This is a genomic window from Paenibacillus sp. 1_12, from assembly GCF_900114475.1.
Lineage (GTDB): Bacteria > Bacillota > Bacilli > Paenibacillales > NBRC-103111 > Paenibacillus_S.
Window position 1 is genome coordinate 313,306 of record NZ_FOTE01000001.1, and the last position, 115,343, is coordinate 428,648.

Sequence of the window (115,343 nt, forward strand, 5' to 3'; positions counted from 1 at the left end):
CTTCCCACCGCTTTGGCACTCAAATGATCAGCTTTCACTGTACCTGGCGCCAGCTTGGTTCCTGTCACTGCCCGATCCTGAATTTGTGCTGTGCCAATAGCTTTTTCCGCAACGTGTTCGTTCAGCACCGATTCCAACGCCAAATGTCGGCTCGTCACCGCACAATCAGCCAACTGCTCGCTTCCCACCGCTTCGGTACTCAGGTGTTCAGCTTCCACTGTTCCTGGCGCCAGCTTGGTTCCCGTCACTGCCTGATCCTGCAATTGCGCAGAGCCGATCGCTTGCAGAGCTACATGCTCGCCGCTAATGGACCTAAGCGCTAGCTCGCGTCCGCCAACTGTACCTTCAACCAGGTGGCGACTGGCTACAGCGCTGTCCGCCAAACGTTCACCGTTCACCGCCCCAGCTGCCAAATGCACCGACTCCACTGAACCCGACGCCAGCTTGGTCCCCGTTACCGCTCGATCCTGCAGCTGTACCGTACCTACTGCTTCCTCGGCAAGATGCATACTGCCAATGATACCGGTTGCCAGTTCCCGACTGCTCACTGCTCCAGCAGCCAGTTGCACACTCGATACAGCGCCATCAGCCAGCTGTTCCCTGCCAACTGCCCCAGCTGCCAAATGCACCGCCTCTACAGCATCTCGAGCCAGCTTAGCTCCTGTCACCGATTCACTTTGCAGTTGGGTTGTGCCAATAGCATTCTCAGCTACATGAACCCCAGTTACTGCACCCCATGACAGCTCACGTCCGCTAACCGCGCCAGCTCCCAGGTGACGACTCACGACCACGCCTTCGGCAAGCTGATCGCTTTTCACCGCACCTGCACTCAAGTGCGCTGTGTGCACAATACCATCAGCAAGCTGCGCTGCCTTGACCGACGCCACACCCAAATGTGCAGTAGTCACGGCACCGTCCGCCAACTTTTCCGAGGTCACACTCTTGTCAGACAGCTTCTCCCGAGTAATGGCTTCTGTTGCCAAATGGACTGCTTTTACTGAAGCCTTTGATAGATGGGAGGACTGAATGGCTCCAGCAGAAATATGCTCGCCCAATACCGAATCTCGACCAAGTTTATCCGACGTCACACTCGATTGCGCTAGCTTAGCCGTCGTAACCGATAAGTTAGTCAGCTTATCCGTCGATACGGATTCACTCGATAGCTTTGAGGTCGTGATGCTATGATTAGCCAGCTGTCCGGATAATACGGCTCCCTCTTGAATATGCTGATGCTGAATCGATCCTGCTGCCATCTTTTCCGAGGTAATGGATCTATCCTGCAGCTTCGCAGTAACAACCGACTGATCCTGTAGATGGTCTTTACTTATGGCAAGCTGCCCGATATGGAGAGACTGAATCGCTTTCTCAGCGATGTGCCCACTGCTTACAGCATTAGCGGACAGGTGCTCGCCCGTTACGGCTTTCTTTGCCAGTTTAGTCGAGGTGACAGCTTGCTCCATCAGCTTTTCTGAACTTACGGATACCGGACCCAAATGCTCTGTACCTACGCTTTGTGGAGCAAGCTTGCCTGCAGTAATCGCACCATCCGTCAAATGCTGGGCTTCCACGCTCTTAGGCTGAAAATGTCTTTTTTCTATCGCCAAATCCGTTAAATGGATACCGCTCACCGATTGCTTCGCGAGCTTCTCGGAGGTTACTGAGCTATCGCTCAAGTGCTCACTCATCACAGCACCGCCAAGGATATGCATTGATGTCACCTGCTTGGCACCAATAGAATCGCTATGCACGACACCGTTTGCCAAATGCTCATGCAATACCGATTTTGACTGTAAATGATCAGAATTAATACTCCAAGCGGCCAGCTTATCCTCGGTCACGGATTGCTTTCCCAGCTTCACTGCCGTAACTTCGCCATCTGCGATTTTACCTGCCGTTATCGAATGGTCACGCAGTTTCTCTGTTGTAACTGACAAATCTGCCAGCTTCGCAGTATTTACGATATAATTAGCTAGGTTTGTTGCTTGAATCGTACCGCTTTTGATTTTCTCTGAAGTGATCGACTGGTTTTGAATGAGCTCACCGGTAATTGCTTCATCAGCCAAATGTTTGGTATGAATCGAATATTCGGCAATTTTCATCGCATCAATCGTTTTGTCCGCCAGCTTCTCTGACGTTATGCTGTTATCCTGCAGCTTTTCGCCGCTAATAGCTCTTTCCTGTATCTTGTCACCCGAGATCGCAAAAGACGCAATATGCTCCTCTGTCACCGATCGAATTGCCAGCTTCTGCTGTGTCACGCTGCGATCCCCAAGCTTAGCCGCCGTCACGGCATAGTCAGCCAGTTGATCGTTTCCAATAGCTCCGCGCTTGACCTTACTGCCCTCAATCGCATTCCGCGCAATTTTCTCAGCGGTTACTGCTTCGTCAGCCAAATCGTCCGTGTAAATGACTGCCCCATTAATTCCCCCTTCAACGGCCTTACGAGCAAGAAGCAAAGGCTGTACATGGTCCATCCGCGATTTCTCCGCTTTTAAAGGAGGTTCCTCGACGGCTAGTTTAACAGGCTGGACAAGTGGAGTACGACTGATCGTAATATCTACATTTTCTGGTTTGCGAAGCTTTTTAAGTCGTTCTGAATCTTGAATATCGTCCAACCATTTCAATTCATTAATATAAGCTCCATTCTGCTTTTTCTGCAGCGGTCTGCTCTTACTCGAACCACGGCTAGTTACCTTCTTCATCTTGCACTTCCTCCCGAGTTGGTAATGCTTCCTGTTGGGCACCGCAAATAGTAGTCATTTGTAACATATGCATTCACCCAGAAGGAAGTCATTCAACACGAAAAAAATAGGCGCACCTTTGAGACTTCTGCTGCTCGATTATGTAATGGGTTGTTTAAAGAGAAAGAAGCTTCTCAAAAAAAGCTTTCTCAATAAGAAAAACGCCTTGCGGCGTCCTTGGTGTACAAATTACTATTGTGCGCGAAGAGTCCATCGACTGTGTGTCTCCGACCGTAGTTGATTTACATAAAAAAAGCAATTCCCATCAACGCCGAAACCGACAATACAACAAGCGGGTGCAGGTGATACTTCATCGTTCCAATCATCGCAAAAATAAAAATCAGCACTACAGCCAGCGTATGTCCATTGATCCCAAGCAGCGGCTGCCCATTCACACCTACACGATAAGCTGCATATACGATCAGTGCGGCTACCATCGGCTTCAACCCATAAAAAATCATTTGCAGTAAGCGCTCGCGGCCAACCTTAAAAAAGAACACAGCCAAAGCGATAATAATAATAAATGAAGGTAAAATCATCCCGATTGTAGCCGCTCCCGCACCTGGAATCCCGGCAACCTTGTACCCAATCAGAACAGCACTGTTCGTTGCAATCGGACCCGGCGCCATTCCGGCCAGTGTAACAGCTTGGGCAAAATCTACGGAGGTCATCCACTGCTGAGATAACGCCTCGCGTTCAATCACACTCAATATGGCATAGCCGCCGCCAAATGAGACAAGCCCTATTTTGAAAAAAGTAACTAATAATGTCCACAGCATGAATGCCGCCCCCTTCCCTCTGACATCCGACTAAATACCGTCGCCCCAAATATATTGGCCAGCTTGGATGGGACCGGGTACAGGAGCAGTTCTTGCGCTTATCTTCGTTTCTTTCGGCACTTCAATAAGCTTTTCCTTCATTTTAAATATCCAGATACCTGCAATCGTTCCGATTAGCAGCAGCAAAGCGGGATGGATAGAGGTGAACAGCAGCCCGGCCACAGCACCAGCTACGATAATCAATGTCGATTTGTCATGGACCGCGGACTTCAGCATTCGCCAGCCGGCCACAGCAATAAATGCAACAACCGCTGAATGAATACCTTCAAATGCAGCTGAAGCCTTCACTGAGTCCTCCACGGAAGTATAACCAATTGCCAGCGCCATCATGATGACAAAGGTCGGTAGTCCGATCCCTATAATAGCAGCAATGGCACCCCACAGCCCAGCAACCCGATAGCCGATAATCGTAGCCGCATTAACGCCAATCCCTCCTGGAGCCGATCCGGCAATCGACAAGGCACCACTTATTTCATCCTCGTCCATCCACTTGCGTTGTTCAACAACTTCTTTCTCAATAGCCGGAATCATCGCATAGCCGCCGCCGAAAGAGATTGGACTGATTTTGCAAAAGGACCAAAAAATTTGCCCTAATACAGTTGTCTTATTCTGCTCATTGTTTGTCATGTCGCAGCATCCCCTGTCTTAAGCTTCTATATTCATTATACAACACTTAATTTCTTTTTGGAATAAACTCATCTATAAAAGTTTCTTCCGCATTTAAAAGGTTCGGTTATATAGCGAATATACGTCTTTGAAGAGGGGAATACTCAGAATTGAACAGGGACTTTATTTCATTTCACATTTAATTGCTCTCTATAAAAATTCAGCCATCTCGCTGCCGTTCGTTCCCATGTGAATTGCTGCTGCACCTTGAGCACACTGGCCTCGCCCAAAGCTTGACTCCACTCCGGGTTCGTCAATAGTCTAATAATCGAAGGAGCCAGCTCCTTTTTCAATTGTGCAGGATTAATACTTAATCCGGTTCGTTCATGCTCAATGATTTCCTTCATTCCTCCTACATGAGTTGCCACTACTGGAACACCTGAGGCCATAGCCTCAACGTTCACCAATCCAAAGGCTTCATTTTTGCCGGAGGGAACCACAAGCACGTCGGCCAGTCGATACCAATCGACAATACTTGTGTGCGGCACGTAGGGGATGAATCGGATGGGCGCCTTCAGTCTGGTTGCTATACGCTTTAGCCCTCTGACATAGTGGGTTGTCCTTGGAGAACTATAAAAAGCACTGCCGACTACAAACACAACTGCATTGGGCACTCGTTTCACAACCTCCGGCATAGCTTCCAGCAGATGATGAACCCCCTTCATGCGGAGTAAACGTCCGACATACAAAATGATCTTTTTACCGCCTAAGCCAAGCTGCTCCAATGCTTCCAGCCTTCGCTCCGCTCCTTCTGCAGTCCAGCGGGAAATAAATTGTTCAGTGTCTACACCCAAATAATTTACTTTTATTTTCCTGCGGATATCGGGCGCTCTTCGTAAAAGCTGTTCCTTCATAAAATAGCTATTGACCACAATACAATCCGCTGCTCTCAGGCAGCTTTGCAGCTCCGTACGGCTAATATGAGGAGTCGAAATGTAAGTAATAGAGTGCAAAACAAGACAAATGATCGCCCGCGGATACCGCTTACGTAAATAACGGACAAACCGGGGGCGGTTCTCCACCTGCAGCAAGGCCGGACGCAGCGCCTTGAGCCTTTGGCTAACCTGCGATATATAGCCTCTCGGAGAACGGGCTGGCACCCTAATATATTGAACTCCATCCAGTACCTCTGAGCTTGGCATATTCGGACTTTGTTTGCCAAAAATGATGGGACACACCTCGGTTGTCATACGACGGGCTACCTGCTCGACCACAAGCTCGACCGAGCTGCTCGTCGCACAAGGCACTACGAATGACCCGGGTGTAATGATCGCAACGACAGGTACCTTCATGGGAAACCTCCTGTTTAAGATTTTGCCTAAGGCAAAATCAGCTTTCACAGCATTTTGCCACTATCCACAACACCAGTGTATTCATCGCCATAAATGTCGGGCACGGCAGCGCCGTTATCACGTATAACTGATCATTCACATGCAGAAATAATGTATAATAACACTTTCGTTTTTCAACATCCTTGTATAATTACTCTTATTATCAATAATTACTGTTGTATATTTATTCATTTTTATTTATAATAATTCATTATTGAAAAGGAGTGATTGGGATGGATATTCAAACAGAATTAGAAACTGCACATTTACTGGCAGCAGCAGACACATCGATTTTAACAACCGCTGTAAGGCCAGAACTTGTGATGGAACGCGGAGAAGGCATGTACTTATGGGATACAGATGGCAAGCAGTATCTAGATTTTGTCGGAGGATGGGCGGTAACGTGCTTAGGCCATTCCCCCACCGTCATCCAGGAAGCTCTTGCGAAGCAATCCGCTGCACTGGTTCATTCAAGCCCCTCCTTCTATAACAAACCGATGATCCAGTTTGCCAAGCTTTTAACCGATGTATCCGGCTATGACAGAGCCTTCTTTACAAGCAGCGGCGCAGAGGCCAATGAAGGTGCTATCAAGCTTGCCAGAAAACATGGATCCATTCATCGTGGCGGCGCATTTGAAATCATTACGACCGTTAACGGTTTTCATGGACGAACGCTGGCTACAATGTCAGCAACCGGCAAAAAGCTGTGGGAGCCGCTGTTCGCACCCAAAATACCAGGCTTCAAGCATGTCCCCTTGAATGATCTCGATGCTTGTCTAGCTGCAATCAATCCCTATACATGCGCTATTATGCTGGAGCTTGTTCAAGGAGAAGGCGGCGTTCATGCGGCAGATGTTGAATATGTGCGTGAGCTTCGTAAAATCTGTGACGACTCTGGCATCATGCTGATCTTTGACGAAATCCAAACCGGATTTGGTCGAACCGGCAAGCTGTTTGCTTATGAGCACTATGGGGTTCAAGCGGATGTGATGACACTGGGTAAAGGCATTGGGGGCGGATTTCCACTTTCAGCTATGCTGACCAAAGAAGCCTTTAATATTTTTGATGTCGGAGACCAAGGTGGAACTTACACGGGACAGCCACTGGCTATGGCGGTGGGGCAGGCCGTCGTCCAAGAGCTGATTCGCTTGGAGCTTCCTCTTAACGCAGAACAGCAGGGCTGTTACATCCTGGAACGATTACATCAAATCGCGGATCAATACAACCTGCAGCACATCCGTGGCAAGGGACTTTTGTTAGCCTTCGATCTTCCCGAAGCAGTCGGTCCGGAATTGGTTGCTGCATGCTTGCAGGTAGGCCTGCTGATTAACGCTCCCAATCCGCTTACAATCCGTCTAATGCCACCTTTAATCGTGTCCAAAACAGATATCGACTCTATGTTTGATCTGCTTTGTTGTGCTATGGATAGCATTTTTTAGCTCCTGGTCACAATTAAAGAGGAGCTCGTTAAATTCCACTTTATTCCTACAGCACCTGTCTATTACGGGTCTGTCCGCGTTCACATACACTAAGGGGGAATTCAAAACAACGGAGGGAGTGATACCATGCCCAATCCCTGTGTGGGCATTCTCGTCAATGATAAGATGTATCGCAGCATCCCCTTAGGCAAAACCAAGTATGAAGCCGTACACTTATATGTGAAGGCAGGCGTAAAGTATGGATTTACCCCCTGCTTTTTCCGGATAGACGATATGGAGCCTGGTGCAGCAACCGTTAGCGCTTATGTAATGGACAACGGACAATTTGTTCGCAAGAGTGTACCTGTCCCAGAGGTTATTCACAATCGTGCCATTTATAAGGGGCGTAAGCAATTTAAACAGATTACCTCATGGATCAAGGAAGGTAAACTGCTGTTTAATCAATGGAACCGTTACGGAAAGCTGTATATTCAAAATGTATTAATGAAAGAGCCAAGTCTGCGTCCGCACATCCCGAGCACTTATGAAGCAACCTTGAGTCATATCTCCATGATGATGAAGCTGTATCCTACTTTGATTATTAAACCGAACAAAAGCAGTGTGGGGCGTGGAGTCATGAAGCTGGAAAAAACGGATCGAGGCTGGAAGCTCACCTATCCGGCAACCGTAAGTATTCACAATAAAGCCTGGCGCACGTTGACATTTCAAGGTAATCGGCTCCCACTCCTGCTCCGAAACAGACTGCAGCGAGTCCGCTATATCGTACAGCAGCGCTTACCGCTTGCTACATTCGAGGGTCAACCCTTTGATCTGCGTGTTTCCGTGCAGCGTGGAGCTGAGGGACAATGGCAGGTTGCGGGAATTGTGGCCAAAGTCGCATCCAAACGCTGCTTTCTCACCAATGTCGCGCAAGGTGGGTCTGTTTACAGGCTGGAGCCCATTCTTATCGCAGAGTATCCACACCTGCGGCCGAAGGATGTAATCAAGGACATTCAGCAGTTTGCGCTGCAGATAGCTGAGCATTTAGGCAGTCATCTGCCTCATATGGCCGATCTCGGACTTGATGTCGGCATTACGGTTGAAGGTTTTCCGATGCTAATCGAATGCAATGGCAAGGATCAACGGTACAGCTTTCGTGAAGCAGGCATGCTGCAGGAATGGAAAGCAACCTACGAAAATCCTATGGCGTATGCACGATATTTACTCGATTGTCGCACAGCTGAAGCCAAGGCAGAGCTGCAGAGGGCAGGTCAACCAGCAGGTTGTATGGATGCGTTCGATGCCCTCGTAGTAGGCGGGAAATTAGCTACTAGCAAATTTCTCCCTTAATGGACATAAAGACACGGAAATCGGTTTTTAGAATGCATCGACTGATTTCCGTGTCTTTCCAAACTGATTATTATTGCCTTTTCTGTGCAGTCATTTAGAGCTAGAGGATCGGGCAGGATAATTGAACGATTATACAGAATTTATAGGGAGGCAGCAGATTATCGATTTTAGAGAACTACAGGTGAACGATAACTTATGGTTTGAATGATATGAACATACTTGAGGTGATAAGGTGAAATCCATACCAAACGTTCCTTATATTGCTCAGTTAGTTGGAACCCGAGACTTATGGGAGCCTCTCTGGGGATTAAAAACGAGGTTAACGCAAGCTGAATCCTGTCTCCTTCATTCATCGGCACTCCGTAGACTTCAATTTATACATCACAGTGGATGCAGCTACATCAATACGCAGCACAATTCAAGCCGTCTTCAACATACGCTAGGTGTTTTTTCATTGTTAGCCTACATATGTCCAGATTGGTTTGAATTGAGGGCTGCCGCCTTGTTACATGATATTGGCCACAGTCCTTTTAGCCACACTCTCGAACAGCTAACAGGTTTCGACCATCATAAACAAACGGAAAGTTTAATTTGTGCTCCCGAAGTAAGTGAAATTTTGTCGCGATATGGTTTACGTTCAACAGAAATATTAGACATTATTAATGGGCGTATACCGAGCCCTTTGAATAATCATGCTAATATAGTCCAACTGGATCACTTGGATAGCTGGGTTAGAAGCGGCCAAGTAACGGGTGTTCTTAGCGTATCCACACAATCGCTGTTATCCTCACTAGCTCTCCAAGAAGGCTTCATAGCCACAGACCCCCAAACGGCAGAGCTGCTTTTGCAGCTCATTATTTCTGAGGCGCATTTCCATTGTTCATCGGTTAATATTGGCCCCAATACGATGTTAAAATCTTTAGTCGCCAAGCTTATTGATCATCAAGTTGTTACCCCTGAGACGATCTGCCTGCAGACCGATGCTTGGCTGGAATCTGTGCTCATGAATTGTGAATTAACTTCAAAAGACACGAAACGTTTATTTTATAGACCTCATGAGATTATGGTAACAAGGGATCCTGAGGCTGCTCCCAGCAACGCTTTTATTGCAGAGCTCAAAAAACTTTATTTATCCCTGCCTATGATTAAAGGAAGCATGGCAACCCCTAGCTCTTTACCCTCATTTCATATAATCGAAAAAATGACTGCTTTGCTGGGTACTTATTATGTTTACTGGGACCTTGGAGATGAAAAATCAACAAAATGACAATCTAGAACTTTTCTTTCAGTTCCGGACTGTCATTTTGTTGGCACCATATGGGTCTGCTGTGCTTTTTATGCTTTTATTGAATAACCAGACCTAATGCAGCTGCTCTTCGCAGCATATCCTCGGTAAACTTGTTCTTTTTATATTTCTTCTCGAGCTCTTCCTTGGTCAGCGGTATCCATCTGAAATCTTTGTTTATATAAATCATCACTTTGTGTCCCCAATCAACATGAATCGTGCGGTTGGTTACCTTCTTAATAACGCCAATTTTGGAAACCGCGAAACCAATCGTATCGATACAATATTTATCCAGTAAGCTGTTGTTCATCTATGTCTCCCCTTCATGTTAAAACCTCGGAAAATATCCAACAGTATTCTATTCGATATTTCCTTTCTAAATCCTGCTGTTACTCTAGATCCTTAAGCCCCTCACCTATTATTCATACCCATTTCATTCTTAAAAAATGACGGGTAAACCTACATGCAAGCAATAAGCCTATCCATCTGAAACTCCCCCATACTACATAGTCGGTTTTTTCCACCTATTCTGATTTATTGTCCACTGACAGCGAGCCTCCCCATTGGTATTCTAATGATATTACTGCTGTTCTTTATTTATAAATCCATTCATTTAACCAAGGAGTGATATCCAATTGTCAAAAACCAATGAAATTATTAACATTCGTAAAATTACACCTGTTCCATTAAAGCGGGTTTGTATTGATGGAGGCTTCTGGCTGCAGCGACAGGAAACAAACCGCAAGATCACCTTACCCATTCAATATGAACAATGCCTAGTAACGGGCAGATTGGACGCCTGGAAGCTGGACTGGAAGCCAGGTGACGTTAACCAGCCTCATCGTTTCTGGGACTCGGATATCGCCAAATGGATTGAGGCTGCTGCCTATAGTCTGACCACCCACCCCGATGCCGAATTGGAACGTCAGGTAGATGACGCTATCGATTTGATCGCTTCTGCGCAGCAGAAGGACGGCTATTTAAATATTTTTTATACAATCGTCGAGCCTCACAATCGTTGGAAGGATTTAAAGGACGGGCATGAGCTATATTGCGCAGGACATTTGATCGAGGCGGCGGTTGCTTATTTCGAAGCTACAGGCAAGCGGCTGCTGCTTAATGTCATGTGCCGATATGTTGACTATATTGATACGGTATTTGGTCCTGAGGTAGGTCAGATCCGCGGTTATGACGGTCATCCTGAAATCGAGCTTGCTCTGATTAAGTTGTACCGGACAACCGGGGAGCAGCGTTATTTAAAGCTGTGTCAATTTTTCGTTGAGGAACGCGGTCAGCAGCCACATTTCTTTGATCAGGAAGCCGTAAACAAAGGCAAGCAGCCTACCCGAAACGGTTATGTTCCCTACGATTATTACCAGGCTCATCTTCCTATCAGGGAACAGCATACTATCGAAGGCCACTCTGTTCGAGCGGTTTATTTATACAGTGGTGTAGCAGATCTGGCTGCCGAAATGAAGGATGCTTCGTTACGTGATGCTTGTGAGCAGCTGTGGGATCATATGGTTGAAAAGCGGATGTACATCACCGGAGGAATAGGCTCGATTGATCATCATGAACGGTTTACTTATGATTATGACCTGCCTAATGATACGGCCTATGCCGAAACCTGCGCTTCAATCGGGCTCATATTTTGGGCACATCGGATGGCATTACAGAGTGGAGACAGCCACTATATGGATGAGTTGGAGCGCGCCTTATACAACGGTACAATTAGCGGGGTATCACAGGACGGAAGCCGCTTCTTTTACGCCAACCATCTGGAAGTGCTGCCTGCCGCCCATCAATTCAATACATTGAAATTCAACAAAACCGCAGTTGCCGAGCAGCGTCAGGAATGGTTCGGTTGTGCCTGCTGCCCGCCTAATATCGCACGGTTGATCGCTTCGCTTGGGCAGTATATGTACGCTGAAGGTAACGACGAAGCTGTCGTTCACTTATACGGTGAAAGCCACGCCAGCTTGAATATCGGAAGCCAGCATGTTGAGCTTCGGCAACAAACCAACTATCCATGGGATGGAACGGTATCCATTCAAGTCACTCCCGAGCAAGAGGCCGTGTTTTCCATCAGCCTGCGTCTGCCTGGTTGGTGCCGCGAAGCGCAAGTAATGGTTAATGGCCAATCCATAGACTATGCCCCCCTAATGAATAAAGGATACATACAGCTCACCCGAACCTGGTCGCCCGATGACCTGATTGAGCTAGCCCTGCAGATGCCCGTCGAAGCTGTAGAAGCTCATCCCGAGGTCCGTGCCAATGCCGGCCGTATTGCTCTGCAGCGTGGCCCCATTATTTATTGCCTGGAGGAAACCGATAACAGCACCAATTTGCGCGATTTAGCTTTGTCTCTTAATGAATTGCCGCAAGCCTGCTATGAGGCTTCCTTACTCAGCGGCATTACCGTACTCGAAGGCACAGCAAGCCGCTCCTCGCTTCAGCATTGGGAGGGTCGATTGTACAGACGTACCGAAGTGAAACCAAGTGATGAAGCCAAAGAGCTTGTTGCATTCCGCGCTGTTCCCTACTATGCATGGGGCAACCGTACGCCTGGGGAAATGCTGGTGTGGATCGGGAAGAAATAACTGAAACCGCCAATAAAGAACTCGTAGTGCATATTTGATTTACATCCAAACAAACGTCGATAGCTGTCACTTACAGCAATCGACATTTGTTTTTTTGAGTTTAATCAATGGCTAAATGCCCTTGAATATTCGGGAGCATCCTTAAATTTTTGCACTGGCTGCTTGAGCAGATAACGTTTGGGCATAGGCCTTTTCCCTGCATCAACAAGTAAATAGGAATAAACTGTACTTCCACATACTTTTCAGAAAAGGCGTTCTGCTGTAACATGAGAATACATTCCTTAAGTAAAATGTGGTGTGCCCCTACCTATTTCATAATCAGTAAGGAGAAACATGATGATATGGCTAAAAAGAAGTTTATTTGCGAAACTATTGGTAGGCATGCTGGTCTCAGCTATTATCCCCTATTCTTTATCCAACATTATTTCATATAATACGACATCAAACTCAATGGCACTTCAAGTCATCGAGCTGAACCAAAATTTAATGACCATCAATATGGAAAACGTCAAGCGTTATTTCCACGATTTGAATCGAGTTTCCGTTTCCTTCTACCAGGACCAGACACTCATCCATTATTTGAGATCTACAGAAGCTCTGCCCGTTCAAATATTATATATAAACAATCAAGTAGATAACCTGTACAGAAACCGACCTGAATTTCGCGCTATACGCTACATAAGCGGCATTAATGAACATAGATATACGAGTTCCGACGTTGGAGTGACTGTCCAAAACTCTACGATTTTAATTCCAAAAAGCGAGGAAGAATATTGGGACAATGACCGCAAATATGAAGTAAACATTCTGGGAAAAGAAAAGGTTCTGATTTTGCACAAGCTGCTCGTCGATTATCCGAACCCGAAGGTATTGGGATTACTGTCTATTCATGTAGGCTTGGATGAGATTGGAAGGCTAATCCGATCCCATTCCAAACCTTCAACAGGGGATAGAGTTTTTTTGTATATTCACCAAGATTTAAATCTATTATATGCCTCTGGAGAAGGAGATAAACTTAAGAAGGGTGACCGTATCCCGGAATCCAAGCTGCCGGGCAATCAAGGATCTTATAAAGGAGAGCTGGATGGCCGGGAAGGGGTTTTTATTTATGTTAAAGATCAATTTATGGATTTACCACTTACCATGGTCAAATTTGTGCCTGTCGCAGACATTAATGAATCGGCCAATCGTACACTTAACCAATCCCTTTTCATTCAATTCATTGCAATCGCTTTTGTTATCATTCTAGCTTCCGTTCTATCATATGTGACCATCTCGCCGGTCAAACGGCTGCTTCGTAGTATTGTCCGAGTGGAAAGCGGTAATTTTGATATTCAATTAACGACAGGTCGCAAGGATGAGCTCGGCGTGTTAGAAATTCGTTTTCAAAACATGATTCGAAATTTAGATGATCTGATGAACCGGGAGTATCGAAATCGTCTGGAATTAACCACCGCTCAATTAAAAATGCTGCAAGCACAGATTAATCCGCATTTCCTATACAACACGCTGCAGTCCATTGGAACACTGGCACTTCGTCATGGTTCCGAGGAAATCAACGATAAGATTGCTGAATTGGGCGCGATACTTAGATACTCTATGGATCTGAAGACGGAAACGGTAACCTTACAAATGGAAATCAAGCATATTGAACACTACATGTCTTTACAGACAGGACGTTTTAAAAATAGACTATCCTATACATTATCTTGTCCAAACGAAGCGTTCCAGGTGCGTGTCCCCAAAATGATCTTACAGCCTTTAATTGAAAACAGCATTGTTCACGGAATTGAAAAAGGCCGTGGTTCCGGTACATTACACATCAGTATTGAGCTGGATCAAGTATTTTGCATTCGCATCATCGATAATGGAAAAGGAATGGACCCTGACACTATTAAACGAATCTATCGGGAATACTCCGATTTTCAACTGCCATCCGGACAGGAAGGCGGGATTGGTCTAATCAATGTACTGCAAAGGCTGCGTCTATATTATGGTCAACATTTTGATTGGGAAATTCAAAGTACACCCTATGAAGTGACCGTTATTTCGCTGCGAATTTCGACTGATTGCCTTACTAGGGAGGGAATAGAAATTGAAGATATTGATAGCTGACGATGAAGAACATGTACGGGAAGGTATTGAATTAGCCATTGACTGGGCGAAGTTTGGGGTTACTGAGCGGCTTATGGCGGAGGACGGCATGCAGGCAATGGAAATGATTCGTCTATATAACCCCGCTGTTTTGTTTTGTGATATGAGTATGCCTGGAATGGATGGAATGAAGCTGCTGAGCTTGATTCGCGAAGAAGGCTCAGACATTCAGATCATCGTTGTAAGTGGATATGATGATTTTCAATACGCACGGGCAGCCATACGAGCGAATGGCGTGGATTATCTGTTAAAACCATTCCGAAAAAACGATTTGGAGCAAGCACTTGAACGAGCGATAACTGCTTGTAAGCAGCGGGAAAACACATTGCGGGACGAACGCGAAACTGAACATCGCATACGCCGGGCAGATGCCCTACTGGATGAGCAGAAATTAGCGTCGTTTTTTAAGGGTGAAGCCGCATTTCACGAAGGAATGCGAAGTGTGTTTTATAAAATAGGGATCTCCATGAACAATATCAGGGTCGCCTTGGTACTGCCAAAAAACAAAACCGAATTGGTGGATCGACGTTTTTTTGGTGATGGTGAACTGTTTTTATTTGCAGTCAACAACATCACCCATGAAATTTTAAAAAATTACGGATCTCATTATTTATGTCGATTAGATGATTATCAGTGGCTCCTGCTAACGACTACCGAGGGCAGTATTGGGGAATACGATGAGCATCGGCGCCATATGGAAAAGATCACAAAAGCGTGGAAGTCTACATTGGGCTTGGATGCACTCATTGGTTTATGCGAAACCGCAACGAATGTGGAAACATTGAACGCTTCGATCGGGGCCGCAAGGGCAGCGCTGCTGAAATACGATCTTCTGCTCCCTGCTTCCTCAAAAAGCCAAACCAAGGAACAGCTTCGATTTACAGATCAAAAAATGCTGCTTCAAACAGCCCTGGAAAATGAAGACAAGGTCTATGCTGCTGAAATCATACGCTCCTTTACGCAAATGCTGCGCAAACGCGGAAGTCTCAGATTAAAAGAACTGCAGGTTCACACCATTGAAGCCAATTTGCTATTGGAGCAAGCTAGCCGGCTGCGACTCTCTGACAGGGAATCGACCGCTACGTTCATACCGCTGTGGATTAGCGATTTGGACGAATGGGAAAAAGTGCTGATCCAACAATGGTGGGGGCTTATTGAAGAAGCTGGAGCCGACGGATTCAGTAATCCCAGGGTTCAAGCCATCCACGATTATATTCATCGGCATTTTCAAGACAATCTTTCTTTATCAACGCTTTCCGAGCAATTCCATTTCAGTCCGCAATATATTGCCAAAAAATTCAAAGAGCTTTACAACACCACCGTAATGACTTACTTAATTGAACTGCGGATGGAGAAAGCCAAATCCCTTCTTATCCATACCGAGATGCCTGTGTCCGAAATGGCGAATTCACTGGGATATACTGACGAAAATTACTTTGGTAAGGTATTTAAAAAACAAAACGGAATGTCCCCCCTGCAGTTTCGTAAACAGCAGCGAGATTCATAGATTCCTCTTTTGGGCGAAGATATTCTCTATTTTTTTATCTGGCCTACCAGTAGAATTAGTTCAAATCACAAATATTCTATTTAGGGGGAACAGAGATTTATGAAAAAATCGCTTTCTATGTTAACCGTTGGTGCACTGCTCCTAACTTCGCTTGTAGGCTGTGCTGGTGGAAATGAACCACAAGCCGCAGACACTAACAAGTCAACAAGCGGGAATACGAACAGCACAACCAAAGACAAAGAAAAAGTGAAACTCAGTTTAATCCAATTTAAAGTTGAAATCACAGATAAAGTTAAGGCGATGGCTGCCGACTACATGGCGCAAAACCCGAACGTAGTTATCGAAGCAGAAGTATCCAAAGAATCCGCTACACTACTAAAGACCCGTTTTGCTTCTGGAGAAGAGCCTGATTTATTCATGGTCAAAGCATTCACAGATATTGAAGATTGGTCTGACAGACTTGCTGACCTATCGAACGAGCCTTGGATGTCTAAAGTGACTCCTTCTGCTTTTGAGGGAATGACAGTAAAGGGCAAGAAGCTTGGTTTCCCCGTAGCGATAGAAGGATACGGATTTATTTATAACAAAGACTTGTTTGCCAAAGCGGGCATCGATAAAGTACCAACTACACTTACTGAACTGAAGCAGGTCAATGAAAAGCTGAAGGCGGCAAATATTTCCTCCTACTCTGAAGCGTACAAAGAATGGTGGCCTCTTGGCCAGCACTTGTTCAACCTCCCGTTCGCTTATGAGAAAGAACCCGTGGCAACCATTAATAAAATCAATAAAGGTGAAGCTAAAGTTAACGACATTGTCAACATGAACGGTTTCTTTGATGTATTGGATATGACCGTGAAATACGGCAAAGGCGAGCAATCAGTAGGGATAAGCTACGATAATGAAGTTGCCGACTTCTCTTCAGGCAAAACAGCGATGATGCAGCAAGGAGTTTGGGTTATCGATTCCATTGTGAAAATCAATCCAAATCTAAATATGGGAATGTTTGCTATTCCGCTGAATGATAATGCGTCAGAAACCAAAATGCCAGTAGGTGTTCCTGGCTATTATGTTGTCAACAAAAACTCTAAAAACGTCGAAGAAAGCAAAAAGTTTCTGAATTGGCTGCATCAGAACGGTCAAAAGTATTTGGTTGATTCCTTTAAGCTGATCCCGGCCTTCACTGATTTGAAAACAACGCCGGATCTTGGTCCGTTGGCTGCAGAACTTACTTCTTATGCAGCAAAAAACCAAACCATTCCTTGGGCACATACGCTATGGCCGTCCGGTTCGAACCAAGAGTTCGCGAAGCCGCTTCAAGCCTATGTAGGTGGTCAAATGAAGAAAGAAGCAGCACTAGCTGAAGTACAAAATATTTGGAATGCAAGAGTGAAAAAATAGTGAACCGCTAGGAAGACGGTGCGTACCCTCCTAATCGAGCTATGCACCGTTTTTATCCTTTACATCATGATAGGAAGGAAGAAGGACTTGACGAAAATAAAAACTCGACAGCTGTTAACTTATACGGCTTTTGTAGCACCTGCCGTTATCATTTTCACGTTGATCATATTGATTCCCTTTTTGAGGGCGATCCTGTATTCCTTTCAAGACTGGAATGGAATAAGCAGCGACATTCGATGGGCTGGTTGGGCCAATTATCAAAAGATTTTTAGCGATACCGGTTTTATGAAGTCGTTAATCTTCACGAGTAAGTATGTTATCGTCACGACCATCTTGCTCAACCTGTTTGGATTGGCATTGGCACTTGTGTTAAACCTTGCGTTGAAAACTAAAAATCTGCTTCGTACCGCTTTTTTCTTACCTTATGTCATTGGTTCGGTCATTATCGGATTCATCTGGCAGTTTATAATTACCCAATGGTTTCCAGAGGTTGGAGCCGCAACGGGATGGGCCTTATTTCAGAAAAATTGGCTCAGCCTTCCCGATTTTGCCTTTTGGGCGCTTGTATTGGTAACGGTATGGCATTCTGTGGGGTACTTCATGATTATATATTTAGCAGCGCTCCAAGGGGTGCCTAAAGATATTCTGGAAGCAGCAGATATCGATGGAGCAGGACGCCTAAAGCAGCTTTGGTTTGTTGTTCTCCCATTAATCCGCCCGGCTATGACCATCAACCTGTTCTTGGCGATTTCGAATGGATTTAAAGGCTTTGATCTGAACTTTGCTCTTACCAGAGGGGGCCCGTTTGGGACTACAGAATCGTTAGCGCTGCATATTTATTTGGATGCCTTCACAAAAAATCTGTTTACGTATGCGTCAGCTAAATCCGTCTTATTCTTTCTTGTACTCGCTATTATCACAATCATCCAGGTGGCTGCAATGAAACGCAGGGAGGTCGAAGCATGAGCAACGGCCGATACGGTACAGGGAAATTAGTGCTCGAGCTGTCATTGATCTTACTAGCTATAGCCTTCTTCTTTCCCTTATATTTGACTTTTATTAACGGGTTTAAAACATATAATGAGGTCGTAACCTCCACCGTGGCGCTTCCTCACATATTTCAGTTTAAAAATTTCGCGGTAGTATGGAAACAAATCAACTTTCTTGGGGTATTCATGAATTCCCTAATAATCACAGTAGCATCCGTCTTAGGGATTTTACTGATCAGTTCTGCCGCCGCCTACCAGTTGGTTCGACGCCCTGGCAGAGTCAGCCAAATTATTTTCCTTACCATTCTGTCCTCATTAATTATTCCATTTCAATCCATGATGATTCCGCTGGTAAAAGTTGCGAAGGACCTGCACTTGATTAATTCGCTTCATGGAATCATCATCATGTATTGGGGCTTCGGGATCCCATTGGCACTATTTCTATATCACGGTTTTATTAAGTCCATTCCTAGAGAGTTGGAGGAAGCGGCTTTGATCGACGGCAGTGGGCCCGCAGGCGTATTCTTTCGAATCCTGATGCCGCTCTTAAAGCCAATTACTACTACAATTGCTATATTGCATTCCCTATGGATATGGAACGACTTTCTGCTGCCTCTTATCACGCTCAGCTCCAAACAAAATCGAACCATTCCCTTAGCCTCTTCCGTCTATTTCGGGGAGTACACCAACGAATGGCACTTGGCTCTGGCAGCATTGACGATGGCGATAATACCGATCATCATATTCTTCCTGTTTATGCAGCGGTATATTATAGCAGGCATTACAGCAGGTTCTGTAAAAGGATAGTGAACGAAATTTCGGGTATGGAAATAACATATATTGCTCTCAAATCAAATAAGTCCTGAACTTCTTGGGGCTTATTTGATGTTCATTATATTTGTATGTTTCGAAGCCATATAGTTGGTACTGTGATATTTTAATGAACAGGAATATCCCTGTCTTTCATATATTGCGCAGGTGATTTGCCAGTTTCCCTTTTGAACACCCGATGAAAATAGGACGGATCACAATAGCCCAAATAATCGGAGATGTCACCCACGGTTCTTTGGGAATGACTCAACAAATAGACGGCTGTTTTGACGCGCATCGCATGCACATAGCTTCCTATGGTTTGGCCGGTAACTTCACTGAACACCGATGCGGCATAATTCGGGCTTTTCCCTATGACTTCCCCCAATTCCTCCTTTGTCACCTTCTCACGGTAATGATTCTGGATATAGCCTTTCATCAGACTGGTGTGCTTCTCCTTCAATGCTGAAGGACGCCCCTCCTCGACTTCCCTGTTCAGGTGGGTCAAAATTTCCTGAGTTAATGCTCCGCACATGGATTCACAGAAAGCCAGTCTTTCACTCCACTCCTCCTGAAGCACCCGAAACCGCTGCAGCAGCAGCTCATATTTACCTGTTTTCCATTTGCAGTAATAGGGGTTATTCACTAGAGGCAGCAGCAAAGCTGCAGAGCTTTGAAAGCATACGACATATTTCTCATGCGTAACCGTAGGAATACACTTGCCATAGTACGCTTTATGGTGAGGAATGAAGAGCAAATCCCCTTTTTCGAGCAGTACCTTCTCTCCCTCGATCCAATACACACATTTGCCATAACTGACCAGAACCAAAGTGTGATGAAGAGCCCCTTGCTCATACTCCTCAAACCAGCTCGTCCCTGCGTCCAGCCGAACCGTCTTGATGTCCATCATCACTGTACCTCCCTACTGAAAAGTTTGATGAATAGGTCTCACAGCACTCAGACCACAACTAATTAAAGTACTATTATTCAAATACCATACTATTATTCATAGTCTTATTCAATAATATTGCCTACAATAAGTCCATTCAAGGTTATATAGATATAGAGGAGTGCTGACAATGACAAATCGCAAAACGAAAATCATGTGTACCATGGGACCTGCCTGTGATTCCGTTGACATGCTGAAGAAGCTGATTCAAGCCGGTATGAGCGCAGCCCGCATGAATATGGCTCACGGAGATCTGGACGAGCATAAGGGAAGAATCGATAGAGTTAGACAAGCTGCCAAGGAGCTCGGCGCAACCGTAGCGATTTTAATGGATATCAAAGGCCCGGAAATTCGCACAGGACTGCTTCAGGAATCCTCATATGAGCTGAAGACAGACGCCAGCCTCACTTTAACGACTGAACAAATTAAAGGAGATTCCAGCCGTATCTCTGTTTCCTACCAGGACCTTACTCAAGACGTTAAACCAGGCTCTCGTATTCTAATTGATGACGGACTGATTGAGCTGCAAGTCGAAACGATTGAAGGCACGGAGATCCACTGCCGCATTCTGAACGGCGGCATGATCAAGTCGCGCAAAGGTGTGAACTTGCCAGGTATCCATACCTCGCTGCCAGGCGTTACCGAGCGCGATGTCATGCATATTGAATTTGGAATCGAGCAGGATATCGACATTATCGCTGCTTCCTTCGTACGTAAAGCAAGCGATATTTTGGAAATTCGAGAGCTGTTGGAAAAGCGCGGAGCCTCGCATATTCAAATTATTTCCAAGATTGAAAATCAGGAAGGCGTCGATAATCTGGATGCGATTCTGGAAGTATCAGATGGCTTAATGGTAGCCCGTGGCGACCTTGGGGTCGAGATTCCAGTCGAGGATGTCCCTATTATCCAAAAACAGATGATCCAAAAAGGCAATGCGGTAGGCAAACCGATCATTACGGCTACCCACATGCTGGATTCCATGCAATACAATCCGCGTCCGACAAGAGCGGAAGCCAGTGACGTAGCTAATGCCGTTTATGACGGTACCGATGTTCTGATGCTGTCAGGGGAAACTGCTGCCGGCAAATATCCGCTTGAATCTGTACGCATGATGGCCTCCATTGCAGCCAATATCGAAGAGGTGCTGCCATACAAGGATATGCTTCGGATCAAAGCCGCTCAACAGAAAGCCACGATCACCGAAGTGATCAGCCAGTCTGCCGTTAGCTCCTCGCTTGATCTTGAAGCGAAAGCTATTCTGGTTTCCACCAGCACCGGATTCAGCGCTCGCATGGTAGCCAAATACCGTCCGAAGGCGCCTATTATTGCCGTCACTGCAAGCGAACGTGTGCAGCGCCGCCTGAGCCTATGCTGGGGAGTCATTCCCGTATCAGGCAATCAAGTAGCCTCTACAGACGAAATGTTCCAGTCCACTATCCACAGCGCCTTGCAAAGCGGCAACGTTGTATCGGGCGATCTGGTTGTCATGTCTGCCGGTGTCCCTGTTGGCGAAGCAGGTTCGACCAATTTGATTAAAATTCAGCATATTTAGTAGCACGGTGAATACGTCCCGCTGCGCGGCCAAATATCCTTCCGATCGCTGTTGAAATCGTGAAATTCGATGAGGTTAAGAGGTGTATTCACGATTTCAAAGGCGAACGCTGACGCTTCTCCAGGATTATTTGGCCGCTCCACTCTTTATTCACCGGACTTTTTTAGATCACGGTTGCGATCACTGCACCTGAACGTAACTTCTATTCATATAAAAATTAACGCCCTTCACCTACACTTTGTAGAATAAAGGGCGTTATTTCTTTTTTTATTTAACTCCATTACCAGCACTGACAATGCTCTCAATCAGCTGCTTTTCATTCGGATCTATCGCTATGAGCTTGTCATACAAAGGCTGATCCTGCATATTTTGTTTCTGTAGAGCTGCAAGGTACCAACGCGCTATCATTCTTAGCGGCACATCACTTGCTTGGTTCTGATTATTGAATTGATCGCTAACATAAGGCTTAAGCCAATTTGCAGCGCCAGCAAAATCACCTTTAAAATATTGAATCTGGCTGAGACTGACTGCAATGTTACCGGTCATACCAAAAGGATTTCCTTGATTCTGTTCTTTAGGCAGACTCTTCAAAACTTCTGCTTTGGTTACCACGGATTGATAGATGGCCAACGCACTATTCCAATTCGATTCTGCACTCTGTGAATTGTTCGTAAGCTTAGCCGAATTACCCATCTGTACTTTAAGATCAATCGCATTTTCATATATCGAAATATCCCACGGATAATTCAAAATTTCAGCTGCTGCCAAATCAGCCGCCTGCTGGACCTGGCCCTTCATTTGATACATGTAGATTTGCTGGGCAACTAATCCGCGATTGTGCGGCTCTTTCAGCTTTAATTCATTCAGAAGTCGCTGAGCTTCCTCAAAAAGCTTCTCGTCCTTATTCTGATTGTACACTTGCAGTAGAATGCCTATTTTCCCTGGAAAATACTGAGTTGGCAGCACATACTCGGGATGATTCGGATGCAATCGAATGGCTTCATTCAAAGGTTGTATAATGTCATTATAATTATTGCTTTGTGTAGATACTTCAATTGCTTTAAAAAAAGCCGTATTAGCGCTGAGCAGTCTCATGGACATGACAAGCACTACGATTGAAACCACCAACAGCAAAGCTGGAAATCCCTTGTGTATCACAGGCTTGTCCAGATTCCATTTCCACTTGATCGAAGCTCCTCCTGAAAACGAAGCCATCGCACCCAGACACATAAACAAGACAATGCCGCAGTAAACATAACTAAGATCAAAATCGATAAGACTATGAACCAGTAAAGAAAGCGCGATAATCAAAAACACAAAATGCGAGTCTCTAGATTCCATACTGCTTCTGGCATAGCTGCGGATATACATAAAGAAAATACTACCCATAAACAATAAAGCAACTAGTATGCCTACCAGCCCTGTCTCAACCAGATACTGCAGGAAAAAGTTATGTGCTTGTCGACTTACATAAGGATTGTTTTGATACTTTTCGTATAAGGCCGCCCAAGCTCCCCCGCCCGCTCCGAATATTGGGTAATCCTTAAACAGCTTGATAGAATCACTATAAAAGGTCCCTCTCTCCAGAACACTATGCTGAGCAAAATTAATATTTTCAAGACGATTTTTTACACTGTCGGGTAGAAATCTGGAAGCACCTGTATCTTGGAAAATAAGCAAGGCCCCCAAAACACCAATTACAATCGCAGTGACCGGAACGATGATATTGATATATTTTCGATTGCCCAAACGCTGTACAGCAGCTTCCAGGATGGGCGCTACGTATTTGTGCAAAATAATGATGATAAGGGTGACAACAAGCGATACTCCCAGTAGCAGCAGCCAGGAGCTGGTTGATAAAGCCGCGTCGTATTGGTTGTTCAGCTTACTGCCTGCATCTGTTATCTTTTGCAGAATGATCAAGGATGCGGCAAAGGCAATACCCATGTAGATTAGGTACATGATTTGGCGCTGCAATTGGAAAAAGAATAAGATGATAAGCAATAGGATTGGAATGATAACGATAGCGCCGCGTGAAAGTGTTAAGAAAAACGAAATCATGATCGGAACAAGCATGAATGCATGAAAAGCTACGATCGGGAGCTTCTTTGTGCTCGACACGAGGTACAGCGCAGCAAACAGCAAAGCCATCAGGAATGCCGCGTACGTATTGGCATACTGGAATACAGATGTAAGTCGAAATCCGTTAGAATCATTCATGACGGCGTGCAGATAAATTCCATTTGGAAAAGAGCCTGCCCAGAAGATGAGTTTCAGAGCAAGCTTGCCATTTCCGAATAAGTTGAAAAGACCAAAAAATGTGATTAAATAACCGGAGCCAAGCAAATTATAGGTCAATATAGAAATGGCTCGTTGGTTTCTTAGGAGGTAAGCCCCCGCGATAAAAAATGCAGCATACATGATTTCTATCAAAACCATGCTGGACGCATAATAATTAGAGGCTGCAGAAAACGACGAAATCAGATAGGTGACCGGCAATAAACATACGGCTACACTTAGTGCATCCTTATACGTTTTCCATTTCCAGTTAAAGAAAAAGTAGATAGAAATGAGGAATAAAGCAATAGAGCACCAGATGAGGGCAGAGTAAATAGAACGTTCAAAATCAACAACGTTACCATTAAACAAAGCTCTTTGAAAAGGGGACCATAAGAGAAATAAGACGACTAAGACCATCAAGCAGCAATAAATTAATGAATTTTTATCATTCGACAATGAGCTTTCTTTGTTCTTTTTACCGTATACGTGAGGCTTTCTATCGTTGAACATAACGTACTCCTTCACTTTGGAAAAATGGGTAAATTTGATAAATACTTGTAAAGTATATCAATTTCTCCTCCGTTATGCCACATAACCTAAAGTTCTCGATGGAATTCATACTATCTTCACATTCACCTGATGCATGGAGCCTAATATCTACTAAAATGAAGTTGTATACTTACACACTCCCCATTATTTAGAAAGTAGGCGTTATTATTGTCCAAGCTCTCACTCTCCTTGTTGAAGATTATCGGTTATGCAGAAGGTATATCCTTCCTCGTGATCCTCTTCATCGCTATGCCTATCAAATACTTTACTGATCTCTACAATCCCGTTCCCATTGTCGGTATGCTGCATGGCGTTTTATTCGTTATTTTTTGTGTGGCGATTGTTTTTGCGGCCATTATGAACCGCTGGTCCATTCTGCGAGTGCTCGGAGCCTTTTTATCGGCGTTCATCCCTTTCGGTCCTTTTATATTAGAATCCCGTTTGCGTAAGGATACTCGTGTATAGTCCAGCCAAATTTATCACAATTGAGCATTCACAGTTTTGTGTACTAACTGATGACCAACACAAAAAATAAGCATAAGCCCCTTGATGGGACCTATGCTTATTAACCTTTTAACTAATTCCTTTGGCTGCGAGCCGCTGGCTGATTCTCTGCAGCTTTACATGGTATTGCAGTAAATCCTGCTTGGCACTCTCCGCATCAGCCCTGCTTGGCTGTAGCTTTGCAATCGCCCAGAATTGGATCAAATAATCAAATACCTGATTAAAATAGGATACCGGGCCATAATTGGCATCCTTCGCAATGACGTCCATCCGTTCCTTGAATGATGGCATCGCAGTGCCTGGCATGGCAAAGCTCGTCATCGCTTTATGAATGTAATAGACAAAATTATGATCAACCCCCAGGTACCCCTTCACGGCATCCCGATAAAAAGCAAAATGCAGCGTTTCATCCTTGGCAATCCTTCTCAGCAGCTTAGCCAAATACGGATCATGAGGACCCGCAGCCTTCGCTACATTGTTGTAGAAAACCATCGTCGCCAGCTCCTGAATAGCCGTATACACCATCGTTTCCATAGCCGTATCAAAATCAGGAACAAATCCGCCCTCCACCACCGTTTTGCGCAGCTTGTGCAGCTCGTGTGGGTCCGCATTCCGAGTAATGATCAAGTAGGTTTCAAGCAAGTTGGAATGCTGGTCCTCTTCTGATACCCAGGTATGAACAAAATCCTGCAGCACCTTGAGAGAGCCCTTAAAGGTCGTAGCCAAATGATGATAGAAAAATGGCAAGTTAACTTCGGTCAGCAGTGAGGTCTCAACAGCAAGATAGATTGGCAGCGGCAGCTTTCTTTGCTCGATTGACCATGGCTCTGTGATGAAGGAACGCCCCAATTCCCAAGGTATGAATTCGTGATAGCTCCAATCTATTTCAGAGGCACGTTTACGGTGCAATGCATATAGCTCGGTTAAATATGGCTCTAGCTTGGGACTAAAAACATCAAGCTTATAGTTTTCTAATGGCATTTGGGTGTGTTCCTCAATTCTTATAAACGTTATGTCTCAAGTAAGGATACCATACATTGCTCTTAATAAATAATTATTTCATATTTTCATAGACTTTATTCCTAAATAAGAGTATTATAAACTATTTATTTGAAAATTTTCACTCTACCACGTAACCATTCCCTTAGCTCCTACACCCGGATTATTCAAAAGCTCCATTACGGGAACCGTATAAGCAACCAAAATCAACACGACTAATATGACCACCCAAATGCTCCATTTTTCAAAAATAGCAGGTGTCGGTTCCGCAGTTTCTGCAACCTCGCCAATCGGATATTCCGTGTAGCCCTTAGGCGCTCTCAACAGCAGAATAACGTTCATGATGATCATCAGCACACCAATGAACAAGATCGTGCCGCCGATCGCCATCACCACATGATAAGGCATCCAGAGGATTGCATCAGGATGATCCTGGTACGTTGTAAACGCAGTACGTCGAGGTGATCCCAACAAACCTACCGTATGCATGGAGCTCGACATAAAGAACATACCGATGAGCCAGGTGATCGTTTGGGCAATCCCCAGCTTATGCAAGAGCGGTGTCAGCACCCGTCCTGTCAATGACGGAATTAACCAATAAGTCATTCCGAAGAACGTCAGGGCCACACTGGTTGCAACTGTCAAATGAAAATGTCCAGTTACCCATAACGTATTATGAACAACCGCATTCATCTGGTCACTTGCATTAATAATGCCGCCTGCACCCGCAGGAATGAAGATCAGCATACCCATGAACGGTGCAAAAAAACGCACATCCTTCCACGGCAGCTTTTTCAACCAGCCGAACAGCCCCTTGGCACCAAGAGAACGACCATGCAGCTCAAAGGTAGCGAACAGCGAAAATGCCGTCATTAAAGATGGAATGACAACCATAAAAGTCAAGATGACCTGAACATACTTCCATACAGGTGAAATCCCCGGCTCCATCAATTGATGGTGAAGTCCTACCGGAATGGAGAACAACAAGAGCATAATGAACGACAGCCTGGCCAAAGCATCACTGAATATTTTGCCGCCAATAATTTTGGGAATGATCACATACCAGCAAATATAAGCAGGCAGCAACCAGAAATAGACCAAAGGATGCCCGAAATACCAAAACAATGTCCGACTCAGCGTCACATTCACCGTTTCGACCCAACCGAACGACAGTGGAATCAACTGAAACAGCACTTCAACAGCCACTCCCAGAGTAGCAATCAACCACATCAGCATCGTAACGACCGCCATAAAAGAGAAAAGCGGCGACAGCTTCGCTTTATGCGTTTTTTTCCAATACCGATATTGAATAAAAATCCCGAAGCCGCTCATCCAGCTCCCCACGACAATCAGCACCAGCGCTACATAAAACCACGGGGATGCCATCATCGGCGCATAAAAGGTGTACAGTACGGTTGCCTTGTTAAGCAAGATCAGAATCGTTGCGATCACTGTACCCGCCGTCATCATGAAATAGCCAACCCAGCCCAATGACCTGGCAATCGGCAGCAGCTGACCGCCCAATGTTCTTGCCACACCTGAATAAAGGAATCCAATGATAAAATAGGTCGTAAATACAATCGCCATCAAAATGCCATGTGCCGTCAGCAGCTGGTAATAGCCAATTTCATAGGGAAGTGTTATGCTCCCGCTACGCACCAAGCCTTGGAGTAAGCCTGCCACGCCTCCCAACAGCAGTGCGATAAAGGCAAACAAAATATGAGCCAGCACCAGTCTTGAATCGCGGCGGTCAAAAGCTTGTTCTTGGGTTATCATCTTACTCAACTCTCCTTCATGTATTCTAGCCTCTATGCGATTGGATCACTTCACAATAATCCGTGTCTGCATCATTTCGTGAGCGACGCCGCAGTATTCGTTACACAGCACCAGCAGCTCACCCGCCTTGGTGAACTTGTACGTCATTTGGGTAATTTCGCCGGGCACCACCATCATGTTCACGTTCGTTCCCGGAATTTCGAAGCCATGAACAACGTCCTTGCTCGTAATGTGAAAATGCACAGTAGCCCCCAGCGGAATTTCCATTTTCTCAGGACCATATCCAAAAGCGAAAGCAAGCATGTAGGCATCATATTCGTTCTCGCCAATCTTTTTCAGCCCTAACTGATTGAACGGCGCCGTAGATTCCACCGTTTCCGGATTCACAGTCTCACGCTGTGCAGTATGTCCGGCATGCTGCTGGCCTGGTGGCTGAGCGCCTTGTGCGAAAGCACCCACACCCAGCACGATTAAAAACACGACGAGCATGGACACCCCGAATATTAACCAAATCTTTTCATATCGATGTAAATGCATGCTTCCCCATCTCCTTTTGATCTATCGTAGTGATTATCCGCGGGCAATAAAGAGTACATAAACCCCAATCCAGCTTACCGCGATAAAAGCTCCGAGAAGCAGGACCGACACGAAGGTCCCTTTCAATGATTCATCACTGTGCTTGTGATTCTTATTCATACGGCTTTCATCCTTTCGATTGTGCTTGTTGTGCTTATTGTAAAAGGTTCCAGTCAGTGTCACCTATGATTTGGATCACATTTGGAGGACCGTAAAGGTGAACGTTGTATGACGGGGGCTGGAGTCAGGTGAATAAGTGTCGCTGCGCGATGAAGTGTTCTTACGATCGCTGTTGTTAACAGATATCATGGATTCTATAACCGCTTCTCCAGAACACTACGACCGCTTCGCTTAGTATTCACCTGACTCCTCTGAAAAGAGAAGAGAGCATAGCAAAACAAGCTAAGCCTGGGGCGGTGCCCTTTGACTTAGCTTGTTTTAGATGCACTAAATAACCGTTTATTTCCAAGAGCTGACGGAAACATGAATAACGTATTCAATGGTTATGCGACGAACAGGCTCCGACCTGACTATCCCTGCTTCACACGAGAAGAACGGATCCGATCCACCAATAAATACACAATTGGAATCAATTCAGTAACTAAGAGAAAAGTGAATTCTCCGTGTCTATACAAGGCGTCAAATTCTGGTTTCGACTTGACCATGTATAAAGATACGCCCACCATCATAACCGTCATGGATAATGAGAAAGGCTTGTGGTCCTTTAACGAGAAGGTATGCGTTAAGCAGAGCACAGCTAAATATAAAAACAAGCTAATTTTGATAAACAAGCTTGATAACCAGATCGCAATAAGCACAGGATCCAAATTTTCAAGTGAGGCCCCAGCCCGGATATAACGTATCAGTTCGAGTTGTGGGTACTGCAGATTAGCTGTTAGGTCAGGGCCAAAAACCAAAATCATTGAAATCAGGTTGGTTAGTACAATAATAACCGACGTAACCACCGCCCAAGTTATCGATCTCATTGTCTTGTTTTTATTTGTAAAATACGGAAACAGGAACGGAATAAACGCCATTTCTGCATAAAGTGCTGCCATCATAAAGGCACCATTCCAAATACCTTTCATATCAAAATGATTGATCATCGCTATAACCATACGATAATTGATTTCCTTGTGTACAAAAAAAGGAACAATCAGAACACCAGCTACGCTCAAGACAAAGATCCCCTGTGAACTGCGAAAAATCGTTTCGATACCGGAACGAACAGCATAAGCAACGCATAATCCGAACATTGCAGAAACAGCCCATCCCGGAGTGGCGGGCAAATAAACTTCAACCATAAAATCCTGCAATTGCCGCATAACAGTTGCTGCCGCAAACAAGAAAGAGCCAATCAATAAGAGGATCAGTGGGTAGTGCAGCCATTTCCCCAAAATATCCTTTCCGTAATTTCCGAGAAATTGAGTTGGCCTTTTGATTGCCAGCCTATAAGCGAAATAAGTAATCACAATTCCTACGGTGGCGCCTATAAGTAAGGAAACCCAGGCCGAATAACGAGCATTTTTCACAAGGGTATTCGAGAAGAAACCAAGTGTCGTTGTAAACAAAAAATGGGAGAACAGCATGTAAATCTGTGCCTGGGATACTCGTTCCAATTATGATCCTCCCTTTCATTCCTGCATTCGAATGATTTTTTCTAAGGGTGCAAATACCGTTTGGATGGTGTCCCCGATCGTCCACTGATCCCTGAAAATAAATATGGTTTCTAAGGCGAGAAATAACAAAGCCGCGGTGCCAAGTACATATCCAATCGTGCGTTGTTTGCGTTTTTTTGTAACCATATAGCGCCACTCGAAGCCAATAATAGTGCCAAACAAGATGCCGATGATAATCAATGTTCTACCTCCGAATTTGAGCCCGATGACTCCATTATAGAATGCTGGAATGTACCCAGACGCAATATCTTAACATCCGTTTGTACGTCTAATTTCATTTGGCTGCTATAAATATCACGCCATTGAGGCTTAATGCTTTTCCACTTCACCGGATAATGCCAATCCAAATAATTTCCAAATTGAAAAGCATCTGAGCCTACTGCTCTTGACTTGTCAACCGCACTTGTAATTCGCTTTTTGACTGTTTTATTAAGGCTTTGTTCGAGTTTATCTAATTGTTTTAAGTCCTGTAAGTTAATATTCGAGTTCGATGACAGCACTTCAGCCTCGGCATTACTTTGGATTTGTATTTCGACTTGATCCTCTTTGATTCGCGGTTTTATTCGGGTATCTGCCCTTTGGACCATAAAGCTTACCGGTTTGCCATCGGTCGGAGAAGGGACCGAAATCTCCGCATTATTCAGTTTTCCAAGGATCCAGAGTCCCCCCCGCATTTCACTTGTATTTAATGTACTTACCATTTTCCCCTGCTTAAAAATAGCCGCCCCACTGGTTCCCATCCATTGTTGTTCTTTTTCCTTTTCGCTTGGAATACTTTTCGTTCCAAATCTGAGCATAGGCACAACCATATCTCCCCCGCTATAATTCGCCGCAAGAAAATCTTTGACAGTGGTATCTATGATCACGTGTTTTTCGCCATATGCAGCTAAGATGTCAGAAGGGAATCTTTCGAATAAGGCCGCGATAGCTTCGATTTCCCTTGCTTTTCCGGGTGTTACAAACAAATAGGCGTTAATATGCATCGCGGGTTCACGAGCAAGAAAATCCAGAGTAGGCTCAATTCCCTGTTCCGCCAATTGTCTGCCAATCACAATCACACGTGTTTGCCCGAAGCTGATTTTGCGTGACAAATCGGATTGAATTTTTCGATAAGCTTCACTGATATCAATTCCTGTTTCCGTAATGTATGTGTACGGTTTACCGGTTTGCTCTCCTGATCCTCCTGCTGACCCTGGAATTAAACGGTTCGGCAATGAAAAGTCGAGCGATAGCTCGATGCCCGATTTGGCTTTATCCAGAATCATCATTCTCACAAAAGCGCGATCATTTAACTCCACGGATGACCAACAGCCTGTAAGTAAAAGCAGGGACAGTACAACAAATATCGTTTTCAATCCCCATTCTCCTCCTGTACTTGTGCCCATTTACGAGAATCGGCTTGCTGTCTTTTACGGTTGGCTCCCGATAAGGTTGGGCGTTTATTCATTAACCACCAAGGCACTCTTAAGAAGGTGTCCTTAAGATCACTGATCACCAAAGGCGCAAAGGGGGACAAATAAGGTGTTCCAAACGAGCGTAAATTGATGAGATGAAGGTAGATAAGAATCATCCCGCAGGTAATTCCGAATAAACCGAAAATCCCCGCTAAAATCATGATTGGAAAACGCAGCAGCCGAAAGGCCAAACCCAGATCAAAGTGAGGACTAATAAAGGAGGCAATGCCTGTTAAGGAAACAATAATAACCATCGCTGCCGACACAATCCCTGCTTGAACAGCAGCAGTTCCAATAATGAGAGCTCCGATAACAGATACAGCCTGACCGATCGCTTTAGGGATTCTCACTGCTGCTTCCCGCAAGGCTTCGAAAGAAATCTCCATCATAAAGGCCTCTATGAGAGCCGGAAAGGGTACAACTTCTCTGGATGAGGTTACCGTGATCAGCAGCCTGGCCGGGATCATTTCCGGATGGAACGTGGTTACTGCGATATAAATGGAGGGTAATAATAGAGAAACCATGAGAAAGATATAACGAATCCAGCGAATCCATGTCGCTGCAATATACCTCTGATAATAGTCCTCAGCTGACTGTATCAGCATGAACAATGTGGTCGGTGCAAGTAAAATGATTGGCGAGCCATCCACCATAATTGCCACACGTCCCTCTAATAGGGAAGCTGTAACTGTATCCGGACGCTCGGAATACTGTAATTGCGGGAAAGGCGAGAATGGCGTATCCTCTATAAAATCCTCCAAATAGCTATCTGCTAAAACACCGTCGATTTCAATTTCCGATAGTCGTTTATTTACTTCATCTATTAGCTCTTGCTTGCAAATTCCGTGAACATAAGCGATTACGACCTTGGTTTGTGTCCTGGTTCCGATCACCATCATTTCCGTTTTGAAATCTGGTGTTTTCAGCCTTCTTCGGATCAGGGTCAGATTCACTTCCAAGTCTTCGATAAAAGCTTCTCGCGGTCCCCGTAGAACAGCTTCATTAGGAGCTTCTACAATCGATCTTGTCTGGTAAGAAGTGAAGGGGAATTCGATCATTCTCTGTTCACTCTCAACAAGCAGCAGGGCATGTCCTTTGAGAACAGCCGTTATTCCCTCCTGCAAGGTTGATAGCTCTGTAAGATCGGTAACAGACAGCTGCTTTAGATTGAAGATTTGATTGCGGAATTGGTTCGCGTCTTGAGCTTGAAGGGATAAGATACGAGCCAGAACTTCTTCTTGAATCGTTTTCTGGTCAATCATGCCTCTCAAATAGATCAAAGCACATGCTTGGTCGGGGCCCGCTACAAAGGTGTGATAAACCACATCGGAACAGTTGGTTAACTGCTGACGAATCCAGTTCAGCCGATTCTTCAGCTGTCCCGCGTTTATTATGGCAATGTCGGAGTCGGTCGTTCCTTGTTTCTTGGGTATGGCCTCATGGTTCTGTTGCTTTAAACCCTTTCTAATTTGCTTTTTCATAAGCCAGTGAAATAACGACATGATGTGTATATCCTCTCGTCATAGCTGTAATTGCGATATATTTGCGTATGTGATCTTAATCTCCAAAGCTGGCTTCAATTTAAAATAAATGAGTAGAGCGGCCACAATAACACTTTCCAATCTTGTAAAAATAAAACAGCTCACATATTATTAAGTATCTCCACGAAGTGACCTGCTTAGTACAAGAATGACAGGTATAGTAATAGTCAACAAAAAAGCTGTGAACGACGCAGGATTACCCGCTTCATTCACAGCTTGTTATAAAGTTTATCGATAATAGCCAATTTTGCTTCATAGATTTTAGTTTTTAAGCGCCATAAGTAGGCCATACTTCTTGCGTGTAAGCCATCTCCCAGAACTTATATTCATAATGGCTGCTAATGACAAAATGCTGCTTCATTCGCTCACGGTCTGCATCTGTGACCTGCACAGCAATTTTGTCCAATCGGTCAATTTGCTCTTGTACCAGTTCACCGAAGGCCTCACCTCCGTAGGTGCTGATCCACTGACTGTAGATCGGCTCTTCGGGCCTGTATGCCTGCAGACGCTCGCCAATTTCATGATATAACCAATAGCATGGCAGTATCGCCGCTATAATATCGCCTAAATGTCCGGAATAAGCGGCACGCAGCATATGTGATGTATAGGCATAAGCCGTTGGTGATGGCTCGAAGGCTGCTCTTTCCTCATAGGAAATACCTAACTGTTTGGCAAAGTCCTCATGCAGTGACAATTCCGCATTATACGTACTCTGCACATGCGCAGCCATTCGATTGGAGTCATACAAATCGTCGGCCTTGGCCGCTCCAAGCGCCTGAACCCGAGCGAATTGAGATAAATAATAAGCATCGTTCAATAAGTAATGACGAAAGCAGGACAATGGCAGTGTACCCTTGGCGATTCCTTGTACAAAAGGATGCTCAAAGCTGGCCTGCCAGCTTACATCAACAGCTTGACGCAATTGATCACTGAACTTCATGGTTGGTACCTCCCTATGTTGTTTCTTCTCATCCACCAAAATATAAGTCATCCGTTCACTTGATATCTAACATCACCAATCTGAAAATAAGGCGCATGCTGTCCGGCATACAAAGCAGCGCCCAGCATCACAGCCAAATACAGGATCAAGCCTAAATCCGCAACGGAAAAGCCGATACGATAATAATAAGTACGCTGACGTCCAGTCGAGAAACGCTTCGCTTCCATAGCTACAGCAATCCGCTGTGCGCGGCGAATGCTCTGTGCCAGCAGTGGGATGGCATACACCTTCAGCGTATCGTATACACCGCGAAAGCCGATACGCCGCTTTACGCCGCGAACCTTCATCGCCATCTGCAGAGTTTGAAACTCGCCAATCATCATAGGCAGGAGCCGCAGTGCTGCCATAAAGCTATAAGCATATTTGGCCGGCAGCCTGCCCTGCTGCATTAATGAATAAAATAAAGCAACCGGGCGGGTCGTCAGCGCAAACAATAAGCCACTCAACGCCATGTTGACGGTTTTCAAACCAATATGCGCACCACGAAAAAAGCTTTCCTCAGTCACACGTGCAAGTCCCCATTGCAGCCAAACCGCGTCTCCTTTACCGAACATCATCATCGACATCGATGAGGAGACAAATAACAGACCAAATGGCACTAATAACAGCAAAAGCCTGCGCAGCGGGTGACCTGAGCAGCAGAGCAGCAATAATAGCTGAGCCGCTGTAACATTAACCAGTACATTAATATTGTCGGTAAGCAGCACGACAAAAAACATGACGATCGACAACAGCAGCTTCAAGCCGGGATTGACACGGTGCAGCCAGGTCTCCTTGAAATCCAACGTATGATGCACAATATTCCACTTCCTTATCAGCCTTCACTTGGACGCAGCTATCGTTGTGAGCATTTGCGTATTATTGTTGATATAGTCTGCAGGGCTAAGATCAGCTGTAAGCTTCCCATGCTCCACGACCCACACCCGGGTCGCAAAATAACGGACAATATCCAAATCGTGTGTGACCATAACAATCGTCGTTCCCTTTTGCCGCCATGCCTCCAGCATTTCCAATATGGCGAAGGTATTGGCAGCATCCTGCCCGAAAGTTGGCTCATCCAACAGCAGCAGCTTCTGATCCTTGACCATTGCAGTGGCAACACTTAGCCGACGTTTTTGTCCAAGCGAAAGCTGGTACGGATGTAGATCCCTCTGACTAAATAGATCGAACTCAGCTAGCAATGCCTCCGCTCTGCGAGTATAGTCAGACTTCCCATCAAGCTTAAAGCCAAATGCCGCCTCATCGAGTACCGAGTTGGTCACAAATTGCATTTCAGGATTTTGGAATACATAAGCTGCTGTCTCTGCCACATCTTTAAAGCCTCGTACCTGCTGTCCTTGCAGCCTGTAGCTGCCGCTAGTCGGGATTAACTGCATCATAGCCTGCAGCAGCGTGCTTTTACCGGCGCCATTATGACCGACAACGGCAACCCATTCCTGAGTTGTCAGGCTTAGGTCAGCGACTGTGATCTTGGTTTCCCGACGTCCTTGATATCCACTGAAGCTATGCAGCATTACCGACTCTGCATCAACCATCGAAGCCGATGTATTCTTGCTGTGTTGTTCATGGCCCCGTCTTCTTCCTGCTATCTCCATATAGGCAGGGTCTGCCGTGTAATGCTGCCATACTCCTGGATACCATATGCCATACTCCTGAAGCTCTGCACTATAATCGGCAAAAACCCGTTTTGGAGCTCCATCCGCCAATATCTCGCCATACTTATTAAACAAGACGACACGATCAACAAAATCGATAATCTCATCAATTTTATGCTCGACAATAATGATCGTCTTGTCCTGCCCGACTGCTTTGATCGTATCCCATACTTCTCGGGTTCCTTCCGGATCGAGCAGTGAGGTCGGCTCATCCAGGAACAGCACCTCCGGCTTTAAAGCGAGCACAGAAGCAATGGCCAGCCGCTGCTTCATTCCTTGCGACATGGAGCCAATCGCTACATGATTTTCATCAAAATTCAGTCCGACCTCCCGGAGTCCACTCTGGATAAGCTGCGGCATTTCTGCTCGCGGAACCCCCAGATTCTCCAGTACAAAAGCCATCTCTTCATCCACAAATGGCATACAAAACTGCGTATCCGGATCTTGGAACACGTAACCCCAGGAGGGTGGAATCTGTATAGCATCACATTTCATCGGAATCTCAATCGCCTGCGGAATTAACCCTGTGAGTACCTGCAGCAGAGTAGACTTCCCACAGCCGCTTGGTCCCAGCAGCAGCACCTTCTGCCCTTTAACCATTTCAATAAATAAATCCTCGAACTGCAGGGTAGGGCTTCCTGCGAACTTCAAACGCAGGCCATGGACCGAGGCACATACGTCCATCATGGCTTACGTTCCAATGCATCGAAGTCAGCCCGACTTGCAGGACGGACTAATTGAGTAACGCCCGTTGCCTCCAGCGCTTTAACAAGACCATACGAGCACAGTCCTGTAAAGAAGATCGACCCGATAATTCGGAAACCAAAATACAAGATCAAATTCCAGGACTCAAGATCAAGCAGATACCCTTTGAAGGCATCAAACACAAGTGATGCAACGGCCGAAGCCACACCAGCCAAGCAAGCGGCCATGATTGTGAAACGGCGATAACCCAACAACAGAAATATTAATTCAGCTCCGAGTCCTTGGGCGATCCCATAGGTTAACGCTTCAACCCCGTACTGGGAGCCTGCGATCAGCTCGCCGGAAGCTGCAGCAATTTCAGCAAGCAGCGCTACGCCTGGCTTACGAATGATCAGAAAAGCTACAACAGCCGCCATAAACCATACTCCGTACATCAACTGATCCAGCTGCAAGCCTGCCAGTTTCACCACATTGGAGACATCCCCCCACAGGCGATAAATAATTGCAAAAACAACAGAGATAACGACTGTGACCAAAATATCGGTCAGTTTTAAACCTTTGGACATATAAAACCCACTCCTTCGATTACGGGGGCTGTTTGAACCGATAAGTGAGTGCCAAAAAGACCACTCCCTTATCGGAAGTGGTCTGCATGTATGAATCCGTTACACGCTTCGAGTGCTCTCCACTTCCCTACGCTGGTTTCACCCAGATCAGGTTCAGAGGGTTTAGAATCTATCGATTCAGTCTCAGCCCAAATGGCTCCCCTAGTGACAACATTCATATTATCAGGTTTGTTCAAAATGTCAACGATCAAATAAGAAAAGCTCCCGATCGAACCCCCTTCGAAAAAGAAGCATCCGTGTCTAAGCAGCAGCTTTTCTTGCGAGATCAGATTATCTATACAAAAAAAACAAGCCCAGAATCAGGCTTGTCCGTAATTTCGTTAAATTGAAAATAATTTACAATCATGGCTCTTATCGCTTATTCGAAGAATGTGAATTCCCATTCGCCTTCTTCAGCAGTCCATGAAGTTGCATCTGTGTATTCAGGCACACCGTTGAAAATCAAAGTGTACTCTTTGGATTCAGTTGGTTTCAAATGCAAAGGTAGATCCGTGAAATATTGATTAGCTACTTCTTTGGAATCACCAGCATCATTATGAAGAATAATTTTTACACTTACCTTTTGAACTTCATCGATGTTTTTACCGCCTGTGTTGCTGAAATTACCAACAGCAGTCAGATTGCCATCTTCGTAAGAAACGGATGTGATGCTGAAATCAAGCGCTGCTGGAGCAGCTTCCTCAGCTGGTGCAGGAGCTGGTTCTTCAGCGGCAGGTGCATCTTCAATGTATGTAAATTCCCAATCGCCTTCTTCAGCAGTCCATGAAGTTGCATCCGTGTACTCTGGTACATCAGAGAAAGTCAAGGTGTAATCAACTGCTTCACCTGGTTTGACATTCAGCTTCAAGTCTGTGAAGTAATGATTGGCTACTTCCTTGGAATCACCAGCATCGTTATGAAGGATAATTTTAACATCTACTTTCGTTACATCGGCAATGCTTTTGTCCCCTGTGTTCTGGAACTTACCAACCGCGGTCAATACCCCATTCTCATAAGCCACTGATGTGATTTCAAAATCCATCGCTGCATCAGCAAATGCCATTGAAGACAGACCCAACAAGCAAGCCCAAAGCATAATAGAAACTGTTAAAAATTTTAGTGCTTTTTTCATCATTTTTCACTCCTATTTATATGTATTCCTATCATTATAAACTTTTTGTAATATTATAGAGTAATATAAAGAATATTTTAGAAATATTTTGTCTAATGATGTTGAAAATAGTCTAAACCGATACATAAAGCCGCTCACCCCCTACTTGGAAGTGAACGGCCCCTATACTTTCTATATAAGCAGCGAATATTCACGATGCCTGTTAGTTTTTCAAACTCCTCTTATAAATAAGCTTCCACAAAACGCATCATCGCTTCTTCATGGAAAGGCAGTCCCTCATGTCCATAATCATGGTACAAGCGAACTTCCTTTTCCCCTGCCAGATGGTTGTAGGCTGCGAAGCAGCTAGAAGGCGGGCAAACGATATCCTGCAGAGTAATCGCCATCAAGGTTCTAGCCTTGATTCGGGATGCCATGTTCATACCATCGAAATAGCTGAGCGTTTTGTATACCTGTTCTTCGTGCAGATGCTCGGGGTCAAAACGACGGAACCAGTTTTTGATTTCTACATAAGGTCCGGAAGCATGCATCTCTACGGAACGGCGGAAGTGGCATAGGTATGGAAAGACAGGTAAAGCTAGCTTCGGTCGAGAATCCAGCCCTGCTGCGGCCAGTGCCAACCCACCGCCTTGACTGCCTCCATATACCGCAATCCGATTGGCATCCACCTCTTCACGCGAGCATACGAAATCAATAGCCCGAATACAATCCAGATACACTTGCTTATAATAGTAAGCAGTTGGGTCCAATATGCCCAATGTCATCCAACCGGCAATACCTCCCTGCGGATATTCGGCTTTATCCGGCGTTGATCCACCCTGTCCTCTCACATCAATTGCCAATGCTGCTATTCCCATCGAAGCCCATTGCAGCAGCTCATTCGGATATCCCCGATTTCCCGAATATCCATGATATTTCACTAGAACAGGCAGGGTTCCTTTAGGATGGTCTCCCTTGGGTGTCACGTACCAGCCATGAATCGGGGTGCCGTCAGCCCCATCAAAAACTACATCATAGATGGATATCGATTTTAATGGATGATCTTGTACCAGACTCACTTGTGCGTTTAATGGTTTCTGATTTGAAAGCGCTTTGGCTTTATCCCAAAACAAGTCAAAATCAGCCTCGATCGTAAGCTCAGGCTTATAATCGCGAAGTTGGGTTAAGGGCATATCTACATTAGGCAAATGGAACAGCTCCTCATGAATATAATTGAATAAAATGAATCTCTTGCTTATTGTACCAACTATTTCTAAGCACGCAATCTATTTTTATCCATGACCATGCCTCCAGCAGCCTACATAAAAAGGTTCTTTTTCCTTGCGTTGCAGCAGGTTATGTGTCAAGATATTCGTTAGTATCCAATCGACAAGAAATAGGTGAAATGCATTCATGATGAAATCTTTTTTTCGCTTACTGACAGAGCTTTATTCACGTAAAGCGATATCCCGGGTTACAGGAGCATTTGCTCAATCCAAAGTAAGCCGCAAGCTTATTCCTCGCTTTGCCGGTGTTTATGGTATCCGGCTGGAAGATGCGGAGAAACCATGGAACGAATATACGTCTTTAAATGACTTTTTCACACGCAGATTAAAAAATGGCCTTCGTCCCATCGACACGGCTCCACATATCGTAGTAAGCCCTGTTGATGCTGCTATTACCGGCATGGGGCCGATCAGCGAGGGCTTAATTCTTAATGTCAAGGGACAGGACTACACGATTGATGAAATGCTGAATTTCTCACCGCGGGCTGTCAGCTACAAGAATGGTTTTTACTTCGTGCTTTATCTCAGCCCAACCGATTATCACCGGATTCATACTCCTATTGAGGGCGATATTATTGAAAAAGAACACATCCCGGGCAAGGTATATCCGGTCAATGAGTTCGGTCTCCGCCAAATGCGCAGAGTATTAAGCCGGAATGAAAGGCTGATTACTTATATGCAGCATGAGGACGGAGAAATCGCAGTTGTCAAAGTAGGAGCGATGAATGTCAGCAGTATTCAATACGTCTCTCCCTTGCCGCAGCGTCCAGGACGCGGGGATGAGCTTGCTTATTTTCAATTCGGTTCCACAGTCGTTCTTCTGATGGAGACCGATACATTCGAAAGTCGCACTGATCTGCAGGTAGGCAGTAAAGTCAAAATGGGACAAATCCTCGGTTTCGTTAAACGTAAATCATAAACCTTGAAGCTATCTAGCCTGGAGTATTCGGCATTGCCTATACTCTAGGCTATTTATTTATCCTGCTATCGCTGTATCGACTTCCATACCTCCTCCATCCTCTTGATTGCATACTCGATATCCTCTTCTGACAAATGGGGGAAGTTAAAATATGCTCCATACTTGACTCTATCTGCCCCTGCCGATGCTTCTGCCAACGATATAGGCAACGCAACTTCTGACCAACGTATTCCTGCAAAAGCGCATTGATCACGAAACTCGATATAGGCAATTTCAGTACCTAACCACCATCCAAAGATGTGCAGTCCTGCATCCCCCTCAACCCAGGCAAATAGTTTGGACAGCAGCATATTCAGCCACTTTTGCAGGCATTCGAACTTTCGACTGTAAGTACGCTTCATTCTGCGCAAATGACGTTCATAGCTGCCGCTCCCCATAAACGCTGCAAGCGTTCGCTGCTCCAGCAGTCCGGTTGTCTGCGGTTCAAATAAAGCCTTCGCTTTACGTATGGGTTCTACCAATGAAGCAGGAAGAACAGCATAACCAATCCGAACGCCGGTCAGCAGCGTTTTGCTAAAACTGCCTATAAAGATAACCCGATCTTCCCGATCCAGAACCTTTAAGGGCTCCAATGATTTGCCTCGATGACGGAATTCGCTGTCATAATCGTCCTCGATAATAATGGCATCCTGCTCATAGGCCCATTTTAAAAGCTGCTGCCTCCGTTCCATGCTTAAGACAACGCCTGTAGGAAACTGGCGGCTTGGTGTAACAAACAACAGCTTCGCATTCCAATCACCCGGAATGATCCCTTGCCCATCGATAGGAACCGGCTTGATCAACCCTCCAGCCGTATGCACGGCTCGTCGAATTCCCATGTAGCCCGGATTTTCTATAATGACCGAATCTCCCGGGTTTACCAATAGCTGAACCGTCAGAGCAATAGCCTGCATGGAACCGTTGAATAGTACAATTTGGGAAGGATGACCTTCGATTCCACGGGCTCTACGTACATATTGAGCAATGTTGTTCCGTAATTCGTAATCCCCCTGTACATCAGCACGTGGTAGGATACCTTGTCCGGTTAATTCCTTGGCTGTAGCATGTAGATAACGGTTCCATTCTTCTTGAGGAAATAATCCGATATCCGGTGCGAACCGATGAAAATCAACTTGCTTGACCGCCGCTGCTGGTAATAAATACGAGACATCTCCTGTTGTCTGCTCCATAAGCCGCTTTCCCCATGCTGACAGCACATAAACTTTACTTGGCCGATCTGGAGCAGATCGTTGTTCATAGTGGATAGATACGAAGGTCCCACGCCCGATTTCACTTCGCAGGTAACCTTCCGAATTCAGCATATCGTAAACCACGTTGACCGTTCCTCTGGACAATCCGTATATAGCTGCCAGCTCCCTGCTCGAAGGAAGCCGTGTCTCGAAAGAAAGCACCCCATCTAGGATTGAATCTCTTAAGGAATGATACAAAGCCAACAGCTTCGTAGGATACTTGGAGCGATATAGATGATACGGAATTTGAAAATGCATACCGAGGACTCCTCTTAATTGGAATAAAGAAACGGTATCGCTAAATTTCTAATGGATAATGATATTGGTACAATCATTTCACTCTAAATTGGAGCTTAATATTTGTCAATAAGTGCGTTAAGCTCATGATCAAACAGATTCAAGGAGGTCGTACCCATGAGAAGGAAAGAATTTGAAGTGATGGATCAAGAGGAAACGCTGAACTTTATGCATGAGGTTAGCTTTGGGGTGTTAGGTTCGATTGGCGAAGATGGCTGGCCGCAGCTGACTCCTTTAAACTTCGTTTATTACGAAGGTTGTCTTTATTTCCATGGCAGCCATGCCGGACAAAAAATGAAAAATCTAAAATCAGATAACCGAGTCACCTTCTCTGTTGCCAAAGAGTATGCGATTATTCCTTCCTACTGGTCAGATCCCAAGCTCGCTTGTCCGGCTACTGCATTTTTTAAATCTGTGCTCATCAAGGGACATGCCGAGCTCGTTGTAGACCTGAAGCAAAAAGCTGCGGCGCTTGGCGCTTTTATGCAGAAGCTGCAAAGCGAAGGGGGCTATAAGCAGATTGATCCACTGGATGTGGATTACATTCCTCAACTTAAAGCGACTTCCGTTGTACGGATCGATATTTCCGAGATGTCTGCCAAGTATAAATTCGGTCAAAATATGCAGGAAGACCGTATGGAACGTATTACCGAAGGACTCGTAGAAAGAAACCTAGAGCTGGATGCAGAAACTGCAGCGCTTATGAAAGCTTATTGTCCACATCATCGGCAGCAGCCTTAGACGAAACCATATAGGATATCAGTCATTCCTCGAATCGAACCTCGCTTATTGTTTCCTTCATAATACGCCAAAAAGTCCGCAGAGCATGCAGCCTGCAGACTTTTGATTTTACATGATTCTGAAGCACTGGCTTTATCGGTGAGAGAAATTATCTCAAATCCTGGGGAGCTACCATATCCATATCGGTAAACTCTTGGTTTTCGCCAGCCATTGCCCAAATAAATGTGTAGTTATTTGTGCCCACTCCGGAATGGATCGACCAGCTTGGGGAAATAACTGACTGCTCATTGCGAACAACAAGATGACGAGTTTCGGTAGGCTCACCCATCATATGGAATACAAGACCGTCTTCTGGCATATCAAAATAGAAATATACCTCAGAGCGGCGGTTATGCGTGTGACAAGGCATTGTATTCCACATATTGCCCGGCTTCAACAACGTCATACCCATTACCAATTGACAGCTTTGCACACCATTCAAATGAATGTACTTGTAAATCGTACGCTCATTGGAGGAAGTGATGGAACCCAGATGAGCAGGCTCAGCTTTGCTGATTTCGATTTTCTCGGTCGGGTAATTTTTATGAGCAGGTGTGGAGTTAAAGTAGAAGCGTGCCGGATTCGCGGAATCAGCGCTTTTAAAAATAACTTCTTTGTTGCCCAGACCTATGTAAAGTCCGTCCTTGCTATCCAATTCATACTCCGTACCATCAACAATTACCGAGCCTTTAGGACCCACATTAATGATACCGATTTCACGGCGCTCTAGAAAATACTCGGCTCCCATATCGTGCTTGTCCGCTTCAAGTTTAATGGACTCGGATACCGGAACAGCTCCACCCGTAATAAAACGATCCACATGGCTGTATACCATATTCAGCTTGCCGGGAGCAAATAGCTCCTCGATCAAAAACTCACTTCTCAGTCTTGCCGTATCATACGTTTTTGTTTCCGTTGGATTCGTTGCGTAGCGAATTTCCATTGTAACAATTGCCTCCTCAAAAATAAGTACTGGATTAAGGTCATTCATCGATACTTTCAATATTAAAACGTTTCATTTTGCTACACGGCAGTGAGCCGCACACCTGTCTATGGTATCATAAATTACTTAGTCTCGCCACAGCATTGAATAAAACCGCTTCCCCATTAGAGGGCGAGCTGTTTTTGCTTTGTGTGAACCTTACCATTCCCTTCACATTATTTTGCCAAGCTGCCAGCTGATTGTTGTTCTTTCCACATCATTGTAATGACAAGACCAATAAACAAAATGACAGCAGCAAAGAGATACGGATAGTTAATGTTTACATCAAAAAATATACCGCCTAACGCGGGCCCGACGATATTGCCTAAGCTTGTATATGTTGAGTTCATTCCAGCAATAAATCCTTGTTCTTTTTCGGCAGTTTTTGATAAATAGGTCGTTAATGCTGGTCGTAGCAAGTCAAATGCGAGAAAGATGAAGCAAGTGATTAACAAAATAGCTAAATAGCTAGAGATCATGGTGGATGCTACCGCTAATACTACGCCAGCAATTAAGCATATCTGAATGAGTTTCTTTTCACCGAGTTTATCTACCATGCTACCAAACATAAAGACCTGAACTACAACTCCGAAGATTGAACTTATTGTAATAATGGTAGCAATATCTCGTGGAGTAAAACCAAATTTATGATCAGAATACAAACTAAATACAGTTTCATATGCTGATAAACCAAAGGCCAGTACAAACACAATAATAAAGGCAATAATGTATAATGGATGAAATGATCGTTTGAGATCACTTACAAAGTTGGTATCTTTTTTAAGCTGAATGGTTTCCAAAAGCTGCTGTTTGGTTAGTGGCTCTTTTAAAATAAATAGGGATGAAATACAGGTTATCAATGCAAAGCCAGCAGCAAAGTAGAATGGGGCACGCACACCCAGCTCAGCAATAAAACCTCCGATACCTGGGCCAATTATAAAACCGATACTAATAGCGGCAGAAATATAGCCCATCGCTTTGGGCCTTTCCTCTATTGAGGTAATATCTGCAACAAAGGCAGTAACGGCTGGCATAATAAATGCACTACTAATGCCTCCTAGAACTCTGGATAAATAAAGAACGGATACATGTGTACCTATACCAAAGATCAACTCGGATACGCTGAAGATGAATAAGCCGATTATGATCATCTTTTTCCTGCCATAAGTGTCAATCCATCGTCCTGCCAGGGGAGACATGAGTAATTGTGCAAACGCAAAGGCCGCTACAAGATAACCCATCGTTTGGCCTGATAAATGCATAATATTCATAAAGGATGGCATAACAGGGACGATAAGTCCGACGCCTAGAAAAACAATGAATATATTACTCAATAGAATGAGTAACACTGTTTTTTGTTCTTTCAATGGTTTCTTCATGAAGCAATACCTCTCTCTGTAAAATCATAGCTGTGAAATCCCTCTCCAAAATACGGTCCATGAGGCATGATATTTATCGTTTAAACGTTTTTCATTATTCCCATATGCAAGCTCTAACATGATTGAATCAACTACACCTAAGAAGGCAAGAGTAGGGATGAAGGCTGCATCTGCCATGATGACTTTGGCATCGATCCAATCTTGAAATTTGCTTTCTAGTACGGTTTGAATCTTTTTTTCCGTATCAATTACTTCCTCATTAATTGCTGTTGCCAGATGGAGAGGTGGAAAAAAAGACATACGGAGCCAAAACTTTAACTGCTCGCTCTGTTGAAATAAATCAATTACCAATTGCAGATAACCAAATAAATCTGCTTTGGGATTTTGGGTATCCACTCTACTCAAATATTTTAACTTCGATGAGATTTCTGTCTCTTTGGCATCTTGTAAAACTTGTAGAAATAGATCATCTTTCCCTTTGAAATGAGCATAAAGAGACTGTTTTCTCATACCAACATTCTCGGCAATTTGAGACAGAGATGCTCCCTCATACCCATGAATGGTGAATAATTTTAAAGCGATGTCTTTAATTTCTTTACTTTTCATTAAAATCACCTCGATACTAACGAACGTTCGTCAGTTATATTATCAAATTTAATTTTTTAATGCAATGTCAGTCGTTTCGTCTCATTTTTGCTCAAAGACACTTTGTGGATGAAATTTCCACAACCGGATTGAAAGGTTAGCGGTTAAGGCTTAACATATATAGTATTCATGCAGCATACATCACGAGCATCTTACATTATTTATCCATATAACTCGATTAAGGAGTGACGATTCTTTCATGAACTCTTCCGCCAAGCTTCAACGCAAGCAGCCCAATGTCATCGTGTTTTTTACCGATCAACAGCGCTGGGATACGACTGGTGTCCATGGAAATCCGCTTGGGCTAACACCGAATTTCGATCAAATGGCACGCCAGGGAACCCATCTGGAGCATGCTTTCACTTGCCAGCCAGTCTGTGGACCGGCGCGGTCCTGCCTCCAAACCGGATTGTATGCCACCTCGACAGGCTGCTACAGGAATGGCATTCCGCTTCCTCAAGAGCTGCCCACGTTGGCGGGGTATTTTAACGATGCCGGTTATGACACCGGCTATATCGGCAAATGGCATCTAGCCGTAACCCGCGATCAGCCGGTACCCGAGCATTTACGCGGAGGCTACAAGTATTGGCTTGCTGCTGATGCATTGGAGCATACGTCCGATGCTTATGAAACGCTGCTATACGACAATAACAACCAGCCGGTCAAGCTCCCAGGTTACCGCGTCGATGCGCTGACTGATGCGGCCGTCCGCTTTATCGACGACCGCAAGGACAAGCCGTTTTTTCTGTTTCTGTCCTACCTGGAGCCGCATCATCAGAACCATCGTGATGATTATCCCGCACCCGATGTGTACAGGGATATGTATACATCACGGTGGGTCCCGCCCGATCTGGCCGCTCTTGGAGGAACTGCCCATCAGCACCTGGGCGGCTATTACGGAATGGTCAAACGGCTCGATGAAGGGCTTGGAAGAATCAGAGATGCACTGCGCAGTCTGCACTTGACTGAGGATACCATTATTTTGTTTACGTCCGACCACGGTTCGCATTTCAAGACACGTAATTCCGAGTACAAACGCTCCTGCCATGAAAGCTCAATCCGTGTGCCGAGCGCCTTATACGGGTCACAATTTACAGGTGGCGGCAGCGTAAGAGAGCTGGTCAGCCTCGTTGATTTCGTGCCTACCCTGCTCGATGCAGCTGGGATTGAGGTTCCCGACCATATGCAGGGTAGATCCGTCGTCCCTTTACTGTATAATAGCCGAGACAACCGCCCGGAATGGCCCGCAGAAGTATTTGTGCAAATCAGCGAGTCACAAACAGGACGGGCTATCCGTACGCAACGCTGGAAATACAGCGTCACTTCCCTAATAAAAGGTGATCCCGTTCAAACTGCATCCTCTGAGCGATATATCGAGGAATTTCTGTATGACCTCTACGCGGACCCTTACGAACTCTCCAATTTGGTCGGAATGGACTCCCATCGCAAAGTTGCGGATCAGCTGCGCGAAACGCTAATTCGCCGTATGGTCGAAGCTGGAGAAGCCGCACCGATCATTGACGCAGCTCCTGCTGCCGCGTATGGTCAAAGAAAAGTACGTGAGTATGAAATATTCGAGTAAAAGTGTATTCAAATCAAACCGTGACTCATCGTTCTTAAAATGGTATAATATTGCCGAACTATTTAGGTAATCCCATATGGAAGACGGAAGGATGAAACTTCAATGAACCCTCTTGCTCAACAGCTCAACAATACGATTGCGAATGAAAATACGCATGTGTATGAAATGCTTTCCAATCTGGGAAAAGAAATATATTTTCCAAAGGTGGGCATTTTGAGCCAATCAGCTGAAGCCAAGGTAAAAGCAACAACCTTTAATGCCACAATCGGTACCGCACTCGAAAACGGAAAGCCGATGCATCTCAAGGTTATTCAGGATACATTATCCGCATATAATCCAAAGGATCTTTATGAGTATGCTCCACCTGCCGGTAAGCCAGAGCTTCGTACCGCATGGCGCAAAAAAATGCTTGAAGAGAATCCTTCCTTAACCGATAAAGGTCTGGGCAATCCGGTCGTCACGAATGCGCTAACCCATGGCTTAAGCATCGTAGCTGATCTGTTTACCGAGGCTGGCGATACCGTCATTATTCCCGATAAAAATTGGGAAAACTACGAGCTAACCTTCGGGATTCGCCGAGGAGCCGATATTTTGAATTATCCGCTGTATAATAGTGAACGCCGCTTTAACGCTGAAGGTTTGCGTGAAGCTTTACTCGCTCAGAAGGATAAAGGCAAAGCAGTCGTGCTCTTGAATTTCCCGAATAACCCAACAGGTTATACGCCTGGTGCTGAGGAAGGCAAACAAATCGTTGCTGTCATCAAAGAAGCGGCAGAAGCTGGAATTAATGTCGTTGCTGTCACCGATGACGCTTACTTCGGCCTATTCTTTGAAGATTCCATGCAGGAATCGTTGGCAGGTCAGCTTGCAGGTCTGCATCCTCGTGTATTATCCATCAAGATTGATGGAGCGACCAAGGAAGAATTCGTGTGGGGCTTCCGTGTAGGCTTCATCACCTATGCCGGACTCAGCGACTCTATGCTGGCTGCGTTGGAGCAAAAAACACTCGGTATCATCCGTGCTACCATTTCCAGCGGTCCTCATCCATCGCAAACGTTCGTGCTGCATGCTTTGAACGCTCCTGAATTCAAAGAGCAAAAGCAGGAAAAAGCAGCCATCATGAAAGGCCGCGCCAACAAGGTCAAAAGTATTCTCGATACAGGCAAATATACAGCAAGCTGGGACTATTACCCGTTCAACTCAGGTTACTTTATGTGCCTTAAGCTGAAAACTGTTGATGCCGAAACCCTTCGCGTTCACCTGCTGAATGAATACGGGATCGGAACGATTGCTTTGGGCGAAACGGATCTGCGTGTTGCCTTCTCGTGCATCGAAGAAGTTAATCTGGAAGAGCTGTTTGATTCCATTTTCCGCGGAGTTCAGGATTTGGAAAAGGCATCAGCCAAGTAAACGTATATCCACAAGCTGAATAACTAATGCAAAGTGACTATTTGTTCAACAACTAGATGAGCAGCGTAAAGTGTAATCCACTCTTTGCGATGCTCATTTTCTTTGTATACACAGGCTTGTTCGATTTTCTAATATGCAGTAATTATGGAAGTGAGGAGGTCTAGAGCATAATGGTATCATTGCAGCCTATAAAAAGAAGCCCGCTCAGGATATATCTGGGTAAAAAATATTACCGCTGCAAGCGCTATTTGGAATGGTATTTGGGTAAAACCAAATATGCTGCGACTAAAGATAAGACACTGCTGCCCTATACCATTTTCCAACATAAGACCCCCTTGCTCCGTGAATTAAAAAACGTAGATATGTGGCTGCAGCATAATAAAGTAAAGAACCTTAGAATTGCTTCGAATACACTAAATCGTCTCGTTATAAAACCGGGAGAGACCTTTTCTTATTGGCGATTAATTGGCAATACCTCTAGAAGAAAAGGTTATGTGGATGGCATGATATTGTTCTATGGAAAGGTTACAACGGGAATCGGCGGAGGTTTATGCCAATTATCCAATTTGATATACTGGATGACTTTACATTCCCCTTTAACCGTTACGGAAAGGTATCGTCACAGCTACGATGTATTTCCTGATTCCCAAAGAAGCCAACCTTTTGGAAGTGGAGCCACATGTGCCTATAACTACCTTGATTTGCAAATCAAGAATGAGACGAATCAGCATTATCAATTGGTTATTGATTTAACGGATACTCATTTGGTCGGAGAATGGAAAGCCGAGCTTCCACCAACCCAATCATACGAAGTTTATGAGAAAGAACATTGGATAACCCGTGAGTTTTGGGGTGGTTATGTCAGACATAACCATATATACAGGAAAGTGTACAATATCGAAAATGAACTCATAGATGATGAAATGATTACAGAAAATCATGCTATTATGATGTACGAACCTATGCTGCAGGCAGGAAATTGATTCGTACTTTCACTTCTTACTGGAGATTCAGACATATAAAGAGCCATATATACAAAATTTTGATTTGTAACCGATATATCATTGAGGTGGAATTGTAACGTCCATCATTTACCTATATTTAGGAGAAAGGAGTGAGTTACGTGCAAGTTTCTTTTTCATCACGAGCTATAACCCAGAGCTCTCACGCTGGGATAAAAGTATTTGACAACAGTAAATTGTCCATTAAGAAAGCTGACAAAGATGACTCCGTGTCTATTAGTGAAGGGGCACGCAACATGTTTGCAAAAAACGATACTTTCAAAAAAAATGCGATGATTGAAGCCTTAATCAAACAAAAGGAAAACCTGCTGGAGAACAAAAATAAATTAGTGGAAAAAACTTTGAAAGATGGCGGTCAATTAGATACGATCAAGGACCAGATTAAGGAAATTGATCAGCAGCTCCGTTCCTTGGATCAACAAATTAGTCAACAACAAATAGACGATCAGCAAAAAGCATTAGGGCTCGATGAAGAAAGCAAGAAACATGCAAAGGCAGTAGCTGCTGAAACGAAAACGGATACTGAAGAACAGGCTGATCAACTGCATAACATTGCGAGCCTGGCCGGAAATCTGGATCAAATTCAAAAACTGTCTGCCCAGAAAAACTATATGCAAAGCGAAACACGGATTTTGAAAAATGAAATTAAAGCGGATGAGGCTCGATCTTTATCTAACCTTCCAGCAACAGGAAAACGCGAGAAGGTATCGAATTTGAACAAAGGAATCGCTGATATTGAAAAACGAATCAGTGAAATGACACAGTCAACGACAGAGAAGCTCAAAGAAGTGAGCAAACCTTCAGACGACAACACAGCAAAAGAAGCCGCTGCTAACGATCTCCCCACCTGAAATTGGAAACGATAAACAAAATGGATAGAGAATCAGGATCTCCTGAATACTCTATCCATTTTTCTTGCCTTATACCCTGTGCAGCATCATATTTGATCCTTGCACATATTCCTCAAGATGACCAATAAGCAACATCAGGATTCAGAACTGCGCCCACTTCGCCTTCCCTTACCAAGTCATAATCAAGATAACCTTCGTCATCCAAATAGTACACGTTTTGCTCATAAAATGCACAAAGGGTTTCCATAAACTTTTCAGGTGAAGCGTGAAGAACTTCCAGATCACCGTGATCGGCTAACAACAAATCACATATTTGTTCTACGCCCTCTTTCGATCTATGGTAGCAAATATAATCACTTGCATAGTTTGTTAACAAAGGCAGCACAAGCTCGCCGTTCTCCTGCTTCCTGTCGATCAATAATTCAGATAACTGCTGCATCTCTTGCCGGTATTCATCAAGATGAATGAGCCGATAGCCCGGTATAAAGTCCATCAGTGTTTGATCCTCTGCATCTCTCCGGGTTCCGGCTATCCCATCATATAATGCCTTTAACAATGGAGGCACCTCCGGTAGGATCTCATTGATACTGCTAGCCACTTCCTTATTGCTTCCCAGGCTTGGGATATATGCAGGACGCAGTTGGGATGATAAATTCAAATATTGTTTGACCTGCTCTGATAACAATTTAACTCGACCTCCTTAAAAAAAGCCACCCAGTTGACTCGAACCTGGATGGCTCTTGTAAAAATACATGTTTAATTTACAGTTGATTTCCTTATTTATCTTCGGAAGATGCTGCATTTAAGTCCAAATTGATTAGTTTGCTTGGATCGATCTTGCTGTGTGCAGGCTGCACTTCTTTAGGACTCGCAGGTGCTAACCGATTGGTCAGCCCTTTGACAAGCTCCTCCAGATCAATACCTGACACGCTTTTCAGCATGTCCGGAGCCGTAGCCATCAATTCAGTTACATATTTACTGACCTTTGTTGCACCACCGCCATTACCACCGGCATCAACAATAGTCAGCTTATCGATATGCGACATTGGCTCAGCGATTTTGGCCGCCAGCTCAGGCAGCATCTTGACGATGATATCCAAGACAGCTGCTTCACCGAATTTCGCATACGCTTCGGCAAGCTTTTCCTTAGCCTCCGCTTCTGCAAACCCTTGAAGACGGATAACCTCCGCGTGTGCGATACCTTTGGCACGTTCAACGTTAGCTTCGGAATTACCCTTAGCCAAGCCAGCTTCTGCAATAGCGATCCCTGAAATACGTACCTGCTCAGCGTTGGCCTTAGCTTCAGCCTCGATCTGGTACTGTCTAGCATCCGCTTCACGCATCCGCCGGGATTTATCGGCTTCTGCCGCCTGTTCAATCGCATAACGGTCTGCATCCGCTTTTTTCTTGACCTCGGAATCGTATTGTTTTTCACGCCGCAATATTTCTTTGGTTTCCAGATCGATTTCCCGCTCTTTACGAACAAGCTCTACCTTCATCTGCTCTTCTACAATAATTTGCTTCGACTTTGCTTCTTGTATACCATAAGCCTGATCGGCCTCCGCCTTAGCTACGTCTTGCTCCTTCTTAAATGAAGCAATCTTCAGCTGCTTATCCTTTTCCGACTCAGCAATATTCGTGTCACGGGCAAGCTCAGCCTTCTGGCTTTGCTCCTCGGCATTGGCCTTTTGGATCCGTGCATCACGCGAAGCTTGGGCTTGGGCAATATCCGCGTCACGCTTAACTGCAGCAATCCGCGGTTTACCCAATGCATCGAGATATCCGTTATTGTCACGCAAATCCTTGATGGTAAAGGAAACGATTTGCAATCCCATTTTACGTAGATCGATTGCCGAAACCTCTTGAACCTTTTGAGCAAAAATATCCCGGTTTTTATAAATATCCTCAACCGTCATGCTGCCGAGAATCGCCCGAAGATGCCCTTCCAGTACCTCTTGCGCTTCGCCTCGAAGCTCCTCATCACTTTTGCCGAGAAATTGCTCTGTAGCAGTCGCAACGTCCTCGATAGATCCGCCAACCTTGATGATGGCGACACCGTTAGCAAGTACCGGTACACCCTGCTCTGTATACACCTCAGGCGTCGCGATATCCAGTTTGTGTGACAAAAGTGAAATAAACTGTGCCTGCTGGAATACGGGCAGGATGAAGGCACCGCCACCACGAATGATTTTTAATTTACGGTCAGTTTCGTCATTCATTACATTTTTGGAGCCTAAAAAGGAGCCTGTGATGATCATTGCTTTATCTGGGCTGACAGTTTTATACCGCGACCAAAATGCCAATCCAAGAATAACAAGAACAGCAATCAATAATACAGGAATTGTTAAGTATTCATAGTTAGCCATAGACGACAATAAAATCCCACCTTTTCCATTTAATAATGATTTAAATATTAAGCTCGGTTACCGCAAAATCTCGGCCTCTTAACTCAACGATTACTACCTTTTGACCCTGCTTAATTTGCAAGCCTTCGAAGCTAACTGCCGGATAGTTGGATGTGCCAGAGTTCGTATGAATAATGATTTCTCCATAGCCAAGCGTCGGGATCGTAACCGAAACCTCAGCTGCCCTGCCAACCAAATCACCGACCGAATGTCCGATGGAATGCTCGGCCTTACTCATATTTCGCACAAAGAAAATGTAAATTAAAGCCGACAGTACAATTGCGATAAGTACCGCTAAAACAGCTATCAGCGTGACATCAAGCAGTGTATATTTGTGAAAAATGACACCTGCCGCGCCAAATGTGGTGATGCCCCCGACAATCACAATCGGTTGCAAAAAGTCAAAATGATCAAGATGCAATGCAGCCGCAGCACTATCCAGCCAGTGGCCAATCACTTCGCCGATCACAAGCGTTATCACGGCAAAAGCGATTCCAAATATTAAACAATTCCAATACACAATTAACATGGCGACATCCTCTCCTATCGGTATTAGCTCCAGTTGTTAAATTAATTAAGGGCAAATAGTCAAGTATGATTCTGTGCTTATCATATATTATACACGAAACCACCCCCCCATGTCAGGTTTAGACAACATAAAGAAAAGCCTTCCAGGGTCTTAGTCCGGGAAGGCTTGTAGATTTATATTCATTTGAACATCAAATTAGCAAATTAAACAAGGTAGGATTTTTATTAATCTCCACATATTTAATCCCTCTGCTCTCCATACGATCGATGAGGGGCTCATAGTCCTCTTTATTTTTCAACTCTATGCCGACCAGCGCCGGACCATTTTCTTTACTTGTTTTCTTCGTATATTCAAAGCGTGTAATATCATCGTTGGGTCCTAGCACCTCATCAAGAAACTCCCTAAGGGCTCCTGCCCGCTGTGGAAACTGAACGGTAAAATAATGCTTCAGCCCCTCATAAATCAGCGATCTTTCCTTAATCTCCTGCATCCTGTCGATATCATTATTGCCGCCACTGATAATACAAACGACATTTTTCCCGGCAATCTGTTCTCGATAAAATTCCAGCGCCGTAATCGTCAAAGCACCTGCCGGCTCGGCGACAATCGCATTTTCATTATACAGTTCCAGAATCGTCGTACACACCTTGCCTTCGGGTACGACCAGAATATCGTCCACTACCCTTTGGCAAACCTCGTAGGTTAACTCCCCTACTCGCTTGACCGCCGTCCCATCAACGAACTTGTCAATCTCCGTTAATGTAACAATTTGGCCCTCATCGATAGATTGCCGCATAGAGGGTGCACCTGTAGCTTCAACACCGATTACCTGAGTAGATGGACTAATAGCCTTAATGTAGGTACCCACGCCTGCAACCAAGCCGCCGCCGCCAACACCTGCAAATACATAGTCCACTGGATCCTTCATGTCGTTCATCAGCTCGAGGCCTACGGTTCCTTGACCCGCCATCACCTTAAGATGATCAAACGGATGGACAAACTGCATCCCCTCCCGCTCACTGTACAGCAGCGCTTCCCTTAAAGAATCATCGAAGGTGTCTCCGATCAGGATCACTTCCACGTAGGAAGCTCCGAACAGCTTGACCTGGGATATTTTTTGCCGTGGCGTCGTTGTTGGCATGAAGATTTTGCCTTGCACCTCAAGCGCCTTGCAGGAATAAGCCAAGCCTTGCGCATGATTACCGGCACTGGCACAAACTACGCCCATGCGCAGCTTTTCTTCGGGCAGACTGCGCATCAGATTATACGCACCGCGAATTTTGAAGGAACGAACGACTTGCAAATCCTCACGCTTGAGGAACACGTTACAGTTATATTTGTCAGATAAAATGGAGTTTCTTTGTAGCGGTGTATGAACCACCACATCCTTTAACAAATGGCTTGCCAAGATGATGTCTTCCAGCTTGATTGTCTGATTGTCCATATTACCCTCCACCGAATACATTTTTCTAATTATACACCCCGAGGACGGGTTGTCCATAGTTTTCTTTTTGCAAATAGCAGCTTTACACGCAAAAAAACCGCTGCTATAAAAGCTTTCATAGCAGCGATTCCGTATGCAAGCATGTCTTTCAGGTTATCTGTAGAGGTGCGTATCCATCATCTGACCCGTATGAAAAAGTTCAATCTACTGTATTTTTCTAGCTTCCACAAGGCTGTAATCCGGGTAATCAAGCATTGCCTTATGCTGCGCATGATTCACATCAAATGCTTTTACCATAGCCATAAAACCTTTACCTGATGCGTCCTGAAGGCTGAGCTCATAGGAATCCAGCATTTTATGAGCATAGTTGAGATCAAACACATCCATATTAAAAAAGAGTTTGCTGTTCTCGATAATCCGATTGAGCTCGGTAAGTTGACCTTTATAAAAGCTGACTTCGTGCGTATCCTCGTGCTGGGATTTGAGTAATTCAACTGCGTCCACACGATCACGAATGTCCATTAAAAATTCAACTACCTTCTCCTCCGACAAAGCAGTCGTTGGTCTTTCTTCAGGCCGTGTAGCCATATGGATCCCCTCCGTGTATACGTTATTTGATTATGTGTTTTTACCCGTTTCAGCGTTCTATGAACCTAGCCCCATCCAAAAATAGAATAACCCTCTCATCCGGCACTAATGCCTGAACGAAAGGGCTATTCCTGGGTAAACCAACCTTTTTCATCTCTTTTGTGTTACTCTCTATTGGATCTCCAAGGATCCTTTTATCGAATTACGATCGTATGAACGACCTGGTTTTTGCCTCTGAGTTCAATTGCACGATTAGCAGTCAATAAGGAAATATCACCCTGAATTGACAGGTTGCTTGCTGCGTTGTAGACGGCTGTTTGCACCGATCCACTGCTCAAGGTCTGATTGATTGCAATCGTCGCAATTTGTCCGCTGGCATTCAGCGTGTAAGAGTTCAATGTGCCTACCACTGTAAAGTCTGTTTGTTGATCTTGAGTGGCATTCAATACCTCGATGAAGATCGCTTTGCCGCCATAGGTTCTTACCAGCACCGAATCACCTACTCTTAGCTCGGATGCAGCAACTCTTGTTCCGTTACGGAATATATAAGCGGTTGCATCCAGCTCAACGCTGTACGATTGACCATCTGTAGTGAGTGTCAGGACATTATTAGTTACTGCTGCATTCACAGTACCGCGTACCGAGGTGTTATCCGGCAATTGACTGCCAGTACGGTCCAGCAGCGCTGCCAATTCAGCACGTGTCACCGGATTGTTTGGACGGAACGTATTATCCTCATAGCCATCAACCAGCTTTTTCTCAATAGCCAAGGCTACATAACCGACAGAACCTGCTGGGATTTTATTCGCATCCTTGAAGGTAAGCTTCGTGTTCATTTTAGCTTTAGCTTCGTTTTGCAGCTTCAATGCTTTAATCAATAAAGTAGTAGCCCAAAGACGATCAGCTTCCTTCTCAGGCTGTACAGCATTTTCTGATTCTTCGAACAAATCGTTTTGCAGAGCTACGGATACATAACCAGTTGCCCATGCATATTTGGATTTAATTTTATCTGCATCGCTGAAATTCAGGTTAGCCTGCATCGCCTCTGCCGATTCTGCTTGATCTCTTAGTCCCATCAACCGAACCGCAGCTGTGATCGCTTCAATACGGGTAATTGTTTTACGAGGCTGGAAGGTACCGTCCTCATACCCTTCAAACACACGCTTGGATGCAAGACTTGCGATATAACGCATAGCCCACTCAACATCAGAGCCTTTAACATCATCAAAGGTCAGCTTGATTTCTATTTTATTATTCTTACTGTTGTAATTCGTTTTTATCGGTTGAACGGCTTGAACCTTATCCCGCCCTTTATCACGGTCGTTGTCTTTATCGTTGCCCTTACCCTTGCTATTATCGGCAAATGCTGCAGTAGAACCGCCTACTACCATTGCCAGCGTCAGACCTGTCACTAATACCTTCTTAAATAAATGATTCATCATCATTCTCCTCATCCTCTTAACAATAATTTAGTTGTTATTGGTTATTTAAAATGAATCCGAACCTTCGCGAAGAGTTCTTTGGAATTACTAAAAGTTTCGCCGCTGCTTAAACGTTTATGGGGGTCATTTTGATCAAACGGGATATAAATGGTAAACTTAGGACGACATGCCTTCAGGGCGATTATTAGGATTGTAATGATTTGATCATGAAGAGGTATGATTTGGGGGAGGATTTATAAGCATGAAATGGAATGCAAAAAAGCTGTCTGTCGCATTGGCCTTATTTGCACTGGTCGCCGTAGGTGTCTTTTACTCATGGATGTCCTTTGCCAAGGAAGGCAATAATCGCACAGAGTCGGCTGCTGACATCAGCAAAACACCACAGGCTGTCAAGCCTCAACCTACAGCACCGGCACCACCGCCAGAACCGCCCATCCCAACAGAGCAGGTCGATATAGCGATATTCGGTAGTGAGCTGGAGGGCCTCTATCTGGCACGGGCTGCAGCCGATGAAGGTCTTAAAGTAAAAGTGCTTGATCCGAGAGAAGCATTTGGCGGACAAGTGCTGCAAGGTGAAATGCTGTTTCTTGACGAGACCCGAGATGAAAAGTACAACTTGATGGTGCAAGGTCGCGCTAAAGAGCTGTTCGATGGCTTCCGTAATGGCAAAATCCGCAAGCTGTCAGAGTTCACGCAATACTTTGACAAGCTCAGTAATGACATACCAGTAGAATCAGGCATCAAAATCTTAGATATTAAACAAACTGCCGGACAATTCGGACCGAATGCCGTTGAGTCGGTAACGTATGCAGGCAAAGACGGAGTCAAGAAGAACATCAAGGCTGCCTATTGGGTTGATAACAGTGACTTCGCCGCACTGCTAAGCCAGTTGAAGGTAAACCGCATGCCGGGCTTGGAGCAATTTTATGGAGAAACCAAGATCGAATATATGAGTTCCGGATTTATGCTTAAATTCAAAAATGTCGATTGGGCCAAATTCAGCTCCAGCTTTAACAAAATGACAGCTGAGGAGCGCAAAACCAAATATGGTGGCGGTTCGGTAAATGAAAGCTATGCCATCGGTCTTAGCGGAATGACGAGCGCTTATAAGCCGAGCAATGAGAGGGTCTTTTTACGAGGACTGAATGCCGTGAATCAGCGGGATGGGGAAGTGTTAATCAATGCCTTTCTGATCTATACAGTTGATCCTTCCGATGACAAATCGGTAGCCGAAGCGATGGAGCTTGGGAAAAAGGAACTCCCACTCATTCTGAATCATTTCCGTAAAAGCATGATTGGCTGGGAGAAGGCCGAGCTGAACGGATTCCCCAACTACTTGTATATCCGCGAGTACAATCATTATGAAACGGATTATGTACTGAAACCATCCGATATGCTTGGCGCGAATATGTTCTGGGATAATGTCAGTATCGCCGGCTATCCGCTTGATCTTCAAGGCATCAGCACCAGCAAATGGGGCATTGAGATGGGAAGACCGGACAAATATGGAATGCCCCTGCGCAGCTTCTTGCTGAAGGATTATGATAATGTGCTTGTGGCTGGCAAAAATGTTGGCTCATCCGCCATTGCATATGGCAGTGCACGCATCCAGCCGAATACGGGTCTGGCCGCTGAAACCATCGGTATTCTGCTCGGACAAATACAAGGTAAGAAAAAGCTGCGGGAGCTGAAGGAAGCCGATATGCCCGCGCTTCACAGCTACCTCGAAACCAAATACAAAATCAAACTGACAGGCGTTGTAGGCAATAACAAAATCAAAGGCTGGACGCCTGACGAAATCGCCAAGCTGGACACTGGTAAAATCGTATATCCATCTTACGTAAATACACGAAAAAAATAAGCACCTATCTTATACAAACAAGTCCCCAAGATGACTCGCAGCCGAGCATTTTGGGGACTGCTTTTTTATTATAATCATTTTCACCCTACTGAAAGCTCTCGCTAATGTCTATACTGAACGTATATCTATAATAGGAGTGATGAAGCATATGGAGAGAATTGTAGCTCATAACGATATGATGACCGGAAAGCAGGCAAACAGAAAAAGATATAACAGGGAACGGACCCGTTAAAGGATTAGATGAGCTGTACCGGATGATCCTCCCTGCATAATTGAAGCGATAAGGGAGCAAAGCATATTTATGCAAACATCATTAGAAACTTACGGCTTTCAGCCGTTTTTTGCAGAACAAGCTATACAGCACTCCGACTATGAGGTTGGACGTGTCGCGTTGGAGCATAAGCATTTGTACCGAATTTATGGCCTGAACGGAGATTGGTTAGGTGAACTTTCGGGCAAAAGCCGTTATGAGGCCATTCGGCGAGAGGATTATCCAGCAGTTGGCGATTGGGTCTGGATAACCCCAATGCCTGGTGAGCAGCGGGTGATCATTCATGAAATTATGAAACGAAAAAGCAAATTTTCGCGCAGGGCTGCCGGTTCCACCGTTGAGGAGCAAATCGTAGCAACCAATATCGATCGCGTATTTCTCGTTATGGCATTAAACCTCGATTTTAATGTAAGACGGCTAGAGCGATACCTGCTACTAGCCTATGAGAGTGGAGCCGCGCCAGAGATCGTATTGACCAAAAAGGATTTGTGCGACGATGTGGAAACCAGATGCCTTGAGGTGGAAGCTATTGCTCCGGGCGTGCCGATCTATACAGTCAACAGCCTTGAGGATGATGGCATCAAATCCATTCTCGACACATTGAAGCCCGGAGAAACGATCGCACTGCTCGGCTCCTCCGGAGCTGGTAAATCAACGCTGCTGAACAGTCTATACGGTGAACAGAAGCAAAAAACAGGTGCTGCTCGTGATGGTGATGATCGAGGTAAGCACACGACCACACATCGTGAGCTGATCGTGCTTCCTTGTGGCGCTCTCATGATCGATACGCCAGGTATGCGTGAGCTTCAGCTGTGGGATAGCAGCGAATCGATGCACACCGCCTTTCAGGATATTGATGAATTAACGGCAAGCTGCCGCTTCAGTGATTGCAGACATCACGAAGAGCCTGGCTGTGCGATTCAGCTGGCTCTCGAAGCTGGAACGCTCGATGAGGATCGTTGGAAGAGCTTTTTGAAGCTGCAAAAAGAGCTGGCCTACACAGAACGTAAAGCTAATGCAGGTGCCGCACGCGCGGAAAAAGAACGCTGGAAAAAGATTCATAAGCAACTGCGCAGCAGCGGCAACCACTAAATTCGCAAACAAACAGCCTCCAAAATACCTTATGACAGGGCATTTTGGAGGCTGTTTAGGTATGACATCGGCAAAAGCCGCTATTAGGCAAACTTTCCTGATGATATCCTATACTATTCAATCTTCAGTTTTACTGGAAAATTTCTTGTAATTTTGAACAAAACGATTGGAGAGCTCCAATGCGGCTGCATCATATGCCTCTTTATCCTGCCATGTATTTCGCGGCTGCAGCACTTCACCCGGTACTCCCTCAATAAAGTCGGGGCAATGAAGCCCAAATACCGGATCGACTGTGAAATTGGCGTGTTCAATGGATCCATCTAATGCTGCGGAAACCATAGCGCGGGTATGTAATAAGTTTATCCGCTTACCAACTCCATACGGACCACCGGTCCAACCGGTATTGACCAAATATACTCTGACTTGATGCTCGTCGATTTTTTGCCCAAGCATTTTGGCGTAGACAGTCGGATGTAAGGGTAGAAATGGGGCGCCAAAGCACGCGGAAAAAGTCGCTTCTGGTTCCGTAACTCCTCTTTCGGTGCCTGCCAGCTTGGACGTATATCCTGACAAGAAATGATACATCGCTTGGTCCTTGCTTAGTCTGGAAATCGGTGGCAGCACGCCGAAAGCATCTGCCGTTAAGAAAATAATGACCCTTGGATGCCCCGCCTTTCCCGGAATCAACGCATTCGGTATCATATCGATTGGATAAGCCGCCCGTGTATTTTCAGTAATACTGATATTATCATAATCGGCTGCACCCGTCTCCGAGTCCAAGATAATATTTTCCAAAACCGAACCGAAACGAATGGCGTTCCAAATTTGCGGCTCTTTTTCCTTGGAAAGATTAACGCATTTAGCGTAGCAGCCGCCTTCAAAGTTAAATACGCCTTCGTCCGACCAGCCATGCTCATCGTCGCCAATTAACCGACGGCTCGGATCGGCGGAAAGCGTCGTTTTTCCCGTACCGGATAGTCCGAAAAACAATGCTACGTCATCCATGTCGCCTACATTCGCTGAGCAATGCATAGGAAATACTCCCTCAAACGGCAGCAAATAGTTCAATACACTGAAAATCGACTTCTTCATCTCACCCGCATACTCCGTACCTCCGATTAATATCAGCCTCTTTTCAAAGGATAAGCAGATGAATGTTTCGGAACGGGTACCGTCAACAGCCGGGTCCGCCTTGAGTCCTGGAAGTACGAATACCGTAAACTCGGCCTTATGTGTCAGCAACTGCTCCCTCATAGGACGGATAAAAAGCTGATGCACAAACAAATTATGCCATGCGTATTCATTCACAATGCGGATCGGCAGCTGATGTTTATCATCTGCTCCGGCATATCCATCAAAAATGAACAGTTCTTTTTGCGTCATGTATTCCATCGCTTTTTTGTATAATTGATCGAACTGAGATTCAGTGATAGGCTGATTGACAGGTCCCCAATCGATTTGAGATCTCACGGATGGTTCATTGACAATAAATTTATCTTTAGGGGAACGGCCGGTATATTTCCCTGTGAGCACCTGCAGCGCGTCAGAGGAAGCCAGTTTCCCTTCGTTTCGTTCCAAGGCGATTTTGATTAGTTCTGTTACAGACAAATTATAATGTGTAGTTAATACCTTCAACTGCTCCAACTTAACATTCATCTTCTCTTCATCCCTTCTTCTCCATCATGAGCTGAATTTCCGGTTAAAACCCTATTCTCTTGGCATTCCTGATCCTGACAGTCCGAGTAATAAGTTGTCACCTTTTCCGCATCGAATGTTGCTATCTCATTCTGACAGTACTTGCAGAAGATAATACCCATATCTAAGCCAACTGAGGTTTTATCCATTTATAATCCACCCTTTCAGACATCAGATTTACCAGCTCTACGACACGGCTCGCATAAGCCCATTCGTTGTCATACCAAGCTAACACTTTAATCTGATCATTCATGATCATAACGGATGATCCATCGATGACCGCTGATTTGGTACAGCCAATGTAATCTGCGGATACCAAAGGCTCCTCTGTATAGCCCAAGTAAGGTGATAAATTTTGCTCGGACGCCGCTTTCAAAAGCTTTTTGACTTGCTCTAAGCTGCAGGTGCTGGCAACCTTCACCGTCAAATCAATAAGAGACACATCCTGTGTCGGGACACGAAGGGAGATCCCCTGAATCCGCGAGGCTAAATGGGGGAGCACATCTTTGAGCGCCTTGCCTACACCTGTTGTTGTAGGAACAATAGATGCTGTGCAAGCCCGTGCTCTACGCAAATCCTTATGAGGATTATCGAGATGATTTTGATCGGATGTATAGGAATGGATAGTTGTCATCCAACCCGCTTGAATCTTGTATGCCTGATCCAAAATATACAATACAGGAGAAAGGCAATTGGTTGTGCAAGATGCTGCCGAGACCAGCCGATGTTTTGACGGATCGTACAGGTGATCGTTAACACCCATGATAACTGTTAGGTCCATTTGCTTGCCCGGTGCGGTGATCAGGACACGTGATGCTCCAGCGGCAATATGCTTTCCTGCTCCTTCCCGATCGTTAAACTTACCAGTGGCATCAACGACCAGGCTTACTCCAAGATGATCCCACGCTATGTTTGTCGGATTCCTTTCGGATACAAGTTGTATGATATTTCCGTTTATAATCAACTTGCCTTCGCTGACGGAAATATTGGCGTCCCATCTTCGGTGAACGGTATCATATTTCAAAAGGTGAGCAATCGTTTCAACCGGATAACTGCAATTAATCGCTTTTAACTGATACGCATGCTGTTGCTCCGAGAATATTTTTCTGACCAATAACCTCCCGATGCGCCCCATTCCACTGATCCCTACGCCAACACCCAATCTAGACCACTCCTTCACGCGGTTAATAGTGTGTATTATTTAATGATTAATATACACCATTAAAGAGTGAATGCACATAATAAAATATCAATTGGGTATATAATAAAATTTTATCGGATTTACCACGGATATATGACGTTATATTCATAAACATATCCATTCTCAAATCATCTCAATTGTGTCTGTTACTTAGAAACACCTGTCTACCTTTGTTTTCTCAGCCTGTTAACCCTAACGTATCCGCATTATCACCCTCACGGAACTATTAACGCATACAATTTATTATAAATTAATCCATTGATTATGAAATATTTTACCAATATTATGAATATTCACGGTAATTTTTATTATAGCGATATTATGAACGGGCATAGAAGGAATGAAGTCTTTCTATAATACGTCAAAGAGGATGCCCTCACGGACATCCCTTATTGGCGGCGTATTAACGTATTATAGTTTATTAGTAAACGTTTTGGCTGCTTTATTCCAAGTCACATTTGCGCCAAGCGTTTCACTTACGTACCTAAACGGAACCATCGCGATCGAGTATATTCCCCTAAGTTTATAGTTTGCTTTTCTTACGAAACCATCTTTGTGGACGGCCGACAGTTCCATATTGCTGATGTTCCTCGACCGAACCTTCTTCAACCAAAAAAGTAAGATACGTTCTCACTGTCGACCGGCTGACCCCTGCCAATTGTGCAATTTGCTCCGATGTCCGGAATTCCGTTTGCTCCGTTATACATTGAACAACACGGTCTAATGTTCGTTGGTCGATCCCTTTTTGTAAAGCAATGGAGGCTGCATGAATAGAAGGCGCACGCAGCTTGCGCAGATGATCCACGGTTTGCTGATCGACTTCTTTGGAGGCGGTTAGCTGATGTTTAAATTGGTAGTATTTATCCAAAGACTCTTTAAGGTGCGCCAAATCGAATGGTTTAATTAAGTAATCGTATACACCTAATCGAAACCCCTCTTCTACGATTTCCAATTCTTTAGCCGCAGTAATGAGAATGACATCGCATCGTTGTCCCGATGAACGAAGCATCCGTAATAAATCGATTCCTGACCGATCAGGCATATAGACGTCCAGGATAAGCAGATCAGGATGGTTTTCCTCAACAAGTTTAACGGCTTGCGCATAATTATGAGCTGTTCCCACCCATTGAAATCCCGCATGCTGATTAATAAATTTTCCGTGCATGTTGGCAATCATGAAATCGTCGTCCACCACTACAACATCAATGACTTTATTGGTGTTCAAAAATTGTCACCTCCTCAATGGGTAAAAGCGCCTCCACAATAGTTCCTTCTTCGGTCGACTTAATTGTCATGGTGCCTTGTACATTAGAAACTAGCCGCGAGACGATAGTCAACCCTATACCTCGGCCCTCTCCCTTCGAACTTACTCCATCGTGCAGCACTCTCAGACCCAGTGCTGGATCAATTCCAGGACCGTTATCTTTCACCCGCATGATAAGCCGCTGTCCTTCAATTCCCAAATATGACGTAATTTCGGGCGCTTCGCCGATTTTCTTGAACGAAGAAGAAATAGCCTCAAATGCATTTTCAATCGTATTGCCCAAAAAAGTGACCACAATGTCACGATGCGGACAAGGTGAAGGAATCGAGGAACCCGGATCAATATGCAATCGTATATTTAACTCCTTTGCTTTGCTGAATTTACCAAGCAACAGCCCCACAACAGCGGGATCCTTGATATGTGCCAGAAAAAAGTCCAACGTAGATTGATACTCATGATTGACTTCTTCAATTGCATTTTTAGCAAGATCATATTCCTTCATGGTAATAAGCCCTGACAGCAAATGGAGCTTATTCATAAACTCATGCCTTTGGCTGCGCAGCGTATCCACATATTGTCCGATATCCGATATCCGATGGTCAATTTGATCCAATTGTTGTTTATCACGAAAACTGGAAACAGCTCCTATGACTTGACCGTTAGCCATCACTGGCAAACGGTTAGCCACAACCAAAGTATTTCCGATAATCATAGGTTGATCCAGCTGGGGCCCACCCTTTTGCAGTACTTCGCTTAGCCGCGAGTTTGGCAATATGGAACGAATCGGTTCGCCTTTTACTTCCCGTGCGTCCTTGCCCAATATTTTTGAAGCTTCCTGATTGCATGTAGTTATGATTCCCTTACTGTTGACCGCAATTATCCCTTCTCGGATCGATTCAAGAATGGCTGCCTGCTCCTGAGTTAAATAAGCGATTTCTGAAGGTTCCATCTGAAAGATTTGTTTTTTTATAGAGCCGGATAGCAAATGTGCCCCAAATAATCCGATCAACAGGGCAATCAAACCTGTAATTCCGACTCCAATTAAATTGATCCAAATTTCTTCCCACACTTTTTCCATAAGAAAGCCAACGGAAACTATCCCGATTTGTTCGCCTTGTGCATTACGAATCGGGCTTTTGCCACGAATAGAAGGACCCAATGTTCCTGTTGCGTTGGTAATACTGTCATTCCCGAACAATACGGCATCATTATCCTCCCCGACCATATGCTTGCCAATTTCTTTGGAGTTAGGATGGGTTAATCGTATTTGTCCCATATTGGCGATCACGATAAACTGGGCTCCGGTTTTCTTTCTCAGTTCTTCAATAAAGGGTTGCAGATTCGGATCCTGCGTTTCCATTTCCAGGGCACGAATCGTTTCAGGCAAGAAAGCTACCGTTCTCGACAGCATTAAAGCCCTTTCACCGGCTTCTTGAAAACGACTCTCAATAGTAGAGTATTCGATGGAGGAAACAACCAATAGCAGGACAACTCCGATGATCAGAAAAACGAGCAGATTGATCTTTGCGCGAAGTTTTAACCGATTGATCCAAGTCACGTTATTGTCCTCCCATCTTTATTGCTTTTATAGCATTATATTATCTGTTAATACTATAAAAAGAAATCGTTTTCACAGATGCTTCTCATTGTTTTTATCGTCAAAATCAGATTTATTGACAAATATCCCTTATACCGTCAAAAATCACGAAAGAGATCAATTATAGTATAGCCAGCTTAAAAATACGAATATCATATCATTTGATCTCACTTACGACAGAAGCACCGGCAAGAGAAGCCAGAATGCCTTTTTACCGATGCTTTGTATTAAGATTCCTTCATGTAATCTATAGTAATAGCAGCTTCAATCTTATTTCCCAGTACCCCGTACTATATAACAAACATATCTACAAATTGATGGACAGGCATTGTTTCCAGCCCATGCTGGTTTAAGCACAACTCCATTATGGCTTGAGATTGCTTTCGTGGAAAACGTGTAGCCAGATTAGCAGCATACTTCTGTTCCAGCAGCGGAATCCCCTCGTCGCGTCTTCTCCGATGTCCAATTGGAAACTCTGATTCTGCCTTTTCCGTATGTGTACCATCTTTAAAGAAAATCTGCACGGCGTTCGCAATCTTGCGTTGGTCTGGTTCATGATACTCCCGTGTATAGCGCGGATTTTCCTTCGTATTCATCTTATCGCGAAGTGCATCGATTCGTGGATCGCCCGCTATCGTGTCTTCATAATGATCCGCAGTTAATTCACCATAAATCAGAGCGACAGCAACCATATATTGTAGACAGTGATCACGGTCTGCCGGATTGTTCAGCGGCCCTTTTTTATCGATAATGCGAATGGCCGATTCGTGTGTTGTTAATTCAATATAGTCGATCTCATCCCATCTGCCTTCTACCTGAGGACAAAGTCGTATCGCACATTCCACTGCGGTTTGCGCATGAAATTCTGCTGGATAGGAGATCTTGAACAACACATTTTCCATTACATATGAGCCGTAAGGGCGTTGAAATTTGAATTCCTTTCCTTTGAATAATACATCATAAAAACCCCATGTTTTAGCAGTCAGCGCAGACGGATATCCCATCTCGCCCTTTAACGCCATAAGGGAAAGCCGCACAGCCCGACTGGTAGCATCCCCCGCAGCCCAGGATTTGCGTGAACCTGTGTTTGGCGCATGACGGTATGTACGCAGCGCTTGCCCATCCAACCATGCGTTGGATACCGCATTGATCATCTCCTCTTTCGATCCGCCCAGCAGTTTCGTAACGACTGCTGTAGAAGCCACCTTTACAAGCAGGACATGATCCAGCCCTACGCGATTAAAGCTATTTTCAAGCGCAAGCACACCTTGAATTTCATGGGCTTTGATCATCGAGGTCAGTACATCCTTCATCTTGAGCGGCGCTAAACCTTCGGCAATTCTGCTTCTGCTGATATAGTCGGCAGCAGCCAGAATTCCTCCAAGGTTATCGGAAGGATGCCCCCATTCGGCGGCAAGCCATGTATCATTATAGTCCAACCACCGGATCATACAGCCGATATTAAATGCTGCGGTTACAGGATCTAATTGATACTGAGTTCCCGGTACTTTTGCTCCGTGAGGAACTATGGTACCGGGAATAATAGGTCCCAGATGTTTGGTGCACTCCGGATATCTTAGTGCCAGGAGCCCGCAGCCGAGCGTGTCCATCAAACATAGACGGGCCGTTTGATAGGCCTCCGCACTATTCACTTCATAGTCATAAACATAATCAGCTAATTCCAGCAAAACCTGATCGGGTTCCGGTCTCATATTGCTTATAGGGGTTGACATGGATATTCCTCCGTATTGTCTTGATAAATTAAGGTTTTATTTTTATTTTGGAAGCTACTCAAGTTCTGGCTTAAATAATCGGTCCAAGTTTCTTTCATATTCATGGTAATTAAGAAAATCATAGAGCTCCATTCGTGTTTGCATAAGTTCCACAACATTTTTTTGCGTTCCTTCATTACGAAGCTCTTGGTATACTTTCAGGGCAGCAGCATTCATGGCGCGAAAGGCAGATAACGGGTACAAAGCTAAACTTACACCTGCACGCTCCAGTTCATCGACAGTAAAAAGTGGGGTTTGTCCGAATTCCGTAATATTAGCTAACACCGGCACTCCGACTGCATTCACGAACATATCGTATTGCTCAAGGGTAAGCACGGCTTCAGGAAATATCATATCGGCACCGGCTTTCACGCAGGCACAAGACCGTTCAATGGCTGCATCCAGCCCTTCGACCGCAAGCGCATCCGTACGTGCCATAATAATAAAATCTGAATTCGTTTTAGCATCCACGGCCGCTTTAATACGGTCTACCATCTCGGAAAGGCTAACTATCGCCTTGTTTGGACGATGTCCGCAGCGTTTAGCCGATACCTGGTCTTCGATGTGAATACCAGCCGCGCCGGCCTGACTCATCATTCGTACTGTTCGTCCAATATTATGAGCACCACCGAAGCCAGTATCGGCATCTACCAGCAGCGGTAATGAGGTCGCGTTCGTAATTCTTCGAACATCCTCGAGGACATCATTTAAAGTAGTCATGCCAAGATCCGGCAGCCCGAATGAGGCATTGGCCACTCCGCCTCCGGATAAATATATTGCGCGATAGCCAACACGCTCAGCCATCATGGCCGTGTATGCATTAATGGTTCCAACTACCTGCAGCGGTTTTTCAGTTTTTAAGGCTTCCCATAATAATGAACCCGGCGATCTCACATTGCTCATAATGGCACTCCCTTTATTTTTTTGTATGATGGATAAGCTGAAAGAGGCGTCTACAACGCCTCTTTCAGCTTATCCATGGAGCTTAAGGTAACCTGTGTTTATATCCTTATTATTTTTTCACTTTATCCACAAACTCGTTGGTAAATGTTTTGCTGAGGTCGATTTTGGCATCTTTAAGCTGCGGGGTAAACACCGTTAGGATTTCCAATACCTTCTCTGGACCGCCAACAGGCATTTTTCCATCAGATGTGAACATGGAAAGGCTGGATTGCAGCGATTTTATATACAAATCTTTATCGCCTGCATAATATTCCTTTGGCACTTTTTCAGCGATTTCTTCCGCTTTATGCGTATTCATGTATCTCAACGTTTTGACAAAGGCATTGGCTAATCGCTGAACCACTTCTGGGTTTTTCTTCACATAATCTTCACTCATATATAGGCTCGGTGCAGGGTAGGTACCACCAAGAGCTTGTTTGGCTCCATCCTGACTCTCCAGATCGACAAATACAGAAGCTATGCCTCTTTGCTCAAGCAATGCCGTGGTAGGTTGTGTCGCCCATGCGACATCTACCTTCCCTTGCTCCATGGCAGCAACCAATGTTGCACCAGCACCAACAGCCAATGGGGCATAATCTTTTGTTGAGTTACCGCCTTTAGTCACTAAATAGTTGACTAGAAAGTGCGATGATGCCCCTGAGCTGGTAATACCGATATTTCTGCCTTTCAAGTCTGCTATGCCTTTGATCTGATCTTTCACTTTGTTCGCAACCATCAATTTGGCTCCGGGGTTCGTAGCCAGCTGTACGACTTCTTGCAAATATTTGCCCTTAGCCTGAATATCAATCGTATGATCGTAAAAACCAACTACACCCTGAACTTCACCAGCAATGAGCGCCTGCTCAGCATTGACACCGGAAGCCTGGCTTGTAAGCTCCACTTCAAGTCCTTCTTCTTTGAAATACCCCAGGTTTTCCGTCAATTTAGCCGGAAGGTAGATGATTTTTTCTAAACCACCAACCATAATATTGACCTTAGGAAGCTTCGCCGGCGCCGGAGCGGATGCCTGCTGTTCATTACCTTTTGGAGCCGTTGGCTGAGCGGTCGGTTTATCGGCTGTACCACAGCCCGCCAAAAGCAAACCAAACGAGATGAGAACAGATGCGCCAACATTTGTGTTTTTACCAATTTTCATTGTCATTACCCCTTATATGAGAAAATAAATTCGTATAGCTTTCATTATTGACGAACGTGCCTCCAAGCTATAAAACGCCGCTCCAATTTGGTAACTGCCCAATTAGCAGCCAAGGCCGTAATCGATAGAAGAACCATCCCAGCAAATACCCCGGTAGTGTTGAAAGCACCTTGGGCTTGGGCAATCAGAAAACCAAGACCTTTTGTAGAGCCGATAAATTCCCCGACGACAGCGCCAACCAATGCAAAGCCAAAGCTAGAATGTAAACTCGATAAAATCCATGTTAGTGCTGAAGGCAGGATCACATGCTGGGCGAGCTGCCTCTTGCCTGCTCCGAGCAAACGGGCATTGTTTAGCAAATTTTTGTCGACTTCACGTACACCCTGGAAAGCGTTGAAAAAAACGATGAAAAAGGTAAGCGTAACGCCAAGTGCAATCTTCGATGGCATGCCAAGTCCGAACCAGATGATGAATAGTGGTGCCAGCACAACCCTTGGAAGCGCATTCAACATTTGGATGTAAGGTCCGAAAATGACCGAGAGAATATCGTTTCTGCCTAATGCATACCCGGCGATTACACCCAAAGTGACACCGATAATAAATGCAATGACTGTTTCCTCAAAAGTAACCACAAAATGTATATACAGTGGACCTTGGCTCGTACCGTCTATAATCCAGTCCACAATTTGTTTAAAGATCGCAAACGGACTGGAGAAAAAGAACGGATCAATGATTTTCTGATCCGAGAAAAATTGCCAGGATCCAAATACCGCAATGAACACAAGAGTTTGAAGTGTCAGATTGCGTATTTTTATTTTTGCGGCTCTTGCTCTCATTTCCTTTTTCCGAATCACAATCTCTTCTTGCGAATTAAGCGTTGTTTGCATTTGCATAGCTAACCATCACCTCATCCCTTAAATCATTCCAAATTTGCTCATGCAGCTCAGCGAACTGCCGGTCAAAACGTATTTCCGCTACATTCCTCGGTCTTTCCAGATTAATTTGATAATCGCCCTTGATGGTAGCAGCCGGACCTGCGGTTAGAACAATTACGCGGTCGCTCAGAGCAATCGCCTCTTCTAGATCGTGCGTGATAAAAAAGACAGAAGCAGAAGTTTCCTCCCAAATTTTCAGAAGCTCGTTTTCCATTAAATGCCGCGTGTGAACATCAAGCGCAGAAAACGATTCGTCCATAAGTAAGATTTCCGGTTGGGTGATCAAACATTGCGCCAAGGCAACACGTTTTCTCATACCGCCGGAGAGCTGGTGAGGGTAATGCCCCTCAAAGCCTTTCAAGCCCACTTTCTCAATCCAGTGTCTTGCCTCTTGGTAGGCCTCATTTTTTTTCATGCCCTTTAGTCTCAAACCGAGAGAAACATTGTCAATAACTGTTTTCCAGGGAAATGCATTTTCCGTTTGGAAAACACACGCAGCCCGAGGATTGATTCCTTCCAGTTGTTCTCCATGGATTCGAATTTTACCAAGTGAAGGCTTCTCAAAACCGGCAATCAGACTTAATGTCGTAGATTTCCCGCAGCCCGTCGGACCGACAATAGAACAAAATTCCCCTTTTGCAACACGAAGATTAATATTGCGTAAAACGGTGTGAACCTCGCCGGAGGGCTTTAAAAATTCTTTTGTGACCCCTTGAAGATCAATCATTGGAGATTCAGACAAACTTGATCTCGGTTGATTCATGTTGGTGTCTCCTTAATAAAATAGTTTTGGTAGCGCTTGCAACTTAGTATAATCCATTCTGTTGTTTTTGAAATATTAAGGCGATATTATGAATATTGCTTTTATTCACAATTTTGGCGATATTGTTAACGGACAAAAAAAGACACACAGCTACGTCACGTCGCTGTATGTTTAGACAATTTGTCACGCAGCACCATTTGCAGTACCCCACCGTGGCGATAGTAATCAATTTCGACATCACTATCGAATCGGACAATCGCTTCAAAATGTTTATATATTCCGTTTTCATCCACTGCTGTCACTTTTACTTTTTGATGCGGATAAAGACTCTCAAAAACATCGATCTCAAATAGCTCTCTTCCTGTTAAACCAGCCGTATCAGCACTCTCCCCTTCTTTGAATTGCAGCGGCAGAACTCCCATCAATGCAAGATTGCTTCGATGAATGCGCTCAAAGCTTTGCGCGATTACCGCTTTGACACCGAGGAGCTGTGTAGCTTTAGCCGCCCAGTCCCTGGAGCTTCCCATTCCATAATCGATTCCAGCGATAATCACTAGCCCGGTACCATCTTGTTGATATCTCATGCTGGCATCATAAATGGACATCACTTCTCGGGTTGGAAAGTACGTCGTTACGCCGCCTTCCGTTCCAGGAGTTATTTGGTTACGAAGCCGAATGTTAGCGAAACCGCCGCGCATCATAACATGATGATTGCCACGGCGGGCTCCGTATGAACTCAGATCGTCGGCTTTAACTCCCTGATCCATCAAATATTTGCCGGCAACACTGTTTAACGGAATGGTGCCTCCAGCTGGCGAAATATGATCCGTTGTTATGGAGTCTCCAAGCTTCGCAAGCACTCGAAGACCTTGAAGCGGGACAATCTCTCGAGGCTTCAGAGATATACGTTCGAAAAACGGAGGATTCTGGAGATAAGTCGACTTTTCCTCCCATTCATAAAGCAATCCTTCACTTGTCTTCAAGTTGTTCCAGTCTTTGTTTCCTGTAAACATATGTTCGTTTTGATATTCAAACAGATCCGGTGTAACCGTCTCGGCAATTACTTTTTGAACCTCATCTTCAGTAGGCCAAATGTCTGCCAAGTATACATCTTTGCCTTCTTTATCCGTACCAAGCGGCTCATTGCGAAGATTGATATCAACCGTCCCTGCGATAGCGTAAGCCACAACGAGAGGGGGAGAAGCAAGAAAGTTTGCTTTGATCAGCGGGTGAATACGTCCTTCAAAGTTACGGTTGCCTGAGAGAACACTGGATACAATCATATCATGATCCACAATCACGTTTCCTATTTCCTCAGGAAGTGGACCCGAGTTGCCAACACAAGTCGTACATCCGTACCCAACAAGATAGAAACCGAGTTTTTCTAGAAAAGGCAGCAATCCAGCTTTACGCAAATAGTCGGTTACCACTTTAGAACCTGGAGAAAGACTTGTTTTTACATAGGAGGGGACACTCAAACCTCTCTCTACCGCTTTTTTGGCAAGAAGTCCAGCACCGATCATCACATTCGGGTTAGACGTATTCGTGCAGCTTGTGATGGCTGCAAGTACGATTGCTCCTGTTTTTAATGTAGATTTACTCCCATTCGGATATCTGATTTGCACGAATTTATTGATTTCATCTTCAGCAAGGCCGTAACCATGATTACCTGCTTCGTACGTTAGCGCTTTTTTGAACGTTTCTTTCAATTCTGAAAGGCGGATTAAATCTTGTGGACGTTTCGGTCCTGCCAAGCTTGTTTCAATGTCAGCCAGATTAACGTCAATTACAGCGGTATACACAGCTTCTGCAGAATCTGATGTATAGAACAGGCCATTAGCTTTACAGTAAGCCTCAACAAGCTGTACCTGTTCTTCAGTTCGTCCGGATAAGCGCAAATAATGAAGTGTTTCCTTATCAATCGGAAAGAGGCTAATCGTTGCTCCATTCTCAGGAGACATGTTGGCAACCGTCGCTCTATCAGCGAGTGACAGATTGGCAACGCCTTTACCAAAAAACTCAACGAACTTACCCACCACTTTCTTCTTGCGAAGAAGATTCGTCATATAGAGGGCCAGATCTGTACCGGTTGTTCCTGCAGGAAGCGTGCCGTTCAATCGGATGCCAATTACTTCAGGTACAGGGAAACAAGATGGCTGCCCGAGCATACCTGCTTCAGCCTCAATTCCGCCTACTCCCCAACCAACTACACCAATCCCGTTGATCATTGGCGTATGAGAATCAGTACCGAAACAAGTATCAGGAAATGCCAAGTACTCTCCGTTTCCGTCTTTAACACCATGAACAACAGGAGTGAGGTATTCCAAGTTCGCTTGATGGATGATTGCTGTTGAAGGTGGAACTGCGCGAAAGTTATCAATGGAGTTTGTTGCCCATTTAAAAAACTCGTACCGCTCATAATTTAACTCAAAGCCTCGGTCAACATTATATTTTAATGCATCAGGCGTACCAAATTTGTCCACTTGCTCTGCGTGATCGATAACAAGATCAACCTGGATTTCTGGATTAATCCGCTTGGGGTCCCCACCCATATCGTGCATCGCTTTTCTTAATGAGGCAATATCGACGACAACAGGCACGCCGGTAAAATCCTGTAGCACAATACGCGCCGGTTTGAAAGGAACATCCATGTTCTCTTTCATTTCCTTTGTGCCCCATTTTGAAAGATTTTCGATATGCTCTTTTTTTATGGCTTTTCCGTCATACTGCCGCAGAACAGATTCCAGTAATATTTTGATAGAATAAGGAAGTCCTGAGATGCACCCAACGCCTCCCTCTTCCAAGGCTTGTAACCGATAGTAGGTATATGTTTTCCCGTTCAACTCCAATTGGGTACGAGCTCCAAAAACATCATTTTCTTCAGTTGTCATGTTGTCCCCTCCATATCTTTTCCTGCTGAAAGTGTTTATTCTGGAATATATAAATTCCCCTTCATTATTCTTCTGGCCGTTCTATCGAGCCCGACGGAGGCCACATCTGTACCATCCTCCGTTAATGAAACCCGAACCTCTGCAACGCCTTCCGGATGTCCGATTCGGATGATTTGTTCATGATAGCTGCCTTTTTGAGTCGCGAATCGGTTCGGTAATGTTCCCGGTAATAAGGCAGCTGCAGCTAGGTTATAAAGTCCACTCCCCGCATATGTCCGATGGAATTTCCCCATAGAAAGCATCTTGGCTACGATGTCGACATCCTTCTTCTTAATCACTTTTCCCTCTGAAGTGACGTAATCTTGTGGTTCAGTTACAATAGCGATTTTGGGGACAGATCCCACGATTTCTCCCAGCGATGTTGCCATTCCGGAATGAACAGCCATCTGGCTGCGAATGGCTTCTAACTCAGCCAGCAAAGCTATATTTAATGACAGTTCGCTGTTGAGCTCAGTCCCTTTGATTCCCAAGTCATCTGCAGCTACATACACGAATGGATTAACCACATCGATAAAAGAAATCTCATAAGCTTTAGATGTTGTCTCCATAGCATATAGAACATCAACTGGAAGCGTTTTACCCGTTTTCCCTCCGCCAGGGAAAAGAATATTAACGATAAATTTGGCACCTGTACCGTGAAGCCCAGGCATGACATAATCGCCAGAAACTTTTGCTTTACCGTTTACAGTCGGCACTTTCAAGTGGAGCAATTTCTTGATATTGGTGTTAAATACGTTAACATCCACATATTCAGAAGATCGATTTACTTCAACTAAACCTTCGTCTACAGCAAATGCACCCACGGCAGCCATCAAGTTTCCGCATGTTCCCTTGTCATCCATTACTTCTTCACCGATTCCGATCTGGTAAAAGGTGTACTCCACATCTACTCCCTCCAGTGAAGACGGAGAAATCACGCATACTTTACTCGTATGAGAGGTCCCGCTCCCTAACCCGTTAATTTGGGAAACATTATAAGCATCGATGCCGTTTAGAAATATTTTTTTTTGCCCTTGGACGTCTTCTGGCAAATCACTTTTCACCAAAAATAACCCACGACTCGTACCACCTCTATATACTGCACATGGAATTGAGAACTGCGACATGTCAACCAGCCTCCTATAAATGTTTGTTAAATCAGCTTGGCTTCATTCTAGAACATCTTTAATTTAAAAAATAATACATATCCTGTATAGCCAGCGATCCGATTTTCAAATATCTGAAGATATCGGGTTTAATTATGCCTGAACATAGTTTTTTTGAATTTCAACAAATGGGCTGCTGGATGTATAGTTGAAGAATCGAAAGGAATGGAGAGAGCCATGAACACTATCATTGATCAATTTCAAAAGGTTCCGACTACATGTATTTCCGATGCGTTGCAGGGACTGAACAATATGGATCCCGCTATTAAGCCATTAATGGAAGATTATCGGGTTGCCGGAAGAGCATTTACTGTAAAAATGCCCGTAGGAGATAACATGGCTGTCTTAAAAGCGATTAGAGAAGCAAAACCCGGAGATATTTTGGTTATAGATGCAAAAGGGGATCGCTTCCGTGCCATTGCAGGTGATTTTGTTGTTGGAATGGCGAAAGCATTAGGAATCAAAGGTATTATCGTGGACGGCAGCATACGGGATCTCATAGGGATCAAGCAGCTCGATTTCCCTGTTTTCTCAAGGGGAGCTACGGTTGCTGCCAGCGTTAAAGCAGGTGTCGGCGAAATCAACGTACCGATCTCCTGCGGCGGGGCAGCTGTTCAGCCTGGTGATATCATCGTCGGAGATGCGGATGGAGTTGTTGTCGTTCCCAGAGCTTTAGAGCAAGAGGTACTTAGCCATGCGCTGGAGAAGCTGAATAAAGACAACACACGAGCGGTGAAATATTCAGATAAACCTGAAAAAATCATTCAATATCTGGATGAAATTCTGGAAGCCTACAAATTGCGAAAATAAAAAACGGGTTGAGGAATACTCCTCTTCCCATTTTTCATTTACAACGGTTTGCTTAAATCCAGCTCCTCTACAAACTGAACGAAAGCGTTCACCATATTTAATTCCAGCGAATCCTGTTGATAATACATCCATGTTCTTCTTTGTATAGGGTTACCGTTTTTATCAGTAATGTATATTTTATGAATATTCGGGATACCTTCAAGGACAAGGCTCGGTACAATCGCATATCCTAATCCTTTAATAACCATTTCCCGGCACGTTTCAACCTTATCCACTTCCATACCGATTAACGGAGGGTGAGCATAGTTTTCAGTCCACCAATTGTTCACCAGTGACTTGAATAAATAGTCAGTTTGGTAGTCTATTCTTGAACAGGCAGGTAGCTCTCCCATATTCAATGCCTTTTTGGATGCAACACAAATCGACTCTTCTAATATGAGATGTTTCTGGCCTCCCCATTGGTAGTCCCCCCTAACAAAACCAACATGAACAAGCTGGTTATAAACCAAGTTATGCACATCTCTACTCCAGCCTGTTACTACTTTGAATTCCACATCGGGATATTTATTTTTAAACAACTCTAAAATCCCTGGCAGTTTATTCCTCGTAAAATAATTAGAAACACCCAGTCTGAGTGTTCCAACGACTTTATTGCCCATATTCCTTACATTATCTTTAATTTTATCTATGGTTATGAGCATCTCGTCTGCACGTTTAGCTAAATATTCGCCCTCTGGCGTAAATTCAATGCCTCTCCTTCTCCGTTGAACAATTTTAACACCAAACTCCTGTTCAATTTGCTGTAACCGGTTCGTCAATGCAGGTTGTGAAATAAACAGAATTTGTGCGGTCTTTGTTATATTTTGCTGCTCGTACAGCACCTTTAATATTTTCCAATCCCGATCATCCATTAAGACTTCCTCCAAACCTGAAGATGGCGAAACATCATTTCATTCCATTGCATCACGCACAGTATCAGCTTCGCTCGCTGAAGCGATGTTCTAACTATTGTAATGGAGTCCGGATCGACCTTCAAGAATTATATGTCCTTGTATGACAGCTCTCCATATAAACCAAAATAACCTCGATACCCACTACGCTAGTGGGCTCGAGGCATTTTTTCTTTGTAAGTCTATATATTACCGTCTCCGAAGTGCGAGCCTTACCACGTTGTCTTGGAAGGTCACAGCGCGTATACCTGCAGGCTTGGGTAGGTAGTCATTTAACGGAAGCTGCAGCGGCTGCAGTTGAAACCAATCCATCGGCACAGAAAACTGCTTGATTTCGGTTCTTGTATGGGTTGCTGTCAGGATGGGATCTTCCCATTTGACAGTAAAAAACAGCTTGGCTCCAATCGGCCACTTGTCTTTATACATCAAGGTTACATCAGCAGTCCATTGATTTCCCTTCAAGTTAAATTGTGCTCCTGATAGCTTCCAATCTTCCGTCAGCTGAGCACGTGAAGAGAGCGTCTTTTTCAGCAGTTCATTCACTTCGCTTTCGGTCAATACAACCTCAAGCCTTCTATTAGCGAGCATATCCGTTAACTTATCACGAATCGAAATTTCCGAATAATTCAGATCCAGCATTCGATCAGGCTGAGCATACGCATAGGAAACACCCAACAGCAGAATACAAAGGATAAGCAGCATTCCAACAAAGCGCAATAGCTTCCCCATTTCCGTAGTTCCTCCTGACTCTCAATAAACAAGCTGTGAAAAAAGCTTATGTCGGTTTGTTTTGTTTTTCTTTCAACCAGCGCGGAGCACCTTTATTTTTGCGTTCCCGCTTAAGCTCACGATCCGATTTGGTCTTCACGGGCTTGGTGCCTTTTGGGGCTTCAGGCTTGGTTCCGGTCGCGGCAGCCAGAGTACCTGACTTGTGAATCTCCGGAGCTGTCCCAGACCTTGTCTCGGATCTAACCTCAGATCGGGATGGACCTGTCTTCGCAAACTTATTGGAAGCCTGGCTTGCCGGCTTGCTTGATGATGGCCTGCTTGATGCTTTACCCGATACCGATGAGCTTTTAGCTGGATTGGGCTTACCCAACGCTGTACTGCGGACAACCGCTTGGTTGGACGAACTGGTCACAGCTGAACCAGCCTGCTGCTGATCTGCAGAACCTGTACGGGCTCCCTTGTCTTTGGCAGGCGCTGCAGACTTAGCTGCACTACGTGAACCGGATTGATAAATCTTGCCGTAAGCCATTTCTTGTTCCTCTATTTTGCAGCCAAGTTTTTTGGCAAACTTTTCGATAATAAAACGTTGTTTATGCGTGAGGATGGAAATCGCTGTACCCTTTTTCCCCATACGTCCGGTCCGTCCTACACGATGTACATAATGGTCGGCATCAATCGGCAGCTCAAAGTTAATAACATGTGTGACATGAGGAATATCCAAGCCGCGCGCCGCTATATCCGTTGCCAGCAGCAGCTGGAATTTGCCTGCCCGAAATGCCTGCATCACCTTTGCCCGCTCCTGCTTGCCTGCATCGCCATACAAAGCCTCAATGGAGAGACCGGCAAATTTTAGCTTTTCCACAATTTCGGCTACATTATCGATTTCATTGATGAATACAATAGCGGCGGGCATTTTATACAAGCGAACGATACGACGAAGCGTATCAATCTTGTCCCGATCTTCGCAAACAAAATATAAATGCTGGAGCGTTTCCGAGGTGCGCTGCTCAGGCGAGATTTGCACATATACCGGTTCATTCATCCAACGGCTGATGACAGCTTGAATGGGCTCAGGCATCGTAGCTGAGAAAAAGAGCATTTGTCGGTTGCGCTGTGTGCCTTTAAATATGACCTCTACCTCGCGCATGGAGCCCAAATCAAATACTTGATCGACCTCATCGACAACAACCGTGCGCACATGGTGAACGCTCAGCTTGCGCAGCTTTAACAGCTCCATCACTCTTCCCGGTGTGCCTACAATCAACTGCGGACGAAGCTTAAGCTTGTCAATTTGCCGAGTTAAGGCGGCACCGCCAATCAACCCCTGAACACGAATGCCAGCTTCATCAGCGAGCAGCTGCAAGGTTTCCAGAATTTGAAAGCCAAGCTCGCGAGTAGGCACAATAACGATACCTTGAACCTCTCTTGAGCTCTTGTCCACCTGCTGCAACAATGGAAGCACATAGGCCAAGGTTTTACCCGAACCGGTTTGTGATTGTGCAACCACATCCTTGCCGGATAAAATAACCGGGATCGACTCCGCCTGAATCGGTGATGGTACCAGGATGTCCTTTTCCTTCAGTTTATTTATATAAACCTCATCAATTTGCAAACTTGAAAAACTGTTCATCTAATTCCTCCTAAGGGTTTTGCCTTGGCAAAACCTTCTTCGTAAGCATATTCTTGTTTTCGTAGAAAACTTACTTCGTAAGCATCTACTAGAAGTCTGGTGAATACGTCCCGCTGCGCGGTCAAATATCCTTCCGATCACTGTTGTTTCCGTATTTTTTGATTTCACAAGATATTAGCGGTAAAAATACGGAAACAAAGGCGAACGCTGGCGCTTCTCCAGGATCATTTGCCCACTCCGCTCTTTATTCACCGGACTTCTGGGTTTTGCCTTGGCAAAACCTTCTTCGTAAGCATATTCACCAAACAAGCGTATAAATTCATCATACCAATGGAAGTAGGTAACATCAATAGCTGATCTCCATCTGCTGCAGCTTCTGCGACAACCACATAAATACAGCGTCCAGAGCCTTGTCATCCTGTTTCCTTGGAAAACGATGGCCGAAGCCCTCATGCAATTCCATAGCAAAATCCTTGCCGGATCGCTTCAAGCTCTCAGCCAGCTTCCATGCATGTCTTACGGGAACCAAAACATCGGATGTACCATGCACGATCATAATCGGTACCTTCAGAGCGTCCACCCAATAGACGGGTGATCGACTTTGATAAGCATCTATTTGCTTACGGGGATGACCGACGACACGCTTGAGCATACGCCTCAAATCAACACGTTCTTCATACGTGTCAAATAAATCGCTAACCCCACCCCATACGACTACAGGCCCTACCCCTTCACACTCTTTGGCAGCTGACAGAGCCATAATCGATCCCCGGGAAAATCCAATTAACGGGACAAGCCCTGGCTTCACCTCAGGGAGCGAGCTCATCATGGTAATGGCATGAATGACATCCAGACGATCCTCTCCGCCAAACTCATCCCGCCCCTCGCCTCCTTCATTCCCTCGGTAAAAAGGAGCAAACACCACATATCCCCGCTCCGCCATGGTCATCACCCGACGTTTGCGCGGCATGCCTACCTTGCGAATGCCGCCACGGCAAAAGATCAGCGCCGGACAAGGCCCTTTCGAATCAGGAACAGCCAAATACCCTTTGACCCTAAGTCCTTCACTTGAATAGGTTACTAAATAAAGGCTTACATCCGATCTATGACTTTGCAATAGCTCTCTCTGTAATAACGTTCCGGAAGGTGTACCGGTTTCCCTGATGTTCGTCAATGGGATTCTTCCCTTTCCTTGGTTTCCTGCTTTACAGAACTCATACAAATACGCTAGACTAGCGTTACCTTATTAATATGAAGTCAAGGAGGCTTTTCTATGAATACCGAGTTTGAAAGTGAATTCAACGCTTTGGTCGAAACCTTTGCGGAAATGGTGACAGGCAGCAGATCACCAGAGCTGGTGGAAAAAATCAAAGTTTGGTCCATATATAATCATATTCACAAAACTATGCCTGCCCTGGCAAGCCATTGGAATCAGGATCATCCGGAGAGCAGAGCCGTCATTCGGAGTCTCTTTGAGGAAGTACGCGCCATGCATCTCGAGCTGAAAGAAAAGAACAAGAGTACGAATCCTGAAGAGTAGTACCCTCTGCAAGAAAGCACAAATTTGATCATTACACGGACGTAAGTCTCCGCAGCCTGACACCAAGCAAGCGCCTTGAACCATTACCATAGGGTCCAAGGCGCTTGCTTGCATTTTATATCATAAGGATTCATTCAGTTAGGTACATGTTTATTTCTTATTCATCATCTTATAGGTGAACTTTTCAAAAGTTCGCGGAAACAGCTGAAACAGCTTTGCTCCAAAACCTGCGACGAAGGGCATGTTCACCTCGGGAGTACCTTTTTCGATCGCACGGATGATTTTACCAACCACCTGTTCCGGTTTTAGCATAAACCATTTGATGTTCGTTACATATTGACCCGAAGGATCTGCCCTGTCAAAAAAAGGCGTATCAATAGGTCCCGGATTAATAGCTGTCATCTTGATCCCTGTGCCGACCAGCTCCTGCCGAAGACTGTTTGTGAATCCAAGCACCGCATGTTTGGTTGCCGAATATCCTGATGATTTGGCTGAACCGACTTTGCCCGCCATGGAAGCAATATTAATAATATGGCCTCTACCTGCCTTCAGCATGATAGGCAGCACAGCCTTGGTACAGCGAACGGTTCCCAGATAGTTCACATCCATCATGGCTGCCATTTCTTCAATTGAACAATCCAGCAGTTTTTCGAATATGCCATAGCCTGCATTATTGATCAGTATATCAATACGACCATAATGGTCAATAACTTGCTCGAAAGTGGAGAAGACTTGATCCGTAGAAGTAACATCCAGCTCGTATATACGATGCTCGCCATTGAGTTTGGCAGCAACCTTTTCCAGCTTGTCAACCGATCGCGCCATCATCACAGGTATAGCACCACGCTTCGACAATTCCTCCACCATGAGGGCTCCGATTCCACTGGATGCTCCCGTAACGACAACGACTTTTCCGTTAAACATTTGTCACACCTCCACAAGGATAAACGGCTCCGCTGTCTTAGGTAGAACGGCACACGTTTGTCTATCCATATCCCGAAAGCTGTACATTTATACTTTCTGACTATTTCAAAAAAAAGTGGCAGCTGTCCGTCAAGCCGGAAGCTACCACTTCTCTGTACCCGATTAGAATCAAACGATCAAAACCTGTATATCCAACTCACCAATTCCGTCCATAATTAACGGTATCGTTAATGCTTTCTTAGGAATAAAACCAGCTGCATTCGCGGAATGAAGCAATTTCGGAGGCGTTATATCTACCCGAACTCCCTGATTATACAACATGGTGCTGGCATTACCGCTGATCATGTTACCGAGTTCGGAAATCGCGCTCTTACTCATATCGTCCATCTCGGTGACTACATAGCCCCCCATCATCGCGGAAACCATCTTCAATGCAACCACTTCATGCAGACCGAATACGACATCCCCCTGCATTTCCCCTGTCATGCCAATCTGTATCCAAATAAAGTTTTCTACGAATTTAACGTCCTTTATTCCCAGCTGTCCGGTAGAAGGACGAATATTGGCGACTTGCTCTATGACAATTCTAGCAGATTCCAAAAATGGATTGATGTATTCCGCCTTCATAAAATGATCTGGCTCCTTTGCGACAAAATCACGAGTCCTACATAGGTCTAATTTCTCCCTCATTATACCTACTTCTGTCGCAAAAGTATATAACTTTTGTCTTGAAATGTTGGAATATCAGTGTTTATGCCGATTCCTTTAACAATCGATTAACGAAATGAAGCAAATGGTATTTCAAATTCTGGCATCCCAGAGGCGTACGCCGTATACTCATATTGGTTAAAATAGATGACGACGCCGTTGTGTTTCAGAAAGTACGGACGCTCCGGCTCAATGGTCTTGAACGGCGCTAATAGACTTAATCCATCTTCCTTATATTGTTTCATAATTTCATTATTGATGATCGATACATAATTGGCATTGCCTGCTGCTGCCTCTTGAAGCGTCAACAGGTTACCCGTAGTCAGATCAAATGTATAGGGAACACGTTCAGTCATCCCGTGCGCTCCACCCAAATACATATAATAATCGATATATAGGCTTAACCGATTTTGTTCATTATAGGTTACCTTATACACGCCATCAAGGCTCACAGGAGGAATCTTGATCTTCGCATTATCCGCTTCCCACTGTTTATTGTCCGCTGCTGCCTTGTTCAGCATAGTCTTGTCAGCGGAGACGTGATTCTCGATCTCCTTTTTCAGAAAGGCATTCACCTTTTGCTGAATATCAGCATTAGCAAAGCCGGCGATTTGCGGATAGCTGACCTTCAAAGAAATTCCCTCATTGGCTTCAGCGATTTGCTCTGTTTTGAAAGTAATCGGGTTTTCTTTGATGGTAGTAATACCTACCATACCTAACGCCGCATCATAGGAAATCCCGTAACCGACACTTTCAAGAAAAAAACGAAGCGGTACGTAAGTCGAATCATCCTCTATAATGATCGGTAATGCATAAATAAGCTGATCATTCAGCAAATAGGCTCCGTTCTCTTGCTTGATTTCAAACTTCAATGTCCGCCCCCTTCCGCTAATCAGAACAGTTTGATTGTCTGCATCATAACCTATATCCAGCCCAAGCTCATCACTGAGTGAGCGCAGACCGATATAAGTATCCCCATGGACGTTGGCAGTTGGAACAGCCTTGCTCACACCGTCAATGAGTAAAGGATTGGAATGGACCATTATCCGGTCCCCTCCCAACAAGGCTGCGTACGCTTCCAACGGGCCTTCCAGCGGCAAGTTTGCACTACCTCCTACAGCGACTGCGATCACAAGCGCAAGCAGCCTTTTTCTACCCCGTTTTGCCGACTTCCTCTTTGATCTTGACTGACTTCCTGTTATAGACATTGTTTTGTCATATTTGGAGTTCATCCGTTATCATCCTTTCCGATTATGGCAGGTTGTGTGGGCTATACAAATTAACTTCTCAGTAAATTACCCTTTTTAGCCTAATTAGAAGCGTATAGAGCATTTAGCGGCTTTAGATGACCGTGATCCCTACACTACCGGTCATTCTGGGCGGATGGCCAAATACAACCTGTAGAGGCGGGAATCAGAATCACATCCGCATTCCCATGGAGTTGCCGGAGCTGTATTTTTTCAAACCGTAATAAAAAAAGGCAGTTCCTGCGATCGCCAAGCCTACTGCTACACCAATCGCCTGCCACACAAACAGTGGTTCCATTGAGCGGAGTAAGCCTATCGGCAAATAGCTGATAAAGCCAGCAGGAATAATCGTAAATAAAATCAGCTTCCCCCAGCCACTAAATATCCCAGTTGGATACGTCGAAAAAGCCAATAATCCATTAAACACTTGCTGACCGATACCTTCGGCATTCCCAATAAAAAAGGCAAGTGACTGCACAATAACGACGAAAAATATAAAAATCAGCAGCGTAATCAGCAATGCCAGCGCAAATTTGAATATACCCATAAGCGTCGTGTCACCGAACACTCCATATACAATTAAGGCAAACAGGACATCCCCTATTGCTGAAACCGACATACGACTGATCAGGATATGCAGCAGCACCGGCTTCGGCTGGGACAAGAACACATCCAGCTGGCCTGACGAGATCAGTGAAGCCAACCGATAAGCATTGCCGAACAATACGGCTGACAGACCGAACCCTCCCGCACTCACCGCCCACATCATCATGACGTCTTGCAGCGACCATCCGTTCACCACTTGGAATCTTTGGAAATACAGGCCCCAGAACAAAATCCACACTATATTATTCACTACCATCATACCTGCAGTCAGCATAAAGCTGATCCTGAACTCCATTGCTCCTGCCAGATTCAATTTCCAGCAGCTCCATACGAAAGCTGCAAGTCCCGCTGTTTGCTTGACCACTTGTTTACCACCCGCCTCTTCTTACTTTCTATTACTAGCGCTCTTCGGCTCACTTATACTTCCTCTTTATCCCTCTTTCTCCTTCTTTCTCCTTCCTGCTTCATCTTGCTTCCACTTAACCCGTTTATCCGCCGTTCACGTTCAGCTTGGTAACACCTTGGCGATAAATCATCCATACCACTGCTCCAAGCAGTATGATCCAGCACATTTGCGTAAGCAGCATCGGAGCGAGAGAAATATCTGCCCACTTTACTGCGGTTTTTGCAGGGAAATACAGGATGGTTTGGAAAGGCAGCCAGCGGCATACCTCCTGCAGCAGCTTGGGGAATAGTTCTAGCGGCATCAGCATTCCGCCAACCGTGAACAGCAGTTTATGATATACAAATTCGAGTCCCCTCGTTTCCTCCACCCAAAACGCACACAAAGCGAGAGCCATATTAAGCAAAAAATTAATGGTAATTGCACCTATCGACATCAACAGAAAGCCCAGCCAGCCCCAGCCAAAGTCAGGCCAGCCGAATATCACAACTCCAAGCAGCCCGCCTACACCAAGATTAACAAGCAATCGCACCGCTACCTCGCTAAGATAACCTACATAATGAAACGCAATATAGTTCAAGGGCCGCGTCAGCTTATAGCCAACATCCCCGTTCTTAACCTCTTCCTCTATCCGTGTCGCCAAGCTCGGAAACGCCGTCGTTAGCGCCTCTGCGAACAAAATATACCAAATTATTTGTGCATAGCTGTATCCCTCAATAATCGAAGTTCCTTCACCTTGGTACGTAACACTCCATAACTGAATGAATATATACATGATGAGAATAAGAAATATCGAGCGGATGAGGAAATCGTACACGTAGGCAAAATGATTTCGCAGCGTCACCCTGCCAATAGCCAAGTACTTCAGCAGTTTGCCGAACAACGAAGCACGAGGTCCAGGTGGCTTAAAGGTATCAGCTGTATGGGGAAATGCGCTGTCTGCGCTTGGACGTTTATTCAACGTTTGCCTCATAATACACTCTCCCTTTCTACCGTACGATTCCCGATTCTCTGGCATAAATATGGGTGATGATCTGATCCATCGGCGGATCTTCAATCGTAACATCGATAACCCGATATTTGCTTACGATATGGGCCAGTACCTGCTCTATGCTGACAGCTGTCGTCTCGATGGACAGCTTTAATGTAAGTCCTTCTTGCAGCAGTACTTCTACACCGGGAAAGCTGAAGCTCGCACCGGTCTCCTGCAGCTGCAGATGAATGGTTTTCACCGTCAGCAGCTCGCGCTTCATCCGCTCGACGCCATCATCCAGAATAACCTCGCCATGGTTAATTACGACGACACGCTTGCACAGCTGCTCCACGTCACCCGCATCATGCGAGGTCAGAAACACCGTCATGCCCTCCTCCCGATTCATTTCCAGAATCAACTCGCGGATTTTTTGCTTGACGATAACGTCCAGTCCGATGGTTGGCTCATCAAGAAACACAATTTGGGGTCGATGCAGCATCGCTGCTGCAATCTCACAGCGCATCCGTTCACCCAACGACAGCTTGCGGACCGGAGTGTGCAGGTAAGGCTCCAGCTCAAAACGGCGCACCAAATCGTCGCGGCGGCTGTAGTAATCGGAACGCTTCAATTCATAAATTCGACTCATCAGTTCAAAGGAATCCATCGGCGGGAGGTGATACCACAGCTGCGACTTCTGCCCAAATACGGAACCGATATGGTAGGCCAGACGGCTTCTCTCTTTCCATGGACAGTACCCGAGAACCTCCGCTTCACCACCGGATGGATGCAGAATACCCGTGAGCATTTTGATAGTCGTTGATTTCCCCGCACCATTGGGTCCGAGAAAGGCCAGCATCTCACCCTGCTCAACTTGTAAATCCACACTGCGCACGGCCAGCTTTTCGGTGTATTGGGGCTTGAACAGTGATTGCATGCTGCCCCATAATCCCGTTGTTTTACGTTTCACGGCAAAAGATTTGGTCAAGCCTTCTACACGAATTGCATTCATTGTGTCATCCCCCCTTTAGTCCACTAACGCAGAAAAGACCTCGTGCAGCTTCGCCTTGGACAGGCGGAACTTACTCGAGGTCTTTTATCCCTACGGTGTAACGCAGCAGCCAGCCGCGTTCGACTTCGCTTGGTTCGAGCAGGCCGTTATTGACCCTCGGATCCCTAGAAGTCCTTCCACATAATTTTTTAATATACTAACATCAAATGTAAATAATTACAATAAAAATAAAATGTTTTGAATGTCCCATACAACCTAATCCAACCGTTTAACCATCCTATGAAAAAGATGTCCGCTCACCTGAACAACGCCATCTTCCTTATATCCCTGTTTCACATACAATTGCTTGGCAGAAGGATTGTCCAGATCGACGAGCAGCATAATTTTAGGATGCCCAAGCTCTATCGCCTGTTCTTGAAACAAGCGAAGCAGCTCTGTCCCTATGCCCTTGCCTTGATAATCCGAATGAACAGCAATAGAATCCAAATAATATTCATCCTCGCGCGTTTCACGTTCAATGGTTTGTGTTGTGCTGCCGTTCGCTGCTAGACGTTCGAGAAATGGACGATCCAACTCCGCAGCCCGGCTGCCATGGTAAGCAAGCATAAAAGCGATCACTCGTCCATCTTCTTCGATCACGATCACATTTTCATAGCTGATCCGATTTCCTTTTTCCCGAAAAAACTGTTCCAGCACCTGCAATGCATCCCCGACATCCTCGGTTCCTGCTAGTGTGTGGGCAATACCGCCAATCGCCGTATACATTAACGCTATGACAGCTGCTGCATCTTCTTTTTGTGCCTTTCTTATCATGAATTTCCCTCCTGAAGCTCAACTTACACCATAGTGAACCATATCCATGCTCGGTTTGCAAATCCGTACTGAATGTCCAATAACCATGACATAAACTTTCCAGATTCGACCTGACCGCTGCTAACTCCCCGACAGTCCACACTTATTGCAGGGCTGTGTCATATCATACAATATCACACGAAAAGGGGGTCATCCTGATGTCCGTTATTTCCAATTACCAAAAATGCATCAAATATTTAAATCGGCGTGTCCGGATCAAATCCAAAAATGGAAATACCTACGTAGGCAAAATTGTTAAGGTGGATGGTAAAAGAGTACATCTGAAGGTCACTTCCGTAAATGATGGCAAGAAAGTCCATACTTCATTTTTTCCATTTATTTTGCCATTAGTTTTGTTTGATTTGCTCGCTATCGTATTGTTATTTTAATCGGCGATTATGCCCTGATTTTGACAGCAGGTTGTGACAGTATCCTTAATGGACTTGCTGTACGATAGAACTATCAGAGGATACGAGCTTCGGCTGGGCTTGTATGGAGCTTGTAATCAAGATGAAATCATTGAATCAGAAGGAGTAGATAAGGTGAGTCCTATTGTTTCGAATGAAGATGAATGGAAGCAGCAGACCATGCCCAAGCTCACTATGAAGATGCTCTATGAACGGGTGAAGATGCAGGAGCGTGAGAATACAGCGCTTAAACAACGAGTCGAATCCGTGGAGCGGCAATTGACCGAACAGCAGCTTTTAATCGGAGAGGTCGCAGTAACGGCGGATCGACTTATGTGGAGTCAATCCCTGACGAGTACTAATGAATTATTTGCGGATGCAGTGACCATGAATGAAACATCGGCAGGTAGTGAAATGCAAGCAGAGACAGCGGCAGAGACTGCTCAGGAAGCTGTCAAATACAACCTTAACCCTCGCTCCGAACGGCAGGTCGCGCCCAAACGGAAATTTTTGTGGTTCTTTTGAACACAACGATTCGAATAATTGAGAAACAGAGTCCAACCATGGCTCCACAACAGCAATATGAAAGCACAAGAGCAATGATGCTGGACAGGAGTAAGGAGCTAAGAAGTCAGAGGCTGAAGAAGGCTTCCGAACTCATGGCTCTTTTTTTCTGCTTAGACTATTTCTTGCGATTTCGATTCCTGGACCAGATTCGACTCGAGAGGAGCTTACGAAAATAAATAACCGGACTTGGCAGCCCGGTCATACTTGCTCTAGTGCTATTATCTGGTTTCACGGTGAATCGTATATTTCTTTAGTCTCGGACAATATTTCCGCAATTCCATACGTCCTGGTTGATTTCTTTTGTTCTTGGTCGTCGTATAATTACGATCTCCAGTTTCCGTGCAGGCCAATGTGATGATGACTCGCAAGCTGTTCACCTCCTTTAGTTACAATCCACACTCCACGGCCGCAGAATTCCTCCGTTCGCCGTTGTTCAAATATCTCTATGCTGACCAGTATGCTGACCAGCCTCAATCAATCATGGACGAGTTCTTGCTCTAGTTCCACGATATTTGGAAGCGCGTCGCCAAACCGGTTCCAATCGAAATGCATTTCCTCTTCCGTCAATAAGCATGCATCCAATGAAGAAACGATTTGTGTCCTGTCCATCTCAATGCCGATAAATACAACCTTATTGATACGATCTCCATGTTCCGCATCCCAAACCTCCTTCAATTTGGGATCTTCCAGAAGCAGCTCAGCTTGCTCCGCTTCTGGAAGCGCCGCAATCCAACGTCCTGCAGGTCCAAATTGAACCGATGGGCCCGCTTGGCTTATATTTTGTGCGTAATCATTACGAGTTGCCAGCCACATCATCCCTTTGGAACGGACAATCTCAGGCGGCCACTCCGCCATCCACTCCATTAAGCGTTCCGGCTGAAAAGGTTTTACCCGTTCATATACAAAAGAAGAGATGCCGTACTCCTCGGTTTCTGGTGTATGGGAAGGCTTTTCCATCTCTTTGATCCAGCCTGCCGAAACGCTCGCCTCGTCAAAATTGAACAATCCCGTATTCAGTATTTCTGATGGGTCCACTTGTCCCTGCACCGAACGAATCAGCTTCGCACGCGGCTGCAGCTTACGGAGTACTTGTTCCAGTTCCAGCAGTTCAGTCGCCTCTACTCTATCACACTTATTCAATACAAGCACATCGCAAAACTCGATTTGATCGATCAGCAAATCCACGATCTCGCGTGTATCGTCTTCCCCGACAGCCTGGCTTCGCTCCAGCAGCGTTTCACCCGATGAAAAGTCATGCCAAAAGCGATAAGCGTCCACAACCGTAACCATACAATCCAGACGACAAAATCGGGACAGATCGATACCATGCTCCTCGTCCAAATACGTAAAGGTTTGCGCTACGGGAACGGGCTCACCAACACCAGTCGATTCGATCAGAATGTAATCGAAACGGTTTTCCTTGGCAAGTCTTTCAACCTCCCGAAGCAAATCCTCTCGCAATGTACAGCAAATACAGCCATTGGACATCTCCACCAGCGTCTCATTCGTGCGAGATAAGCCGCTGCCGTTTTTCACAAGATCAGCATCGATATTAACCTCACTTAAATCGTTCACAATAACAGCCACTTTTAATCCATTACGGTTATTCAATACGTGATTAAGCAGTGTGGTTTTGCCTGAACCGAGATAACCGCTTAACACGGTTACGGGTATTTGGGATGAATTCATAATCAATCTCCTTTTTTGTGTAATTATTACTATTAAAATTGAAGAGCTAAGGGAATGAATCTCATCCCCTCTTGGCTCCACTTCTATTCATCTGCAGCCGAAGCTATTCATTCAATGCCTTTTTCAATGCTGCCAAATTATTTTTCATCACGCCGATATAATCCAGTTTGTTTTCCTTATCTTCATCCGTCAAGCCCTCCAAAGGATTCAGCACATCGGTTTTGGCACCGATCTCTTTGGCGACTGTAGCAGCCACCTTGGGATCAACCAATGTTTCGAAAAAGATCGTTTTCACTTGTTTTTCCTTGGCAAACTTCACGATACCGACCATTTTATCTGGGGATGGCTCTTGTTCAGGGGAAAGACCTGCGATAGGCACCTGTGTCAATCCATACTCCTTGGCCAAATAAGCAAATGCAGCGTGCTGGGTTACAAATTCTTTACGTTTGGGGCTTTTCAGATCGGTCTTAAAGGCTTGATCCAATTCCTTCAGCTTCGCTATGTAAGCATCGGCATTTCTCTTGTAATCCTCTTTATGTGCAGGGTCCGCTTTCTCCAAAGCAGCCTGAATCACTGCGACTTCCTTTTGGGCTAGAACCGGGCTTAACCATACATGCGGGTCGTGATCATCGTCGTGATGATGCTCCTCCTGCTTGGCTCCGTCCTTAACAGGTGCTTTGGGATCGGCTACCTCTTCCTCCGGCAAGCCCTCCAACAAATCAATCCCTTTACTCGCTTCCACAACGATCCGTTTATCATTAGCCGCACTCTTCAGTGCAGCCTCAGCCCATCCCTCCACAATCCCGTTATAGACGAATACATCGGCTTCCTTGATGAGCTTCATTTCCTTGGCTGACGGCTCCCAATCGTGCGGCTCAACGCCTGAGGGAATCAAACCGATAACCTCAGCATGCTCACCAGCCACCTGCCTTGTGAATTCAACCATCGGATAAAATGAAGCCGCGACCTTCAATTTCTTACCGCTAAAGGAGGCCTGCGAATCTGAATTCCCACACCCAGCTAGCATTAAGCTTGATGAAATTGCTAATACCAAAGTTGTTTTAAACCATGCGTTCATGATTCTTTCCTCCTGTTTCCTGAATAGATGGTTCTTTCATAAAGCTGCGAATCTCACTATGAGCAGCTCTGTTCTGAAGCTCCATGCTTGTGTTACGATTTTTGCCAAGCTTGACGATACCTGTTTTAATCCCGATGCCTATAATCAAAAAAGTCAAAAGTACAAGTGCAATCGTGCCCCCCGGAGGTGTACTCCATGCATAGGACGCTGTCAATCCGCTGAATACGCCTACCAAGCCGATCACCATTGATAACAGCAGCGCAGCTGCAAAGCTCGGCGCAATTCGAATCGCGAGAGCAGCAGGCAAAATAATCAAGGAAGAGACCAGCAGCACTCCAACAATCGGCATCGCTGCGGCAACAATCATGCCTGTAAGAATGCTGAAGCCAAGTGAAATCTGCTTGACCGGAAGGCCGTTGGTGCGGGCCGTTTCCTCATCAAACGTGATTTGATATAAAGGTCTTCTCAACGTATAAAAGAAAATCCCACCGACTATAGCAACACCCAGCATCATATAGAGCTCGGTTTCGTTAACAGCTACCACCGAGCCAAACAAATAAGCAGAAAAACCTTTATTAATGCTTTGATTCAAGCTCATCAGCACAACAGCAGTAGATAATCCGCCGATCATGATGATGGCAACCGAAATTTCACTGTAGGTTTTGTACGATCGCCTCACGTATTCAACCGCAATTGCACCAAGTACCGCTACGGCAAATCCCATCAAAGCCGGATTCACTCGCAGAACAGCACCCGCTGCTACCCCGGCCAGTGAAACATGCGACAGCATATCAGCCATAAGCGCTTGCCGTCGAAGCATTAAGTAAACACCCAGCACCGAAGCGATTACTGCGATGATTCCACCGGCGCAAAATGCCCGCTGCATGAAGTCGTAGTGCAGCATTTCCATCCTCCGTGCTCCTTTCTTTCCAGCTCAATGATGCGATCCAGATACGGTTTAACCTCCGAAAGCCCGTGAGTAACCATGACAACGGTACTTCCATGGGCCTTCACCTGATGATGCATCAAATCATAAAACCCATGTCGGCTTTCCTCATCCATACCGGTCGTCGGCTCATCCAAAATAAGCATATCCGGCTGCTGAGCCAACGCTCTTGCAATGCATACCCGCTGCTTTTGACCGCCTGACAGCTCTCCGATTTTGCGGTTTCGCTGCTCCCACATGCCTACCTGACGCAAGGCGCATTCCGTAATTTCATGATCCTCAGAACGCAGCCTGCGCAGCCATGACCCGCTCGTATACGTGCCAGATAGCACGAATTCGTGAATCTTGCTCGGAAAACCACTATTAAATGAAGCGACCTGCTGGGGGACGTAACCGACTGCCAGCTTGTTCCCATCCTTATTTTTGGGTGAAAGCTGTACCTCACCGCTCCATGGCTGCAGCAGGCCTAACATCAGCTTGAGCAGCGTTGTTTTCGAGGCGCCATTAGGTCCAACTACAGCCACGAACTCACCGGAAAAAATATCGATATAGACGCCATCCAGACTTGGAATGTCGTGGTAGCCAAATACCACTTTATTCATCGAAGCTAACAGCATACTCATGTTCCTTTCATGCCTATAAATGTCCGACAAAGGTTCATTATTCCGTTCAACAATATGTAATTATTACGATATGATTTTAAAGAAGAAATGCTTCTTTTCCCGATTCCCTATTCGATGAATATATCCAAGTCACACAGCGATAATCCCCTAGTTTGTCGGCATCACGATATTAATAGTAATTATTACTTTTTAATATTAGCAGTTATCCTTTCTTTCGTCAATTGTTTAATCGTAATTATTCCATAATAAACTCTTCCATGATCCAGGAGGCATTAACATTTAGCATGGTATTCCCCGAAGAATGCTACGTCCCACACGTTTGTACAAAAAGAAGAACCGTACCTGCCGAGAGTCCAAATCGATTCTCTCCAGCAGCACAGCTCCCCACATAACGCTTACACCTATTTGGTCGTACTTTAATTTCTGAATAAAGCTCTTAGGATGCTTATAACGTTTATTTTTTATTTTTGACCAAAATAGCGTTCGATTCTTTGCGGAATTTGGCCGCAGCTTCCTCTGGCGTTGTTTTTTTGTATAAAATTTGTTGACTCAAATCCGTTAGCAGCTTAACGATCTCAACAGCTCCAACAGGATCAATCGGATTGTCTGATTTGGTATTTTTCCCTACCCAGGCCACATAATCAACAACTTTTTGCTCTTCGGGAGTAAGCAGCGGTTTGATCGCATCTTGTACCTTGGTTGAAGCTGGAACGCCGCGCTCGCCCTTCATGATCTTTTGACCTTCGATATCATTTATCATAAAATTAACAAATTTGGCCGCTTCTTCTTTGTTCTTAGAGTTCTTACTCACAGACAGTGCCTGGCTTGACTGTAGATAGAGACCTTTATCGATGTTAGGCCCTGGAGGTGGCGCAATCTCTAAAGTACGCTTCGCTACAGCTGATTCCGCCACGTACAGATTGGACCAAGAGAAACTAATACCGGCGTTGCCCAAAACCATTTCATCATCCTCGGGTACGCCTTTCTTCTGGGCAAACTTATCCATGGACATTAAAAGACCAGCGTCGTACATTCTTTGAAGCTGCTTATAATAATCGACAAACAACTTGTCATCCGTATAGGCCAAAGCAACTCCGTCTGGACCAAACAGATTTTGCCCCATGGCTCGCAAATAGAAATTAAAGAAATTCCGATCATCCACATTAGCGCTCAAAAGCTTGCCATTTGCTTTTAATTTGGTTCCCATAGCTTCCGCGTCTGCCCAAGTCCACTCTTTGCTCGGTGGGTTAACCCCAGCGGCTTTGAACAATTGAGGGTCATAGATGGCTGCGAGAGCGTTAACTCCGAGTGTAACCTGATATTGCTTGCCGTTATACTGGCCAACCTTCAAAAACGCATCGGAAATCGAGCTTTTATCAATGATTCCTTTATCCATATAAGAAGCCAAATCTTCCAACTGACCTTTATCACCATACTGGGCGACATACGCCACGCTCATTTGCATAATATCCGGCAGATCGTTTGCCGCAGCTTGTGGGACAAGCTTTTTCCAGTAATCATCATAAGCAGCGTATTCTGGCTGTATCTTGACATTCGGGTTTTTCTTTTCATACATTTCAATCATTTTAAGCGTATAGTCGTGCCTCGACTGACCTCCCCACCATGAAAAACGTAGATTAATAGGATCTTTGCTGGGAGCGGCAGTTTTAGGTTGTTCAGAGTTTACAGATGCGACGGGTGCGTTAGATCCTCCACTACAGCCTACTGCAGCGGTGAAAAGTAAGGACATTGATATCGCTAACGGAAATACCTTGTTCAATGTATATTCCTCCCCATATCATTCATCGTATTACATCGGTCTCTTAACCAACTCGCTAAATAGAATGGATCTCCCTTCCCTCATGGATTTGTTCGCCATAAAACCGATCGCATTCGACAACGCCCCATCCCAGGAACTCGCCTGCTGATGAAGTGGATCGGGCAAGCCACCCCGGAACAGCATTTTTAATAGCCTTTCATCCCCTCCTCCATGTGCTCCTCCTACCGAAGGTACTTTAATCGTAATTTCTTCCTGCTCTCGGTTGTATATTCGAAGCTGATTGATGTCTTCCCCAGCAAAGGGTCCTACAGCCCCGTGAAAGGTTTCGGCTTCCATTCTGCCCTTGCTTCCGTTTATTGATATTCTAAATCCTTCATAAGGGGAGTGAGCCGTTAATGAATAACTCATCAGAGCACCACCGGAGTATTTAACGTTCAGGCTGACGGAATCTTCGATATCGATTTCTTCCGAGAATACGCAATTATCGCGATAGTACCCATCGACGTCTTCGGTTTCTAAATACATCTCCGTGAGCGCAGGATCCTTGGTGATGTCCAGATAAAACTCGCAGGAATGCTGATAATTGCAGGTGAGGCAGCGCACTCCTCTTTCCTCCCGAGTCGGTCCGTAAAACCGCAACGTGCCAAAGGCAGAAACCTCAACCGGCTCCTCTTCCAGCAACCAATTAATGAAATCAAAGTGATGCGTTGATTTATGGATGAGCAGGCCCCCTGAATTCGCCTTTTTGCGATGCCACCTTCTGAAGTAGTCCGCCCCGTGGTCGGTGTCCAGGAACCATTCAAAATGAACACTTAAAACATCCCCGATCGATCCCTGCTTGAGCAGTTCCTTCATTCGGACGATAAACGGTCTGAACCGCATGTTGAAGGTGACCGTCACCGTGCGCCCTGTCCGCTGCTCCGCTTCGAGAATGGCATTGCATTTGTCTTCATCAATGGTCATCGGCTTTTCTGTTATAACATCGCAGCCCAATTCCATCGCCTTGATAATGTACTCATGATGGTAGCTATCAATGGTGGTGACAATGACTATATCCGGCTTCGTATTGTTGATCATTTCTTCAAAGCTTTCGAAAACCGGAAAGCTGTCTCCGCATTTATGCTGCAATAATAGGGCTCGCTTGTGATTGGAATCATAAATACCTACAATTTTAGCAACGTCCGTAAATTGCTGAGTTAGGGGGAGCGCAAACATCGATGTACACCTGCTGCCTGCCCCGACAATTGCGTATGTTTTCATGAAATCAATCCCTTACTGCTTATTGGGTAATGCATAAACGGTTTCACCATTAGATACGGTTTCCAATATCGTCCAACTATTATCGATGTTGTGAGTATAAAGGATAAAATCCGCAGGCGAGCCTGCCTGGATCATCCCAACACCTTGCTTATCCAGACCATACAGCTCTGCAGGATGAAGAGTTGCCATAGAAATCGCCTCGCCAAGCGAACAAATCTCCGCCATCGCCACATTCTGCACCCCGATATGCAAAGGTGTAGCAGATCCCGCCAATATATCAGGTGTACTCGCTAAGTGGAGAAACCCATTCTCTTCTAACACTACATCGTCATTAAGAGGTGTATTGTACCTACCTGGCGGCATACCTGCTAAATTAACGGCATCACTGGTTAAAATCGCTTTTTTCCCTTTTGTACGGATCATGACTTTAAGTGTAGACATCGGCAGATGAAACCCATCAGGTATTAGTCCTGCCCATAACTTATCCTCAGCGAGCTGTGCCCAAATGTAATTGGGATGCCGTTTGATATAAGGGTGGGCGCCATTACCCAGATGTGTACTCATCGTGGCGCCAGCTTTCACAGCCGCCTGTATGTCTTCTTCTGCAGCCGCTGTATGACCGATAGAAGCGACAATGCCAAGATTACGCAAGTTTTCAATAAAAGGAATGGCTCCTGGTCTTTCAGGTGCGAGTGTAACCTTGCAAATTCGTCCCTTTGCTGCTTCATTCCATTCCAAAAATTCGTCCCAATCCGGGTCCCTAACCCAAGCACCGTTATGAGCACCTCGAGGACCGTCTTCCGGTGCAATAAAGGGCCCTTCCACATGGATGCCAATTACCGCATAAGCGACCAACGGGTCCGATTGACAAGCTTCCACTATCGTCCTTATGCAGTGAAGCATACGCTCCTTTGTACCTGTCACCACTGTTGGGCAAAAACGTGTAACCCCTCCCCGATGAAGTATGTTTACAATTTGCCGGATTGTTTCCACCGTTGTATCCAATCCATTCAAATCAAAGCCGCCAATCCCATTAAGCTGTACGTCGATTAAGCCGGGGGCAATCCAATGATCGACAGATGTTTCCGTTTCCGCCACTGAAACCACAATTCCATCCATAGTCGTAACCGTTACCGGTTTTCCCGTTAGCCAATGTATACCTGTCCAATTATTCGTAATCCGCTTCCCCTCCCAACGATTTTTGGGTACGCTTTCATTTTGTTTAAAACGTGTCCGATGCTGATTGCTCGTCAAGGAATAGCGTGAAATTCGGGTGTGTTTTCAAAATAGTTGCGGGAATTTGGTTGCTCACATCACTAGTATAAAAATCTTTAATAGCTTTGGCCTTAACTTGATGAGGCACACACGATACAATGATCTCGCTTTGCATGATTTGATGCACCGTCATCGAAATAGCTTGGTTCGGAACCTCATCGAGAGTGGCAAACCAGCCTTCACCCACCTGTTGATTTTTACAGCTATCATCCAAATCAACGACGATATAGGCCTCCTTCGTGTCAAAATTAGCCGGAGGATCGTTAAAAGCAATATGAGCGTTTTCGCCAATGCCAATTAAAGCAAGGTCAATAGGCGCCTTTCGGATTTCGTGAGTCAGAACAGCAATATGATCATGCAGATTGACTTCTCCGTTAACGTAGTGAACTTTATGTAAGGGTACTTTGGAGACAAACCGTTCTTTCAGATATTTACGGAAGCTGGCTGGATGCTGCTCGGAAAGCGCTACATATTCATCTAAGTGGAACATCTCCACTTTGCTCCAGTCAATATCCAATTGTATAAGCGCTTCCAAAGTTTCAAATTGTGAAGCTCCTGTTGAGAGAACTAATCTGACCATTCCTTTTTGATCGATTGTCTTATTAATGATCTCAGCGGAAAATGCAGCTGCTTCGCGGCCTAGCTCCTGAGCATTTTTCAATACATGGATATTCATGTTCATCTCTCCCTCAGAATCGTATTCAAAATGGATTAGCAAGAAATTCATAGTAATCGATTACTTTTGTTATTTTGAGAGTATCATATTCAAATAAAAAGTGTCAATTAGAAAATCAACTCACTAAAGTCTATTCAAAATCGATGCATTCATGTCTAAGCGGAAGCTTTTCTTGCCATATCAGAATGCTTAGCTTCGCTGAAAACAGCTAAATTTCGATATGATTTAGAAATCGATTACTTTTATAACAAAAGACAACCTCTAATTCTGCATGACAGATTGTCTGATGATTAATTTAGGCTGAAGCACAATCTCTTTGACATCAATGGTTTTACCAACCAAAATATCCATTAACATGTTGCAGGAGAATTTACCCATTTCATATTTGGGGAGATCAACAGTTGTTAAAGCTGGGTTGCTCATTTGGGAAAATTCGATATTATCAAATCCCACTACAGATATTTGGCCTGGCACATCAATGCCCTGCTCTTTAAGCTCACTTATTACGCCAAAGGCAGTTAAATCGTTGCAAGTCATAATCGCAGTAGGCCTTTTATCAAGCTTCATTAATCTATGCGCCAACTGTTTGCCAATATTGAATTCAAAAGCGCTGCTATACGTGTTCTCAAGCCCCTCCTCCGCTTCTAAGATCCACAAATCCAACGGTTCTATACCGGATTCCCGAAGCGCGTCATGGTAACCATGAAACAAACCTAATCTGCTGGGGCGATCCAAAATAGCGGTGACATAGGCAATGTTGGTATGACCTTGTTCGATTAAATATTTACAAGCAAGATAAGCTCCTTTGCGATAATCGAATCCGATCTGATATACATCGGGATTGTCGATATATTGATCGATTGAAATTACACATAGCCCTTTTTCGAGATAGGAGTCAAGGAAGTCTTTGTTTTTGGAAATAGACGACACAATAAGGCCCTTTACTTGTTTCTCAAGAAGCGTTTGTAAATATTCAGCTTCTAATTCCGGATTTTGATGAGAGTTGCATAAAAGCACATGATAACCGTTCTTGCGCGCAATCTCTTCAATTCCTAATACAACATCAGCATAAAACGGGTTACTAATTGACGGAATAATAACGCCGATAGTCATACTGTTATTCGTTTTCAGCTGCTTTCCCAGCATGTTGGGTGTATAATTCAATTCCTTCGCAACTGCTTTAATTTTTTTGCTCATCTCAGCGCTGACCGGATATGTACTGTTGCTGAGTACACGGGAAACGGTTGCCGTCGATGCATTAACCATTTTTGCGATATCGTAAATCGTTACTGGTTTGCTCATGAACCCACCTTTTCTAAATAGCTGATGTAATCATTCAAGTTGCCGAATTAAATTAATGCATTGTACAGGTACAGTTCTCTTTATTGTGAAGACAAATGGCAATATGCCGAACGTCAATTTCTGGATGAAGTTCAAGCTGCTGAGCCATACTATGTAACATCTTAATACCATCTGAAGGAGCGACCACCATGATTAGTAATCGCGAGCTGAAGAATGAAATCGAGCAACTCAATGAACAAAATCAAAGTTTGACCCATGAATTGCAATCCATTAAAGAAATGCTTCAAAAACAAGTCTACAGCAGCAACCAGACAAATAACAATAGCAGGTCACAATCAAATTCAGGAAGCGGCGAACAGGACGCCAACTGTAAGGATGAATCCAGTGGAAATTCCAAGCAGGCTGACAGCAGCAGCAAATCTTCAGGTGATCAATCCAAGCAGGCCGACAGCAGCAGCAAATCTTCAGGTAATCAATCAAAGCAAGCCAACAGCGGCAGTAATTCTTCTGACGATCAATCAAAGCAAGCTGACAGCGGCAGTAATTCTTCTGACGACCAATCAAAGCAAGCTGACAGCGGCAGTAATTCTTCTGACGATCAATCAAAGCAAGCCGATAGCGGCAGTAATTCTTCTGATGATCAATCAAAGCAAGCCGATAATAGTGATAGTCAAAGCGACAGCTATGATTCCAGCGAGCAGAATAGCGATTTTCAATCCATCGCTCAGGACTTTTCCAAGCTCAAGGATTTAACCAGTCAGCTGGAATCAAAAATGCAAACCTATATATCCAATCAAACCTCAGGCAGCCCTCTCAGTGAGGAGGATGTGGTTAATCTAGTCCTTGCCATGATGAATGGGATGATCGATTGGACTACTGACCTCATGTCCCGTCAGAATCAACAATCAGGTCCTTTGCAATAGATCGGGGCAGCTTAGACAGGAAGCAGCTAAAGCTCCTTACATAGCGATACCACAGTGTGAGCAAAACTTCGTATCCGCATCATTAGCGGTCCGACAAGCCTGGCAAATTAGGCGAATTTCAGCCGCCGATGCTTTCTCCTCATATGAGCTTGTAAAAGAATACCCGCATGCCGGACAAAATTTAACGTCAGCAGCAACAACCTTACCGCAGCGGCATTCCTTCATATGGCGGGCTTGTTTAATTTTCAGTTCAATAGACTGAATTTCCTGACGCAAAGCGCTGATATGCTGACAATGGGCGGTCACTTCCTTGTCCGCCTGTTTCCAATTGCCGGCTGTATACGCTTTGTACACCGCTTCTCCTATCAGCTTGCTGGTCTTCTCCTGCTCTTTTTCCTTGGCTGTAATTTGCGTACGCAGTTTAGTGGTTTCGACCGTCTGCTGCGCTTTTTTGGCTGCGCCCGATGCGCCTTGCTTCATCTTATCAAAAAAAGACATAAGACACCTCTCCCTCACCTTGTAGTTCTTCCTACTACAAAGCTATGAAGGAAAGACAGGTGCTCATGCCGATTTTCAAATAAAATAACGGATTTTGTTCATTCCCTGCACTCCATCAGCTAAAAAAACGACGCAGCAGCGAAATGCCCAACAACACGATGACAATGACACATATGAGCAGCAGCCTTTTTTCCTGCTTGTCAAACTTATTCATCGGCTCATCCACATCCTCTGAGTAAAAGCGTATAGGTGCTTGGCAGTTGTTAATTTCTATTCTTGTTGTTCAGCAGCAAGGATTCCAACACGATGGCCACACCATCCAAATCGTTGGTCGCTGTCAATTGCTTCGCCCTGCTTTTTAATTCCTCGATAGCATTGCCCATGGCTACCGGATAACCACACATATCAAATAGCTCAAGATCATTATAATCGTCTCCAAAAACCATCACTTGATCATGGTGAATGCCTCTGCGATTCAATACAGGAAGCAGGGCAGCCGCTTTAGAAACACCAGCATTCATAATTTGAATCAGTCGACCGCCGTCTGTCAACATGATTTTGACCCGCTGTCCAAAATCACGGCTCAGCTCTGTGTAGATATCGTCTTCATTCGACAATAACATTTTGGACAGCAGGAATTGATTCATATCTTCTCGGGAGCATACGTCGGGCATCGGATCTCCATCAGGAAAACCTAAAAGCTGTGCTTGCTCCTGCGTCAAACCACGATTGCTGAACATCGTACCCAATACTTCAAATGATACAAAAGTTCCCGAATTCCATCTGATTATCGCCTCGTACAGATCTGAGATCGTCTGCTGATCAATCCACAGATGATCCTCTGTCTCATAAGTAGCATCCACAGTATGAGCACCGTTATAGTAAATTACACAGCCCAGTTCCATCATTTCAGGGGGGAGAAGTAAACGTACAGACCGAGCAGGCCTTGCTGTCGCAATGATCACTTGAATACCCGCTTGATGACAAGCTAGAATGGCTCGAAGACTTCGGGGTGATACTTCGCGGCGACTATTCAAAAGTGTACCATCCAGATCCAAAACAACAGCCTCAATTACACTCATCGTGACCTCCTGCGTCTGCGGAAAATTTTCATCATAATATCACAGGGACCCGTCCTTGTAAATCGGATTATCATCATAAAAGAGTGGTGGCAGCTTTACTCCTTTATTTGTTACAATAATCAGATCGACCACAGAATTACGGTATTACGAAAGGGAGAGCCGACAGTGATAGGATTTATACTTGATTTGGATGGGACTTTATACGACGGGGATGCGCCTATTCCTTATGCTCCCGAATTTATAGGATGGCTTCGCGGCCATCATTATCCCTACTTATACGTAACGAACAACTCGTCTCGTACGCCCGAGCAGGTAGCAGCGCACTTGCGTGCTACAGGGATAGAGGCTTTTCCTGAAGAGGTACTTACGTCTTCTCAAGCAGCTACTCTATATATGCAGGAACGTGCCAGCAGTAAACAGGTCTATGCGATTGGAGAAGTCGGGCTTCAGCAAGCTCTACAGGATGCCGGTTTCCAGACAGCCGAGCACGGTGCACAGCCTGACTTTGTTGTGCAGGGTATTGACCGGAAGTTCAACTATGAGAAGCTTTCAATGGCAGTTCGATATATTCGCAGCGGGGCAGCCTTTATACTGACCAATCCCGACCATTTGCTGCCGATGAATCATGAGCTTCATCCTGGTGCAGGCTCCATTGCAGCTAGTATAGAACGAGCCAGTCAGGTGGAACCGACGATTATCGGCAAGCCGTCACCGATTATTATGAATTATGCTATTGCCAGGCTCGGCCTGCCATGTGATCAAATATGGGTAGTCGGCGATAATCTGCAAACCGATATTCAAGGTGGACTAGCCGCGGGCTGCCGAACTGCACTTGTGCTTACTGGTCTGGTCAAGCGAAGCACTCTGGAAGCACATGAGCAGCGAACCGGTATTCGGGCAGAGCTTGTGTGTGATCATTTGATGTTGCTTGCCGAAGCACTAAGCCAAGAAAAAGGGTTACACAAATGAACCCTACGATAATCAGTCTGATCCGCCATGGAGAAACCGATGTCAACCGCGAACCTATATTTCAGGGACAAATGAATAATCCGTTAGCGATTGAGGGTACACGTCAAGCCGTATTGCTGGCAGCGAGGTTGTCCCATTTGAAATTTGATGTGTTATACAGCTCCGACCTGCTGCGTGCGGTGCAAACGGCTGCCATCCTCGGGAAGCCGCACGATAAGGAAATTCGAACCTCCTCCCAGTTGCGGGAGATCAACCGCGGCGACTGGACGGGAATGAGCTACAAGGCATGCGCTGCCGCTGATCCTGCCGGCTGGAAGGCTAGCCGGATTAATCCGGAATTTCGTTCTCCTGGCGGGGAATCGTTTGTTGACCTGCACAAACGAATTGTTGCCGAGATTGATCGCATCGCGCGGCTGCATCCTGGCATGCATATTATGATCGTGACGCATGGAGGTCCGATTCGTGCTTTCTTACGGCACGCTATCGGTCTTCCTGCCCATCATATGCAGCCATTCGAAGCAGCAAATACGTCCATTAGCCGCTTTAAACTTGAAGACCAGCAGTGGACGATGCAGCTATTCAACGACTGCGCCCACCTTGAGATTAATCGCATTGAGCCTTAATCTGGGACTGTGACCAAATTCATTTGACTAACCAAGAAGCCTCCGAATGCCACTGATGTGGATTTGGAGGCTTCTTCGTCTCATTGTGAACCAGCTTGCGTAATCATTTTTGCCGAGATGCCGCCAGATCTCCAGTCAGTGGTTACTCTTCTAACGGAAGCCCTCTCTCGCTCAAGCGTTCATCCTTGGCGTCCTTAGCCAGACGCTCCAGCCAGCGCAGCTGTGTAAGACCATGCTCATAAGAGCATGACATCATATGAAGTACGCCACGAGGCACGATTGGAATGTGCTCCTCATAAAGCTCCTTCATTTGGCGATTTTTCAGCTTCTGTTCTTCGATTTTCTTTAAAATAATCTGATAAATTTTCCCTTGATCCCCGTAGCCAGCAAACATTAATGCCGTTACCATCGGGTAGTAGACAGGGGATTTTTCCTGAAATTGTTGCAGCAGCAGCTCCTGAAACAACAGCTTCCCTGATGAAGAAATCCGGTAAATGGTGCGATCCGGTCTGCTGCTGTCCTTAACCGTTTCTACGGCCTCGATATAGTCATTTTTTTTCAACTGCTCGATTGCGTAATATAAAGAGCCATCGCGCATTTTGATATAATAATGCATATCACGTTCCATCATCGTCTGCTTGATTTCATAGGGATGGCACTCTTTTTCCATTAAAAGCCCCAAAATAACCAGCTTCATGGACATGGAGCAATCACCTTATTTCTAAAAATTTCGAGTGCGTGTCTACACCCGCTCTGATAGGAATGAAATCTCATAGGCTTCTCTTAGACACTATGCCTTTTGCTTCGTATGCGCCGGAATTTCCATCTTAGCCTTACCCATTAACAGGATGCAGATCAACGCGGCGACTGCCATGATCAATGTGCATTGAAATACAATGGAAATTGAATCTGCTAGCCCAACCGTCAGCTTTTCCAATACTTGCGGTGGAATCTTGGCTCTGACCTCAGGCTGCAAAAGCGCTCGCGGATCAATCTGTGTCATGTTAGAGCCTGGAAGCAGCTCTGTCAGCCGCGAAGTTAGTGCGGAAGTCTGCACAGTTCCAAGTACGGTCACCCCGATAGCCGAGCCGATCGAACGAAAGAAGGAAACCATAGACGTCACGGTCCCGCGGAACTCAAAACCTACATTATGAAGCGATGACATCGAAACAACCGGGAAAGATGCCCCGATCCCCAAGCCCATTAGAATCATATAAACAATAACCAATGATCGTGGTGTCAGCTGCGGAGCTGTGCCTCCGAATATACCATACAATGATTGGACCCACTCGGGTGAATAGTAGGACAATGTCGATAACAACGAAGTCGCTACAAGCAGTAGTGCACACGATACGAGCAAAATATTACGGTAAGGCAATTTACTAATAAAACGGCCTCCAAACACACTGCTTACAACAACACCGAGCATCATCGGAGTCAGTACTTGTCCTGCACTTGAAGCCGAGCCCTGATAAACACCCTGAATGAACAAAGGAATATAAGAAGCGGCCGACATCAGGATCGCACCATAAAACAGGCTGGCTCCCATACTCGCTGTAAAAAGCTTATTTCGGAACAATTTAAGCGGTACGACAGGATCAGATACTTTGGTTTCAATCCAAAGAAATAACGCCAGCAGCACGACAAAACCACTAAATAAACTATAACTCTGCAGCGAGTTCCAGGCAAACTCTTTGCCGCCAAGCTCTAAACCGAACATCAGACACAACACTGAAGCGGCAAAAGTAATCGTTCCCCACCAGTCGATCTTTTGATTCGGATTATTCGGTAGTGACGCATGATAAAATAAAGTGATCAACAAGAAAGAAACAACACCCAGCGGCAGGTTAATGAAGAATATCCATTTCCAGTTCACATAATCCGTAAAATACGCTCCAGCCAGAGGTCCAAGCACACTGGAAATACCGAAGACGGCACCGAACAAGCCCTGCATTTTACCCCGCTTCTCAGGTGGAAACAGGTCAAATACGATAGTGAACGTAATCGGCAGCAGCGCGCCCCCGCCTATCCCCTGAATAGCTCGGTACACGATCAGTTCGAACATACTCGTTGACGTTCCGCATAAGGCAGAGCCGACCATGAATACGACCAAGCCCAGCAGGAAAAACTTCTTACGACCATACATATCAGACAATTTACCGAATATTGGCATCGAAACTACATTGGCAATCAAATACGCGGAAAAAACCCAGACAAACTTGTCCAAGCCTCCAAACTCACCAACAATCGTTGGCATCGCTGTGGAGACTATCGTTTGATCAAGCGAAGCCAGCAGCAGACCCAACATTAACCCGACGATCGTCAGTCGGACATTAGATTTTTTGTTAACCATCATTCACCCTCATTTTTACTTTAGTAACTACTTTAAATATTATATTCAAATTTGAGTAATTAACAAGCAATTTACCTAAAAATAATATGGGGCTCCCGTACTTTTATCTGAGTTTGCCCTATTTAGGTTTGCTCCTCGTCGTCATGTATCATATAATGTCTGTATTGAGAAATTGTATTTATATTATTGGGCAAAACGATAAAATTTATCTATTTTTCAAATCGGTTTGTATACCCAGTAGAGGCATAACCTTTGGAAAGGAGGGTCCGATAAAGTGAATTTGAACCAACTCGAAACGTTAATTACGATCTCCAAGACGATGAGCTTCCGCAAGGCAGGCGAGCTGCTTAACCTCACCCAGCCTGCAGTATCCGCTCAGATAAAAAGTCTGGAGGATGAGTTCAAAACTGTCCTTATTGACCGTAACCAACCTGTAACACTAACCGACAGCGGACGTATATTTCTGGAACATGCAGAATTGATTTTGCATACGGTTGAGGATATGAAGGAACGACTGAACGATTTGAATCATACGCCGCAGGGCCATATTCACCTAGGAACGACTACCTCAATCGCCATTCAGATCTTACCGCGAGTGCTGTCCTATTTTCAAAATCAATTTCCTTTGATCAAAACGACGATCCACTCGATGACTACCTCACAAATCATGCATAGCGTTGAAAACGGCGCCATTGATATCGGTATTACGTATTTATTTGAAAAGCAGCCTTCACTCGAAAGCTCAGTATTGTATTATGATACTTTTGAGCTGGTTGTATCACCCAATCATCCGCTCAGCCGCTACGCTCATGTGCCTATTGAAAGGCTGCATGACATTTCATTGATTATGCTCTCGCCTGAAACAGCGGGTCGCAGGTTTGTCGATCAAATTTTCAAGCAGCTTAATATGACTCCACAGATCGTTATGGAGCTGTCGAGCAGCGAAGAAGTGAAACGAATGGTCGAGCTGAATCTTGGGGCTGCGATTATATCGAAAATGTCGATTGCTAACGAGCTTCGTCTGGGTACCCTCAAGATGATTAAAGTTCATGAACTCGAAATCAGCCACCCTGTCGGCGTTATATATAAATCCGGACGCTATTTAAGCTCGGCGCTGCATCAATTCTTATTGGATTTAAAAGGCATGCAAGAAATACAATTTATCGGATCGGAGTGAATCTTAATGAAATTTGATTTACACACACACCACGAACGCTGCGGCCATGCCGTAGGTACGATACGCGATTATGTTGAGGCGGGAATCCGTCACGGGCTGTCGGTAATCGGGATCTCTGACCATTCTCCCTATTTTGGAAGTAAGCTGGAACGCGAACAACCGGGCATCGCCATGGGTAAAAGTGAATTCGCCATATATATCGATGAAGTGTTGAAGCTTAAGCAGGAATACAGCGGAAAAATCGATGTGCTGCTGGGCGTGGAGTCCGATTTTTTCCCTGAGCATGCAGAGCTGTACCGGCAAATATACGAGCAATACCCTTTTGACTACATTATTGGGTCCGTTCATTTGTCCGGGGGTACAAGTATTTTCAATAAGACTCGTTTCCAGGGACTAACCGATGCTCAGCTCATTGAACAAAAGGACATTTATTACGGTCTGATTGAACAATCGGCTCGCAGCGGTATTTTTCAAATCCTTGGCCACATTGACGCAATGCGCGCCTACTTTGTTCCCTTCTCGGCTGTGCCAACCGATTCCGTCGATCGTACCCTCCAGATCATTGCCGAGCACGATGTCGCTATCGAAATCAACACCTCCGGCAAAACCAAAGCATGCGGCGGCTGGTATCCGGTGGATGAAGTGCTTGAACGGGCGCTTCATTACGGAGTCAGAGTTACCTTTGGATCGGATGCCCATGTTCCTGAGCGAGTAGGCGATGATTGGGACGAGGTCAGCAAGCGGTTAAAGGAAATCGGCTTTAAAGAATGGGTGTACTTCAAACAAAAGGAACGCCAAATCGTAGCTTTGTAAATTTATCGTCATAGAAAGTCATGAAACCAGTCCGAAAAACGGACTGGTTTTTGCATTGCAAAATAATAAAAATATCGCAAAAAATTCTTACATAATATTACACATATTGTAAATTAAGGTTGTTATTTGCATAATTTTTATAGGTGAAGGGATAGGAGCCTTCGCAATAAGGAGATTGATTTCAATACTGAATAAAGTGAATGACGAGGATTTACTTGAATATTACAACCTTGCGATTAAGCATAAAGTTGATAGAGCTTTTATTGAATTACTCGAAGGAGAACTAGTTCGAAGGGATATTGACATTCAACCGCAACAAGAAGACCAAACCTAATCATAAATAAAAAATGAGCGAATGGCTTCTAGTCCTTCACCGTTTGGACCCCGTTAGCCTGGCTGGCGGGGCTTAGTTATTATAATAAACACCCCTTACTCCACTGAAAGCAGGGAATAAGGGGTGTTCGCCTTTTCTATTGAATCTGAGCATTGCGAGACACTTCATATTGAGGTAGTTGGGTCGACCTGGAGTTTCCTCTCACCCATCTAACCAATAAATAAATAATCGGTGTACCGACGACAGACATTGCTATCTTGACGCCGAACTCTGTAGCTGTGGCCGCTGCCATGTCGGGTATCGGCATAATTCCGATAAATCCAATCACGAAAAATACCGAAGTATCCAGCAGCTGACAAGTAATCGTCGCCACATTGCTGCGCAGCCAAAGATGCTTGCCGTTGGTTTTCTCTCTCAGACGAGTGAACAGATACACATCAATATTTTGGCTGATCGAATAGGCCACTAACGAAGCAAGCACAATTCTTGGAACGCCACCTAGAATTGTCGCCAGCTCAGCCTGATTCTCGAAAAACACCGCTGACGGCATATGAATGACGAGTGTAAATGCTCCAACCATGCAGGCATTCATGAATAACCCGATCCAAATCGCCTGCCGCGCTACTTTTCGACCCCATATTTCCGATATCGTATCCGCAATAATAAACGTGATCGGATAGAAGAAAATACCGGCCGTGACATCAGCAAAACCGACATCGACAATCTTAATCGCTACAATGTTCGCAATCATGAGCGATGAAATAAAGACTGCCATCAATAAAATCAACTTACGGGTTGAAGCATCTATCGGCAGATAAGGGATTGCCCCTCCTTTCGATAGATCACTTGCTGTACGGCTTGTTTTGTTCATGCGCTTACCTCCATAGTTTTGTTTATAGACAGGATGGTCGCGAACTGTCTTGGTACACTATACAATAAACCGATGCTTTGAACAATATGAATTATCGATTGAAAACAAAATCAAAAAAATTCATAAGAATTAAGACTATTATTTTTATGTTTATGGTGATAATTTCTTGTGAATAATGAATAATATCCGTCAATCTCAATTTTATATTTTGTGGGTTTTAAAGTAATCTTGTAAGGATATGCGAGAATTATATATCCATTCCATTCTGTGCTGCCTAAATGTATGCAGCATAAGGTGACAACATATATGTGTATACGATCGTCATGTTATTTGTATCGCTTTAACCACGATGGATTTAATTCCTCATACGCTCTTTTAAAACACAGCTAGAGCACTAAGGGAAGCTGCGGTAAACGCGTTGCAATTCCTCATAAGTGCTTTCTTTTCAAAACTTTAACAGTCTGTGGCTGATCTGCTGCGTTGTTTCAATTCCTCATAGGTACTTTCAGAACGTACAGATGGGTTTCTAGACAATCTTGGATTAACACGTTTCAATTCCTCATAGGAATTGAAACGATAGATAAGGAACTAGATATGCCATAGCATCGGTGTTTTAAACATACCTATGAGAATTTAGAACCGGAATATTTGTTAGTAAAAACTAAAAATATGGTTTCGTATTAGACACATCTACGAGTATCTGAAATTGGCTAATTGCAGTTCATAAGCATTTTGTGGTTTTAGACGCACTTTTAACAATGACACTTCCTTTAAAAAAAGAAAAAGCCACATCACGGCATGAAGGTTTTATCCAATCAATAAACCGGAGGTATGGCTCCTACTGTTTTTTATTTAATTACACGCTTGCCGATGAGCAGTCCCAACAGAAGTCCGTACAACGCATGTCCCACAAGCCAAACGGTGATGGCACTTACGTCATAGATCGCAGGAGTTTTTGTAGATAACAAGGTCGTTAAATAGAGTAGAATACCGATGAGCAGACTCCAGATGACGAAGGCCAACACCATGCGCTGGGTATCATTTGTGCGCCGTATAAGTTTATAGAGAACAAGAGCTACGACTACCGAGATCACCATATGTATAGAAAACTCAGTAGCTTCTGTCAACGATAAATTTCGCAGCACAGGGACATAATCTACATTAAGCAGCAGGGTATACACCTTTATTTTCCATTCAAATTCTACAAATCTAAAAAAAATACCAATGAATAAACCAGCTCCGATACCGGCCCAAATTGTTCTTTGCATTATATATTCCTCCCCTGCGTTATGGATATATATTACCGCGTAGTGGGCTGTGATAGCAAAATTGAATTTATGAGCTATGAATCACCTTCCAGTATTTACACATACTTGAGAGCTGCTAAATCCACAAGTCCTTCCGAATAAACTAGGATAAATATGCCTATGTGGGGGGAACAGCAGCTTGAAAATATCAGCTTGGTATATTGCCCTTGGACTTGTAGTATTTGCAGGAGGGCTCAGTTCGGGAATTTCGTTGGCTTCAGGAAAAATACAGCAGGTAACTGCCGACTTATCCCCTTTTTATTGGAAAGCGGGAGATATCCGTTACTCAGCGCAAGACGGATATAATGATGGAGCTGAGCAGCTTCCGGGAAGCATGAACTATAAAGGCACCACCTACATCCCTATCCGATTGGCAGCTGAAACGCTTGGGTACGAGGTGGGTTGGGACGATTCTTCGAAAACCGCCACCTTTATCGATCCCGCTCAAAGCGATGATCCGGGATTGGATCTGCCAGCTCCGTCACAGACGGATTATGCTCCCAATACGGCGCTGCTCAAATCATCTTCCGTCATGCTGGAGAAAGCAGACACAAACGCTGCGGTTCAGCAGACGTTACCGGCGAATACGAAAGTTACTGTCACAGCAGAAGTAAGCCGTGAATGGCTTGCGGTAACTGTAAACGGCCGGCAAGGCTATGTATCCGCAGCAGCAACGGATTACCGGTTTAAGACAGACCGGCAGGCATGGGAGCAAAAGGCAGATGCTGTGATTGCCCTTGGCATCAAGTATATGGGCACGCCGTATCAGTTCGGCGCTTCCCCTAAGCAGACGGCCACGTTCGATTGTTCGTCGTTTACACGGTATGTATTCGGCGAAAATGGTGTGACACTTCCACGGGTCTCCCGAGATCAAAGCCAGCTCGGACAGGATGTGGATATCACCAAGGTTCGTAAAGGTGATCTGCTATTTTTTACAACGCCTCAACGAAAAAACGAATCTGGACTCCAGCGAATCGGACATGTAGCCATTTACCTTGGTGACAATAAAGTGCTGCATACGTACCGGGTCGGTATTGGCGTCATTGTGACCGACTTGGACGACAGCTGGAAGGGACGTATCATCTCAGCTAAAAGAATCTTGAGTTGAATTCATTTGTCTAGCGAAAAGGGATGGCCACTCAGCCATCCCTTTTAACACGATCCGGTCTCAAAACATAAAAGTATAACCTGATTTTAATTACATTATTTTACATATTATTCCGATGTATTTCCTTGTATTTATTTCCCAAAAGCTTTAAAATCCCGAAAATAATTGACTGAATCCGCTCGTACAATTAAACTATGATTAATTATGTTTACTCATGTGCAGGAGCCTTGGGTTTTTCTTTATCGCTTTAACTTATCGCAACATATCAATGTTCCTGCAGTGAATCATGCCTAAACAAAACGACTTACAGAAACAGATTGAGAGGGGATATTATTTTGAAAAAGAAAATTTGGGTATCGCTTACACTAGCAGCAGTTCTGCTTACCGCAGTCGGCTGTGGCCAAAAACCTCAAGCAGGAAGCACGAGCACACCGTCTGCAGGTGGATCCGCCAATCAGGAACAAAAAACGTACAAAGTTGCTATTTCGCAGATTGTTGAGCATCCATCGCTTGACGCAACCCGTGAAGGCTTCTTGGCTGCCTTGAAGGATGCCGGAATTGCCGGCAGCAATTTGAAAGTCGATTATAATAATGCACAGGGTGATCCAACGAACAATTTATCTATCGCACAAAAGTTAGCCTCTGCCGACAATGATCTTGTATACGCGATTGCAACACCTTCTGCTCAAGCTGTCGTCCAACAAGTAAAGAAAGTCCCTGTATTGTTCGCAGCTGTAACGGACCCGTTATCTGCCAAAATCGTAACCAATATGGATAAGCCAGGAGGTAATGTCTCCGGTGCGTCCGATACGAATCCGGAAGCGATCACAAAGCTGATGGATTTCATTGCAGGCAACTTTCCAAAAGTAAAATCAGTAGGACTTGTGCTGAATGAAGGTGAGCCTAATGCAGTTGTTATGGCTAAAAAAGCGGAAGAAACGCTGTCCAAGCATGGCATCAAACTGGTCAAAGCTCCTGTAACGAATACTTCTGAGGTTAAACAGGCTGGACAATCGTTAGTTGGCCGAGTGGATGCTCTGTACATTACACTTGATAATACAGTAGTTAGCGGTGTGGATACTTTGCTGCAAATTGCAAAAGATAAGCATATCCCATTCTTCTCCAGTGATCGGGATACCGTTGAAAAGGGTGCTTTTGCTACGTACGGCTTCAAATATTATGACCATGGTTACCAGGTAGGTCAAATGGCAGTCGATGTTCTTAAAAATGGTAAAAAACCTGCTGATATGAAAGTGACCGTTCCGGATAAACTGGATCTGATCCTTAATTTGAAAGCAGCCAAAGATCAAGGTGTTGAAGTCACAGATGCTATGAAAGCTTTAGTTAAAGACAAAGAGAAAAATATCATCCAGTAAAATACTTGCAGGGGTGAACGTCCCTTATGTTCACTCCTTTTCTAATATTGAAATAAGCGTTACAATGCTGGTTTCGCTAAGCGAAACCCAAGTTTTGCTTACGATGCTGGTTTCGCTAAAGCGAAACCCTAAGGAGGTGTCCATCACAACATGTACGATTCATTATTTGGCGCCGTAGAACTTGGTCTCCTGTATGCCTTGATGGCGCTTGGCGTTTACATCACATTCCGCATACTTGATTTTCCCGATTTGACTGTGGACGGCAGCTTCACGACCGGCGGTGCTATTGCTGCGATTATGATCTCAAACGGTTATTCTCCAGTACTGGCCTCATTAGCCGCTTTCGTGGGAGGTCTTGCAGCAGGCGCCTGTACAGGTCTTTTGCATACAAAAGGTAAAATTAACGGACTACTTTCCGGTATTTTAATGATGATTGCGCTCTATTCAATTAACATGCGAATTATGGGCAAACCGAATATTTCCCTGCTTGGCTCTGATACCCTTTTTACCTCGATACCGCCGTTTACACTTATGTTGATTGTCATAGTCATTTTCAAGCTGCTGCTTGATGCTTTTCTTCATACGGAATTGGGCTTGGCCCTTAGAGCCACAGGCGATAATGCCCGGATGATCAGAAGCTTAGGTGCAAATACGGATTCCACCACGATACTTGGTGTCAGCTTGTCCAACGGTTTGGTTGCTCTGTCAGGAGCGCTGATCGCTCAGCAATCAGGCTTTGCCGATATCTCAATGGGGATTGGTATGATTGTCATTGGACTCGCTTCCGTTATTATTGGTGAAGCCATTTTTGGTGCAAGAACCGTTTTCTTTGCTACGCTTGCTGCTGTAATGGGTTCTATCGTGTATCGCATTGTCGTGGCGCTTGCGCTTCAGGTTGATTGGTTAAAATCATCCGATCTCAAACTCATTACCGCTATTATCGTTATCATAGCGTTAGTTCTTCCTTCTATGCGGCGCATTTGGAGGCAGAAGGCAACGGCCAAGAGACGGTCAGCTGAACTGACAGCGTTTGTATTGAAGCAAAAAACGGGAGGTGAGCGCTAATGCTTCAGCTCTCCCATGTATCCAAGCTGTTCAACCCTGGAACCTCAGATGAAAAAATCGCTCTGATTGATATCAACTTAAAGCTGAATCCGGGTGACTTCATTACAGTTATTGGAAGCAACGGTGCAGGAAAATCAACATTAATGAACATTATTTCTGGTGTAATGACTCCAGACACCGGTGAGGTTCGGATCGAAGGGAACGCGATCCAGCAGCTTGCTGAATATCAACGCAGCCGTTGGATCGGCCGAGTGTTTCAAGACCCGATGGCTGGAACTGCGCCTCGGATGACCATTGAGGAAAATTTGGCGATGGCTTATTCGCGTGGCAAGCAGCGTGGTCTACGTTTCGGAGTAACATCTGGTAAACGCGCTTTTTTCCATGATCAGCTGAAGCGACTCGGCATCGGACTGGAAAGCAGGCTTCGTGCCAAGGTCGGACTATTATCCGGAGGTGAACGGCAAGCGCTTAGCTTGCTGATGGCTACATTCACCAAACCGCAAATTTTGCTGCTTGACGAGCACACCGCAGCACTTGATCCTGCGAGGGCAGAATTAATTACAAAGTTGACTCAGGACATTGTTCGTGAAATGAAGCTGACTACACTTATGGTTACTCATAATATGGAGCAAGCCATACGGCTCGGTAATCGCCTGATCATGATGAATAAAGGTGCGATCATTCTCGATGTCAACGAAGAAAAGAAGAAGGATTTAACTATCGAGCAGCTGCTCGGAGAATTTGAAAAAATCAGCGGAAGCAAACTATCCGATGATCGTGTCATGCTGGGCTAAGGAGCAACCTTGCTCTATGCATTGTTGAGGAATACGTAGGACTTATTCGTTTAAACTGCACTTGATGCGGTTTAAATGAATAAGTCCTTTTATTTATCTACCCAAGCTGTGCTCCGGTTTACGAATTTGCAGCTACTATAAGCATGGTTTCGCAGCTTGGCTAGGCATGTTCAGAATTTGTCCAGAAAGCTTTGCTATACTATGCACAAGCCGAAGAAAAAGTATCGTTGCCTCATCGTAAGCAGTCCAGTTTAAAACGGTTAGGGGGTGAATATGGATGAAACTATCATTAAGTGAAGCCGAATCCGTAAATAAGATTGAGATATCCAGGAAAAACCCCAGTACCTATTGTGTCAAGATTTCCGGTGTCCCTGTAAATCAAACCAGTGAGGGGGAAATAAGTTATATATGGAGCAGTAAGCAAGAAGCTTTAATATGTGCTCGCGGTATTGGCAAAATGTTCAATTTGCCGTCCGAGCTTATCCACATCGACTCGGGCATTTAATAACTCCATGCTCATAGGATTTCGCCGCCATAATAGCTAAACA

The 115,343-nt window shown here is 44.9% G+C and carries 104 protein-coding genes, 1 pseudogene and 1 riboswitch; of the genes and pseudogenes, 34 read left to right on the top strand and 71 right to left on the bottom strand.

The window, feature by feature from the left end; genetic code table 11:
- From BM210_RS01350 to BM210_RS01365, 4 genes and pseudogenes are all read right to left on the bottom strand, one after another.
- Positions 1-2,702: pseudogene (locus tag BM210_RS01350) on the bottom strand (hypothetical protein); the annotation flags it as partial.
- Between the two features lie 281 nt (positions 2,703-2,983).
- Positions 2,984-3,520, bottom strand: coding sequence for a chromate transporter (locus tag BM210_RS01355; protein WP_091163744.1), 537 nt, complete (start codon positions 3,518-3,520; stop codon positions 2,984-2,986).
- Between the two features lie 30 nt (positions 3,521-3,550).
- Positions 3,551-4,207, bottom strand: coding sequence for a chromate transporter (locus BM210_RS01360; RefSeq protein WP_091163746.1), 657 nt, complete (start codon positions 4,205-4,207; stop codon positions 3,551-3,553).
- A 167-nt stretch (positions 4,208-4,374) separates the two neighbouring features.
- Positions 4,375-5,538, bottom strand: a complete 1,164-nt coding sequence (locus BM210_RS01365) for a glycosyltransferase family 4 protein (RefSeq protein ID WP_091163748.1) — start codon at positions 5,536-5,538, stop codon at positions 4,375-4,377.
- A 272-nt stretch (positions 5,539-5,810) separates the two neighbouring features.
- Here BM210_RS01365 and BM210_RS01370 point away from each other — a divergent pair, with 272 nt between their 5' ends.
- The 3 genes from BM210_RS01370 to BM210_RS01380 all read left to right on the top strand — a co-directional run bounded on the left by BM210_RS01370 (position 5,811) and on the right by BM210_RS01380 (position 9,612).
- Complete coding sequence (locus BM210_RS01370; protein WP_091163749.1) at positions 5,811-7,016, top strand: aspartate aminotransferase family protein; 1,206 nt, start codon at positions 5,811-5,813, stop codon at positions 7,014-7,016.
- A 126-nt stretch (positions 7,017-7,142) separates the two neighbouring features.
- The gene (locus BM210_RS01375) at positions 7,143-8,345 is read left to right on the top strand and encodes a YheC/YheD family endospore coat-associated protein (protein ID WP_091163751.1); all 1,203 of its coding nucleotides are present in this window, start codon (positions 7,143-7,145) and stop codon (positions 8,343-8,345) included.
- Between the two features lie 232 nt (positions 8,346-8,577).
- On the top strand, positions 8,578-9,612 hold the full coding sequence (locus tag BM210_RS01380; RefSeq protein ID WP_091163753.1) for an HD domain-containing protein: 1,035 nt from the start codon (positions 8,578-8,580) through the stop codon (positions 9,610-9,612).
- Between the two features lie 76 nt (positions 9,613-9,688).
- On the opposite strand, the gene BM210_RS01385 is transcribed toward BM210_RS01380, so the two are convergent.
- The gene (locus BM210_RS01385; RefSeq protein ID WP_091163755.1) at positions 9,689-9,940 is read right to left on the bottom strand and encodes a hypothetical protein; all 252 of its coding nucleotides are present in this window, start codon (positions 9,938-9,940) and stop codon (positions 9,689-9,691) included.
- A 325-nt stretch (positions 9,941-10,265) separates the two neighbouring features.
- On the opposite strand from BM210_RS01385, the gene BM210_RS01390 reads away from it, so the two are divergent.
- The 6 genes from BM210_RS01390 (at position 10,266) to BM210_RS01415 (ending at position 19,085) form a co-directional block, all read left to right on the top strand.
- Positions 10,266-12,230 (top strand): glycoside hydrolase family 127 protein, encoded by a 1,965-nt coding sequence (locus BM210_RS01390; RefSeq protein WP_218184884.1) that lies wholly within the window; start codon positions 10,266-10,268, stop codon positions 12,228-12,230.
- 333 nt (positions 12,231-12,563) lie between these two features.
- Positions 12,564-14,345: a sensor histidine kinase gene (locus tag BM210_RS01395; RefSeq protein WP_091163756.1), complete on the top strand. Its 1,782-nt coding sequence runs from the start codon at positions 12,564-12,566 to the stop codon at positions 14,343-14,345.
- Positions 14,326-15,891 carry a response regulator transcription factor gene (locus BM210_RS01400; RefSeq protein ID WP_091163758.1) on the top strand — a complete coding sequence of 522 codons (1,566 nt, stop codon included), beginning with the start codon at positions 14,326-14,328 and terminating at the stop codon, positions 15,889-15,891. The genes BM210_RS01395 and BM210_RS01400 overlap by 20 nt, the downstream gene beginning before the upstream one ends.
- Positions 15,892-15,990: 99 nt before the next feature.
- Positions 15,991-17,289 carry an ABC transporter substrate-binding protein gene (locus BM210_RS01405; RefSeq protein ID WP_091163760.1) on the top strand — a complete coding sequence of 433 codons (1,299 nt, stop codon included), beginning with the start codon at positions 15,991-15,993 and terminating at the stop codon, positions 17,287-17,289.
- 87 nt (positions 17,290-17,376) lie between these two features.
- Positions 17,377-18,255, top strand: coding sequence for a carbohydrate ABC transporter permease (locus BM210_RS01410; RefSeq protein WP_256223195.1), 879 nt, complete (start codon positions 17,377-17,379; stop codon positions 18,253-18,255).
- Entirely contained in the window at positions 18,252-19,085 is an 834-nt protein-coding gene (locus BM210_RS01415; RefSeq protein ID WP_091163762.1) for a carbohydrate ABC transporter permease, read from the top strand. The genes BM210_RS01410 and BM210_RS01415 overlap by 4 nt, the downstream gene beginning before the upstream one ends.
- 130 nt (positions 19,086-19,215) lie before the next feature.
- On the opposite strand, the gene BM210_RS01420 is transcribed toward BM210_RS01415, so the two are convergent.
- Positions 19,216-19,998, bottom strand: coding sequence for a helix-turn-helix domain-containing protein (locus BM210_RS01420; RefSeq protein ID WP_091163763.1), 783 nt, complete (start codon positions 19,996-19,998; stop codon positions 19,216-19,218).
- 169 nt (positions 19,999-20,167) lie between these two features.
- Between BM210_RS01420 and pyk the strand changes: the two genes are divergently transcribed.
- Positions 20,168-21,589 carry a pyruvate kinase gene (gene pyk / locus BM210_RS01425; RefSeq protein ID WP_091163765.1) on the top strand — a complete coding sequence of 474 codons (1,422 nt, stop codon included), beginning with the start codon at positions 20,168-20,170 and terminating at the stop codon, positions 21,587-21,589.
- Between the two features lie 267 nt (positions 21,590-21,856).
- On the opposite strand, the gene BM210_RS01430 is transcribed toward pyk, so the two are convergent.
- Positions 21,857-24,379, bottom strand: coding sequence for an O-antigen ligase family protein (locus BM210_RS01430; RefSeq protein ID WP_091163766.1), 2,523 nt, complete (start codon positions 24,377-24,379; stop codon positions 21,857-21,859).
- Positions 24,380-24,586: 207 nt separating this feature from the next.
- On the opposite strand from BM210_RS01430, the gene BM210_RS01435 reads away from it, so the two are divergent.
- Positions 24,587-24,883 (top strand): DUF3817 domain-containing protein, encoded by a 297-nt coding sequence (locus BM210_RS01435; RefSeq protein WP_091163768.1) that lies wholly within the window; start codon positions 24,587-24,589, stop codon positions 24,881-24,883.
- Between the two features lie 108 nt (positions 24,884-24,991).
- Here BM210_RS01435 and BM210_RS01440 read toward each other — a convergent pair whose 3' ends face one another.
- The 14 genes from BM210_RS01440 to BM210_RS01505 all read right to left on the bottom strand — a co-directional run bounded on the left by BM210_RS01440 (position 24,992) and on the right by BM210_RS01505 (position 39,231).
- Positions 24,992-25,903, bottom strand: coding sequence for an acyl-ACP desaturase (locus BM210_RS01440; protein ID WP_091163769.1), 912 nt, complete (start codon positions 25,901-25,903; stop codon positions 24,992-24,994).
- A 144-nt stretch (positions 25,904-26,047) separates the two neighbouring features.
- Positions 26,048-27,697, bottom strand: a complete 1,650-nt coding sequence (locus tag BM210_RS01445; RefSeq protein ID WP_091163771.1) for a cbb3-type cytochrome c oxidase subunit I — start codon at positions 27,695-27,697, stop codon at positions 26,048-26,050.
- Positions 27,698-27,742: 45 nt separating this feature from the next.
- Positions 27,743-28,234 (bottom strand): cytochrome c oxidase subunit II, encoded by a 492-nt coding sequence (locus BM210_RS01450; protein ID WP_091163773.1) that lies wholly within the window; start codon positions 28,232-28,234, stop codon positions 27,743-27,745.
- A 33-nt stretch (positions 28,235-28,267) separates the two neighbouring features.
- Entirely contained in the window at positions 28,268-28,393 is a 126-nt protein-coding gene (locus BM210_RS01455) for a cytochrome c oxidase subunit 2A (RefSeq protein WP_091163775.1), read from the bottom strand.
- A gap of 410 nt (positions 28,394-28,803) precedes the next feature.
- The gene (locus BM210_RS01460) at positions 28,804-29,892 is read right to left on the bottom strand and encodes a GerAB/ArcD/ProY family transporter (protein WP_091163776.1); all 1,089 of its coding nucleotides are present in this window, start codon (positions 29,890-29,892) and stop codon (positions 28,804-28,806) included.
- A 15-nt stretch (positions 29,893-29,907) separates the two neighbouring features.
- Entirely contained in the window at positions 29,908-30,132 is a 225-nt protein-coding gene (locus BM210_RS01465; protein ID WP_091163778.1) for a hypothetical protein, read from the bottom strand.
- A complete protein-coding gene (locus BM210_RS01470) occupies positions 30,129-31,307 on the bottom strand; it encodes a Ger(x)C family spore germination protein (RefSeq protein WP_177237572.1) in 1,179 nt (392 codons plus the stop codon). Before BM210_RS01470 ends, BM210_RS01465 begins: the two co-directional genes overlap by 4 nt.
- Positions 31,304-32,908: a spore germination protein gene (locus tag BM210_RS01475; protein ID WP_091163781.1), complete on the bottom strand. Its 1,605-nt coding sequence runs from the start codon at positions 32,906-32,908 to the stop codon at positions 31,304-31,306. Before BM210_RS01475 ends, BM210_RS01470 begins: the two co-directional genes overlap by 4 nt.
- Before the next feature lie 307 nt (positions 32,909-33,215).
- Complete coding sequence (gene tenA / locus BM210_RS01480; RefSeq protein WP_091163782.1) at positions 33,216-33,887, bottom strand: thiaminase II; 672 nt, start codon at positions 33,885-33,887, stop codon at positions 33,216-33,218.
- Between the two features lie 47 nt (positions 33,888-33,934).
- Positions 33,935-34,744 (bottom strand): energy-coupling factor transporter transmembrane component T family protein, encoded by an 810-nt coding sequence (locus tag BM210_RS01485; RefSeq protein WP_091163784.1) that lies wholly within the window; start codon positions 34,742-34,744, stop codon positions 33,935-33,937.
- A gap of 24 nt (positions 34,745-34,768) precedes the next feature.
- Positions 34,769-36,286 (bottom strand): ABC transporter ATP-binding protein, encoded by a 1,518-nt coding sequence (locus BM210_RS01490; RefSeq protein ID WP_091164667.1) that lies wholly within the window; start codon positions 36,284-36,286, stop codon positions 34,769-34,771.
- Positions 36,286-36,873: an ECF transporter S component gene (locus tag BM210_RS01495; protein WP_091163785.1), complete on the bottom strand. Its 588-nt coding sequence runs from the start codon at positions 36,871-36,873 to the stop codon at positions 36,286-36,288. Before BM210_RS01495 ends, BM210_RS01490 begins: the two co-directional genes overlap by 1 nt.
- Positions 36,874-36,980: 107 nt before the next feature.
- Positions 36,981-37,086, bottom strand: a riboswitch (TPP riboswitch).
- Between the two features lie 205 nt (positions 37,087-37,291).
- On the bottom strand, positions 37,292-38,047 hold the full coding sequence (locus BM210_RS01500; protein WP_143100974.1) for a Cna B-type domain-containing protein: 756 nt from the start codon (positions 38,045-38,047) through the stop codon (positions 37,292-37,294).
- A gap of 218 nt (positions 38,048-38,265) precedes the next feature.
- The gene (locus BM210_RS01505; RefSeq protein ID WP_091163788.1) at positions 38,266-39,231 is read right to left on the bottom strand and encodes an acetylxylan esterase; all 966 of its coding nucleotides are present in this window, start codon (positions 39,229-39,231) and stop codon (positions 38,266-38,268) included.
- 205 nt (positions 39,232-39,436) lie between these two features.
- Here BM210_RS01505 and asd point away from each other — a divergent pair, with 205 nt between their 5' ends.
- Entirely contained in the window at positions 39,437-40,228 is a 792-nt protein-coding gene (gene asd, locus BM210_RS01510; RefSeq protein ID WP_091163790.1) for an archaetidylserine decarboxylase, read from the top strand.
- A gap of 65 nt (positions 40,229-40,293) precedes the next feature.
- On the opposite strand, the gene BM210_RS01515 is transcribed toward asd, so the two are convergent.
- Entirely contained in the window at positions 40,294-41,775 is a 1,482-nt protein-coding gene (locus BM210_RS01515) for a MocR-like pyridoxine biosynthesis transcription factor PdxR (RefSeq protein ID WP_091163792.1), read from the bottom strand.
- A 156-nt stretch (positions 41,776-41,931) separates the two neighbouring features.
- Here BM210_RS01515 and BM210_RS01520 point away from each other — a divergent pair, with 156 nt between their 5' ends.
- Positions 41,932-42,555, top strand: coding sequence for a pyridoxamine 5'-phosphate oxidase family protein (locus BM210_RS01520; protein WP_091163794.1), 624 nt, complete (start codon positions 41,932-41,934; stop codon positions 42,553-42,555).
- Between the two features lie 148 nt (positions 42,556-42,703).
- On the opposite strand, the gene kduI is transcribed toward BM210_RS01520, so the two are convergent.
- From kduI to BM210_RS01535, 3 genes are all read right to left on the bottom strand, one after another.
- On the bottom strand, positions 42,704-43,537 hold the full coding sequence (gene kduI, locus BM210_RS01525; protein ID WP_091163796.1) for a 5-dehydro-4-deoxy-D-glucuronate isomerase: 834 nt from the start codon (positions 43,535-43,537) through the stop codon (positions 42,704-42,706).
- A gap of 215 nt (positions 43,538-43,752) precedes the next feature.
- Positions 43,753-44,955, bottom strand: coding sequence for an MFS transporter (locus tag BM210_RS01530; RefSeq protein ID WP_091163797.1), 1,203 nt, complete (start codon positions 44,953-44,955; stop codon positions 43,753-43,755).
- A gap of 24 nt (positions 44,956-44,979) precedes the next feature.
- Positions 44,980-45,561, bottom strand: a complete 582-nt coding sequence (locus tag BM210_RS01535) for a TetR/AcrR family transcriptional regulator (RefSeq protein ID WP_091163799.1) — start codon at positions 45,559-45,561, stop codon at positions 44,980-44,982.
- Between the two features lie 238 nt (positions 45,562-45,799).
- Between BM210_RS01535 and BM210_RS01540 the strand changes: the two genes are divergently transcribed.
- The 4 genes from BM210_RS01540 (at position 45,800) to BM210_RS01555 (ending at position 50,465) form a co-directional block, all read left to right on the top strand.
- Positions 45,800-47,182 carry a sulfatase family protein gene (locus BM210_RS01540; protein ID WP_091163800.1) on the top strand — a complete coding sequence of 461 codons (1,383 nt, stop codon included), beginning with the start codon at positions 45,800-45,802 and terminating at the stop codon, positions 47,180-47,182.
- 102 nt (positions 47,183-47,284) lie between these two features.
- The gene (locus BM210_RS01545; protein WP_091163802.1) at positions 47,285-48,592 is read left to right on the top strand and encodes an aminotransferase class I/II-fold pyridoxal phosphate-dependent enzyme; all 1,308 of its coding nucleotides are present in this window, start codon (positions 47,285-47,287) and stop codon (positions 48,590-48,592) included.
- 170 nt (positions 48,593-48,762) lie between these two features.
- A complete protein-coding gene (locus tag BM210_RS01550; protein ID WP_091163803.1) occupies positions 48,763-49,575 on the top strand; it encodes a VanW family protein in 813 nt (270 codons plus the stop codon).
- Positions 49,576-49,850: 275 nt separating this feature from the next.
- Entirely contained in the window at positions 49,851-50,465 is a 615-nt protein-coding gene (locus BM210_RS01555; protein ID WP_143100975.1) for a hypothetical protein, read from the top strand.
- A 112-nt stretch (positions 50,466-50,577) separates the two neighbouring features.
- Here the strand turns inward: BM210_RS01555 and BM210_RS01560 are convergent, their stop codons facing one another.
- The 6 genes from BM210_RS01560 to BM210_RS01585 all read right to left on the bottom strand — a co-directional run bounded on the left by BM210_RS01560 (position 50,578) and on the right by BM210_RS01585 (position 56,876).
- Positions 50,578-51,150: a hypothetical protein gene (locus tag BM210_RS01560; protein WP_091163806.1), complete on the bottom strand. Its 573-nt coding sequence runs from the start codon at positions 51,148-51,150 to the stop codon at positions 50,578-50,580.
- Between the two features lie 91 nt (positions 51,151-51,241).
- Positions 51,242-52,831: a flotillin family protein gene (locus BM210_RS01565; RefSeq protein WP_091163808.1), complete on the bottom strand. Its 1,590-nt coding sequence runs from the start codon at positions 52,829-52,831 to the stop codon at positions 51,242-51,244.
- Positions 52,832-52,871: 40 nt separating this feature from the next.
- The gene (locus BM210_RS01570) at positions 52,872-53,399 is read right to left on the bottom strand and encodes an NfeD family membrane protein (protein WP_091163810.1); all 528 of its coding nucleotides are present in this window, start codon (positions 53,397-53,399) and stop codon (positions 52,872-52,874) included.
- Between the two features lie 190 nt (positions 53,400-53,589).
- The gene (gene ilvA, locus BM210_RS01575; protein ID WP_091163812.1) at positions 53,590-54,843 is read right to left on the bottom strand and encodes a threonine ammonia-lyase IlvA; all 1,254 of its coding nucleotides are present in this window, start codon (positions 54,841-54,843) and stop codon (positions 53,590-53,592) included.
- A gap of 204 nt (positions 54,844-55,047) precedes the next feature.
- Positions 55,048-55,431, bottom strand: a complete 384-nt coding sequence (locus BM210_RS01580) for a hypothetical protein (RefSeq protein ID WP_091163813.1) — start codon at positions 55,429-55,431, stop codon at positions 55,048-55,050.
- Positions 55,432-55,625: 194 nt separating this feature from the next.
- The gene (locus tag BM210_RS01585) at positions 55,626-56,876 is read right to left on the bottom strand and encodes an S-layer homology domain-containing protein (RefSeq protein ID WP_371263402.1); all 1,251 of its coding nucleotides are present in this window, start codon (positions 56,874-56,876) and stop codon (positions 55,626-55,628) included.
- A 238-nt stretch (positions 56,877-57,114) separates the two neighbouring features.
- Between BM210_RS01585 and BM210_RS01590 the strand changes: the two genes are divergently transcribed.
- Positions 57,115-58,734 carry an FAD-dependent oxidoreductase gene (locus BM210_RS01590; protein ID WP_091163815.1) on the top strand — a complete coding sequence of 540 codons (1,620 nt, stop codon included), beginning with the start codon at positions 57,115-57,117 and terminating at the stop codon, positions 58,732-58,734.
- Positions 58,735-59,035: 301 nt separating this feature from the next.
- On the top strand, positions 59,036-60,097 hold the full coding sequence (gene rsgA / locus BM210_RS01595) for a ribosome small subunit-dependent GTPase A (protein ID WP_091163816.1): 1,062 nt from the start codon (positions 59,036-59,038) through the stop codon (positions 60,095-60,097).
- A 117-nt stretch (positions 60,098-60,214) separates the two neighbouring features.
- Here rsgA and pckA read toward each other — a convergent pair whose 3' ends face one another.
- From pckA to BM210_RS01660, 13 genes are all read right to left on the bottom strand, one after another.
- Positions 60,215-61,753 (bottom strand): phosphoenolpyruvate carboxykinase (ATP), encoded by a 1,539-nt coding sequence (pckA, locus tag BM210_RS01600; protein ID WP_091163820.1) that lies wholly within the window; start codon positions 61,751-61,753, stop codon positions 60,215-60,217.
- Positions 61,750-61,941: a GapA-binding peptide SR1P gene (locus BM210_RS01605; protein WP_091163821.1), complete on the bottom strand. Its 192-nt coding sequence runs from the start codon at positions 61,939-61,941 to the stop codon at positions 61,750-61,752. Before BM210_RS01605 ends, pckA begins: the two co-directional genes overlap by 4 nt.
- A complete protein-coding gene (gap, locus tag BM210_RS01610; protein WP_091164671.1) occupies positions 61,917-62,927 on the bottom strand; it encodes a type I glyceraldehyde-3-phosphate dehydrogenase in 1,011 nt (336 codons plus the stop codon). Before gap ends, BM210_RS01605 begins: the two co-directional genes overlap by 25 nt.
- A 477-nt stretch (positions 62,928-63,404) precedes the next feature.
- The gene (locus tag BM210_RS36140; protein WP_091163823.1) at positions 63,405-63,569 is read right to left on the bottom strand and encodes a stalk domain-containing protein; all 165 of its coding nucleotides are present in this window, start codon (positions 63,567-63,569) and stop codon (positions 63,405-63,407) included.
- Complete coding sequence (locus tag BM210_RS01620) at positions 63,517-64,218, bottom strand: response regulator (protein WP_091163824.1); 702 nt, start codon at positions 64,216-64,218, stop codon at positions 63,517-63,519. Before BM210_RS01620 ends, BM210_RS36140 begins: the two co-directional genes overlap by 53 nt.
- Entirely contained in the window at positions 64,205-65,815 is a 1,611-nt protein-coding gene (locus BM210_RS01625; RefSeq protein ID WP_091163825.1) for an ATP-binding protein, read from the bottom strand. Before BM210_RS01625 ends, BM210_RS01620 begins: the two co-directional genes overlap by 14 nt.
- 329 nt (positions 65,816-66,144) lie before the next feature.
- The gene (locus BM210_RS01630; RefSeq protein WP_091163827.1) at positions 66,145-67,587 is read right to left on the bottom strand and encodes a bifunctional 2-methylcitrate dehydratase/aconitate hydratase; all 1,443 of its coding nucleotides are present in this window, start codon (positions 67,585-67,587) and stop codon (positions 66,145-66,147) included.
- A gap of 54 nt (positions 67,588-67,641) precedes the next feature.
- Positions 67,642-68,529 (bottom strand): methylisocitrate lyase, encoded by an 888-nt coding sequence (gene prpB / locus BM210_RS01635; protein ID WP_091163829.1) that lies wholly within the window; start codon positions 68,527-68,529, stop codon positions 67,642-67,644.
- 109 nt (positions 68,530-68,638) lie between these two features.
- On the bottom strand, positions 68,639-69,724 hold the full coding sequence (locus BM210_RS01640) for an ABC transporter substrate-binding protein (protein ID WP_091163831.1): 1,086 nt from the start codon (positions 69,722-69,724) through the stop codon (positions 68,639-68,641).
- Positions 69,725-69,768: 44 nt separating this feature from the next.
- Positions 69,769-70,617, bottom strand: coding sequence for an ABC transporter permease (locus BM210_RS01645; RefSeq protein WP_091163833.1), 849 nt, complete (start codon positions 70,615-70,617; stop codon positions 69,769-69,771).
- Entirely contained in the window at positions 70,595-71,422 is an 828-nt protein-coding gene (locus BM210_RS01650; protein WP_091163835.1) for an ABC transporter ATP-binding protein, read from the bottom strand. Before BM210_RS01650 ends, BM210_RS01645 begins: the two co-directional genes overlap by 23 nt.
- A 155-nt stretch (positions 71,423-71,577) precedes the next feature.
- A complete protein-coding gene (acnA, locus tag BM210_RS01655; protein WP_091163837.1) occupies positions 71,578-74,313 on the bottom strand; it encodes an aconitate hydratase AcnA in 2,736 nt (911 codons plus the stop codon).
- A 35-nt stretch (positions 74,314-74,348) separates the two neighbouring features.
- Positions 74,349-75,479 (bottom strand): PrpF domain-containing protein, encoded by a 1,131-nt coding sequence (locus BM210_RS01660; protein WP_091163839.1) that lies wholly within the window; start codon positions 75,477-75,479, stop codon positions 74,349-74,351.
- A 216-nt stretch (positions 75,480-75,695) separates the two neighbouring features.
- Between BM210_RS01660 and BM210_RS01665 the strand changes: the two genes are divergently transcribed.
- Positions 75,696-76,328, top strand: coding sequence for an RraA family protein (locus tag BM210_RS01665; RefSeq protein ID WP_091163841.1), 633 nt, complete (start codon positions 75,696-75,698; stop codon positions 76,326-76,328).
- A 38-nt stretch (positions 76,329-76,366) separates the two neighbouring features.
- Here the strand turns inward: BM210_RS01665 and BM210_RS01670 are convergent, their stop codons facing one another.
- From BM210_RS01670 to BM210_RS01685, 4 genes are all read right to left on the bottom strand, one after another.
- Positions 76,367-77,239: a LysR family transcriptional regulator gene (locus tag BM210_RS01670; RefSeq protein WP_091163843.1), complete on the bottom strand. Its 873-nt coding sequence runs from the start codon at positions 77,237-77,239 to the stop codon at positions 76,367-76,369.
- A 228-nt stretch (positions 77,240-77,467) separates the two neighbouring features.
- Positions 77,468-78,007: a hypothetical protein gene (locus tag BM210_RS01675; protein ID WP_091163845.1), complete on the bottom strand. Its 540-nt coding sequence runs from the start codon at positions 78,005-78,007 to the stop codon at positions 77,468-77,470.
- Between the two features lie 46 nt (positions 78,008-78,053).
- Positions 78,054-79,637: a DEAD/DEAH box helicase gene (locus tag BM210_RS01680; RefSeq protein ID WP_091163847.1), complete on the bottom strand. Its 1,584-nt coding sequence runs from the start codon at positions 79,635-79,637 to the stop codon at positions 78,054-78,056.
- A 346-nt stretch (positions 79,638-79,983) separates the two neighbouring features.
- Entirely contained in the window at positions 79,984-80,811 is an 828-nt protein-coding gene (locus BM210_RS01685) for an alpha/beta hydrolase family protein (RefSeq protein WP_371263403.1), read from the bottom strand.
- 99 nt (positions 80,812-80,910) lie between these two features.
- Between BM210_RS01685 and BM210_RS01690 the strand changes: the two genes are divergently transcribed.
- Positions 80,911-81,177 carry a DUF2573 family protein gene (locus BM210_RS01690; protein ID WP_091163849.1) on the top strand — a complete coding sequence of 89 codons (267 nt, stop codon included), beginning with the start codon at positions 80,911-80,913 and terminating at the stop codon, positions 81,175-81,177.
- A gap of 150 nt (positions 81,178-81,327) precedes the next feature.
- On the opposite strand, the gene BM210_RS01695 is transcribed toward BM210_RS01690, so the two are convergent.
- From BM210_RS01695 to BM210_RS01725, 7 genes are all read right to left on the bottom strand, one after another.
- Complete coding sequence (locus BM210_RS01695; protein WP_091163850.1) at positions 81,328-82,101, bottom strand: SDR family NAD(P)-dependent oxidoreductase; 774 nt, start codon at positions 82,099-82,101, stop codon at positions 81,328-81,330.
- Positions 82,102-82,269: 168 nt separating this feature from the next.
- Positions 82,270-82,728, bottom strand: coding sequence for a chemotaxis protein CheX (locus tag BM210_RS01700; protein ID WP_091163851.1), 459 nt, complete (start codon positions 82,726-82,728; stop codon positions 82,270-82,272).
- A gap of 149 nt (positions 82,729-82,877) precedes the next feature.
- Positions 82,878-84,041, bottom strand: a complete 1,164-nt coding sequence (locus BM210_RS01705) for a stalk domain-containing protein (RefSeq protein WP_091163852.1) — start codon at positions 84,039-84,041, stop codon at positions 82,878-82,880.
- 187 nt (positions 84,042-84,228) lie between these two features.
- Positions 84,229-85,026, bottom strand: a complete 798-nt coding sequence (locus BM210_RS01710) for an ABC transporter permease (protein WP_256223197.1) — start codon at positions 85,024-85,026, stop codon at positions 84,229-84,231.
- Between the two features lie 124 nt (positions 85,027-85,150).
- Positions 85,151-86,038 carry an ABC transporter permease gene (locus BM210_RS01715; RefSeq protein WP_256223198.1) on the bottom strand — a complete coding sequence of 296 codons (888 nt, stop codon included), beginning with the start codon at positions 86,036-86,038 and terminating at the stop codon, positions 85,151-85,153.
- Positions 86,039-86,054: 16 nt separating this feature from the next.
- Positions 86,055-87,047 (bottom strand): ABC transporter ATP-binding protein, encoded by a 993-nt coding sequence (locus BM210_RS01720; protein WP_091163854.1) that lies wholly within the window; start codon positions 87,045-87,047, stop codon positions 86,055-86,057.
- A gap of 255 nt (positions 87,048-87,302) precedes the next feature.
- A complete protein-coding gene (locus BM210_RS01725) occupies positions 87,303-87,860 on the bottom strand; it encodes a GNAT family N-acetyltransferase (protein ID WP_091163855.1) in 558 nt (185 codons plus the stop codon).
- A gap of 197 nt (positions 87,861-88,057) precedes the next feature.
- On the opposite strand from BM210_RS01725, the gene BM210_RS01730 reads away from it, so the two are divergent.
- Together BM210_RS01730 and BM210_RS01735 are read left to right on the top strand one after the other, a co-directional pair.
- Positions 88,058-88,288, top strand: a complete 231-nt coding sequence (locus BM210_RS01730) for an eL33 family ribosomal protein (RefSeq protein WP_091163857.1) — start codon at positions 88,058-88,060, stop codon at positions 88,286-88,288.
- A gap of 153 nt (positions 88,289-88,441) precedes the next feature.
- A complete protein-coding gene (locus BM210_RS01735; RefSeq protein WP_143100976.1) occupies positions 88,442-88,831 on the top strand; it encodes a hypothetical protein in 390 nt (129 codons plus the stop codon).
- A gap of 260 nt (positions 88,832-89,091) precedes the next feature.
- On the opposite strand, the gene rpmG is transcribed toward BM210_RS01735, so the two are convergent.
- The 10 genes from rpmG to BM210_RS01785 all read right to left on the bottom strand — a co-directional run bounded on the left by rpmG (position 89,092) and on the right by BM210_RS01785 (position 99,502).
- Complete coding sequence (rpmG, locus tag BM210_RS01740; RefSeq protein ID WP_091163860.1) at positions 89,092-89,241, bottom strand: 50S ribosomal protein L33; 150 nt, start codon at positions 89,239-89,241, stop codon at positions 89,092-89,094.
- Positions 89,242-89,347: 106 nt separating this feature from the next.
- The gene (locus tag BM210_RS01745; RefSeq protein ID WP_091163862.1) at positions 89,348-90,562 is read right to left on the bottom strand and encodes a GTP-binding protein; all 1,215 of its coding nucleotides are present in this window, start codon (positions 90,560-90,562) and stop codon (positions 89,348-89,350) included.
- Positions 90,563-90,665: 103 nt separating this feature from the next.
- A complete protein-coding gene (locus tag BM210_RS01750) occupies positions 90,666-91,640 on the bottom strand; it encodes a metal ABC transporter substrate-binding protein (protein ID WP_091163864.1) in 975 nt (324 codons plus the stop codon).
- Positions 91,624-92,550, bottom strand: coding sequence for a metal ABC transporter permease (locus BM210_RS01755; protein ID WP_091163866.1), 927 nt, complete (start codon positions 92,548-92,550; stop codon positions 91,624-91,626). The genes BM210_RS01750 and BM210_RS01755 overlap by 17 nt, the downstream gene beginning before the upstream one ends.
- Positions 92,487-93,203: a metal ABC transporter ATP-binding protein gene (locus tag BM210_RS01760; protein WP_091163867.1), complete on the bottom strand. Its 717-nt coding sequence runs from the start codon at positions 93,201-93,203 to the stop codon at positions 92,487-92,489. The genes BM210_RS01755 and BM210_RS01760 overlap by 64 nt, the downstream gene beginning before the upstream one ends.
- A gap of 460 nt (positions 93,204-93,663) precedes the next feature.
- Positions 93,664-94,989 carry an ABC transporter substrate-binding protein gene (locus tag BM210_RS01765; protein ID WP_256223200.1) on the bottom strand — a complete coding sequence of 442 codons (1,326 nt, stop codon included), beginning with the start codon at positions 94,987-94,989 and terminating at the stop codon, positions 93,664-93,666.
- A 30-nt stretch (positions 94,990-95,019) separates the two neighbouring features.
- The gene (locus BM210_RS01770; RefSeq protein WP_091163869.1) at positions 95,020-96,249 is read right to left on the bottom strand and encodes a Gfo/Idh/MocA family protein; all 1,230 of its coding nucleotides are present in this window, start codon (positions 96,247-96,249) and stop codon (positions 95,020-95,022) included.
- A 12-nt stretch (positions 96,250-96,261) separates the two neighbouring features.
- On the bottom strand, positions 96,262-97,503 hold the full coding sequence (locus BM210_RS01775) for an N-acetylglucosamine-6-phosphate deacetylase (protein WP_091163870.1): 1,242 nt from the start codon (positions 97,501-97,503) through the stop codon (positions 96,262-96,264).
- Complete coding sequence (locus tag BM210_RS01780; RefSeq protein ID WP_091163872.1) at positions 97,472-98,200, bottom strand: glucosamine-6-phosphate deaminase; 729 nt, start codon at positions 98,198-98,200, stop codon at positions 97,472-97,474. The genes BM210_RS01775 and BM210_RS01780 overlap by 32 nt, the downstream gene beginning before the upstream one ends.
- A 261-nt stretch (positions 98,201-98,461) precedes the next feature.
- Entirely contained in the window at positions 98,462-99,502 is a 1,041-nt protein-coding gene (locus BM210_RS01785) for a LacI family DNA-binding transcriptional regulator (RefSeq protein ID WP_091163874.1), read from the bottom strand.
- Positions 99,503-99,690: 188 nt separating this feature from the next.
- Between BM210_RS01785 and BM210_RS01790 the strand changes: the two genes are divergently transcribed.
- A complete protein-coding gene (locus tag BM210_RS01790) occupies positions 99,691-100,425 on the top strand; it encodes a hypothetical protein (protein WP_091163875.1) in 735 nt (244 codons plus the stop codon).
- 36 nt (positions 100,426-100,461) lie between these two features.
- On the opposite strand, the gene BM210_RS01795 is transcribed toward BM210_RS01790, so the two are convergent.
- Together BM210_RS01795 and BM210_RS01800 are read right to left on the bottom strand one after the other, a co-directional pair.
- Complete coding sequence (locus BM210_RS01795) at positions 100,462-100,923, bottom strand: zinc ribbon domain-containing protein (RefSeq protein ID WP_091163877.1); 462 nt, start codon at positions 100,921-100,923, stop codon at positions 100,462-100,464.
- A gap of 263 nt (positions 100,924-101,186) precedes the next feature.
- Entirely contained in the window at positions 101,187-102,005 is an 819-nt protein-coding gene (locus BM210_RS01800; RefSeq protein ID WP_091163880.1) for a Cof-type HAD-IIB family hydrolase, read from the bottom strand.
- A gap of 165 nt (positions 102,006-102,170) precedes the next feature.
- On the opposite strand from BM210_RS01800, the gene BM210_RS01805 reads away from it, so the two are divergent.
- Together BM210_RS01805 and BM210_RS01810 are read left to right on the top strand one after the other, a co-directional pair.
- Entirely contained in the window at positions 102,171-102,974 is an 804-nt protein-coding gene (locus BM210_RS01805) for an HAD-IIA family hydrolase (protein ID WP_091163882.1), read from the top strand.
- Positions 102,971-103,597, top strand: a complete 627-nt coding sequence (locus tag BM210_RS01810; protein WP_091163884.1) for a histidine phosphatase family protein — start codon at positions 102,971-102,973, stop codon at positions 103,595-103,597. The genes BM210_RS01805 and BM210_RS01810 overlap by 4 nt, the downstream gene beginning before the upstream one ends.
- Before the next feature lie 142 nt (positions 103,598-103,739).
- On the opposite strand, the gene BM210_RS01815 is transcribed toward BM210_RS01810, so the two are convergent.
- On the bottom strand, positions 103,740-104,300 hold the full coding sequence (locus tag BM210_RS01815) for a PadR family transcriptional regulator (protein ID WP_091163886.1): 561 nt from the start codon (positions 104,298-104,300) through the stop codon (positions 103,740-103,742).
- A gap of 87 nt (positions 104,301-104,387) precedes the next feature.
- Positions 104,388-105,950, bottom strand: a complete 1,563-nt coding sequence (locus BM210_RS01820; RefSeq protein WP_091163887.1) for an MDR family MFS transporter — start codon at positions 105,948-105,950, stop codon at positions 104,388-104,390.
- Positions 105,951-106,224: 274 nt separating this feature from the next.
- On the opposite strand from BM210_RS01820, the gene BM210_RS01825 reads away from it, so the two are divergent.
- The 3 genes from BM210_RS01825 to sda all read left to right on the top strand — a co-directional run bounded on the left by BM210_RS01825 (position 106,225) and on the right by sda (position 108,274).
- A complete protein-coding gene (locus BM210_RS01825) occupies positions 106,225-107,127 on the top strand; it encodes a LysR family transcriptional regulator (protein WP_091163889.1) in 903 nt (300 codons plus the stop codon).
- A gap of 6 nt (positions 107,128-107,133) precedes the next feature.
- The gene (locus BM210_RS01830) at positions 107,134-107,940 is read left to right on the top strand and encodes a histidinol-phosphatase (protein WP_091163891.1); all 807 of its coding nucleotides are present in this window, start codon (positions 107,134-107,136) and stop codon (positions 107,938-107,940) included.
- Positions 107,941-108,136: 196 nt separating this feature from the next.
- The gene (sda, locus tag BM210_RS36145; protein ID WP_371263412.1) at positions 108,137-108,274 is read left to right on the top strand and encodes a sporulation histidine kinase inhibitor Sda; all 138 of its coding nucleotides are present in this window, start codon (positions 108,137-108,139) and stop codon (positions 108,272-108,274) included.
- Between the two features lie 136 nt (positions 108,275-108,410).
- Here sda and BM210_RS01840 read toward each other — a convergent pair whose 3' ends face one another.
- Entirely contained in the window at positions 108,411-109,145 is a 735-nt protein-coding gene (locus tag BM210_RS01840) for a queuosine precursor transporter (RefSeq protein ID WP_091163893.1), read from the bottom strand.
- A gap of 848 nt (positions 109,146-109,993) precedes the next feature.
- Complete coding sequence (locus tag BM210_RS01845; RefSeq protein WP_091163895.1) at positions 109,994-110,413, bottom strand: hypothetical protein; 420 nt, start codon at positions 110,411-110,413, stop codon at positions 109,994-109,996.
- A gap of 178 nt (positions 110,414-110,591) precedes the next feature.
- Here BM210_RS01845 and BM210_RS01850 point away from each other — a divergent pair, with 178 nt between their 5' ends.
- The 5 genes from BM210_RS01850 (at position 110,592) to BM210_RS01870 (ending at position 115,300) form a co-directional block, all read left to right on the top strand.
- The gene (locus BM210_RS01850; protein ID WP_091163896.1) at positions 110,592-111,560 is read left to right on the top strand and encodes a C40 family peptidase; all 969 of its coding nucleotides are present in this window, start codon (positions 110,592-110,594) and stop codon (positions 111,558-111,560) included.
- Positions 111,561-111,895: 335 nt separating this feature from the next.
- Positions 111,896-112,936: an ABC transporter substrate-binding protein gene (locus BM210_RS01855; RefSeq protein WP_091163898.1), complete on the top strand. Its 1,041-nt coding sequence runs from the start codon at positions 111,896-111,898 to the stop codon at positions 112,934-112,936.
- Positions 112,937-113,086: 150 nt separating this feature from the next.
- On the top strand, positions 113,087-114,001 hold the full coding sequence (locus tag BM210_RS01860) for an ABC transporter permease (RefSeq protein ID WP_091163899.1): 915 nt from the start codon (positions 113,087-113,089) through the stop codon (positions 113,999-114,001).
- Positions 114,001-114,795: an ABC transporter ATP-binding protein gene (locus BM210_RS01865; RefSeq protein ID WP_091163901.1), complete on the top strand. Its 795-nt coding sequence runs from the start codon at positions 114,001-114,003 to the stop codon at positions 114,793-114,795. Before BM210_RS01860 ends, BM210_RS01865 begins: the two co-directional genes overlap by 1 nt.
- A 277-nt stretch (positions 114,796-115,072) precedes the next feature.
- The gene (locus BM210_RS01870; RefSeq protein ID WP_091163902.1) at positions 115,073-115,300 is read left to right on the top strand and encodes a hypothetical protein; all 228 of its coding nucleotides are present in this window, start codon (positions 115,073-115,075) and stop codon (positions 115,298-115,300) included.
- The last annotated feature ends 43 nt before the right edge of the window (positions 115,301-115,343 follow it).

Bases quoted from the DNA above. Each gene is read 5' to 3' on its own strand.
- BM210_RS01840 (WP_091163893.1), bottom strand. From the start codon at position 109,145: ATGAACAAAACAAGCCGTACAGCAAGTGATCTATCGAAAGGAGGGGCA.
- BM210_RS01605 (WP_091163821.1), bottom strand. From the start codon at position 61,941: ATGGATAAAACCTCAGTTGGCTTAGATATGGGTATTATCTTCTGCAAG.
- BM210_RS01665 (WP_091163841.1), top strand. From the start codon at position 75,696: ATGAACACTATCATTGATCAATTTCAAAAGGTTCCGACTACATGTATT.
- BM210_RS01785 (WP_091163874.1), bottom strand. From the start codon at position 99,502: ATGAGCAAACCAGTAACGATTTACGATATCGCAAAAATGGTTAATGCA.
- BM210_RS01490 (WP_091164667.1), bottom strand. From the start codon at position 36,286: ATGGACGTATGTGCCTCGGTCCATGGCCTGCGTTTGAAGTTCGCAGGA.
- BM210_RS01695 (WP_091163850.1), bottom strand. From the start codon at position 82,101: ATGTTTAACGGAAAAGTCGTTGTCGTTACGGGAGCATCCAGTGGAATC.
- BM210_RS01700 (WP_091163851.1), bottom strand. From the start codon at position 82,728: ATGAAGGCGGAATACATCAATCCATTTTTGGAATCTGCTAGAATTGTC.
- acnA (WP_091163837.1), bottom strand. From the start codon at position 74,313: ATGACAACTGAAGAAAATGATGTTTTTGGAGCTCGTACCCAATTGGAG.
- ilvA (WP_091163812.1), bottom strand. From the start codon at position 54,843: ATGGACAATCAGACAATCAAGCTGGAAGACATCATCTTGGCAAGCCAT.
- tenA (WP_091163782.1), bottom strand. From the start codon at position 33,887: ATGAAGTTCAGTGATCAATTGCGTCAAGCTGTTGATGTAAGCTGGCAG.
- BM210_RS01355 (WP_091163744.1), bottom strand. From the start codon at position 3,520: ATGCTGTGGACATTATTAGTTACTTTTTTCAAAATAGGGCTTGTCTCA.
- BM210_RS01540 (WP_091163800.1), top strand. From the start codon at position 45,800: ATGAACTCTTCCGCCAAGCTTCAACGCAAGCAGCCCAATGTCATCGTG.
- BM210_RS01515 (WP_091163792.1), bottom strand. From the start codon at position 41,775: ATGCATTTTCAAATTCCGTATCATCTATATCGCTCCAAGTATCCTACG.
- BM210_RS01405 (WP_091163760.1), top strand. From the start codon at position 15,991: ATGAAAAAATCGCTTTCTATGTTAACCGTTGGTGCACTGCTCCTAACT.
- BM210_RS01650 (WP_091163835.1), bottom strand. From the start codon at position 71,422: ATGAATCAACCGAGATCAAGTTTGTCTGAATCTCCAATGATTGATCTT.
- BM210_RS01545 (WP_091163802.1), top strand. From the start codon at position 47,285: ATGAACCCTCTTGCTCAACAGCTCAACAATACGATTGCGAATGAAAAT.
- BM210_RS01450 (WP_091163773.1), bottom strand. From the start codon at position 28,234: ATGCATTTACATCGATATGAAAAGATTTGGTTAATATTCGGGGTGTCC.
- BM210_RS01430 (WP_091163766.1), bottom strand. From the start codon at position 24,379: ATGTTCAACGATAGAAAGCCTCACGTATACGGTAAAAAGAACAAAGAA.
- BM210_RS01715 (WP_256223198.1), bottom strand. From the start codon at position 86,038: ATGAGGCAAACGTTGAATAAACGTCCAAGCGCAGACAGCGCATTTCCC.
- pyk (WP_091163765.1), top strand. From the start codon at position 20,168: ATGACAAATCGCAAAACGAAAATCATGTGTACCATGGGACCTGCCTGT.
- BM210_RS01770 (WP_091163869.1), bottom strand. From the start codon at position 96,249: ATGAAAACATACGCAATTGTCGGGGCAGGCAGCAGGTGTACATCGATG.
- BM210_RS01420 (WP_091163763.1), bottom strand. From the start codon at position 19,998: ATGATGGACATCAAGACGGTTCGGCTGGACGCAGGGACGAGCTGGTTT.
- BM210_RS01660 (WP_091163839.1), bottom strand. From the start codon at position 75,479: ATGTCGCAGTTCTCAATTCCATGTGCAGTATATAGAGGTGGTACGAGT.
- BM210_RS01795 (WP_091163877.1), bottom strand. From the start codon at position 100,923: ATGTCTTTTTTTGATAAGATGAAGCAAGGCGCATCGGGCGCAGCCAAA.
- BM210_RS01820 (WP_091163887.1), bottom strand. From the start codon at position 105,950: ATGGTTAACAAAAAATCTAATGTCCGACTGACGATCGTCGGGTTAATG.
- BM210_RS01675 (WP_091163845.1), bottom strand. From the start codon at position 78,007: ATGGGGAAGCTATTGCGCTTTGTTGGAATGCTGCTTATCCTTTGTATT.
- BM210_RS01365 (WP_091163748.1), bottom strand. From the start codon at position 5,538: ATGAAGGTACCTGTCGTTGCGATCATTACACCCGGGTCATTCGTAGTG.
- BM210_RS01580 (WP_091163813.1), bottom strand. From the start codon at position 55,431: ATGGCTACACGGCCTGAAGAAAGACCAACGACTGCTTTGTCGGAGGAG.
- BM210_RS01745 (WP_091163862.1), bottom strand. From the start codon at position 90,562: ATGAATTCATCCCAAATACCCGTAACCGTGTTAAGCGGTTATCTCGGT.
- BM210_RS01590 (WP_091163815.1), top strand. From the start codon at position 57,115: ATGAAATGGAATGCAAAAAAGCTGTCTGTCGCATTGGCCTTATTTGCA.
- BM210_RS01640 (WP_091163831.1), bottom strand. From the start codon at position 69,724: ATGAAAATTGGTAAAAACACAAATGTTGGCGCATCTGTTCTCATCTCG.
- gap (WP_091164671.1), bottom strand. From the start codon at position 62,927: ATGGGGCGCATCGGGAGGTTATTGGTCAGAAAAATATTCTCGGAGCAA.
- BM210_RS01555 (WP_143100975.1), top strand. From the start codon at position 49,851: ATGTTTGCAAAAAACGATACTTTCAAAAAAAATGCGATGATTGAAGCC.
- BM210_RS01750 (WP_091163864.1), bottom strand. From the start codon at position 91,640: ATGAACGCATGGTTTAAAACAACTTTGGTATTAGCAATTTCATCAAGC.
- BM210_RS01720 (WP_091163854.1), bottom strand. From the start codon at position 87,047: ATGAATGCAATTCGTGTAGAAGGCTTGACCAAATCTTTTGCCGTGAAA.
- BM210_RS01865 (WP_091163901.1), top strand. From the start codon at position 114,001: ATGCTTCAGCTCTCCCATGTATCCAAGCTGTTCAACCCTGGAACCTCA.
- kduI (WP_091163796.1), bottom strand. From the start codon at position 43,537: ATGGAAATTCGCTACGCAACGAATCCAACGGAAACAAAAACGTATGAT.
- BM210_RS01500 (WP_143100974.1), bottom strand. From the start codon at position 38,047: ATGATGAAAAAAGCACTAAAATTTTTAACAGTTTCTATTATGCTTTGG.
- BM210_RS01570 (WP_091163810.1), bottom strand. From the start codon at position 53,399: ATGTTAATTGTGTATTGGAATTGTTTAATATTTGGAATCGCTTTTGCC.
- BM210_RS01495 (WP_091163785.1), bottom strand. From the start codon at position 36,873: ATGTCCAAAGGTTTAAAACTGACCGATATTTTGGTCACAGTCGTTATC.
- BM210_RS01810 (WP_091163884.1), top strand. From the start codon at position 102,971: ATGAACCCTACGATAATCAGTCTGATCCGCCATGGAGAAACCGATGTC.
- BM210_RS01415 (WP_091163762.1), top strand. From the start codon at position 18,252: ATGAGCAACGGCCGATACGGTACAGGGAAATTAGTGCTCGAGCTGTCA.
- BM210_RS01385 (WP_091163755.1), bottom strand. From the start codon at position 9,940: ATGAACAACAGCTTACTGGATAAATATTGTATCGATACGATTGGTTTC.
- BM210_RS01870 (WP_091163902.1), top strand. From the start codon at position 115,073: ATGAAACTATCATTAAGTGAAGCCGAATCCGTAAATAAGATTGAGATA.
- BM210_RS01630 (WP_091163827.1), bottom strand. From the start codon at position 67,587: ATGTCAACCCCTATAAGCAATATGAGACCGGAACCCGATCAGGTTTTG.
- BM210_RS01645 (WP_091163833.1), bottom strand. From the start codon at position 70,617: ATGCAAATGCAAACAACGCTTAATTCGCAAGAAGAGATTGTGATTCGG.
- BM210_RS01780 (WP_091163872.1), bottom strand. From the start codon at position 98,200: ATGAATATCCATGTATTGAAAAATGCTCAGGAGCTAGGCCGCGAAGCA.
- BM210_RS01565 (WP_091163808.1), bottom strand. From the start codon at position 52,831: ATGGCTAACTATGAATACTTAACAATTCCTGTATTATTGATTGCTGTT.
- BM210_RS01455 (WP_091163775.1), bottom strand. From the start codon at position 28,393: ATGAATAAGAATCACAAGCACAGTGATGAATCATTGAAAGGGACCTTC.
- pckA (WP_091163820.1), bottom strand. From the start codon at position 61,753: ATGAATGTTAAGTTGGAGCAGTTGAAGGTATTAACTACACATTATAAT.
- BM210_RS01440 (WP_091163769.1), bottom strand. From the start codon at position 25,903: ATGCCATTAGAAAACTATAAGCTTGATGTTTTTAGTCCCAAGCTAGAG.
- BM210_RS01830 (WP_091163891.1), top strand. From the start codon at position 107,134: ATGAAATTTGATTTACACACACACCACGAACGCTGCGGCCATGCCGTA.
- prpB (WP_091163829.1), bottom strand. From the start codon at position 68,529: ATGAGCAATGTGAGATCGCCGGGTTCATTATTATGGGAAGCCTTAAAA.
- BM210_RS01725 (WP_091163855.1), bottom strand. From the start codon at position 87,860: ATGATAAGAAAGGCACAAAAAGAAGATGCAGCAGCTGTCATAGCGTTA.
- BM210_RS01360 (WP_091163746.1), bottom strand. From the start codon at position 4,207: ATGACAAACAATGAGCAGAATAAGACAACTGTATTAGGGCAAATTTTT.
- BM210_RS01760 (WP_091163867.1), bottom strand. From the start codon at position 93,203: ATGCTGTTAGCTTCGATGAATAAAGTGGTATTTGGCTACCACGACATT.
- BM210_RS01680 (WP_091163847.1), bottom strand. From the start codon at position 79,637: ATGAACAGTTTTTCAAGTTTGCAAATTGATGAGGTTTATATAAATAAA.
- BM210_RS01370 (WP_091163749.1), top strand. From the start codon at position 5,811: ATGGATATTCAAACAGAATTAGAAACTGCACATTTACTGGCAGCAGCA.
- BM210_RS01550 (WP_091163803.1), top strand. From the start codon at position 48,763: ATGGTATCATTGCAGCCTATAAAAAGAAGCCCGCTCAGGATATATCTG.
- asd (WP_091163790.1), top strand. From the start codon at position 39,437: ATGATGAAATCTTTTTTTCGCTTACTGACAGAGCTTTATTCACGTAAA.
- BM210_RS36140 (WP_091163823.1), bottom strand. From the start codon at position 63,569: ATGGAACTGTCGGCCGTCCACAAAGATGGTTTCGTAAGAAAAGCAAAC.
- BM210_RS01445 (WP_091163771.1), bottom strand. From the start codon at position 27,697: ATGATAACCCAAGAACAAGCTTTTGACCGCCGCGATTCAAGACTGGTG.
- BM210_RS01860 (WP_091163899.1), top strand. From the start codon at position 113,087: ATGTACGATTCATTATTTGGCGCCGTAGAACTTGGTCTCCTGTATGCC.
- BM210_RS01815 (WP_091163886.1), bottom strand. From the start codon at position 104,300: ATGTCCATGAAGCTGGTTATTTTGGGGCTTTTAATGGAAAAAGAGTGC.
- BM210_RS01845 (WP_091163895.1), bottom strand. From the start codon at position 110,413: ATGCAAAGAACAATTTGGGCCGGTATCGGAGCTGGTTTATTCATTGGT.
- BM210_RS01585 (WP_371263402.1), bottom strand. From the start codon at position 56,876: ATGATGATGAATCATTTATTTAAGAAGGTATTAGTGACAGGTCTGACG.
- BM210_RS01670 (WP_091163843.1), bottom strand. From the start codon at position 77,239: ATGGATGATCGGGATTGGAAAATATTAAAGGTGCTGTACGAGCAGCAA.
- BM210_RS01395 (WP_091163756.1), top strand. From the start codon at position 12,564: ATGATGATATGGCTAAAAAGAAGTTTATTTGCGAAACTATTGGTAGGC.
- BM210_RS01375 (WP_091163751.1), top strand. From the start codon at position 7,143: ATGCCCAATCCCTGTGTGGGCATTCTCGTCAATGATAAGATGTATCGC.
- rsgA (WP_091163816.1), top strand. From the start codon at position 59,036: ATGCAAACATCATTAGAAACTTACGGCTTTCAGCCGTTTTTTGCAGAA.
- BM210_RS01800 (WP_091163880.1), bottom strand. From the start codon at position 102,005: ATGAGTGTAATTGAGGCTGTTGTTTTGGATCTGGATGGTACACTTTTG.
- BM210_RS01520 (WP_091163794.1), top strand. From the start codon at position 41,932: ATGAGAAGGAAAGAATTTGAAGTGATGGATCAAGAGGAAACGCTGAAC.
- BM210_RS01530 (WP_091163797.1), bottom strand. From the start codon at position 44,955: ATGAAGAAACCATTGAAAGAACAAAAAACAGTGTTACTCATTCTATTG.
- BM210_RS01690 (WP_091163849.1), top strand. From the start codon at position 80,911: ATGAATACCGAGTTTGAAAGTGAATTCAACGCTTTGGTCGAAACCTTT.
- BM210_RS01535 (WP_091163799.1), bottom strand. From the start codon at position 45,561: ATGAAAAGTAAAGAAATTAAAGACATCGCTTTAAAATTATTCACCATT.
- BM210_RS01705 (WP_091163852.1), bottom strand. From the start codon at position 84,041: ATGAACTCCAAATATGACAAAACAATGTCTATAACAGGAAGTCAGTCA.
- BM210_RS01475 (WP_091163781.1), bottom strand. From the start codon at position 32,908: ATGTCGTTATTTCACTGGCTTATGAAAAAGCAAATTAGAAAGGGTTTA.
- BM210_RS01790 (WP_091163875.1), top strand. From the start codon at position 99,691: ATGATTAGTAATCGCGAGCTGAAGAATGAAATCGAGCAACTCAATGAA.
- BM210_RS01730 (WP_091163857.1), top strand. From the start codon at position 88,058: ATGTCCGTTATTTCCAATTACCAAAAATGCATCAAATATTTAAATCGG.
- BM210_RS01755 (WP_091163866.1), bottom strand. From the start codon at position 92,550: ATGGAAATGCTGCACTACGACTTCATGCAGCGGGCATTTTGCGCCGGT.